This is a genomic window from Arthrobacter sp. KNU-44 (assembly GCF_051843155.1).
GTDB lineage: Bacteria > Actinomycetota > Actinomycetes > Actinomycetales > Micrococcaceae > Arthrobacter.
The window spans coordinates 2,439,397-2,553,023 of sequence record NZ_JBPXNG010000002.1; the positions used below are offsets into that span (position 1 = coordinate 2,439,397).

The following is a 113,627-nucleotide window of genomic DNA, read 5'->3' on the forward strand; positions in this document are numbered from 1 at the left end:
CAACCCGGAAGACCCAGTCGTCAGTGTCGTAGGCGCTGGCAAACCACGAAAAATTGATCCAGGCCCACATGACGGCGAACATCGCGAAAGTGAAGCCCATCAAACCGGAGCCGAAATGGGCCTCGGCCAGCTCATGCGCGAACTGGCTGCCGGCCACCCCGAAGGCGATGACAAATGTCAGGTCAAAGAAAAGTTCCAAGGGTGTGGCGGTGCGATTCAGCTCCTGGGGATCGCGCCCGCCCATGCGCGAAAGTGCATGGCGCAATGGATTGATGGACATGGTTCAGGGTACCGCCGGGAGGCCCCCCGAGTCCCGATCCTTGGAGAGAGCACCCGGGTTCCTCTTGGCCCACAACAGCAGCCCGATGTACGTCAGGTCGAAGACGCCGCACAGGACGCCAATGCCCAGAATGAACAGTGAACTCTCGAGGACCCCAAAGGTGATCGTTGGCGCGAGGGTTCCGATCCACTTTGCTACAGCGATCACCAGGGATTGGCCCCGCAGGCTGCGTCGGGCAGCGAACATGGCAATGAACAGGCCGGACATGAGGAGATTCTGCAGGAAAGCCGCGTACCGGGACGCGGGATCCCAATCGAATTCGGTGATGAAAAGCCATTGCACGGCGAACGATGCCAGGCCCAGCAGGACCGCCCATCCGATGAACAGCGGCCGTGTGACAAATCCGGGAAGTTCCCGCCTGCCGAACGCGAAGAACGTGTACACAATCGCGACGTCGGCCAACGCCCAGGCAATGTTGATGACGCCCTGCACGGAGAGCCTCGTGCTGAGCGAATGCACCGAGTAGATGACCTCCCACGCGAAGTTCAGACCAAGCGCCGCCGCCGGGATGGCATATGTCTTGTCGCGAAACCCGATCCGGATCGCGCAAATGTAGACCGTCGTCCAGGCGACACCGCTCAGGATGGTCAGAAACAGGTTCACGGTTCCTCCTTCTCCAACGCGGGGTCACTTAGCGCCCATCCGGGGCCCCAACATGGGCCGTAAGTGACCCCGCGTTGCTCTAAACCCGGGCGAGAGAGTCGATGTCTTCGAGGAAGTCCTGGTGGACTTCGTCGCTCACGGTGGTGCGGGTGTCGGCGATGGCGTCGAGATAGTCCTGGGTGACCGGTCCCTTGCGGGCGTTCGACGCCGGTGCGGGGCCCCCTGCGGAGGCGCCGTCGTCGTACACGGCTTTTTCCAAAGCGCGCTGGGAGGCGCTGCGTGCCGCGTACTCGATGTCGGCAGGGGAGAAGCCTTCTGTCCGCGACACCAACAAGGCCACATCCACCGAGTCCACCACGCTGGCCGGGATGAAGCGCTGCCACATGGCTTCGCGGGCGTGGACGTCGGGCAGGCCGATGGGGATGACGTAGTCGAAGCGGCCGTGGCGCAGGAAGGCGGTGTCAAGGGCGCGGATGAAGTTGGTGGCGCAAACCAGGAGGCGGCCGGGCTGTTCGCGGAAGGCCGGGATGATCTTGAGGAGTTCGTTAGTGACGCCCTGGAGGGGGGACGGCGGCTCGCCGGAGCGCTGCGACGCGATCTCCTCCACTTCGTCGATGAACACGACCGCGTGCTCCAGTTCGGCGATTTCCAGGAACGTCTCGCGCAGGGCGCCGGCAAGGCCCTTGGGATCGGAGGCCAGCCGCGAGGGGAAGACCTCCACGAAGGGCCACTCGAGCCGGGACGCGATCGCCTTGGCGAACGTCGTCTTGCCGGTCCCGGGAGGGCCGAAGAGAACGACGGCGCGCGGTGGCACCACGCCGAACTGATCGGCGAGGTCGGCCTCCGCCAGGGGAAGGACCAGGCGGCGTTCCAGCAGCTCCTTTTCGCGGCGCATGCCGGCGACGTTTTCCCACAGGTCCCGGGCAAGGATGCGGCCGCCAAGCTGGCTCAACGGCTCGAGCTCCTGACGCTGTACCGGGATGGTCCGTTCGAAGTAGTGCAGGTTTTGCTTGAGCAGGAAGCCGCGGCCCAGGAACGCTTCAACGCGGGTTTCGGACTCCGGCATGAGGGCCGAGAGCTTGTTGAGCCCGTGCGGGGTCATCCGGTTCTCGACGGCGGCCAGCAGCGAGGTGCCGATCCCCCGGCCACGGAACTCGGGCAGCGTGGCCAGGAAGACGATCCAGCCCTGGTCATGGGCCGCGCGTCCGACGGCGGCACCCACCACCTGCTCGCCCTGCACCGCCACCACGGCGTGGTCCTTCTCGCATGACGCGAGGACCTCGGAGAGTGCATAGACCGGGTCCACGTTGTCCGCTTTGAGCGACTCCCACAGGTGCAGGATGCCGTCCATGTCCGACGAGTGGAAGTCCCTGATGCGCCAATTGCTCATGCCCTGCTCCTTGGTGGATCGCCATCGATTGCCTGGTGTTGAGCATAGGCGAATCAGTGGCGGGGAGAGGTTGCGCGGGCGTTGCGTTACGTGCCTACCCCACCGGGCGCAACCGCAGCCCCTGCATGCCGCCGTCGATCGCCAGGGACGTACCCGACGTCGAGCCGGACAGCGGGCTCGCGAGGTAGGCGACGGCGCCCGCTACCTCGGCTGCTTCCACCAGGCGGCCGTGTGGCTGGCGGGCGTTGAGCGCGGCGCGCTCGGCGGCGGGATCGGCGGAGGATTCGAGGAGCCTGCCCACCCACGGGGTGTCCACCGTGCCCGGGTTGACGCAGTTGACGCGGATCCCTTCGCGGACGTGGTCGGCCGCCATGGCCAGCGTGAGGGACAAAACAGCGCCCTTCGACGCCGAATACAAGGCCCTTTGCGGCAGACCGGCGGTCGCGGCGATGGAGCATGTGTTGACGATCGCGGCCGCGGGCGATTCGCGCAGGTACGGCAGGGCCGCACGGCTGACGCGGGCGATGCCCACCACGTTGATGTCCAGCACGCGGTGCCATTCGTCGTCGTCGTTCGCTGAAACATCCCCTTGGGCGCCGATCCCTGCGTTGTTGACCACCACGTCGAGCCGGCCGAACTTCCTGACGACGGCGGCGACGGCGACGCGCACCGAAGCGTCGTCGGCCACGTTGCATTCGACGCCGAAATGCGGGGTCCCGGAGGGGTTGAGGTCGAGCACAGCGACCTGCGCCCCGCCGTCGGCGAGTCGGTCAGCGATAGCCGCACCGATACCCGACGCCCCTCCGGTGACCAGAGCTACGAGCCCCTCGAACTCGGTGCTCACCGCGTTGCCTTGTCGGTGCCTACTGCTGCAAGCGAACCGGAGCGGGCCCGATAGAACTCTTGCCGCTGGCGGCCGAGCCCTTCTACCTCGAGCTCCACCACGTCGCCGGGTTGGATGTAGGGGAAGCGGCCGGAGAGCGCCACCCCTTCCGGAGTGCCGGTGAGAATGACGTCGCCGGGCTCCAGGACCATGTACTGGCTGAGGTGGTGGACCACGGTAAGAGCATCGAAGATCATGTCTGAAGTGTCCGACGATTGGCGGATCTCGCCGTTGACCCACGTGCGCAACGCGAGGTGTCCGGCGTCGAGCTCATCGGCGGGAACCAACCAGGGGCCGAGGGGTGTGGACTGCGGAAGCGACTTGCCTTTGGTCCACTGGCCTGCGGCGCCAGGCAGCTGGTAGTCGCGCTCGGAGAGGTCGTTGGCGACGACGTAGCCCGCGATGCAGTCGGCAGCCTCGTCCGTGCTGGAAAGGTATGACGCTTCGCGGCCGATCACGATGCCGAGTTCCACCTCCCAGTCGTACTTTTCCGACGACGGCGGAATGGGCGCGGCGTCGAACGGACCACTGACCGTGTTGCTTGGCTTCAGGAACACCACCGGTGATTCCGGGGGCGTGGCACCGGATTCGGCCGCGTGCGCGGTGTAGTTGAGGCCGATGCAGACGACGTTCCCCGGCCGGGCGATGGGTGAACCGATCCGGAGGCCTTCGGCCGACATCTCGGGCAGATTCCCGGCCGCAAGGGCATCCCGGGTGCGTGCAATGCCGTCCGTGGCGAGGAACTCTCCATTGATGTCCTTCGTCAGCGGGTCAATGCTGAAGGATTTTTCGGTGCCGTTGGCGTCTTGGGCGATGACAACCGGCTTTTCATTTCCGGCAGTGCCCAGCCGGGCGAATTTCATGTTCATGTATTCCTCCGTGCTCTGGCTCTAACATCCGAGCTCTAGTCTGCTGTTGCTCTCCATAATACGGAAATGTGACCCATTGACAATGCAGACATCGGATGTTTACGCTCATCCCAGCAAACGACCTGCTGCCAAGCAAGGAGCACAATGAGCGTCATCACCGCGGTGGACACCTTCGATATCCGCTTTCCCACCTCCCAGGAACTGGACGGATCGGACGCCATGAATCCGGATCCGGACTATTCGGCGGCATATCTGGTGATCCGTACCGACTCCGATGACGGTCACGAAGGCCACGGTTTCGTCTTCACCATCGGGCGCGGGAACGAGGTGGAGGCGGTGGCGATCGGGGCACTCCGCCACCACATCCTGGGCCGCAACGTCGAAGAATTGCTCGGCGACATGGGCGGCACCTGGAAGCTTCTTGCCCACGATTCGCAACTACGTTGGCTCGGTCCCGAAAAGGGCGTGATGCACATGGCGATCGGCGCCGTCGTCAACGCGCTTTGGGACCTCAAGGCCAAGCGGGCCGGGCTCCCGCTGTGGGAGCTGCTTTCCGGAATGAGTCCCGAGGAGATCGTGGCACTCGTGGACTTCCGGTATCTCAGCGATGCGCTCACTCCTGAGGATGCGCTGGGAATATTGCGGACGGCGGAGCCGGGGCGCGCCGCCCGCAGGGCAGCGCTTCTCGCGGAAGGCTACTCCGCCTACACCACGACGCCGGGCTGGTTGGGTTACAGCGACGACAAGCTTGTGCGTCTGGCCAAGGAAGCCGTCGCGGACGGTTTCGGGCAGATCAAGCTCAAGGTGGGGGCCTCGCTGGAAGACGACATCCGTCGCGTCCGCACGGCACGCGATGCCGTGGGGCCGGATATCAAGATCGCGGTGGACGCGAACCAACGCTGGGACGTTCAGGAAGCCATTGACTGGATGGCGCACCTGGCCCCCTATGGCATTGCCTGGATCGAGGAACCCACCAGTCCCGATGACGTCCTCGGCCATGCCGCGATTGCCCGGGGCGTGGCGCCGATCCCCGTGGCCACGGGTGAGCATGTCCAGAACCGTGTGATGTTCAAGCAGATGCTGCAGGCGGGATCCCTGCAGGTCTTGCAGTTGGACGCGGCGAGGGTTGCGGGAGTGAACGAGAACATCGCGATCCTCCTTCTTGCCGCGAAGTTCGGCGTCCGCGTCTGCCCGCACGCAGGCGGAGTGGGTCTCTGCGAGGCCGTCCAGCACTTGTCGATGTTCGATTTCGTGGCGGTTTCCGGAGACAAGAATGGTCGGATGATTGAGTTCGTCGACCATCTGCATGAGCACTTCGTTACTCCGGTGGATGTCCACGACGGCTGCTACTGGCCGCCTTCGGCGCCCGGTGCCGGTGGTGAAATGGTTGCTGGCACGCTGGCCGACTACAGCTTTCCCGACGGCCCGATGTGGGCCGCGGACACGAGGAAGGAATCCCGTTGATAAAGCAAGCACCTTGGTTCACGGAGTCCCGGTTCGGCATGTTCGTCCACTGGGGCTTGTATGCCCTGCCGGCACGGCATGAGTGGGTCATGAACCGCGAACGCATTCCTGCCGAGGAATATGAGAAGTACTTCCAGCACTTCAACCCGGATCTCTACGACCCGCGGGAATGGGCCCGTGCCGCGAAGGGTGCTGGGATGAAGTACGTGGTGCTGACCACCAAGCACCACGAGGGGTTCTGCCTTTGGGACTCCGCGCTCACCGACTACAAATCCACCAAGACGCCATCCGGCCAAGACCTGGTGGCCCAATACGTCGAGGCGCTGCGGGAGTTCGGCCTGAAGGTAGGTTTCTACCACTCACTCATTGACTGGCACCACCCGGATTTCACAATCGACGGATTCCACCCCGAACGGGACAACCCCGACGCCGAAAAACTCAACGTGGGCCGCGACATGGCCCGCTACCGCGAATACCTCCATGGCCAGGTACGCGAGCTGCTCAGCAACTACGGCCAGATCGACTACCTCTTCTTCGACTTCTCCTACACCAGCGAGGACCACAAGCACATCTGGGGCGGCAAGGGCCGCGAGGCGTGGGGTTCGGTGGAACTCCTGAAGATGGTCCGGGAGCTTCAGCCCGGCATCATCGTCAACGACCGCCTGGACATTCCCGGCGACTTCGCCACGCCCGAGCAGTACCAGCCGTCCGGTCCCATGGTGGTGGACGGCGTCGAGGTGCCTTGGGAGGCATGCCAGACCCTGAACGGCAGCTGGGGCTATGACCGGGACAACCTGGACTACAAGTCCGTGGATCTGCTGGTGCGGATGCTTGTGGATGGGGTGTCCAAGGACGGCAACCTGCTCCTCAACGTCGGCCCCACGGGCCGGGGAAATTTCGATCGGAGGGCCGTGGAGTCGCTCCGAGGCATCGGTGACTGGATGAAGCTGCATTCCCGGGCCATCTACGGAGCCGGACCCGCGGCATGGACTCCGCCCGCGGACGCCCGGTATACGCGCCGCGGGGACCGACTTTACGTGCACTTGTTTGCGTGGCCGTTCGAATACGTCCACCTCCCCGAACTCGCCGGCAAGGTGGAATATGCCCAGCTGCTCAACGATGCCTCCGAAGTCGCGATGCTTGAGATCTCACCGGACCGGGCGGCAATCAACACCACCCCTGGAGGGCAACCGGCGGGTACCCTGACACTGAAGCTGCCTGTCCAGCGACCCGACGTGACGGTGCCCGTCGTCGAACTCTTCCTGAAGCCCGGGGTGTAGCGTGCCGGAAACCATCGCCCTGCACACCCGGCTCAAACCGGGTGCCGAACAGGACTACGCGGATGCCCATGCGGGGATCCCCGCCGAACTCGTCGCTGCCCTGAAGGGCGCCGGCGTGGGCAATTGGCGGATCTGGCGCAGCGGCCAGGACCTCTTCCACCTCGTTGAGGTGACGGACTACCAAGCCATGCGCCGGGCGCTCGCGGACCATCCGGCCAATGTCCCGTGGCAAGCCCGCATGGCGGAGCTTCTGGACGTCCAAGATGACTATTCGGGCAATGACTCGGGCATCCCGTTGGTATGGGAGCTGGCATGAGCGGCGCGCGATGGGATGGCCAGCTGGGCAAGCTCGGGTTCGGCGCCGCCGGCATCGGCAATTTGTACTGTGCCATGCCGGACGCCCAAGCAGCCTCCACTGTCAACGCGGCCTGGGATGCCGGGGTCCGCTACTTCGACACCGCCCCGCATTACGGCTTGGGACTGTCCGAGCGCAGGCTTGGTGCCGTGCTGAGGGAGAAGCCCCGGACTGAGTTCACCGTGTCCACCAAGGTGGGCCGGTTGCTGGAACCGAATGCGGCCGGAGCCAGCGCGAAGGACGACGAAGGTTTCGACGTCCCGGCAACGAGCAAGCGCCAGTGGGACTTTTCCGAAGCAGGCATCCGCCGAAGCATCGAGGAATCACTCGAACGCCTCGGCCTGGACCACGTGGATATCGCCTACCTGCATGATCCGGATGTCCATGACCTCACCAAGGGGATCGGCGAAGCCTTGCCCGCACTGGAAAAGCTGCGTGCGGACGGCCTGGTGAAGGCTATCGGCGTCGGGACGAACTCGGCGGAAGCCGCACTCGAATGCGTCGAAGCCGCGGATCTGGACCTGGTGATGCTCGCCGGACGGTACACCTTGCTTGAGCAGCCCGGTGTTCCGCTCCTGGACCGCTGCGTGGCGCGCGGCACCGGCGTCGTGAACGTGGGCGTGTTCAACTCCGGCCTGCTGGCGCGATCCGAGGTCCCCGAGGATGCGCATTACAACTATGCGCGTGCCCCGCGCGCGCTGGTGGAGCGTGCCCGGGCACTCGCCGACGTGTGCCGCGACTTCGGAGTGGAACTCCCGACGGCGGCACTCCAGTTCAGCCTGCGACACCCGGGCGTCGTGAACGTGACAGTTGGGGCGAGCAACCCGGAGCAAGTGTCCACCAACGCAGCGCGGATGAATGAGGATCTGCCCGAAGGTCTGTGGGCGGCTTTGGCAGGTGTGGCGGGGTGATTGATTCCCACCTGCATCTGTGGGAGCTTGCGCCGGAGGCTTATGAGTGGCTTGGCCCGCAGCACGGCGGACTCTTCCGCAGCTACGGCGAAGCCGAGGCCCGGGAAACCCTGCACGCGGCGAGCGTCGGGGGAGCAGTGCTCGTCCAGGCTGACGACACCGTCGCGGATACCGAGTCCATGCTCGCTGCCGCCGACCGCAACGCCTGGGTACTCGGCGTCGTGGGCTGGATTCCGCTCGACAGGCCCGCCGAAGCGGAGCAGGAGTTGGATCGGTTCCTGGGGAACCCCGCGTTCCGGGGCGTGCGGCACTTGGTCCATAACGACCCCAGGGACGACTTCCTCGAGTTGCCTGCAGTCCGCTATTCCTTGCGCATGCTCGCCAGCCACGGATTGGCGTTCGACGTACCGGACGCCTTTCCGAGGCACCTCGGACGTACTGTCCAGCTGGCCCGGGAGCTCCCGGAGCTGACCATCGTGCTGGACCATCTCGGGAAGCCGCCGTTGGCCGATGTTGCGGCGATGGACTTATGGCGTGCCGATTTCCGGGCCTTGGCCAAGCTGCCCAACACTGTGGCCAAGGTATCCGGCCTGCATTTGCCGGGGATTCCTTACACTGCCGAGGCGTTGCGTCCACTGTGGGACGAAGCGCTGGATGCCTTCGGTCCGGAACGGCTCATGATCGGTGGCGATTGGCCCGTCAGTACCTTGGGTGCTCCGTACGGACGAACCCTGGAAGTGCTGCTGGAACTTGCCGGGGAGCTCAATTCAACGGAGCGCCAGGAGTTCCGTGAGGGAACCGCGGTGCGGGCGTATGGGCTTCGGCGCTAAGCACCGGCGCGCTAGAGCGCCTGGCGCAGCCAGCTTTCGACGCCGCTGATGTGGACCGTGACGAGTGCCCTGACCAGCTCGGCGTCGCCGCGTTCCAAGGCGTCCGCGATGGCCTTGTGCTCGGCAAGGGTGTGAGCCACAGCCTTTTCCTGGGTCAAGCCGCGCCAAATACGGGCCCGGACGGTGCTGCTGGAGAGAGCCTCGAGCAGTCCGGCGAGGTAGTCGTTTCCGGCGGCTTGGGTGATGATGCCGTGGAATTCGAGGTCGTGGGCAACGAGTTCTTCGACGTCGGTATTCTCGTCGATCCCGTCCATCGTGGCGCGCAAGGCCGTGAGCGCCGTCGGGGTCATCTTGCCTGTTGCGATGAACGCGGTGGCGGGCTCCAGGATTCGTCGGACCTCAAAGAGTTCCAGGATGGAACGGTCCTGGTGAAGATCAACGACGAACGCTACTGCCTCGTTGAGCAACTTGGCGTCAAGGCTCGTGACGTAAGTGCCGTCCCCACGCCGCACGTCCAGGACACGAATGAGTTCGAGGGCCTTGACGGCTTCGCGCAGGGAACTTCGCGAGAGGCCGAGCCGCTCGCTCAGTTCCTTCTCCGGCGGGAGACGGTCCCCGGCCTTGAGTTCCCCGCGGATCAGCATGTCCTTGATCTTGCTGATCGCTTCATCTGTGACAGCCATGGCTACATCCTAACGGCGAATGATCCGATGTCTGGCACCCAACTAACTCGCAGTTGTTGTCGTTTTGAGGCCTCTAAACGACAACAACTGCGAGTCAGTTGGGGGACCTAACGCACGACGGCGGCACCCGGGTTCCGCGCGAACGGAACCTCAGGTGCCGCCGTCGGGCACTGAATACTGAAGGGCTAGATCTTGTCCTCTGCACCAGCAACCGGCAGGTTGGCGATCACGGGAGAGCTGCCCGTGAAGCCGTCGCGGGCCGCTGCGAGTTCGTGGATTTGCTTGCGGCACAGGTACCAGCCAACCACGATGAGCGCACAGGCGATGGCCGTGACAAGCATGGTGAGCGGGGAGTCGATGAACACCATCACCAGCACGCCCAAGAGGAACAGCAGAGAGAGGTAACCGGTGTAGGGGGCGCCGAACATCCGGAAGGACGGACGTATCAGCCAGCCCTTGTCCGCCCAGCGCTTGAGCTGCATCTGGCACAGGACGATGGTGGCCCAGGTGACGATGATCCCCACGGAGGCGACGTTCAGGACGATCTCGAAGGCGTCGGACGGTACGAGGTAGTTCAGTGGGACGCCGAGCAGGGAGACGCCGGCCGTGATGGCGATGCCGCCGTAGGGGACACCGGCCTTGTTCATGCGCTGGGCGAACTTCGGAGCGGAACCGGCCACGGACATGGAGCGCAGGATGCGGCCGGTGGAGTACAGGCCCGCGTTCAGCGAGGACAGGGCAGCGGTGAGGACCACGAGGTTCATGATCACGTCCACGCCCTGCACGCCGATGTGGCCGAAGAAGGTCACAAACGGGCTGACACCCTTGACGTAGGAGGTGTACGGGAGCAGCAGCGCCAGCAGGATGACGGAACCCACGTAGAAGACGGCGATGCGGAAAACCACGGAGTTGATGGCCTTGGGCATGATCTTCTCGGGGTTCTCCGTTTCACCCGCGGCGGTACCCACGAGCTCGATCGAGGCGTAGGCGAACAGCACGCCCTGCATGAGCATGATCATGGGCAGCATGCCGGTGGGGAAGATCCCGCCGTGGTCCGCGAGGAGGCTGAAGCCCACTTCCTGGCCCGGTACCGGCGTGCCGAAGATGACGAAGTACGTGCCGATCACTAGGAACGCCGCCAGGGCAGCCACCTTGATCAGGGCGAAGTAGAACTCCATTTCGCCGAAGACCTTGACCGAGACCAGGTTCAGGCAAAGCACCACCAGAAGCGCGATAAGTGCCCAGGCCCACTGCGGGACGACGCCGATCCAAGGGACATATTTGCCGAAGAAGTTCATGTAGAGGGCCGCCGCGGTGGTGTCGACGATGGTGGTGGTGGCCCAGTTGATCCAGTAGAACCAGCCGGAGACAAACGCAGCCTTCTCGCCGAAGAACTCGCGGGCGTAGGAGACAAAGGAGCCCGACGACGGGCGGTGCAGCACGAGTTCGCCGAGGGCGCGCAGGATCAGGAAGGCAAAGAAGCCGCAGACCGCATACGCGATGACGAGGGAGGGGCCCGCAGCGTTGAGACGGCCGCCGGCACCCAGGAACAGGCCGGTGCCGATGGCGCCGCCGATTGCGATCATCTGGATCTGACGCGGCTTCAGGCTCTTGTGATAGCCCTTGTCCTCGGCGTGGAGGAGCTTTTCAGTGGCGTGCGCCTGTGGCGGGACCGTGTGGTCCGTGATGGGTGCATTGGTCATGGGAATCCTTAGGGGGTGTCCTGTTGGGGGTCCGGATCTCGCCGTCCGGCCTGGTTTTTTTGCGCGTTCAGGCCCGACGACGGCCGGCGGGGGCCGCCGTCGTGGGTCGTTTTGCGCGGCTCAGCCTAGTTGCTGAGGTTAGCCAGGCGTTCGGGGCGGAGGAGCTCGTCGAGCTGCTCCGAGGTCAGCAAGCCGTGTTCGAGAACGAGCTCGGCGACGCCCTTGCCGCTTGCCAGCGCTTCTTGCGCGATGGCTGTGGCGGAGGCGTAGCCGATGTGCGGATTGAGTGCCGTGACGAGTCCGATCGACTGCTCTACCGTGAGGCGCAGGCGTTCGGTGTTCGCGGTAATGCCCTGGATACAGCGCGACGTGAGGGTGCGGCACGCGGCTTCCAGGTGGGAGATGCTCTTGTGGAGGCTGTGGACGATAATCGGCTCGAAGGCGTTCAGCTGGAGTTGTCCGGCTTCGGCCGCCATGGTGACAGTGACATCGTTGCCGATGACTTCATAGGCCACTTGGCTGACCACTTCCGGGATCACCGGATTGATCTTGCCTGGCATGATGGACGATCCCGACTGCACAGCCGGGAGGTTGATCTCGCCCAGTCCCGCACGCGGTCCGGAGGACAGCAAGCGGAGATCGTTGCAAATCTTGGAAAGCTTGACGGCGACGCGCTTGAGCACGCCCGAGAGGTGGACGAACGCGCCCACGTCCTGGGTGGCCTCGATGAGGTCGACCGACGTGACGAGCGGCAGGCCGGTGATCTCAGCCAAGTGCCCGCAGGCTGCTGCGGCGTATCCAACCGGGGCGTTCAGGCCGGTTCCGATGGCAGTGGCGCCAAGGTTGATCTCGTGGATGAGCAGCTGGGACTCGGCCAGTCGAGCCCGGTCCTCGCCCACAGTCACGGCATACCCGCCGAATTCCTGGCCGAGGGTCATGGGTACGGCGTCCTGCAACTGCGTGCGGCCCATCTTGACCACGGTGCGGAATTCCTCGCCCTTCTCTGCGAACGCGACCTGGAGTTCCTGAAGAGCCGAAAGAAGGCCCTGGACGGAGAAAATGGTGGCCAGGTTGACGGCTGTGGGGTACACGTCGTTGGTGGACTGGCTCAAGTTGACGTGGTCGTTCGGGTGCAGCCTGGCGTAGTCGCCCTTCGGGTGGCCAAGGATTTCAAGGGCCCGGTTGGCGATAACCTCGTTGGCGTTCATGTTGGAGCTGGTGCCGGCACCACCCTGGATGACGTCCACCATGAACTGCTCGTGGAGCTTGCCGTCCAGGATGTCCTGGCAGGCCTGCTCGATGGCGTCCGCCCGTTCGTCGTCCAGGAGGCCGAGGTCGCGGTTGGTGCGCGCGGCGGCGAGCTTGACTGCGGCGAGGCCCTTGACGAGGTTGGCGTTGCTGGCCAGCGGGTGGCCGGTGATGGGGAAGTTCTCGATGGCACGCAGTGTGTGCACGCCCCAGTAGGCATTAGCAGGGACGTCGCGGTCTCCGAGGAGATCATGTTCCGAGCGGAACTCTGGAATTGTCGTGGAGTGCACGGCAGATGTCATTGCTGTCCTTTGGTCTTTGTGCTTGTTTGGCTGCGTCAGTTCGACTCAGTCGAAGTCAGTTGGATGCGAGGAAGTTCGCGGCACGGAGCACGCCGACAGGACGCCCGCCGCCCAACACGGGAGCGCTGGCGAGCGTGGCGAGCTGGCCGCCGTCGAGCCCCAGTTCCTCAAGGACGCGGACGGTGACGGGCATGCGGGCGCGGTCGCCGCCGTCGGAAATCTTGATGGCGACGCCGGTGCCGTTCCGCAGGCCGATGAGCTGGAGGCCTTCGAAACCGTCCTTGGCGAGCAGTCCGGGAACCGCGCGCATGATCGCTGTGACGTCGCGCCCCTCGCCAGCCACCATCTCGGGGAAGGCACGCATCGCGTGGGCTACTTGGCCCTCCGCTTCAGTGTTGTCCGCTGCGGCCATTCGGGCATAGGCCCGGGCCATGCCGTGCAGGCTGTGGGCAAAGAGCGGGGTGCCGCAACCGTCGGTGCTAATGGCCGCGGCGTCTTCGCCCGTGAGTTCAGTGATGGTGTCCTTCACAAGCATTTGGAGGGGATGTTCGGGGTGCAGGTAACCCTGGACCGGCCAGCCGTTGATCACGCACGTGGCGGCCATGGATGCGTGCTTGCCGGAACAGTTCTGTGCGAGCTGGGTGGCTGTGCCGCCGTCGCGAAGCCATGCTTCGCGCTCGGCGGTGCCGTAAGGGAGGTCGGTGCTGTTTTCCAACGCACTTTTGTCCAGGCCGTGCATTTCGAGGATGCGTGCGGCGCCGTCGAGGTGCATCGCGGCGCCGGAGTGGCTTGCCGCGGTGAGGGCGAGGAGGTTCTCAGGAAGCTTGAGTCCCGCACGGACCATGGCGACCGCCTGCAGCGGTTTGAGGGAGGACCGTGGGTAGAACGCGGCGTCGGGCTGGCCGGCTTCTAGGAGTGTTTCGCCGTCCGGCCCGACGGCGATAAGGGAGCCGTAGTGGATGCTCTCGACCAAGCCGTCGCGGGTCTGTTCCGCGAGGGGGACATGGCGTGGTGTGGTTGGAATGGCTGCTGCCGGGGTGGTGGCGGGCATAGCGGTGCGCGTTGCATGCGGGGTGGGCATGACTTCCTTCAGTTGGTGGATCATTTGCTGAGGATGGTGTCCAACGCAACGCTGACGGCGCTGAGATGGTCGGCCATGGCGGCTTCGGCGGCGGGGGCGTCGCCTGCTTCGATGGCTTCGACGATGCGGAGGTGTTCATCGTCTGAAACATGCTGGCGGTCGGCCACCATGTTCAAGGTTTCGGATTGATGGGCCAGGGCTTCGCGGATGTCGGCGACAACGCTTTCGAAGACCTTATTGCGGCTTGCGCGGGCGATGGCAGAATGGAAGCTGGCGTCGAGGCTGACCCAGGTCTCAGGGTCGGTCTCGGCTGCCATTGAATCCACGATTTCCTTGAGGTGTTCAAGGTCTTCCGGGCTGCGGCGCTTCGCCGCAAGGCCGGCTGCCGGGACTTCGATATGCGGGCGTGCCTCGTTAAGGTCCCGTGCCGAGTACTGGCCGAGTGTGAGGTCATTGGCCACCCGGTCCGCTACGACGAACGTGCCTTTGCCGGTCTTGGTCACCGTCAGCCCGAGCGCAGTGCACGAGCGGAGCGCCTCACGTATGACCGAGCGGCTCACGCCGTACTGTGTGGCCAAGGTGGCTTCAGAGCTGAGTTTTGCCCCCACTTCCACGGTTCCGCCTTCGATGTCCTGGCGGATGGCGCTGAACACGGCTTCCGCTGCACTGAAGCGGGCGAGGGGCCGGGAGCTTGATGGCCGCGCCACTTGGGCCGGCCGGGGGACGGCGCCGCTTGTGGCGGTGCGCTGGCCAGCTGCAGCTTTCTGGCTGACGGCTGGCTGTCCAGTGGCGGCCTGTCCGGCTGTCCGGCTGTCTGACAGGTTCACTCTATGAATATGGCACGGGTCACAGGGCGGTGTCAAGATTCGCTGGCTTGTTGGGGGCCTTCGACTTAAAAGCTGAATGCCTCAAATTTAATTGCCTGACGCTCTCATGGCGGCGAGTGGGTTGATTTCTAGGGGCATGGCCGGGCATAGTCTTAATTGTTATGAATACCCTGGCGAAATGCTGATGCGATGAAGCCCATCGAGTTTCCCGACTTCCTGTTCAGTTCCCCGCTGGCCAAGGCCATCATTGAGCTTGAACGGATTCGTAGCGACATGGGCGACGGAACGACGCATCCAGCGGTCTTTTCGCAGTTGAAGGACCTCTTCCAGCTGATGTCGAACATCATGAGCGCGCGCATCGAGGGAAACCGCGCATCGATTGTCGACGTCGTGGCGGGCGTGGAACGGGCCGAGCGCTATGGCGATGTGCACCAGAATGATGGCGTTAAAGAGATCGTTCAGCTACAACAAGCAACGGCCTTCGTCGATGCAACGGTGAGCCCGGGAACCACGCTGACACACGGACTTGTTCGGGAAATCCATCGAATATCGGTTGCAGGGCTGGAGCGTGAGGGCGATCGTACGCCTGGCGCATACCGGCTGAGCGATGTCACCATCAGCGGATCTGCCCATCGCCCGCCCCCTCCGGGTGATGTCCACAGTGACATGACTTCACTCCTGGATTTCATCAATGCAGATGTCGAGCAAAACTTTGAACTGCTGAAGATCGCTCTAGCCCACCACCGCTTCGTATGGATTCATCCATTTGGGAACGGAAACGGGCGCGTTGGAAGACTCCTCACGTATGCGGCGATGAGGCGACACGGGTTCTCCGACGCCGCCGGCTACCGCGGGCTGAACCCTACTGCCGTGTTTGGCCAAAACAGAAGTCTCTACTACGAACGTCTCGAGGATGCGGATTCGCTAGAGCCAGCGGCGCTCGTCCGGTGGTCTACGTATGTCCTGGAGGGACTCCTGGGTGACATGAGGAAACTTTCGATGTTGGGGACCCAGGGCTTCGTCACGGAAGAACTTCTACTGCCCGCTTTGCGAAGAGGACTGCAGACAGCCCGGTTCACGGTGAATGAAGCAACCGCCCTGTTCATCGTCGCGAAGAAGGGTGAGGTGAAAGCCGCCGATCTTGAATCCGCTTTCCCGGGTTCGGCTGCAACGCGTAGCCAGAACATCCGGAAGCTCCTTGATCGAGGCGTCATCGAGCCGATTGGCGACGGTAGGAGGACATACCGCCTCCGCCTGGTGCCGAGTGAGTTGACACCATTGCTGACGTGGCGCCTCGACCAGATGGGGTTCCTGCCTCAGATATTGAGAGAGACACAATAGGCCGGTCGGTCGAACCGCATTCGTGGGGTGAACGAACTGCTCCCGGAGCATAATTACATCCATGGCCAGCCGTCTGCGCGGAGGATGGGGTTCAGCGACACAGTCAGCACCGCCCATCACGGTGGAGGTGCCGGTCCTCGTTGTCGGGGCTGGTCCTTCGGACTACGAGGAGTTGGCGCGCTACGTATTTGCCTTGCGCAGGCCGCGGGGATTGCACATGACACTCTTGCACCTGGGCGTCCTGGATGACTTTTGCCGGGACGTGGCCGATTGGACCAAAGGCAACACCAGTGCCGAGTCCGCGCTGCTCAAGACGGTCGCGTGGCTTGAGGCGCTGCCCGTGCTGGACGCCTTCTCCGGGAGTGCCGAGCGGCTGATCGTCCTAGGCAACGGCGGAGTGTGCGGGTTGGAAGTGGTTGTGCCCGCCTCGGTGCATGACTATCAGGTCTCCCTCGTGCACGCCCTCCATGAACTCCTGGACGAGCTGCTGGTCGACAACATCGACGACTTCATCCTCAGCTCACCTGCCCTTGGATTCCGCTCGCCCCGCTGGGTGCCCCATGTGGCGGTGGGCCGGCCAATGTACAGGGGGCGCGGGCCGTGGGAGATTGGCCCTGTCGGACTTGATTTCGGCGAATCGCGGATCAGGAACCGCCAGCTCCTCCGGGATAGCGGTCCCAGCTGAGGGCTTATCCGTGACTTCTCAGCCGGATCGTGCGGGCCTGGTGGATGGCGGCCAGGGCAACCGCGCTGGCCGTGAGCCTGAGGGCGTGGACCCTGTACCACCGCTTCAACAGGGGCCTGCGGCGAGTCTCTTCGAGCGGATCGGGGGTGAAGAAAAGTTTGGGGTTCACGGACCGAAGCAGGTACGCCGTAGCTGCCGCACCCGTGACGGAGCTGGCCGCACCCACCAGCAGCCAAGCCTTGTTGTCGGAATGCTTCCACCCGGTGACAAGGGCGGCGACCGCGGCAGGGGCACTGAGTGGCGCGATCGGCGCGTAGTAACGCCCGGGGCTTCCCGCTCCAAAGGGGGTTCGAGGGAGTTCCCTGCTCGCTGCCGAGGCCGCAACCCGGTCCGGGATTTTGACGATGGCCTCATAGAGGTTGCCGAAGAACCAGTGTGCGTGGGTGAACTCCGCGACACCCAAGATCCAATCAGCGAACACATCCCGGCGGTCTGAAGAAGTCTGTCCCATGCCCACAATCTACCGCCGATGATTAGCGCCGGACACTGGGTTCGCCTTCCACACCACCCGCCCGGCCTATATGGTCAGCACCATGGTCCGAGCACAGTGAGGCCAAACAAGGTGAACGATGGAGGGAGTGGCCCTTGGTCAAGATCCGCATGATTTTGCCCGCGAATGTCCGCCATCGTTCCGGGGGAAATATCTACAACGCGAGGCTGGCTGAAGCCCTCCAGGGCCTGGGTGCGGAGGTCTCGGTCTGCAAGCTCGACGGAGGCTGGCCTTCGGGGAGTGCAGCAGATCGGAGAAGCTTTGCAGCCGCACTTGCCGGAGAGGGGCAGGCTATCTACATTGTTGACGGCCTGATTGCCTCGGGCGCGCCCACTGAAATCGAGACCGCAACCGCTGCCGGGCGCCGAGTCTGGGTGCTGCTCCACATGCCCCCTTCCGGGGAGGACCTGCTTGAGACGAGAGCGCTATGCGCGGCGACAGGTCTTCTCTGTACTGGTTCCCGGACTGCCGAAGCGGCCAGAAGCCTTGGGTTGGGCAACGTGCACCTGGCGATCCCCGGTGTGGATCGCCCTACACGCACAGGTCCGCGAAGCGCTGCGGCGGCACCGCACTTCATCATGGTGGGCGCCCTGCTCCCCAATAAGGACCAGATCCTCTTCGTCGACGCTCTGGCCCGGATCAAGGAACTGGCGTGGACAGCGGCGCTTGTTGGCTCCACCAAAGCGGACCCCTCGTACGCCGCAGCCGTGCAGGAGCGCATCCTCCGGAATGGACTGGAAAAACGGGTGGAAACAACCGACGAGCTCTCCGGCCCGGCCCTGGAGGAGCAGTGGAATCGGGCTGACCTCAGTATGTTGATCTCACATTCGGAGTCCTTCGGTATGGTGGTCCAGGAGTCCCTTGCCTACGGAATACCGGTAGTGGTCCGAAAGGGAACCGGCGCCGTCGAAGCGCTCGGCGCCCACGGCGCCGGTGAAGCGATCGATCTCAGCGCAGGAATCGGATCGTTGGAGAAGTTCCTGCGGAGATGGCTTGGCGACCCTGCCCTACGGGTGCGATGGCAGTCAGCAGCCGAGGCAGCCAGCAGTGTGCTGCCACGATGGGAAGACACGGCACGGGAAGTCCTTCGCGCCGTCGTGGGGTCCTAACTCTCGCGGGCGGTCACCAGAGGAGTTCGAGATTATGCAAACTAGCTCCGGGCCTGCGGTTCAGCCAAGCTTCGAAGACTTCATCGAGGTCGGCCTTGCTGCCGGCTATTCCAAGCCGCCTCGCTCCTGACGTTGCGGGCGCGTGGCTGTGACCGTCCTGAGGAGAGCCGTGCGAGCAATTCGAGCACATTAGTCGGATCCCGGACCAGTCATCAAGTGCGAGCCCTCGCCGTCCGAGAAGATCGGACAGCGTCTGCAGGTCGTCGGAGGTCGCGCCGACGACTTGGGCTTGCCACGTAGGAAGGCCGGATTCTTCCAGGCGTTCGAGTTCGTCGAAGACCGATACTTCCCGTTCGTCAATCAGTCGGGTCCCTTTGGGTTCCCCGTCATGTAGGACGACGTCTCTGAACCTGTGCCCGGACTCGGGAAGCGGAACGCTCGCTATGACCGCGTGTGCCGGGCTACGGCGCCAGCACCAGACAACCTCAGTAGTACCGCTTGAATGCAGCAACTGGTGAGGAAGGCTTGGTAGGTCGGGATTGAGTCGGATCGGGGCCATCCCAGAGTCCCGGTCGATGGGCTCGGTTCCGTCCCCAAACCCGTCCAAACCGTACGCCGTCCACGCGCGTCTGGCCGTGCCCCAATCACCAATTGCTGTTGATGCGATGCCCAGGTTCCAAGCTGCGGGATTGGCTCCGCCGAACTCTTCGGAATCCTTCGCGGTGAAGAGTTCCAACGCGCGGCGGTTACGGTCGACGCTTTCCCGCCAATTGCCACGTGCCTTAGACAGGAGCCCGGCCTGAAACCAGCTGTAGTAGGACTTCGGAGTCAGCTCGACCAACTCTGCCGCGAGCCTGGCCGCCCCATCAGCGTCGCCCGCTTCGTCGGCGGCCATCCAGTCCGACCACACATCCTGGGGCCATCGCTTCTTTCTGAAACCAGTCCATGTGCTCCCCACCATCCGACCAGTATGCAACACACGACGCTCGCCAGTACGCTGGCCCGACTTGGACGGCGAAATCACAGCGGCCTAGCGGCTTCCCAGCTAAAGGTGCTGGATGCCTGCCCGCTGCATCGCGTCCCGGTAGGTTTCGATGTTCTTGGCGAGGAGTTCCTGCTGCTTCGCCTCGGACAGGGCAAACGCCCGTCCACCGAGCGCGCTGGCCTTGTAGACCTTGATCCCGTGCTGCCTGAGCGGCGAGTGGTAGGTCTTCTCGAAGAGTGCCAGGAAGGCGGCAGCCTCTGCGCCGTGAGCGACGACGGCGGAGACTCTCTTGTTGATCTTGAGGAACTGGCGGAACGGACGAAGACCGTCGGTCTTCTCCTGTGCGCTCAGTGCCGGCGGCAGTTCGGGGTCGCGGACCCAGGGGTAGCAGTTCCACGGCATGACGTAACGGACGTCCAAGTCGGCTGAGTCGTAGATCAGCTGCGCACGTCGGGCGGCGTCGTCGTCGTTGAGGTGCGATACGAAACCCGAGGTGGGGGCCCGCCCCGGGCTGGTCTGGAGGGTGACGATCCGGCACTCATCTTCGTCATGCACCGGATCGATGTAAGGCACGGTGGAACCGGGCCTTTTGGCCATCAGTTCGTCGCACAGCTGCGTTACGGCAGCAATGTTGGGCTCCTGTAGCAAGGCCCTTTTTTCGTCCCAGTCAATGGTCACGTTCTCTCCTTCGGCAGCGCGGCGTCCAGAATCGGCGTCCCTTGCCACTTTACGCCGTCGCTTTACGCGTCGCTCACGCTCCTGCTGAGCCGAGGGAGAAAACTGCCCGACGCCGGTCGGCGCGGCGAGCTTCCCGCCCCGCCATTAGTGCGGTTACTACTGTCCCTTGAGCTTTTGCATGTCGCGCCGGTCCTTCTTCGTGGGCCGTCCTGCGCCGCGGTCGCGCTGGGGCAGCCCGAGTGCCGGCGCGGCGGGGCGCTCCGGAGTGTGGTCGGTAAAGCAATGGGATGCTGCTTCGGCCCCTACCCTTTTGGCGATGAGCCCGCGGACCTCGAGGATCCGCTCGAAGCCGGGCTGTCGCACACGGATGGTGTCGCCCACAATTACGGACTGCGAGGCCTTGACCGGGTTCCCGTTGATTCGCACATGTCCCGCCCTGCACGCGTTTGTGGCGGCAGAACGGGTCTTGTAAGCGCGGATCGCCCAAAGCCAGGCGTCTATGCGCACATTGCCGGTTTTTGATGTTTGGGCGGAAGTCGGAAGGCTAGTCATGATTGCGAACGAGTATAGTCGGCGCACGGCCTGAGCCGTTGTCCGCGAAGCCGATTATCGGCGTCGAAGTTCCGCGTATTCGAGGTGGGGGACGACCGTACCTGCGTCGCGCTCCAGGAAGTTGGTGCCGGGTGCGACGATCTCGTCAATGGCATCGAGGACGGCTTCGGTGAGGACAACATCCGCGGCCTTGAGGTAATCGACCAGGTGGTCCTCCGTGCGCGGGCCGATAACTACGCTGCTGACGGCGGGATGATTCAGGGCGAAGCCGACTGCAAGCTGGATAAGGGTGAGCCCATGACGTTCGGCGACGCGGCCCAAGGCATCGGCTGCCAGGAGTTTGTTCCTGTTGAAAGGTGCCGAGACGTCGAATCGCCCGGGAACGGCGGACGCACGGGAGCTTGTGGGCTGGGGGACGCCTACGCGATAGTTTCCGGAGAGCCAGCCGCCGTCGAGCGGTCCATAGCTGAGCACGCCAAGGTTGTACTGCTGCGTGATCGCGAAGACGTCGCGCTCATTCGCGCGGACCAGCAAGGAATAGGGCACCTGATCCACCACTGGCGGTATGAGGTGGTTCGTGGTGGCGATCCACTGTGCCTCCACAAGCTGCGACGGCGTGAACACCGACGTTCCGTAGTAGAGGATCTTGCCCTGCCGGATGAGGTCGTTGAGGGCCGTGATGGTTTCCAGGACGTCGGTGTTGTAGTCCGGACGGTGCGCCTGGTAGAGGTCGATTCTGTCCGTCTGTAAGCGGTGCAGGCTGCCTTCCACCGCTTTCATGATCCAACGCCGGGAATTGCCTGCATGCGCGGGATTCGGCCCCATTTGTCCGTGGAACTTAGTGGAAAGGAAAACATCATCCCGCCTGCCATGGAGGGCCCGGCCCAGAATAGCTTCTGCCTCGCCCTGGGAATAGATGTCAGCGGTATCGACACTCGTGATACCGGCGTCCAGGGCCGCATGGATAATGCGGATGCTTTCTTCGGCGCCTGTGGGCGCCGAGCCCGTCCCGAGGTTGAGGGTTCCCAGGGTAAGGGGGCTGATCAGGGCGCCTGTGCGTCCCAGGGTTCGAAGCTCGTTGAGGCTCATCTCCGGCTTCCTCCGTGAAGAATCAAGGCTGTGCAATGGATTGACACGACGCTACACATGTCGTGGCCGGGGCACTCGAAAAACGTACGAATTCTTCGTTTTTCGTATTGCGGGGTAATGAAAACAAGGCATGACGAATTATGAATTGACTTCAATCGACACGCGAATACACAAATATTGCCGTTATCGGCATCCAATAATTAGTAGAAAGGCAGGCACAAAACTACAGAGAAAGGAACCCGCCATGACCCAGGTAACGGTGGATGGAGCCGCCTCGATCAAGCAGGCGTTCGCGCAATTTCCCTCAGGCGTGGCGGCCTTTAGTGCCATGGTCGGCTTCGCGCCGGAGGCCCTGGTGGCATCGAGCTTCACAGTGGGAGTCTCGCTCGAGCCACCGCTGGTTATGTTTGCGGTGCAGAATTCCTCGACGACGTGGCCCAAGCTCCGGCGCGCCCCTCGTCTGGGTGTTTCCATCCTTGCCCAGGGCCAGGAAGCCGTGTGCCTGCAGCTCTCCTCGGGGACCCAGGACCGATTCGCGGGCCTTGCGACTTCAACGAGCGACGCCGGTGCGGTGTTGATTGATGGTGCAGCGCTCGTCCTTGAATGCGAAGTAGTCTCCGAAACCCCCGCGGGCGATCACGCGATCGTCGTCCTCGAAGTGAAGTCCGTGGAGATCAACCACGACGCTGAGCCCCTCATCTACCACGGGGCCGGGTTCCGGCAACTGGCCGCCTGAGCTTCGGCGCGGCCCCCAACTGACTCGCAGTAGATGTCGTTATCGGGCGTCAAAACGACAACAAATGCGAGTCAGTTGGGTCAGCCGGGCACTGTGGACTGGGTAAGCCGGGGGACTACGGGCGCTAGGCCCGGGGACGGGCCCCGGCAGAGGCTGTCACGCGGCCGGAAGAGACAGGCTTGCCGCCGTGGGGGTCTCCCCGGTGTTCGCGGACCGCCGCGGCCGCCTCAGGCGACTCCGCGACGTTACCTTCAACGGGCTCCTTGCCAGAGGCCGACGCTTCCTGTGCCCGTTCAGCTTCGCGTGCTGCGGCCCGGGCGTCGGCCTCGGCGACAGCGGCAGCCCACTGGCTGTTTAGGACCGGAGGATCCTGCTTTACCGCAACCACAAAGGGATGTTCCTTCGCCTGGGTTGTGGCCACAGCGGTGGCCGTGGCGGCGATTCCGTCCTTGATCTGGACGGGCTTGGGCCACGTCCGTGGGTTTACCACCGACTTCCAGGGGACGTTCCTGACAGCAGACCACGACGCCGACCACAGCAACCTTGTGGTCCGAACGATTCCAAGACGCGGTTTCCGGGGAACGGATGGCTCGGCGCCCGGCAAGGCGTCTTCCACCGTCGACGATTCCTCGGAATCCGACGACGGTGCGGGGGCGCGCCGAGGCCGCGCGGGCAAGTGCACCACCGGCACGGCATCGCGTTTCGGGAAGATCCCCACCATCGCGAGCAGGATGATCCAAACCAGCTTCGCGACGCCGGCCAGCACCAAGGTGACAACCATCAGGAAGGCCAAACCAAGGAACATCAGCAAAGCCAACCCGAGCGTTCCAAAAAAAGTCAGATTGAGGCCAAGTGTTGTTGGATCCTCCACGTAGCCTCCTCGAGCCAGAGTTGTGGGGTGGACGCCGCAACCGTAGGTCTGCGGGCATGTCATCTAGCCTAAGGGCGAAATGTTAATGAATCATCCGCCAAACTCCGGCTCGCCGAGGTTGTTTCGAAGCTGTTATCTGCTGTGACAAAATTTGTTGCCTAGCTCTCACCTTCTCTTCCAGATAGGGCTCCAATGCCACTCGATCCGGCCCGCATCCGGCTAGGCGCTTGCCCTTGTTTGTCCGGAGAGCAGTACACCGACTGCTGTGGACGCTTCCACCGCGGAGACACCGAAGCGCCCATGGCAGAACAGCTCATGCGTTCGCGCTACTCCGCCTTTGTGGTCCTTGACAGCGATTACCTTCTGCGCACGTGGCACCCGGAAACAAGGCCTGCCACGCTGGACCTGGACCCGGACATTGAATGGCGCAGGCTGGACATCCTGGCGACGCACCGGGGCGGCCCCTTGGACACCGAAGGGACGGTCGAGTTCGCGGCGCACTACCGTTCCGACGGCGAACGCGGCGTCCAGCGCGAAAACAGCCGCTTCCTGCGGATCGACAGGCGCTGGTACTACCTCGACGGCGACGTCGGCTAGCGGTACTTCCGGTGCAGGCTCTCCTTCGACGACGCACCCGGGGTGGCGTCGGCGATCCATGGACCCGTTCCTTCGGATTGGTCCAGGATTCCGGCCTCAAGCCAGGCGTAGTCGCCCGCGAGCACGTTCGAGGACAACTCGTGATCGATGTCGTCGGTGTTCCGCCACAACTGATCGAAGTATCCGTCCACGCGAATCCGCGCCTGTTCGCAGTAGGCCTCGGCGAGCTCGTACGCCGCCGCGCCTTGCTCCGGTGCGGTCTGCAGCAGCATCTCGGCCCGTGAACAGCACGCTGCCATGGCAAACAACTCGGCCCCGATATCCACGATCCTGCCGAGGAACGCTTGTTTGTATTCGAGCCTCGCCTGCCAGCGGCCCATGCCGTAGAACGTCTGGCGGGCGAGCCGGCGCGAAGCCCGCTCCACGTACCTCAACTGCTTAGCGAGACGCCCGAACTCGCCGTAGGACCGGGGGTCCATGCCGGCTCCGGCCACAAGCTTACGGAGCCATTTGGCGTAGAAACCTGAGGCGCCGACGGCGGCACGCGCCTTCTCCTGCAGTGTTGCGTCCGCGGAGGCGAGCTCGCCCGCGGCCGAAAGGTGGGCATCGACGGCTTCGCGGGCGATGAGCAGGCGCATGATCTCGGACGAGCCTTCGAAGATCCGGTTGATGCGCATGTCCCTCAGCAGCTGCTCGGCGGCCACCGCACGCTCCCCGCGGGCTTCCAATGAATCCGCCGTCTCAAAGCCACGGCCACCCCGGATCTGCACCAACTCATCAGCCACGGTGTAGCTGAGTTCAGTGGACCAAAGCTTGGCCAGGGCCGCCTCGATCCGGACATCTTTCTGGCCGGCATCGGCCATCTCGGCAGACAGTTCAAAAACAGCTTCAAGGGCAAAGGTGGTGGCGGCGATGAAGGCGATCTTCTTGCCGACGGCCTCATGTTTTCCGACCGGCCGGCCCCATTGGGTGCGGGCGTTGGACCATTCGCGGGCGATCTTCAACGACCATTTGCCCGCAGCCACGCATAGGCCGGGGATGGAGAGCCTGCCGGTGTTGAGCGTGGTGAGCGCGATCTTGAGTCCCTGGCCTTCGCGGCCCAGCCGGTTGGCTGCCGGTACGCGGACTTGGTGGAACCGGGTCACGCCGTTCTCGATGCCGCGCAGGCCCATGAAGGCATTGCGGTTCTCAACGGTAATGCCGGGGGAGTCCATTTCCACGACGAAGGCTGTGATCCCGCCCTTGAGTGCCGTGCCGTCGGGGGCGGTGCGGGCTGGAACAACCGCCATGACCACTACCAGCTCGGCAATCACGCCGTTGGTGGTCCAAAGTTTGACGCCATCCAAAACGTAAGACTCGCCGTCGTCGCTTGGCACTGCGGTGCAGCCCATCCGTGCAGGGTCGCTGCCGACGTCGGGCTCTGTCAGCAAGAAGGCTGTGATGGCGCCGGCCGCACAACGCGGCAAGTACTCTTGCTTTTGTTCGGGGGTCCCAAAGACTTTGACCGGCTCCGGGACCCCGATCGACTGGTGGGCCGAAAGCAACGCGCCAAGGCTGGGATGGACTGATCCCAGCAGCGCCAACGCCCTGCCGTAGTAGACCAGAGACAGGCCCAAGCCGCCGTACTCGCGCGGAATCTTCATGCCGAAAACGCCTAGTTCGGTGAGTCCTGCGAGGTATTCGTCCGGGATTTTGGCATCGCGTTCGATGGCCCGGCCGGACATGGTGCCGCAGAACTCCGTCAGCTTCGCCATGAACTCTTCGCCGCGCTCGATGTCTTCGGCTCTTGCCTGGGGCCAGGGATGGATCAGCCCCAGATCGAAGTCTCCCAAATACAGTCCCTTGGCGAAACTCGGGCGGTTCCATTCGGTGTCGCGGGCGGCCTCGGCGACCGCGCGGGCTTCTGCGGCCGTGACGCCGTTGCTTTTGTTGTCAGTGGCGGAGGTCATGGGAGGACTCCTCTTGCCGGTTGTGCCGGTTTGAGCCCAGGATCCGCCTTGGGTGGGGGACCCTTCAGCTGTCCCTCAATGCTACCCGCGGGTAGGTACCTGTGCTAGGGGCGGTTTGGGCCGGGAATTCCACCGGCAGTTCCACTTTTCCGGCCTGGTGGACAAGCTGGTCCCACGCAAAATTGATGCCGTGGACCAGCCCGCCCAGCACGTTCTTCAAGGTGTACCAGGCGAGGCTCCCGGCTCCGACCAGCGCAAGGGCGGCCATGGCCGCTACCGCGATGAACGCTGCCAAAACCAGGCCAACGATTAGTGTTCCCGCGAAGACATAACTGCTGCTGTCTAAGGTGGTCAAGTCGAACTGCATTGGGTCCCCTCCGCAACGCTGCCAAAGCCGACGTCGGAGCGTCGACGTCGTTGGTGTCGACACTAGGGGCGGAATCAATGGTTCGGCCAGCAACAACACCGGCGCGGGGCCTGTTGATACGCGATCGAAACCATACCGGCAGGTAGATCACGGAAGGGTTGCGGTGCACCCTGCGTTAACCTTGTACGGGGCAGTTTTCGGGATTTCCGCTGCCAGAAGGTTCCGCGGCAGCTGAAGGAGAGTAAGTGTCCCGCTCAGCAATGTCCTCAGCCGATGCCATCAGTGCGCGGCTCAGGGACCTCGAACTCCTGACCAAAGGCCCCGCGTGGGCCCTCACACGCTCGGCTCCTTGGGTCATCGCGGTGCTCCAGGCATCCTTCACCCGGACAAGGCCGCAGCTTCCGCTCGAAGAGTTCCATGCCGACGTCGACGCTTTCCTGGAGCAGCTCCGCAGGCAGGATCCCGGGCTGGGCGGCCAGGGGAGCGGCAAAGCATTTGCCGACGAATGGACCCGCAAGCAGTTCCTGACCCGGCGCAGCCAGTCGGGCCAGATCGTCTACGAAATTACCGAGGCCGCCGCGCGCGTCCTGGCTTTCCTGGACAGCCTGTCCAGCGAACGCTCTACCCTCAACGGTTCCCGGCTCGGGACGTTGCTCGGCGACGTCGAAAAGCTCGCCAACGAGACGAACCCGGACCAAAGCGCCCGTTTGGAATCCCTTGAAGAGGAGATCCAGGAGCGTCAACAGTTGATTGAGGACATCAGCTCGGGCGACTTCGACGGTCTTTTGGACGATGAGGAAGCCGTCGAAGCGGCCGGGAACATCCTGGACCTTGCGGCGAGCCTGCCTGCCGACTACAAGAAGATGCGTGACCGCATCGAAGAATTGGTAGGCGAGCTCCGCAACCAGATCATCGAGGAATCGCTCAGCAAGGGTGCCACCATGGCGCAGGTCCTGGAGGCAGACAAACGCTTGCGCCAGAGTCCCGAAGGGCGCACGTTCCGCTCCTTCACGGCGTTCCTCGAGGACCCGCAGCAACAGTTGCGCTTCCGTTCGGCGATCGGTGACGTGCTGAGCCGCCAATTCGCAGACGACCTCAGCCATGAGGACAGGGAAACGCTCAAGAACCTCGTGGCGGAATTGCGTACCCAGCACAGCCAGATCCAACGTATCTACGGCCGGCTGTCCGAAAGCCTGAACAACTACATCCAGAGCGATGACATCCGCCAGTCTGTCCGGCTCCGGCAGGTCCTGCGCGAGGCCGAACAGGCTATCCGGTCCATGCCCTACGAACGCGACCGTCCCGGCCTGGTCCGCGGCCCGGTGTTGTTCAATGCGGGATTTGAATCGCTCGCCATGGTCAAACTCTTCGATCCGGATGAGTTCGCGGCGCCTCCAAAGCTCGCCGACCCCATCGCGTTCAGCGATTCGGACCGGGTCCGTTCGCTGCGCTCCGCGAAGGCGAGGCCCGACGTCGTCCGCTCTGCCATGGCGGGCGCCTCCACGCTGGCGGGGGCCTGGGCGAACCTCCCGGAGGATGAACGGCACATCAACACTGTCCGGGCCCTGCTGTCCGAAGCGCTGCACGGCGGTGCGGAGTTCGACCGGGCCGCCTGGGAAAACATCGACTTCGAACAAATCGATGGCAGCAAACGCACCGCGTACCTGCCGCTCGTGACCCTGACTAAGGATTCCGATGACTGACGCCCACCCCACCGAGCATGCCCCCTCTCCGGAGCAAGGAGTGGACATAACCCAGCATGTCCAGTCCGAGGCTTCGCAGGATGGACATGTCCATCCGGATCCGTTCCGGGTCACTCCCCGCGACACGTTCGTCGACGGCGCGGCGCTGTTCCCGGGCGACACCGGCGTCCTGCCTATGAAGGTCCGCCAGACCCTCGTACGGCTACTCAAGGGCCCCTATGTCGACGGCGGCCGCGACGAAAAGCTCTGGACCACCCTTCTCGACAACCAAGTGATCCTCCGCAGCCGGCTTTCCGAGCTCTTCCTGAACCTGCAACTGGACCACGAACGCAAGATCGCGGTGCTCCGACCCGTTGATCCCGAAGCCATCGGAGGCAGCACGCGTTCGAGCATCCTTCGCCAGCAGCGCGCGTTGAGCCGGGTGGAAACCATCGTGCTTCTGCGTCTGAGGCTCCTCCTCGACCGCCACGTCACGGCCCAGACCGACCCGGTGATCGCTCGCGAAGAAATCGCCGAACTTGTGGCGCACTACCAGCCATCCGGCCAACAAGACGCCCTCCGCGACACCGACGTCGTGAACCGCACGGTCACGAAGCTCCTTGCCCGCCAACTCCTCCTCGCCACGGGCATCGAAGACACCTTCGCGATCTCCAGAGCGCTCCCCCTGGCCCTCCCCTTCGAAAACATCGGCGACATCCCGGCCCAAATCGAGGCACTTATCGCAGTAGCAGCCGACGAATCAGGCACGGAACCCCTCATCGAACTAACAGAACCGGACACGGACACGGACGACGACGGCGACGCTTCCGAGCTGCCCGACGGCACCGAGGTGGATGACACCAATGGTGACGAACGAGCCGCAGAGGCAAAGGCGACCACAACTGACGTAACCACAAAGAACGCAACCGAAAGGGAGGCGGCCAAGTGACTATCGCAACCATGCTTCCGATCGGCGAACTTACGAACCCGGGCCAGATGCGCCTCGCCCTGGTCCAGGTGGTCAATTGGGGCACGTTCCATGGCGCCCACACGATGCACGTGGACCGCAACGGCACGCTGCTTACGGGCAATTCGGGCGTTGGCAAGTCGACGCTGTTCGATGCCATGCTGCGCGTCTTCGATGCCCGTCCGCGCTCCAACGAGGCTGCGGCGCAGCGGGCCGGCGGGGCCGTGGAGGACAAGAGGACCACGTTCACGTACATGCGTGGAAAAGTGGGCGACAAGGCCGTGGGCGAGGGCTCGGCGAGTGCCTTCCAGCGCCCGGGTGCCACCTGGTCCGCCGTCGCGCTCACGTTCGACAACGCGGCCGGCACCAAGATCACTATTTCGGCCCTCTTTGACCTGCCCAAGAACGGCACTGAGTCCAGCGTTGGCCGGTTCTACGTGATTGACAACAAGCCCCTGGATCTCGGGGAGATCGAGGGTATCGCGGAGAAGCGCTTCACCAAGGGCGCGCTGGAGACCATCTTCCCGGACGCCCAGATCTTCGATGTCCACAAGGCTTTTGCGGAGCGTTTCCGGCGGCTTCTCGGCATCAACTCGGACCAGGCGCTCCCGCTTTTGCGCGTGATCCAGGCCGGCAAGGGGCTCGGCGGCAGCGTCAACACGTTCTTCCGCGACCAGGTGCTCGACGCGCCCGCGACGCTCACTGCCGCGGACGACGTCGTTGAGGAATTCAGCAACCTCATGTCAATCAGGCAGAGGCTTGAGGACGTTCGCCAGCAGCGCGATCAGCTCGCACCCGTGCCCGGGATGAACAAGGAATATGCCCAGTCGTTGGTGGAGGCCAACCGGCTCCGGGAGCTCAGCGGCGAGGAATTCGACGCCTACAAGCAGCAGCTCTCGGTCACGGTCCACGCCAAGACTTTGGCTCGTTTCAAGGACCTTGCCCAGTCGAAGGCCAAGGAGCTCAGCGCCGAGCGGGGAGTCCGGGACGCGCTCGCCAAGGAGCTTCGCCAGCTCGAATCGGACTACAACAACCAGGGCGGGAACGCGATTTCGGCGATCGAGCAGTCCCTCGAAAATGCCCGGGTCGGCCTCAAGCTTCGCCAGCAGGTGGAGGAAGCGGCCCGGCAAGCATTGGCCGACGCCGGACTCAACCTTGAGTGGACGGCCGACGGTTGGGAGCAGGCCCACGAGCAGGCCGCGAGCCGCTCCGCCGAACTCAAAGACGATTCCGAAGCGCTGAGGGAACTCCGCTTCGAAGCGTTCGACGGCCACGCCACCAAGAAACGTGAACTCGCCGCAGCCCAGCAGGAGCTGGTCTCGCTGAAGACGCGCAAGTCCCTTCTGCCGCCGTCGAGCATTGAAAACCGCGCCGCGATCGCCGCAGCCACGGGCGTTCCGGAGGACCGCATGCCCTTTGGAGGCGAGCTGATCGACCTCGCCGAGGGGGAGGAACAGTGGCGGCCCGCGGCCGAGCGCGCCTTGCGCAACCTCGCAACGACGCTGCTGGTTCCCGGCGAGCACTTTGCCGCCGTCACGCGCTACCTGAACGACAACACCGTCCGCGGAGCGCTGCGGGCAGTGGATGTTTCCAAACCGCTCGCGGGCGGCGCTTTGGCTGTGGAGGACGTGTCCGACGGCGAGCTGTTGACGAAGCTGAACATCCTCACGTTGGGGGCGAATGCCGACGCCGGTGAGTGGATCCGCGAGCGGATCGCCCTCGATTTCGCCTACCCGTGCGTGGAAGACCCGGACGAGCTCGCCCAGCTGGACAAGGGCCTGAGCCTGGGCGGAGTGGTCAAGCGCAACAGGCACACAGTCGAGAAGGACGATCGCTTCACGAGCCGGCAGGACTACGTTCTTGGTTTCGACAATGCTTCCAAGCTGGAGCTCGTGGCGGCGAAGGTCGGCGAGCTCGAAAATGAGCTTCTGAAGGCCGCGGAACTCGCCCAAAGCCGCGAGGATTCCCACCAAGGCATGACACGCCAGCTCGAAGCCTTGCGCCGCATCGCCGACGACGAGCGGGGCTGGGAACAGGTCTCTGCAGCAGTGGCGGACGAGGAGCTCGCGAAGATCGAACAGCGGCTCAAGGATGCCTTGGCAGCGCAGGCCGACTTGGAACCCTTGCGCGCGAACATCGAGGCTGTGCGCGAAAAGCACCAGTCCTCCACAGGGTCGGCGGCGGTGTTGCAGAGCGAGTACAAGACGCTCGACCACCAGATGACCACGGCTGACGCCCTCCTGGATGCCGCACGCAGCCGCCTGGACCAGGCGCCGCCGTCGGGCGCTACCGTGACTGCACTCGAACCGTACTTCAGCGCATTCGCAGAGGTGAGCGAGCTCCACGAACTCGACACACTCGCTGCCGAAGTCCGGAGCAAGCTCCTGGCGGAACTGCACGCCGCCGAGTCCCGCGGGCAGGCGTTGGCGGAGCGGCTGACGCGGATGTTCGAAGGATTCGTGCGGGAATGGGGCACCGCGATTTCCGCGGACCATGGCACCTCGATCGGCGCCGCGGGGGAATTCGAGTCCCGCTACCACCAGATCGTCAGCGAAGGGTTGCCCGCGCAGGAAGCCGAATTCCGCCAGTTCTTCAACCAGCGAACGCACGAATCGTTCAGCACGCTGCTCCACCTGCTCGACGAGGAGCGCCGCGCCATCACGAGCCGTATCCTGCCCCTCAACGGCATCCTGTCCGAGGTCAATTTCCACGAGGGCAGCTTCCTGGAACTCGACATCAAGCAGACGCTGCCCGCCACCGCGAAGCAGTTCAAGGACGCCATCCACAACGCGTTGAAGACGCGACACACGCGTCCATCTCGCGCGGCGGGCGCCGCTTCGGGTGCCGGTGCTCCGAGCGAGGCGGACGACGACGTCGAACTCACCAACCGCTACAAGTCGCTCGAAACCCTCGTCAAGCGGCTCGGTTCGCAGACCCCCGAGGACCGGCGCTGGCGAGCCGAGGTGCTGGATGTCCGCGGGCATCTCTTCATTCAGTGCAAGGAACACCGCTCCGTCCAAGGCCCGCGGGGTGGCAAGAAGACCGAGGTGTACATGCATGCGGACACCGGCTCGATGTCCGGTGGCGAGCGGCAGCGATTCACGGCGTTCATCATGGCAGCGGCCCTGAGCTACCAGTTGGGCATCGCCGAGCAGGGTTTCACGACCTACGGAACCGTGATGATGGACGAGGCGTTCGTCCTGGCATCGGAGGAGTTCGCCGGTGCGGGCATCAAGGCCCTGCACGAGTTCGGCTTCCAGTTGTTGCTGGCCGCGCCGGAAAACGTGATCGACCTCTCCCGGCACCTTGGCTCCGTCACGGAAATCCTGCGCGACAAACGAACCAACCGCTCCGGCGTGCTTACGGCTCCCGTGATCGGCGGCCCGGGCAAGCCCGGAGAATGGCGTTCCGAAGCCAACCCCGTGGACATCGTGCTCCGCTAGCCCGGACGCTCGCTCACGTATGTCGGGTTTCCGGCGGACGCTCGCTCACGTAAAGCGAGCGAGCGTCCGCCGCCGAAGCGTCTACTTTCCTTGGACCCGCCCCAGGAACTGGGCGGTCCGGGACTGCAGTCCGGCGATTTGACGAACGACGACGGCGGCCGGGTCCGGATTGATCTCATTCGCCGGGGGCTCCTTGCGGACGTTGGTGCAACAGCCGAATTCTGCGCAGATCAACGTCCCCACGGTGTTGCCGTCGCGACCCGACTGGCCTGCGCGCTTGGCAACCCAAAGATAGACATCGTCTTTGGAAAACACGTCGCGGCACAGCTCGCAAAGGACCGAACGCTTCTTGCCGGAGCCTCCCTCGGGCGCACGCAGCATGATGCCAGTGAGGGCACCATCGTTCGGAAGGACGAGGTATCCCCGCATGGGCATCTTTTCGTCGCGCCAGCCAAGGAATTCGAGGTTGTCCCAGTCAAGGGAATCGAAGTCCTCCGGGAGGTTGAGTTTGGCCGCCTCCGAGCGGCTCGCATTGATGAAAGAGGAACGGATTTGTTGAGCGGTGATTTTCTGCACGGCGAAGTTCTTTTCAGATCGTTTGGGCTCCGAAGAGGAAGGACGCTGGCGTCCGGCGATCCGAGGGCACAGCAAAGCAACCCTTCGTGTGCTTCTAGTGCGGGGCGGTGGGGTTAGTTTCCCAGGCCGCCGAGCGGGATGACCGACGCAGAGGGAGATGCAAAGTAGGCCAACACGGCCACCTCGCCAACCATGGCAGCGCCAACGTGTGCAGTGCGCATGCTCATCCTCTCGATCTTCGCCGCTTTCGCGGCCCTGACGCGGTTCGTTGAATAAACCGGCTCTGTCATCTTTGCAAACGCCGCCCTCGGTGTCCAAAGATCCCGTGCGTTGAAGCGCCCGTTGGCCCCGATGCTCGCTTACCTGAGGTGAGCGAGCGTCCGCCGTTTGGCCCGGATATGTGAGCGAGCGTTGGCCGTTTTGTCGCGATATGTGAGCGAGCGTTGGGGGCCGGCTGGGCATGAATTAATTACGCGACGCAAACGTTTCGTAATTAGATGAAGGGTAGGCTAGCCTTACTTAGGTTTGCATCACTTACCTAAGGAGTCTCGTGGCTTCCCGCCCCTCACGCCGTGCCCTGTTGAAGACCGCAGGCGCAGCGACCGCAGCCTTTGCCGCCGTCGCACTATCCCTCACCGCTTGCTCGACCGGCTCAACCACCGCCAGTTCCGCGACGTCCCCGGCCTCAAGCGGCCAGTTCCCGGTTACTCTCAAGAACGTTTTCGGCGAGACCACCATCAAGTCGCAACCGCAGCGCGTGGTGACCGTCTCGTGGGTTAACGACGATGTCGCCTTGGCTCTCGGCGTCGTACCGGTCGGTGTGCCGAAGGTCGCCTGGGGCAACAACGACAAGGGGTCTACTCCCTGGAAGGACGCCGCGCTAGAGAAGTTGGGCGCCGGCTTCGGCACCGCGAAGGCCCCAGCCCAGTTCTCTGAGGCGGACGGCATTAACTTCACGGAGATCGCCAAGTTGGCCCCGGACGTCATCCTTGCCGCCTACTCGGGCTTGACCGAAGCCGACTACAAGAAGCTCTCGGAAATTGCCCCGGTGGTGGCGCAGCCCGAACTCGCGTACGGCACGCCATGGCAGGAAGCCACCTCGATCATCGGCAAGGCCTTGGGTAAGAACTCAGATGCGGCAAAGCTCGTCTCGGACACCGAGGCAATCATCAAAAACAAGGTTGGCGCCTTTCCGCAGCTCGCCGGCAAGTCTTTCATCTACGGCAACCTCGAGCCTGCGAAGGGCGATGGCGTCAACGTCTACACAGCCAACGACAATCGTCCGCGTTTCCTGTCCGAAATCGGCATGAAGCTTGCTCCCGTGGTGGAGAACGCGAGCAAGGGTTCCAAGGAATTCTTCGTTCCATGGTCCGCTGAAAAGGCCAATGAGCTTTCCTCCGACGTTTTCGTGACGTGGGTGCCGGATTCCAAGACCAGGGACCAGATCAAGCAGGACCCCCTGCTGGGCCAGATCCCCGCCATCAAGAAGGGCGCCCTGGTCGCCGACTCCGACAACACCCTCACCCTCGCGATCTCCGCATCCTCGCCCCTGAGCCTGCCGTGGGCACTGGACATGTTCCTGCCCCAGCTGGCCAAGGGCGCCGACGCGGCAGCCAAGTAAGCGATACGCCCCCCATGACACAGAGCACGACGACGGCCGGCCCACCTTCTCGAGGGGGAACCACGCGCGAACTGGCAGCTGATGACCCTCAAAGCACGTCCAAAGGGCAACAGCTGCCAGTTCGCGCGAAGGTCGCGTGGCTGTTGGCCGCCGTCGTCGTGCTTGTGCTTGTCGTTGCGGCCTCGCTCGCGATCGGCGCACGCGGCATGTCCATCGAAACCGTGTGGCAAGCACTCACTCAGTTCAACCCCGACGACGGCAACCATGCGGTCGTCCACACCCGGATTCCACGCACTGTGCTCGGCTTAGTGGCAGGCGCTGCCCTCGGCCTTGCCGGCGCCGCGATGCAGGGCGTCTCCCGCAACCCCTTGGCTGACCCGGGCATCATGGGCGTCAACGCGGGGGCGGCTCTGGCCGTGGTCACCGGGATCCATCTTTTCGGTATCTCCGGGGCGAGTGGCTACATCTGGTTCGCTTTTGTCGGTGCCGCCGCGGCCGCCGTCGTCGTCTATTTGATCGCGTCGATGGGGCGTGACGGCGCGACGCCGGTGAAGCTCGCTTTGGCGGGTGCGGCGCTGAGCGCTGGACTCTACTCGTTGATGAACGTGATCCTGGTTTCGAGCCAGGACACTCTGGACCGCTTCCGTTTCTGGCAAGTGGGTGGGATTGCCGGCAGCGACTGGTCCGTGGTGTTGACCGGGTTGCCGTTCCTGTTGATCGGGGCGTTGATCGTTCTGGGCAGCGGCCGGATACTCAACAGCCTTGCCCTCGGTGACGACGTTGCCCGCGGGCTCGGCCAGAATGTGGCGCTAGGGAGGGGTGTCACCGCGCTTGGAATCGTGTTGCTTTGTGGCTCGGCCACGGCGCTGGCCGGTCCCATCGGATTCGTCGGACTCGTGGTTCCACACGCGCTGCGCTTCTTTACCGGCCCGGACTACCGCTGGATCCTGCCGTTTTCGATGGTTCTCGCACCGGCCCTCCTTCTTGTTTCGGACGTGATCGGCCGGGTGGTGCTGCTGCCGGGCGAAGTCCCAGCGGGCATCATGACGGCCATCGTCGGTGCTCCCGTCTTCGTGTGGCTCGTCCGCCGGGGCAAGGGGGCCTCGCTATGAAGCCCCGCAGCATGACCGCACTCCTGGGCGCCGGCGTCGTCGTCCTCTTTGCGGTGACCGTGCTCCTGGGCAGCTACACGGTCACCGTCCCCGATTTCTTCAGGATCCTCACGGCTCACCTGACAGGCGGCGAGAAGATCCCGGGCGCAAGCTTCATCGTCATGGAGAACAAACTGCCCCGGGCCGTGGTGGGAATCCTGATCGGTGTGGCCTTCGGCCTCTCCGGCGGGCTCTTCCAGACCATGCTCCGCAACCCGCTCGCAAGCCCGGACGTCATCGGCATCAGTTACGGCGCGAGCGCAGCGGCAGTCCTGGCTATTGTCGTGTTCGGCGCGTCCGGTGCCGCTGTGTCCGCGGCTGCGCTCGCGGGTGCAATCGGCGTCGCGCTCCTCATTTACGCCATTTCGCGAGGCGGCGGGGGCTCCGGCGGCAGTTCAGGCGGTAGGCGCGGGAATGCGGCAGGCAACCGGCTCATACTCGCCGGCGTTGGTATCGCCGCAGCCTTGGGGGCGGTGGTGAATTTCCTCATGACCCGGGCGGACATCCGGACAGCCTCCGAGGCCCTCATTTGGCTCAACGGTTCCTTGAATACTGCCAATTGGGAACGTGTGGGCGTCCTCCTCGCCTCGCTCGCGGTGCTTGTTCCCGCGCTGGCCCTCCTCTCGGGACCGCTGCGCATGCTCGAGCTCGGGGATGACGCCGCGGCTGGACTGGGAATCCGCGTGAACGCCGTGCGCTTCGGCCTCGTGATTACCGCCGTCGCGCTCGCAGCGGTGGCGACGGCGGCTGCCGGACCGGTTGCCTTCGTCGCCTTCCTAGCCGGGCCGATCGCCCGGCGGACCGTCGGGCGGCCCAGCCTCCCGGCGTCGGCGTTCACTGGCGCCTTGATCGTCCTCGCGGCCGACTACTTCGCGTACAACGTGGCACCCCTGATTCTGAGCGGCACCGTTCTGCCGGTCGGTGTCATTACCGGCGCCCTCGGCGCTCCATTCTTGTTGTGGCTCCTCGTCACGTCCAATCGAAAGGAAGCCTGACATGGCACAACTGAGCGCACGCGGCTTGACGCTCCAATACGATCAGCGACGCGTGGTCGAAGGACTCTCGACGCAGATTCCCGAAGGCAAAGTGACCATGATCGTGGGTGCCAACGCTTGCGGAAAATCCACGCTCCTCCGAGGGCTGTCCCGGCTCCTGAAGCCGAGCGCCGGCGTCGTCACTTTGGATGGCAAGGACATCCACTCCCGCCCGGCCCGCGAACTTGCCCGCACGCTTGGCCTTCTTCCGCAGCTGGAGGACTGGTGACCGGTCGGTGCATGATCTCGCCGTTCAGCGCGCGCTCGAAACCACCGCAACGTTGGAATTGGCTGAACGAAGCGTCGATGAACTGTCCGGCGGGCAACGCCAGCGAGTGTGGATCGCCATGGCCCTTGCGCAGGAGACGGACGTCCTGCTCCTCGACGAACCCACCACCTACCTTGACCTGGCACACCAAGTGGAGGTGCTGGATCTGGTGACCGATCTCAACCGCAGCCGCGGAGCCACTGTGGCGATCGTGTTGCACGACCTCAATCTGGCAGCGCGATACGCGGACCACGTCATCGCGATGAAAGGCGGGGCAATCGTCGCCGAGGGTCCTGCGCCGGTAGTGGTCACCGAGGACTTGGTCCGCGACGTTTTTGGCCTGGAGTCCCGGGTGGTTCCGGATCCGATTTCGGGCACCCCGCTCATTCTCCCGATCGGCCGGCACCACACCGCCGCTCCCTCAACACCCATCGAATTGGAGTTCGCCTCATGAATGCAGACGCCGCCGTGCGAAACGCCATCACGGAGCCGATGACGCTCGCCTTCGACGTCACCGTCACCGCCGTCGAGGATCTTGGGCCCAATTTCCGCCGCATCACGTTTGGGGGATATTGCCTGCGCGGATTCGGTGTTTCAGGGAACACCCTGGACCTGCGTATCAAACTCATGATTCCCTCGCTCGATGCCGAAGGTCGCCCGCTGCCCTTGCCCGCCTTCAATACGGGCGACGCCGGTTGGTACCAGGAGTGGTTGGCGATGGATCCCGCGGTGCGCGGTTCGATGCGGACCTACACCGTGCGGAACGAGAGGCTCGACGCCGTCTATCCGGAGATCGATGTCGACTTCGTGATGCATTTCGGCGACGGCCGCGGCACCCGCGACGGCGGTGGCGCGGCGGGGTCCGACGTCGACGGCGGTGCGGCTCACCCGAGAGGCGGGCCCGCGGCCAACTGGGCACTCGGCGCGAAACCCGGGGATTCCATCACCATCATCGGCCCCAACAACCGGGCAGCCCACTGCATCACGGCCGAAACATACTCCGGCATTGAATGGCGTCCCGGCCTGGCACAGCGGGTCCTCCTTGCCGGCGACGAAACGGCTGTCCCTGCCATCAGTGCAATCCTGGAATCCTTGCCTGCGGGAATCACCGGCCATGCCTTCCTCGAAGTACCAGAGGCTGGCGATTTCAAGGACCTCGCTTCAGACGCCGACATTGAAATCACCTGGCTAGCGCGCGGAGCGGTCCTCGGCCGGTCCCGCCCCCACGGCGAATTGCTGAAGGAAGCCGTCCGCGGAGCCGTACCCGTGCCGGGCTGGGTCGGCATCATCCCGCTCGACGGCGCCGCCGGCCCCGAGCCCGAAGACGTCAATGTGGACCAAGATATTTTGTGGGAAACTCCGCTGCGCATGGACACTGCCGCGATCGAAGCGAGCCGCAACCCGGGCCTTCCCGCCGGGGCTTTGCCGTTCTACGCCTGGATCGCTGGCGAGGCCGGGGTCATCAAGGAGCTGCGACGGTACTTGGTCCGGGATGTGGGGATCGACCGGAAGCAGGTGGCGTTCATGGGCTACTGGCGCAAAGGGAAAGCCGAGCTCTAGCCCGCCCCCGTCTGACGCACGCTCACATATACCGTCCTTTTCGCCGACGCTCGCTCACTTTTGCGGCCAAACGGCGGAACGTCCGCTCACCTCGAGTGAGCCGGCGTTTGGCCGAAAGGCCTCATAGGTGAGCGGGCGTTTGGCCGAAAGGCCTCACAAGTGAGCCGGCGTCGAATTAACCTGGGCTTTGCCGGCGGGCAACCGGGCGGGGCTACGCTGGCGTGGTGGCTGGGAACGTGCTTCATGCTGACCAGAACGGACGACGGCGGTTTGTTGCCTTGGGCGATTCCTTCACCGAGGGTGTGGGGGACCGGAACGAGGCCCTACCGAACGGCGTCCGGGGCTGGGCCGACCGCGTTGCCGAGAAACTCGCCAAGGCTGAACCTGGCTGGGAGTATGCGAATCTTGCCGTGCGGAGCAAGCGGCTTCGCCATATCGTCGACGAGCAATTGGACCGGGCGCTGGGCATGGAACCCACGCTCATCACGCTTTACGCAGGTGGCAACGACATCCTGGATTTCGGCACGGACATGGACATCCTCATGGCCGAGTACGAAAGGCTCGTGGCCCGCCTCGCAGCCACGGGAGCCACCTTGGTCTTGTTCACCGGGTACGACGTCAAGGTCTCGGCCGTGCTGGAACCCTTCAAGAAGCGGAACGCCCTGTACAACGAACGCGTCCGCGAACTGGCCGCCAAGTACGGCGCCGTGCTGGTGGATTATTGGTGCCTTGACGCCTACCACGACCGCCGGATGTGGGCCTCGGACCGTCTCCACATGTCCAAAGCCGGACACAAATACATGGCATCGCAGGTCCTGGATCACCTCGGCGTACCGCACAAGTTCTCGCCCAAAGACTGGGAACCGCCGCAGCGGCTCAAGTTGCGCGACTGGGAACGTCGGCAGCGCCGCTGGGTGAACGACTGGGTTCTGCCATTGTTCGGCCGGAAGCTTCGCGGCGTCACGCTCGGGGACAACCTTGGCCCACGCTGGCCGGAGCTCGTGAAGGTGCCGCGGAAAGCCGGGCTACGTAAACTCGCGGAACGCCAAGCCGCCGGGGCGGGCGCCGCCGATGCTGGAAGCAAGCCACCAGGAAAAGCTCAAGACAACGGGGGGACATGACCGTGACTACGCACACGCCGCTGAGATTCGTCGCCGTCGGAGATTCTTTCACCGAAGGCGTCGGCGACACGGACCTTCGCCTTCCCAACGACTGCCGTGGCTGGGCCGACCGCGTGGCCGAGGAACTGGCCAGGCACCGGATGCAGACGCAGTACGCCAATCTGGCCCTCCGCGGCCGTCGGCTCAGGCAGATCGTGGTTGAACAACTTGAGCCCGCGCTCGCTATGGCTCCCACTCTGGTCAGTTTCCACGCCGGCGGCAACGATCTCCTCGGCGCACGACTGGACATGCGCCTACTGGTCCGTGGATTCGAGGACGCCGTTGTCCGGATCGCCGAAAGTGGTGCCCAAGTCCTGCTGTTCACCGAGTACAACGTGCCGCTCTCGCCGGTGTTGGAGCCGCTTAAGCTGCGCACGGCGGTTTTCAACAAGCACATCCGGCGCATTTCGGCAGCCTACGGAACGCTTCTGGTGGACCATTGGTGCTTCGAAAAGTACCAGGACCGCCGGATGTGGGCTCCCGATCGGCTGCACATGTCCGGCATCGGACATGAGTACATGGCGAAGAAAGTCTTGGAGGTGTTGGGCGCCGCGCACTCGCTCGGCTCACCCGTGCTTGGGGCGCTCCAACCGCGGAGCCGCGCCGAGATAATGGCCGACGACGCCGCGTGGCTCAGGCGCGACGTGGCACCCTGGCTTTCGCGTCGTTTCAGGGGAGTTTCGAGCGGTGATCACCTGAGCGCCCGCTGGCCGGCTCTTATGCCGGTGGTCTTGCCGGAGCGATTGGGGACGTCCCCTGAGCCAGCCCGGATTTGAAGCGGCAGCGTCACGCCCCGGACGCCCAACCTAACTAGTCCAGCAGGTTTTCGAAACCCGTGGACGCCGTGGTGACCGTGAATTCGATGATCTCGAAGTCGGCTACCCCATTGACGTAGAACGGATCCGTAGCCAGGGAAGCGTCCAGTGTCGCGCGATCGACGTTGGACAACAGCACGCCCCCGATGGCTGGAACGCGACGTCCGGACGCGACGAAAGTGCCGGCGTCGAACGCTTCTTTGACCCAATCCATGTGTGCGGGGCGGTGGAAATCGACAATCTCGTCGGGAACTTTGTAGGTCAGCGAAACCACGAACATGCCGCCCAGCCTACAACGCGGAGGGCGGCCAGGCGGGCCGCCCTCCAAAATGACTACGGCAGGAGCTTGACTGCGGAGTTCCAGTTGTAGTCGGGGTGGGCGTCGCTGACCTGCAGCGTCATGACGAGCAACTGGAAGGCTTCGAGCTCACGCGAGCGGCGCAGGGGCCCGACGTTCACCGGGCGCAGCCCGGCACCTTTGACGAAGTCGACGACGGCGGCCGTCGCCTCGGCATCGTCGCCCGCCACGAGTACATCGAGGGTCTGGCCGTCCACTTCGCCGTCCGCGAGCGTGGCAGCGAAGACAGTGTTGAACGCCTTGACGACCGACGCGCCCGGGACCACGGCCTGGAGTTCTTCGGCTGCCGAGGTTCCGGCGGGGACGGTGAGGGAATCGAAGGTCTCGAAGTTCACGGGGTTGGAGATGTCCACGATCGTCTTGCCGCTGAGCGCTGAGCCGTAGGAAGAAAGGACTGCCTTGGAGGCGTCGAACGGAGTGGCCAGGACCACGATGCTGCCTTCCACCGGGGATCCCGTGATGCCGGAGGTTCCGTTGACCGTCGCCGCAAGCGCAGCAGCGGAGCCCGCGTCGCGGCTGAGGACCTGGACGCTCTTGCCTGCCGCGGCCGCGCGTGCCGCAATGCCGGACGCCATGTTGCCGGTGCCGATGATGGTGATGTCAGCCATTGTTATTTCCTTTGCTTGAGTGCTCATGATCGGGTTATATTCATTTACTTGAAGCTTCAACTAAAACAATAATGGCCTTAAGTTGAAGTGTCAAGCATTAATTTCCTTCTAAGATGAATCCATGACCGAACCGCGCTGGCTCAACGCCGACGAACGCCGTGCCTGGCTGGCCCTCCTGAGCATCAACACCCTGCTGCCGGCAGCCCTGGACACCCAACTGCAGGCGGCCGGCAAATTGTCGCTGTTCGACTACAACGTGCTCGCCATGCTGTCCGAAGCGGAGGGGCGATTCCTGCCGATGAGTGAGCTTGCCGCCCGTACCAGCGCTTCCTTGTCCAGGCTGTCGCACGTTGTCACCAAACTCCAAGGACGCGGTTGGGTGGAGCGCGAGGCCCACCCGGGCGATGCCCGCGTCACGGTCGCGCACCTGACCGACGCCGGCATGGACACCATCGTGTCCCTCGCCCCGGGGCATGTGGATGCCGTCCGCGCTTTGATGCTGGACGCCATGACCGACGACGACGTTGCGGACCTCGCGCGGATCGGCGAGAAAATCGTAGCGCGGCTGGACGACGATCACTGGATCCTGCGCGAACACTGAGCCGCGGCCGCTGAGCCGGCAAATACGGCCGCCGTACGCTGCGCATCCCGCGCCGCGCGTGACGGCCGCCTCGCACTGATGAAAGACTGGCGCCATGGATTTTTCCGCCCGGTATGTGGCATTGGGTGACTCGTTCACCGAAGGACTTGGCGACGCCGACCTCTCGCGCCCCAACGGAGTGAGGGGATGGGCGGACTTGGTTGCCCATCAATTGGCCCAAAGCAACGACAATTTCGGCTACGCCAACCTGGCCATCCGGGGGAAGAAACTCCGGCAAGTCATGGCAGAGCAGGTAGATGCCGCCGTCGCGCTTCAACCGACGCTGGTGACCTTGTATGCGGGAGCGAACGACATCTTCCGCCCCAAGGTCGATATCGACAGGCTTATGGAGGACTACGAAGCCGGCATCGAGAAACTAAGTGCCACCGGCGCTACGTTGCTTCTCTTTACGGGTTTCGACGCACGCAGTTCCAAGGTTTTCGGCACCATGCGCGGACGCACCGCGATCTATAACGAGTTGCTGCGGGAAATCGCCGAAAACCACGGTGCGCTGGTGGTGGACTACTGGCGCTTCAGCGAATACCACGACTGGCACATGTGGGCGCAGGACCGGATGCACATGTCCACTGCCGGTCACATCAACATGGCCAACAGGGTCCTGGCGGTCCTGGAGCACGAAGGTTCCCTTGAGGTCCCGCCTCCCGTCCCGCAACCGCAGCTTGCGCGGGTGGAGGCGTTGCGGGCCAACGCGCGTTGGGCCCGTGAACACGCCGCCCCGTGGGTCGTCCGCCGCGTTACGGGCAAGTCATCCGGAGACGGCCTCAGCCCGAAGTATCCCCAGCTCACTCGGCCCTAACTGTTCTGAGGAGCGAGTTTCCGGAAGCCCGGCGTGGCGAGCAGTCCGCCGTCGTTCTTCACAGCGAGCACGTCCACGTCCCAGTGGGAGGTCGCCAGCGTGAGGGTCCGGGCGCCGCCGGCCATGATGGCGGTGGCCAGTACATCGGCCGTGATGATGTCGGTGGCTGCCACCGAAACCTGGCGGAACCGCTCGTCCCGTGCCGCCGGGACGCCGGCGGACCAAATGTGGTGGCCGCGTTCGCTGGTTCCTGAGGTCGCGAGCGCGCGCTTGCCCGCGTTACTGAGCGGAAACGCGGTCAGGAGCGTCGTCCGATCCTCCGGGTCAACGATCCCCGCGAGCCACGACTGCGCGCTGCCCGGCGTCGGCGATCCGTTCACCAGCACGTCCCCGCCCGCATTGAGGCACCAATCCTTCAGGCCCAGTGCGAGCAACGACGTTCCGGCTTCCCGGATGGCATGTGCCTTGACGATCCCCGACAAGTCCACGACGCCGTCGGGCCGTTCAGCCGTGAACGCACCTTCCGTGAGGGTGCGCCATTCTGATGCCTCGACATAGAGCCGGCGCATGTCCGTCGAGGCATCCATCAGGGCCAGCTCGCCAAGCGCCATCGCGCTCGCCTCCGAGTCGGGACGGTAAAGACTAAACGTCCGGTCCAGCCTGTTGAACAACTGCTCGACGACGGCGGTGGCCGCCTCGAGTTCTTCCACCGCAGCTTGGGGGGCCGTCCCTGGAGCGGCTGGGATCGCGAGGCTCACCACGGTGCCCATGCTGGTGAAGGTGCGGGAACGAAGGCGGGGTTCCGCACTGCCTTGTCCGTGCCCGTCGGGCTTAGAAATGGGCTGCATCGAGGGCTGCCTGGAGCGATGTCAGATAGGCCTCGCTGGTAAAGGTGGCCCCGCCGATGGTCTGTACGTTCGCCGACTGGGCGCTCAGCACCTCGGATCGCAGAAGGGGTGCTGCCCTGGCGCTGATCTGGACGGATCGTTGCTCTTGGTCGGTCAGATGCAGGGCTGTGACATCCGTGATGACGCCGGCCTTGATGGTTACCTGGACCTGGACTGTTCCGAAGTGCGTCTCCACTGCCGTTCCTGCGTAGGTGCCGCCCGCCTTGGCAGTGGCTCCCAAGGTGGAGCTGGAACTCGAGCCCGTGCCGGAACTGGAGCCTGTGCTGGAAATGGAGCCGGCTCCGGTTCCCGAGGACGATCCGGAAGTGCTGCTCCCGGTGGTTCCATTCGCCGTCGAGCCCGTACCTGAGGCGGTTCCGGCTGCGGAGGTCGTGACCGCCGATGCGTTCGATTCCGCCACGTGCGCGCCCGCCTGCCAACCAACCAGGAGGATGGCCGCCGACGCCAGCGCTGCTGAAATTCCTGCCCTGAGTCTCACCAGTCAAACCTTTCGTAGTGGAGTTGCTCCTCCCGCACGCCGGACCTTTTCGCCTCAGCCAGCACCTGGCGGGCCCAAGCAGAAGGGCCGCAGATGTAGACATCCGCATCAGTGATGTCCGGAACGAAGTCCCGCAACTGCGAGGTGCCGGCAGAGGCAGGCAGCCAGGCGCCTTGAGAATTCGCCGACCGCGGGCCGGTCAGGTGGAAGAGCGTGGCACCGCGCTTCCGGCACAATTCCAGGATCTCGTCGCCAAGGAATAGCTCTTCCGTGCTGCTGCCGCGCAACAAGACGGTCGCCTGGCCGGGCACGAACGGCGTCGATTCCAGGAGCGCACGGAGGGGCGTGATTCCGATTCCTGTGCCGATCATGACGACGTGTTCCCGGCTGCGGGCCGCCGTGCTGAAGACACCGTAGGGTCCTTCGATGGCTACCTTGGTTCCTGGTTTGAGCGAAGCCAAGCGGGCCGAGCCTGCACCCAGATTCCGGACGGTGATCCTCAAGGTGGGCTGCCGCGATGATTTCCCCATCTGTGGTTCCGCGGACAGGCTGAACGGATGCGCCTGCCACCACATGCCGGGAGCGAGGAAGCGCCACACGAAGAAGCGGCCGCCGTTTCCCGACAATTCGTTCAATCGCAGGCCGCTCATTTCGATGCTGAAGACGCCGGGCGCAAGGGGCACCACGCGCCGCACGGTCAGCTGGTGCCGGTAGGTGGCTATCGCCGGTTGGGCAATCCGGAACCAAGCCAGCGCCGAGCCTGTTCCAATGTAGAGCGCCAGCCAGTACCAGCGCTGCCAGGTGCCTTCGGCGAACAAGCCGCCCACACTGAACTGGTGCGGAAGGGCTACTGCTACCGCCAAATACGTGAGCAGGTGGACGAAGTACCAGAATTCATAGGGGAAGCGGCGCCGAACAGCCACTAGCGAGGTGACCACCACGGCAATGAACAATGCCATGGATACGAACGCCAGCCACATATCGGGTACCAGCGTCCAGAGCGCGACGGCCTCGCTCACGGGATTCAGGCCTTCGGCCATGCCGTAGCCGGTCGCCAGGAGAAGTCCGTGCGCCAGCAACAGGTAGAGCGCCGGTTTGCCTAGCTTCCGGTGGAACTCCAACGCCCTGTCATGCCCCACCGCGCCGTCCACGAACGGCAGGCGTGCCGCGAGGAGAAGCATCAGGAAGACCAGATCCATGCCGGCAAGCCCGGCCAGGATCCCGACGGCGGTGACCGCCTGGGTGACGTTCCCGACCGACGACATCCCGCCGTCGGCGAGCCACAAAGCAAGCGCCGCTGCAAGGGAAGCCCACAGCGCAACGGTGAGCATGTCCGTCCGGAACATGCGTTGGCGGTGCTGCGCAGCGAACCTTCCCTTGGTGGATTTGCGCCCAGCGGGCGCTTGAGGCTGACCCGGGGACACACCCACACGTTGGCCTGGGGAGGCGAGGAGTTGTGACTTCATGTCTCAAGATTGAACTCTCAACCTTTCGTTCTCCTGTGAAGGGCCTAGCCCCCGCTTATGAGTTGATCACTTGGTTCTTATACACCCGATTGGTCTTAATTTCCCCCAGCCCCTAGACTTATTAGGCGCTAGGTGGCGCGGAGCGTGTGCAATTGCTCCGGTTTGCGGTGACTGTTGGCAATAACAGGAGATCCGTGGGCCGGTAGTTAGGGGCTCAAGTTGCGTGCATTCCAGTATTCGCCCAGTATTCCGGCCTGTTATCCGGACCCACTACCTTCGCCGCAGCGGTGATCATTGGCTGGTTTCAGTCGAGCGATCCAGCCTGCGGGAACTACCGAAAACGGTGTGGACTGGTTGCGGACGTCGCCTAATGCACGGAAAGCAGGAACTCTGCTGGCCGTTTCATTTTATTTTTTAGGAGAGTCGTCATGGCAGCAAACTGCCAGGTGACCGGAGCCGAGCCGGGCTTTGGACACAGCATTTCGCACTCGCACCGCCGCAACAAGCGTCGGTTCGACCCCAACATCCAGAAGAAGCGCTACTGGGTTCCGTCCCTGCGCCGTAATGTCACGCTGACCCTGTCGGCCAAGGGCATCAAGACCATCGACGTTCGCGGCATCGACGCAGTCGTCGCCGAAGTTCTGGCTCGTGGGGTGAAGCTCTAGTGGCAAAAGACAAGGACGTACGTCCGATCATCAAGCTGAAGTCGACTGCGGGAACGGGTTACACCTACGTAACCCGCAAGAACCGTCGTAACGACCCGGACCGTCTGGTCCTGAAGAAGTACGACCCCAAGATCCGCCAGCACGTCGAATTCCGAGAGGAGCGCTAAACATGGCTAAGAAGTCCAAGATTGCTCGCAACGAGCAGCGCAAGGTCATCGTTGAGCGTTACGCTGCCAAGCGTCTCGAACTGAAGAAGACCCTGGTTGACGCCAACGCGACTGACGAAGCACGCGAAGAGGCTCGCCTCGGCCTGCAGAAGCTGCCCCGCAACGCCTCCCCGATCCGTCTGCGTAACCGCGACATCATCGACGGCCGCCCGCGCGGTACCTTCCAGAAGTTCGGTATCTCCCGTGTTCGCTTCCGCGACATGGCTCACCGTGGTGAGCTCCCGGGTATCACCAAGTCTTCCTGGTAATCCAGAAGCACTAGGAGGGCCGGCAACCGTTTGGTTGCCGGTCCTTCTTGCGTTTAAGGCGCCAAATTCTCGGCTTTGGTGCGGAGAATCTCCGGCTTTGCGATTAAGTGGCGCAGGACATAGTGCTGAATTACGACGCCGGCGGCTTCTTTTTGGGCGCAACCGGCCGTTCTGTCCCGGATTACCGCGGTTCTTGCTCGCCTGAGGCGTGATTTGCGTGGGGGCTTGGGGGTGTGTAAAGTAGTTCGAGTCGCCGCCGCTGATGCGGAAAGATAGCGACCGACCCCCTCTGATAAACGGCCTGGAAATGGCGCGCTGATTTGCGTGCTGTGGATGGGTGGGGACCCCTGTTGAGCAGTGAATCGCGGAAACGCCGATTTGCTTGATCCTGGCAGTTCGGGTAAGTTTGGGAAGTTGCTCCGGAGCGATCCTGGACCCTGTGGGGTGTGGGTGGTGCCGGGTGTGTCTGTTGTTTGAGAACTCAATAGTGTGCCAAGTTTGTTGATACCGATTTTTTATTAAATTGGTTGTTTTGGCTGGTTCCGTGTCGCTTTGGTGGCGTGGGGCTGGTTTTTTACAGCTGGTTTCAAATTTTGTGCAGCTCTTCTGCCGTTATTTCCGGTGGTTGTGGTTGTGTCTGTTTTTGTTTTACTTCAACGGAGAGTTTGATCCTGGCTCAGGATGAACGCTGGCGGCGTGCTTAACACATGCAAGTCGAACGATGATCTCCAGCTTGCTGGGGGGATTAGTGGCGAACGGGTGAGTAACACGTGAGTAACCTGCCCTTGACTCTGGGATAAGCCTGGGAAACTGGGTCTAATACCGGATACGACTGCTCCGCGCATGCGGTGGTGGTGGAAAGCTTTTGCGGTTTTGGATGGACTCGCGGCCTATCAGCTTGTTGGTGGGGTAATGGCCTACCAAGGCGACGACGGGTAGCCGGCCTGAGAGGGTGACCGGCCACACTGGGACTGAGACACGGCCCAGACTCCTACGGGAGGCAGCAGTGGGGAATATTGCACAATGGGCGAAAGCCTGATGCAGCGACGCCGCGTGAGGGATGACGGCCTTCGGGTTGTAAACCTCTTTCAGTAGGGAAGAAGCGAAAGTGACGGTACCTGCAGAAGAAGCGCCGGCTAACTACGTGCCAGCAGCCGCGGTAATACGTAGGGCGCAAGCGTTATCCGGAATTATTGGGCGTAAAGAGCTCGTAGGCGGTTTGTCGCGTCTGCTGTGAAAGACCGGGGCTCAACTCCGGTTCTGCAGTGGGTACGGGCAGACTAGAGTGATGTAGGGGAGACTGGAATTCCTGGTGTAGCGGTGAAATGCGCAGATATCAGGAGGAACACCGATGGCGAAGGCAGGTCTCTGGGCATTAACTGACGCTGAGGAGCGAAAGCATGGGGAGCGAACAGGATTAGATACCCTGGTAGTCCATGCCGTAAACGTTGGGCACTAGGTGTGGGGGACATTCCACGTTTTCCGCGCCGTAGCTAACGCATTAAGTGCCCCGCCTGGGGAGTACGGCCGCAAGGCTAAAACTCAAAGGAATTGACGGGGGCCCGCACAAGCGGCGGAGCATGCGGATTAATTCGATGCAACGCGAAGAACCTTACCAAGGCTTGACATGAACCGGTAACGCCTGGAAACAGGTGCCCCGCTTGCGGTCGGTTTACAGGTGGTGCATGGTTGTCGTCAGCTCGTGTCGTGAGATGTTGGGTTAAGTCCCGCAACGAGCGCAACCCTCGTTCTATGTTGCCAGCGCGTGATGGCGGGGACTCATAGGAGACTGCCGGGGTCAACTCGGAGGAAGGTGGGGACGACGTCAAATCATCATGCCCCTTATGTCTTGGGCTTCACGCATGCTACAATGGCCGGTACAAAGGGTTGCGATACTGTGAGGTGGAGCTAATCCCAAAAAGCCGGTCTCAGTTCGGATTGGGGTCTGCAACTCGACCCCATGAAGTCGGAGTCGCTAGTAATCGCAGATCAGCAACGCTGCGGTGAATACGTTCCCGGGCCTTGTACACACCGCCCGTCAAGTCACGAAAGTTGGTAACACCCGAAGCCGGTGGCCTAACCCTTGTGGGGGGAGCCGTCGAAGGTGGGACCGGCGATTGGGACTAAGTCGTAACAAGGTAGCCGTACCGGAAGGTGCGGCTGGATCACCTCCTTTCTAAGGAGCACCATTATCGCTCCCTGTCCGGCCGCATGGTTGGTTGGGGGGTGTGTGGAAGCAAAGCCCATTGCGCAGGCGTCTGTTCTGCGGTGGGTGCTCATGGGTGGAATATCAGCAGATAGCGGCCGGTTGGTTCTTGTCCGCCCCTAGTACGGATGCTCTTTGAGTGTCTTGGAACGGTGCGGGTGGGGGGTGGCCGGTTTTCGTGTTTGGCACACTGTTGGGTCCTGAGGCAACAGGGCCGTGGCGTGGGGTGCGTGGCCTGTGAGGGTTGCGTGGTTTCCGTGGTGCGGGTTTGTGTGTTTCTGGTTTCCTGGCTGCATGGTCTTCGTGCGTTCGTGGTTGTTCTTCGTCTTTGGTGGCGGGGGTGGCCGGGTGCGGGGGGGTGTGGTACGGGGTTGTTGTTTGAGAACTACATAGTGGACGCGAGCATCTGATACGGGCCGGCCTTCGGGTTTGGTTCGTGTCATACAGCAATTTCTTTTTATGAACCTGGATCCGGCCATGCTTTGGTGTGGCGGTTTCTGTGGTTCTCTCGAGAAGTTTTTTGATCTTGTGTGGTCAAGTTTTTAAGGGCACACGGTGGATGCCTTGGCATTAGGAGCCGAAGAAGGACGTAGGAATCTGCGATAAGCCTGGGGGAGTTGATAACCGAACGGTGATCCCAGGATGTCCGAATGGGGAAACCCCGCCAGACGCGCTTGCGTGATCTGGTGACCCGCATCTGAACACATAGGGTGCGTGGGGGGAACGCGGGGAAGTGAAACATCTCAGTACCCGCAGGAAGAGAAAACAAGAGTGATTCCGTTAGTAGTGGCGAGCGAACGCGGATGAGGCTAAACCGTTCCATGTGTGATAGCCGGCGGGCGTTGCATGGGCGGGGTTGTGGGACTTTCCGTACTGGTTCTGCCGGACCGGTGGGGTGAGAGCATGGACATAGGTGAACGGTCTTGAAAGGCCGGCCGGAGAGGGTGTTAGCCCCGTAACCGTAATGTTGTGTGCCGCCTGGAGAGGATCCCAAGTAGCACGGGGCCCGAGAAATCCCGTGTGAATCTGTCAGGACCACCTGATAAGCCTAAATACTTCCTAATGACCGATAGCGGACCAGTACCGTGAGGGAAAGGTGAAAAGTACCCCGGGAGGGGAGTGAAACAGTACCTGAAACCGTGTGCTTACAATCCGTCGGAGCAACCTTGTAGTTGTGACGGCGTGCCTTTTGAAGAATGAGCCTGCGAGTTAGTGTTACGTCGCGAGGTTAACCCGTGTGGGGTAGCCGTAGCGAAAGCGAGTCTGAATAGGGCGAGTGTAGTGGCGTGATCTAGACCCGAAGCGGAGTGATCTACCCATGGCCAGGTTGAAGCGACGGTAAGACGTCGTGGAGGACCGAACCCACTTCAGTTGAAAATGGAGGGGATGAGCTGTGGGTAGGGGTGAAAGGCCAATCAAACTCCGTGATAGCTGGTTCTCCCCGAAATGCATTTAGGTGCAGCGTTGCGTGTTTCTTGCCGGAGGTAGAGCTACTGGATGGCCGATGGGCCCTACAAGGTTACTGACGTCAGCCAAACTCCGAATGCCGGTAAGTGAGAGCGCAGCAGTGAGACTGTGGGGGATAAGCTTCATAGTCGAGAGGGAAACAGCCCAGACCACCAACTAAGGCCCCTAAGCGTGTGCTAAGTGGGAAAGGATGTGGAGTTGCGAAGACAACCAGGAGGTTGGCTTAGAAGCAGCCATCCTTGAAAGAGTGCGTAATAGCTCACTGGTCAAGTGATTCCGCGCCGACAATGTAGCGGGGCTCAAGTACACCGCCGAAGTTGTGGATTTCAGATAGTAGACAAGCCTTCGTGGTTCAGTCGTCTGGAGTGGTAGGGGAGCGTCGTGTGGGCGGTGAAGTCGCGGTGTAAACCAGCGGTGGAGCCTACACGAGTGAGAATGCAGGCATGAGTAGCGAAAGACGGGTGAGAAACCCGTCCGCCGAATGATCAAGGGTTCCAGGGTCAAGCTAATCTGCCCTGGGTAAGTCGGGACCTAAGGCGAGGCCGACAGGCGTAGTCGATGGACAACGGGTTGATATTCCCGTACCGGCGAAGGACCGCCCATGCCAAGCGGGGGATACTAACCGCCCGGAGCCTGCCCAATCACCCTTGTGGTGTGCGGGTTTTGGCCGAGCGCGGGACCTGATCCCGGGAGGTAAGCGTATTAACAGGTGTGACGCAGGAAGGTAGCCGGGCCGGGCGATGGTTGCCCCGGTCTAAGGATGTAGGGTCAGCGATAGGCAAATCCGTCGCTGTGTCTTTGATGACGTTCCTGAGATCTGATGGGACCCCCGTCATGGGGGGATCCGGTGATCCTATGCTGCCTAGAAAAGCATCGGCGCGAGGTTCCAGCCGCCCGTACCCCAAACCGACACAGGTGATCAGGTAGAGAATACCAAGGCGATCGAGAGAATTATGGTTAAGGAACTCGGCAAAATGCCCCCGTAACTTCGGGAGAAGGGGGGCCCCAACCTTGAACACCACTTGCTGGTGGGAGGGGATCGGGGCCGCAGAGACCAGGGGGAAGCGACTGTTTACTAAAAACACAGGTCCGTGCGAAGTCGCAAGACGATGTATACGGACTGACTCCTGCCCGGTGCTGGAAGGTTAAGAGGACCGGTTAGCCGCAAGGCGAAGCTGAGAATTTAAGCCCCAGTAAACGGCGGTGGTAACTATAACCATCCTAAGGTAGCGAAATTCCTTGTCGGGTAAGTTCCGACCTGCACGAATGGAGTAACGACTTCCCCGCTGTCTCAACCATAAACTCGGCGAAATTGCAGTACGAGTAAAGATGCTCGTTACGCGCAGCAGGACGGAAAGACCCCGAGACCTTTACTATAGTTTGGTATTGGTGTTCGGAGTGGCTTGTGTAGGATAGGTGGGAGACGTTGAAGCCCGGACGCCAGTTCGGGTGGAGTCATCGTTGAAATACCACTCTGGTCACTTTGGACATCTAACTTCGGCCCGTGATCCGGGTCAGGGACAGTGCCTGATGGGTAGTTTAACTGGGGCGGTTGCCTCCTAAAAAGTAACGGAGGCGCCCAAAGGTTCCCTCAGCCTGGTTGGCAATCAGGTGTCGAGTGTAAGTGCACAAGGGAGCTTGACTGTGAGAGAGACATCTCAAGCAGGGACGAAAGTCGGGACTAGTGATCCGGCGGTACATTGTGGAATGGCCGTCGCTCAACGGATAAAAGGTACCTCGGGGATAACAGGCTGATCTTGCCCAAGAGTCCATATCGACGGCATGGTTTGGCACCTCGATGTCGGCTCGTCGCATCCTGGGGCTGGAGTAGGTCCCAAGGGTTGGGCTGTTCGCCCATTAAAGCGGTACGCGAGCTGGGTTTAGAACGTCGTGAGACAGTTCGGTCCCTATCCGCTGCGCGCGCAGGAAATTTGAGAAGGGCTGTCCTTAGTACGAGAGGACCGGGACGGACGAACCTCTGGTGTGTCAGTTGTACTGCCAAGTGCACCGCTGATTAGCTACGTTCGGATGGGATAACCGCTGAAAGCATCTAAGCGGGAAGCTCGCTTCAAGATGAGATTTCCATGCACCTCGTGTGTGAGAGGCCCCCAGCCAGACCACTGGGTTGATAGGCCGGATGTGGAAGACAGGACTAAAGACTGTTGAAGCTGACCGGTACTAATAGGCCGACAACTTACACCACACAAACACGATCACTGCTTGCGTCCACTATGTGGTTCCCGAACAACAAACCCGTTGCTCCAGGAACCAAACAACTGAACAACAACACCACAATGTTGTAACCACGTATCTTCCCACCCCGCACCTGCGGGGACGGGTAACAGGGTTACGGCGGTCATAGCGTGGGGGAAACGCCCGGTCCCATTCCGAACCCGGAAGCTAAGACCCACAGCGCCGATGGTACTGCACCCGGGAGGGTGTGGGAGAGTAGGACACCGCCGGACAACCATTAACGGCCAGGCCCCGACACCACGTGTCGGGGCCTGACCCATTTAACCACCCCCGGACCCCCAAACCCCGGCCCGGCTGACGTGAGCGGGGGTTTCCGAACGGGGACACATAGGAGAGCGGGGGTTTGGGATATCAAACCCCCGCTCACCTATCACCCGGTTCCCACCAACCCCGGCTCACCTATGGGCGGGAAATCCCCAAACCCCCGCTCACCTATGGGCCGGTTCCCACTAACCCCGGCTCACCTATGGGGGCTCTTCGTGGTTGGTGGGGAATTGAGTTCGTGTCGTTGAAGACAAAGGGGCCCGTGGCCCTGCTGGGATGAGTGTGTCTAAGCATTCAACCTGGAACAGGACCACGAGCCTTGAACGAGCCTACCGGGGCAGCAGCCGACGCTGCCACCAGCATCTTCAACCTGCCCGACTACCGTGTCATCTCCACCGGCCTGAGTCCCGACGGCGGCCGCCGGGTCATTGTCGAAACCGACCAGCCACCGGGCTGCCCCACCTGCGGGGTGGTAGCGTCACGGCGGAAGGAACGCCGCTTCCAGCGGATCCGGGACATTCCTGTCGCCGGCCCCGTGGAGGTCCTCTGGTCCAAGTACCGCTGGTACTGCGAAGAACCGGCGTGCGAGAGGCTCTCGTTCTTTGAGTCCACCGCCCAGGTCCCGCGGCGTGCCCGCTCGACCGGCCGGCTCCGTGACCAGCTCGTGGATGCTGTCATCCGTTCGGGCCGGGCCGTCTCCGAGACTGCTGCCGCGTTCGCGGTGTCCTGGTGGATGGTCCGGGCCGCGCTCAACGAAGCGTGCTTCCTCACCCTTCCGGATGTGGACCGGCTGAGCCCGAGAATGCTGGGCATCGATGAGCACCGGTTCCGGTCCGTGCGCTACTTCCAGGACCCCGAATCAAAGGTCTGGACGCGGTTCGAGCCGTGGATGACCACCATTGTCGATCTGGACACCGGTCAGGTGCTGGGCGTCGTGGATGGACGGGACCACAAGGGCGTCGGGGAGTGGCTCTTCGCCCGGCCCCTGGCATGGCGTCTGGCCGTGCAGGTCGTGGCGATCGACCCTTCGGCGGCGTTCCGAAAGGCGTTGCGGATGTGGCTTCCCCGGACCGCTGTCGCCGTCGATCACTTCCACCTGATCTCCCTGGCCAACCAGGCCGTGACCGAGACACGGCAGAACCTCTCCCAACAGGTCAAGGGCCGCCGCGGAAGGACCGTCGACAAGGCCTGGGCGCACCGGATGCTTCTCCTGCGCGCTGGCGATACCCTCACGGAGAAGGCAGCCCACCGGCTAGCAGAAGTGTTCGCCGCCGACGATCCGACCGGCACGCTCCAGGCTGTCTGGAAGGTCAAGGAACAGCTCAGGGTATTGCTGCGCACCGGCTCCCTTCAGGACGCCGCGACGGCGAAGAACGCACTCGAGGAACTGGTCAAGGCAGCCGCACGACCGGAAACGAACAGGCTCTACCGCACCGTCTGCCGGTGGTGGAAAGAGATCGAGGTGCTGATCATTACCGGGGCCACGACAGGCAAGGTCGAAGCCAACAACACCGCCATAAAGAACATCAAACGCACCGCCCGCGGTTACCGCAACCCGGCCAACTACAAATCGGTTATTCTCTTGAGAAGTGCCGTCCGGACGGCGGCATGACACTCATCCCGGGAATCCCTTTCCCCACCAACCACCAAGAGCCCCTATGGGCCGGTTTCCACGAACCCCGGCTCACCTATGGGCCGGTTTCCACGAACGCCTGCTCACCTATGGGCCGGTTCCCACCAACGCCGGCTCACCTATGACCCGGTTTCCACGAACGCCGGCTCACCTATAACAGGGTCGGGGCCACACCCCCGCTCACCCTTGAGCCGGACCGCGGCCCCCTGCCCCCACCCGTCGTCAGCAGAAATGAGCGGGCGTCCGGCCGGGACCCGGCATATGTGAGCGGGCGTCCGGCCGGGACCCGGCATATGTGAGCTAGCGTCCGGCCGGGACCGGTTATATGTGAGCCGGCGTCCGGCCGGGACCCGGTATATGTGAGCCGGCGTCCGGGGTCGGGGAGTTCGCCCGCGGCGGAATTGACCCCCAAAAGCGCCCGAAATAGGGTGAATTTGGTCAAAAAAGCGCGGAAACACGCGGAATTTGCTGGCCGCGTCGTCCCAAGCTGGTAAGTTTTCGAACAGTGGCTCGCACGCATGCCGTGTGTGAGCTCCAAAATCGTAAAGTCCAGGAGGACACAAATGGCTAAGAACCGTAGCGAACTGGTTTCCGAGGTAGCTGGCAAGGCTGGCACCAGCCAGGCTGCAGTCAACTCCGTGCTCGATGCCCTGTTCGAAGTTTTCGAGACTTCCGTCGCCGCTGGCGAGAAGATCACCATTCCGGGCTGGCTCGCCATCGAGCGCACGGACCGCGCAGCCCGCACGGGCCGCAACCCGCAGACCGGCGAGACCATCCAGATCGCCGCTGGCCACAGCGTCAAGCTGACCGCCGGCTCCAAGCTGAAGGCAGCTGTCGCCAAGAAGTAAGACACTTCGGCGAACGCCCTGAAAGGCGGCAACCTGCGGGTTGCCGCCTTTCTGCTTTAATCCGCTCGATTCGCCGCGCCGCCGACCTTAGCGGACAATGGATAAGTGCCATCAGCCAAAACTCCCGCCACTGCCCCCTTGCCCGCTTCCAAGCCGGGAAGCAAGGCAGGGGCTGCCTTGGAAGGGATCTCCTTGCCGTGGCAGCTGGCGGGCTTCGCTGCGCTCTTCCTGGCTCTCGCGGGCGCCCTGATCTTCTCCGGAGCCTCGGCCGCGCGGCAGGTCTCTGACCCAGGCGCCTTGGTCCGCTGGGGGCTGCCCGTCGCCAAAGCCCTTCACAACGTGTCCTTGGCGACTGTGATCGGCGGGCTGATCTTCGCCGTCGTGATCCTTCCCAAGCACGCGTCGCGATCCAAGGGCGACGATGCCCCGGAGCACCCGGCGTTCACACGGGCTTTGGCCGTAGCGGCCGCAGCAGGCGCAGCCTGGACGCTCTCCGCCGTCGCGGTCCTCGTGCTGACGTACGCTGACGTGGCCGGGCAGAGCCTCTCCGGGGACGCGCAGTTCACAGCTTCCCTCGTCTACTTCATGACGGACATCCAGACGGGCCAAGCGTGGCTCGCCGTGACGATCATCGCCGCGATTGTCACGACGGCGCTCTTCGGCGTCCGTTCGTTGGCGGGACTCGCGCTGACCCTCGTCCTGTCCCTTGGCGGTCTGATCCCGAGTGCACTGATCGGCCACTCCGCGAGTTCCAACGACCACGAGGGCGCCATCAATTCGCTCGGCCTTCACCTCGTGGGCGTGTCCACTTGGGTCGGCGGCATCATCATGCTTGCCGTCCTCTCGAGCCTCCTGCGGGGTTCCAAGGCAACAGGCGCCAAGGACATCACTGAGCAGACCCTCCGCCGGTTCTCCGCGTTGGCCGGCTTTGCCTTCGTACTGGTCTTCGCCTCGGGCATCGTCAACGCGAGCATTCGTGTCACGACCTTTTCGGCCTTGGTCGGCACACCCTATGGGCAGATCATCCTGGCGAAGGCGCTCGCCACGATCGTCCTCGGCGGTATCGGGTTCATGCACCGCCAGTGGGTGATCCCGCAGCTGGGCCGCAAGTCCATGACCACGCGTCGCGTGCTGTGGCAGCTTGTGTTGGTCGAACTTCTGGTGATGGGCGCGACGTCGGGACTCGCCGTCGCGCTGGCCAGTTCGGCACCTCCCCTGCCCACCACCTACGCGCCCGACGCATCGCCGGCCTTTATCCTGTCCGGTTACGAGCTGCCGCCTGAACTGACGCCCGCGCGTTGGTTGACCGAGTGGCGCCTCGACTGGCTTTGGGTGGCTGTGGCCCTCTTCGGCGCGGCGAGCTACATCATTGGCGTCGTCAAGGTCCGCCGCCGCGGTGACTCCTGGTCCTGGTTCCGTGCCGTGAACTGGATGATCGGCTTGGTGGTCCTGACCTACATCACGTCCGGACCGCCGTCGGTCTACGGCCGCATTCTATTCTCCGCGCACATGGTGGACCACATGGCATTGACGATGGTTGCGCCGCTGTTCCTGGTTCTGGGTTCGCCGGTGACCTTGGCATTGCGCGCCCTCCCGTCGCGCGGCGAGGGATCGCGCGGGGACGGCTCCCGTGGACTTCGTGAGTGGCTCCTCGTGTTTGTGCACTCGAAGTTCTCCCAGGTGGTGACCCACCCGCTGTTTGCCGCGGCGAACTTTGCCGGTTCGATCGTCCTGTTCTACTTCTCGGATGCGTTCGGCTGGGCAATGCGTGAGCACGTCGGACATGAACTGATGAACCTGCACTTCCTGCTGACCGGCTACATTTTTGTCCTCACCATGATCGGCACCGACCCGCTGCCCCGACGGGCGCCCTACCCCATGCGGTTGCTCCTGTTGCTCGCCACGATGGGCTTCCACGCCTTCTTCGGCGTGTCCATCATGGGAGGCACCGGCCTGCTCGCTGCCGATTACTTCGGCAACCTCGGCCGGACCTGGGGGCAATCGGCTTTGCTGGACCAGCAGACAGGCGGCGCCGTGGCCTGGGGAATCGGCGAAGTCCCCACCTTACTGGTGGCGATCGGCGTCGCGGTCATGTGGTCGCGTTCGGACGCGCGCGAGACCAAACGCACCGACCGGGCGGCGGATAGGAATAACGACGCCGACCTGAATGCTTACAACGATATGTTTGCGCGGCTTGCAGACCGCGATGCGAAACTGATTGATCGGGACGTCAAGCAGCCCGAAAGCAAGACCAACCTGGAAGGACGCTGATGAGCGAATCCGTACGCACCCAACTGCGTGTCCGCGCCTCTGAACTGGTGGGCCGTGGCTGGCTCAACACCGGCGGGAAGACCCTGGACCTGGAAGCGCTGCGCGGCAAGATCGTGCTGCTCGACTTCTGGACGTTCTGCTGCATCAACTGCCTGCATGTCCTGGACGAGCTGCGCCCGCTTGAGGAAAAGTACTCCGACGTCCTGGTGACCGTGGGCGTGCACTCTCCCAAGTTCGAGCACGAGGCCGATCCCGTGGCCCTCGCATCCGCCGTGGAGCGCTACGAAATCCACCACCCCGTCCTGGACGACCCCGAGCTCGCCACGTGGAAGGCCTACACGGCCCGCGCCTGGCCGACATTGGTGGTGGTGGATCCCGAGGGCTACATCGTGGCGCACCTTTCCGGTGAGGGCCACGCAGACGGCCTTGCAGTACTCCTCGAGGAGCTCGTTGCAGAGCACGAAGCCAAGGGGACCCTCCACCGCGGTGACGGGCCCTACGTGGCTCCCGTCCCGACGTCGGGCACCCTGCGCTTCCCCGGCAAGGCGACCCAGCTGGACAACGGCAACTACCTTGTGGTCGATTCCGGCCACCACCGCTTGGTGGAACTTCGTCCCGACCTTGAGACCGTCGAGCGCGTCATCGGCTCCGGAACCAAGGGTTACCTGGATGGTGCGGCGGAAATCGCCCAGTTCAACGAGCCGCAGGGCGTGGCGGTGCTCCCGTCGTCGTTGGCGTGGCAGCTCGGGTACGAAGCAGTAGTCGCGGACACCGTGAACCACCGCCTCCGCGGCGTCACGCTCAGCTCGGGTTATGTACAGACGGTTGCCGGCAACGGCGTACAGCGCCTGCTCGACGCCGGCCCGGCCCGGGTGACGGAAAGCGGCGCCGGCGTGTGCGCTGAACACCACGACGGCGGTCCGGCTGACTTCGCGGCCGACGCACTCGACGTCGGGGTACTGGGTGTCGGGACCGGGGTCTCCCTGTCCTCGCCGTGGGACGTGGTGTGGAGCGAGAAGCTACAGCGCGTTGTCATCGCGATGGCCGGCACGCACCAGATCTTCGCCTTCGAGCCTCTCAGCGGCGAGGTGTCCATCCTGGCCGGCTCGGGCCTTGAAGGTTTGCTTGACGGACCCGCCGAGGAAGCCTGGTTCGCCCAGCCTTCCGGCCTGGCCGTGGATGCGGACGACAACATCTGGGTGGCCGACTCCGAGACCTCGGCACTGCGCCGCCTGGTCCTTGGCGAAACCGGTGTGACCGTTGAGTCGGCAGTGGGCAAGGGCCTGTTCGATTTCGGCTTCCGGGACGGCGGCGCCACTGAAGCCCGCTTGCAGCACCCCCTTGGCGTCACAGTGCTCCCCGATGGCTCCGTCGCGGTCGCAGATACCTACAACGGTGCCGTGCGGCGCTACGATCCCGCCGCTAAGGCAGTGTCCACTCTGGCGCGGGGACTCGCCGAGCCGAGCGACGTCGTCGTGGTCTACCCGGAAGGCGGCGAACCGCTGCTGGTGGTGGTCGAATCCAACACGCACCAGTTGGTCCTGGTTCCCATCCCCAAGGAAGCCCAGCAGGTGGACGAGGGAGCATCCCAGACGCAGCGGCCTAAGAGTCCCGTGGCGCCGGGGAACCTGGAGCTCACCGTGCGTTTCACGGCCCCGACCGGCCAGAAGCTCGACGATCGCTGGGGCGACCCGACGCAGCTGAAGATTTCGTCGACCCCGCCCGAGCTGCTGCTTTCCGGTGGTGGCACGTCCGTGGGGCTGCTGCGGACCCTCGAGCTGTCTGCCGACGTGCCTGAGGGTATCCTGCACATCACGGCCCGCGCGGCTGCGTGCGATGGCCCGGAGACCGAGGACGGCGAAATTCCCGATCACGCAGCCTGCCACCTCTACCAGCAAGACTGGGGCATCCCCGTTGTCCTGCAGGCCGACGGCGACTCCGAACTGGTGCTTGACCTGCGCGGGATGGACTAGGCAGGGGCTGCCGGGCTTTAGCGCCGTCGAAGCTAGAAGCTCACCAGCGGGGTGACCGTGATGGTGTCCGCCCCTATGTCCAGACGTGTGGTGAAGCTGAAGTCGTGAACGGCGCTGAGGTCGCCAACTTGCCCGCTGAAGAGGTCGATTTCGCGTGCCGTTACCTTGGCTTTGCCGTTGAGGGGCGCCACGACCCACTGGCCGTTAAAGGGGTCGATGCTGACCTTGGGATATTCCGTGATCTGCCATTTGATGGTGCCGTCCACCACCCGGCTATTGGTCACGTGGTAGAACGGGCAGTCGGGCTGGAGTTTTTGCTGCTTGGTGGCGTCAGCGGCGCAGGTGTCCAGGAATTCCTTGACCTTGTCGCTGACCACCTTGATCATGGCGTCGGTGGGCTTTGTCAGTAGGTTGAGGGGTGCCTGAGGCAGGGCGCCAGTGGTCACCGAGGTGCTGGTAGTCGGTGCGGAGAAGTATTTGCCGGCGAGGCTGGCTTCGTATTGGCCGGGGTAGAACACGGCAAAGCTGTTGCGGCCGTTGGGCAAGTTCACCGGGATGCCGTTCAGGTTTGCCTCGTTGGCGTTCACCACGGTGACCTCAATGGTCGGCAAGGATGACGGCACGAAGGACCACTTCCCGAAGAACAGCCACTCGGTGCCCGTCCGTTCAAGCAGGAAGTCCGAGTGCAGCGACTTGCCGTCGATCTGGTAGTCCATAGGAACCGTCACCCGGTTGCCGCCTCGGGATTCGGCGTTGCCGAGCTTGATATCAGTGATCTTCGACGCAGCTGTCTGCAGGGCGGTACCGTCCAGCATGGCGGCGTTGGCGTTGGGCACGGACGCGTGCAGGAGCCCGAGGGCTTCCCCGCCATGCCCCTTCTGGAGGGCAGAGAGATAATCTCGAACTTGCTGCTGCGGGCTGGCTATGGAGTTGCTCACCAGGTTGATCGAAACGATCGCGGCGGCCACAGCAAGCATCAGACCGAGCAGCCACCCGGCCGCGGTCTTGACCAACGCTTGACTCAACTGCACGCCCTTTACGTTACCCGCCGGTTCAGCAATACCCCGGCATCCTCTCCTCACGTGACGACTGAGCAGGCTTTTGGGGAAGGGCCCGACGGCGGGCAGCAGCTCCGTTTTAGCGGCGCCGGCGCGATGAGGTTCCGAACACTCCGCGGAGTAGTTCCCGGCCGAGCTGCGTACCGAGGGACCGTGCCATGCTCTTCATTCCGCCGCCGAGCGCACCACCCAGGACGCCTGCGAGATCGCCCATCATTCCGCCGCCCTCTTGCTGTGGACCCGGTGCCGGGGCATGGGCCGGTGCGGGGGGCCACTCTTCGGGGGTGGAGCCTGGCAGGGGGCGGCTGCTGGGACGGCCAAGGATCTCTTCCTCGATCCTGCGGGCTTCAGCATCCACGGCATGGTGGTCAGGGGAGGCAGGTACCGGAGGCTCACCCGGCGCGGCCTCTCCCGTGGCGGGTGCGGTGGCTTTGCCGCTGAGTTTCTCGTAGGCCGAAATGTTGTCCACCGCCGTGCCGTATTTCGGCAGCAGCAGGGAAGCCGCGATGGTACTGCCGATCAGCTCGTCCGTGCTGGGTCCCATCACGGATTCCGGGGCACGCAGCTTCGTCAGCGCCACGGGCGTGGGCGCGCCCCTTTCGTTCATGACGGTGATGACCGCTTCGCCGATGCCGGCGGAGGTCAGGGTTTCCGCAAGGTCGTAATCGCTTACCGGGAACGTGGACACGGTGGCCTTGAGGGCTTTGGCATCCTCCGGAGTAAACGCGCGCAGGGCGTGCTGGACCCGGTTGGCAAGCTGGCCGAGGACGGCGGCAGGAACATCCTTGGGCGTCTGGGTGACGAAGAATATCCCGACCCCCTTGGACCGGATGAGCCGCACCGTCGTGGTGATGGCTTCGAGGAAAGCCTTGGATGCGCCGGTGAAGAGCAAGTGGGCTTCGTCCAGGAAGAAGACGAGTTTGGGCTTGTCGAGGTCTCCCGCTTCGGGCAAGTCTTCGAAGAGGTCGGCAAGCAGCCACATAAGGAAAGTCGAGAACAGCATGGGTTTGGTCTGAAGTGTCGGAAGTTCGAGGCAACTGATCACGCCGCGGCCATCCGGGGCTGTGCGGAGAAGTTCCGCGGTGTCGAATTCCGGCTCGCCAAAGAACTTCTCCATGCCTTGGGCCTCAAGATTGACGAGTTCGCGCAGGATGACGCCGGCCGTGGCCTTCGATAGTCCGCCGAGGTCTTCGAGCTCGGCTTTGCCTTCATCCGAGACCAGGAACTGGATGACTGCCCTCAGGTCTTTGAGGTCGATCAGCTCCAGTTTTTTCTGGTCGGCGAAGTGGAAGACCAGCTGCAGGCTGGATTCCTGGGTGTCGTTGAGCTCCATGATGCGCGAAAGCAGGATGGGGCCGAACGAGGTGATGGTCGCGCGGACGGGAACGCCGTTGCCATCCCCGCCCAATGAGAGAAACTCGACCGGAAAAGCCTTGCCGGACCAATCTTGGCCGAGGCTCGCGGTGCGGGCCGTGAGTTTTTCGCTGGCTGTGGCCGCGGTGGCGAGTCCTGAAAGGTCTCCCTTGATGTCCGCCAAGAAGACGGGGACTCCGGCAGTGGACAGCTGTTCTGCCATCATGTGCAGGGTGACGGTCTTGCCGGTGCCCGTGGCGCCTGCCACCAGGCCGTGCCGGTTCATCATGGACAGTGGCAACCGGACTTGTGCTTCTCTGCGGACTTCGCCGTCGACGACGGCGGCACCCAGCTCGATCGTGGCGCCATCGAGGCTGTATCCCTGCTGGATCGTAGCGATCTTTTCAGCTGTGGTTTTCTTGGCCATGCGCATAGCTTAGTGGTGCAGGGCCGCCATTTGGCCGAAAAATTTGCCCTACTGATGAGGCTCGCTTGGCGTACCGGAGGTAGACGACGCCGTTGCCAAAGCGACGTTCGTCCAACAGCTCAAGGGTCAGGCCCACGCCGTCGGGGAGGAATTGTTTGCCGCCTCCGACGACCACCGGCGTGAGGAGGAGACAGAACTCGCGACGGCAACGGTATAGTGCCCGGATGGATGACAAAGCGATTCTGCTCAAATACCTGCGTGCCCGTCGCGGCGAACTCCTCGCCAAGCTCGACGGACTCGACGAGTACGACGTCCGCCGGCCCATGACCCCCACCGGCACCAACCTCCTGGGCCTCGTCAAGCATGTGGCCAGCGTGGAGCTGGGGTACTTCGGCGAGGTCTTCGGCCGGCCCAGCGGCCGGGACTTGCCGTGGCTCGCGGACGATGCCGAAGCCGACGCGGACCTGTGGGTTCCCGCGGAAGAGAGCAGGGACGAGATCATCGAACTGCACAGGTTCTCGGCCGGGCACAGCGATGCAACCATCGAGTCGCTGCCACTCGACGCTCCCGGGGAAGTGCCGTGGTGGTCGGAGGAACGCCGACACGTGACGCTCCATCAGATCCTGGTGCACATGTGCGTCGAGACAGCCCAGCACTTGGGGCATGCCGACATACTTCGTGAGCTCATCGACGGCTCAGCCGGGAAAGGCCCGGGGGACCCGAATTTGTCACAGCGAGGCACCGAAGAATGGGCCGATCACCGCGCCAGGATCGAAGCCGCGGCGCGCCAGGCCGTGGGGTAGCAATCGAGGGGTGAGATCCCGACCCTTTGCGAGCGCGAAAGGCCGGAGACCTCACGCCTCGATGGGCGCCAGGTCCTTCGTGAATGCCAAGTGCTTGATCTCTTCCGGATCCGCGTCGACGTCGAACAACGGGGTGTAGCCTGTGGCCAAGTACAGGTTCTTGGCTTCGGGCTGCCGCGGACCGGTGGTGAGGTAGATCCGTCGGTAGCCGCGCCGGGACGCCTCGGCCTCGAGTTCCGCGAGGACAACACGGGCCAGCCCACGACGGCGGTGGGCCGAATTCGTCCAGATCCGCTTGAGCTCCGCCGTCCGGGAGTCGTAGCGGCGGAATGCCCCGCCAGCCACGGTTTCGCCATTCTCCTGCAGGATGAGGAGGGCGCCGTGGGGTGCGGCAAACTCGCCGGCCGGGTACCTGTTGAGCTCTTCGGCCGCGCCACCGCTGCCAAAGAGATCGCCATAGCGCGTGGTGTATTCGACGGCGAGTTCGTCCAGGAGGGGCTTGACGCGTGGATCGCGCATGGGCAGGCTCAGGACGGAAAGGCCCGGCGGCGGCAGGGTTGGCGTTGTTGTCATGGCTTACCTTTCGTGAATTTCCCCAACTGACTCGCAGTTGTTGTCGTTATGAGGCGTCAAAACGACAACAACTGCGAGTCAGTTGGGTGGCTGGTGCTTGGGTGACGGGCGGAGAGTTCGGCGAGGAGGCGGCGGGCCAGGGCGTCGTTCTCCCGGAACGGTGCTGCGTTGGTTCCGGGCCGCGCGAACGCACCGGCGCCCCAACCCGAGGTCCAGGGTCCGACGGCGAAAAGCCCCGCCTGCCGCCCGCCATCGGGAGCCAGGACTTCGTGCGAACTCGAGACCAACAGCTTACCGGTGGAGTGCGGGCCGTCCGCGGTGAGAAGCGACTGTTCGGTGCCCCAACCGGCGTCGTGCAGGTCCGCCAAAGCGGGGTTCGCCGATCGCGCCACCGACGGCGACGGCAACCGTGCCTCGATGTACGCCGCCGCATCCACCACCACGGGCGATTGGAAGGAACCGGCCACGAACCGGCCGCTGGCCTCGTCCGGGCGCACCCACATGCCCGGGCCCAGGAATTGCAGTAATCCGGCCCGGTGCAGGGCGAGGATTTCGCGCAGCCGGTGCGGTGGCGGGCCGGAATCCACGAAGCTGAAGAAGCCGTGCCACCATCCGTGCACCGCTTGTTGGGAACGCGAATTGAGCCGTTCCTGGGGGACCAGCCGGCCGAGTTCCATGTAGACGCGGAGCAGGGCCGTGAACAAGGCGAGGGTTTCCGAATGGTCCGGACTCGTGCGGAGCTTGAGGTCGCGTTCGATGTAGTTCGCCACCGATCTCTGCACCGCGGCATGGTCCGCGAAAGCGCAGCCGCTGAACGGCTGGTCCAGGGCCTCGAGGTCGAGCCGGAGGGCCGGGTCCGGGATGGCCCAGGCTACGAGGTCCTCGCGGTCATGGCTGTACCAATCCAGGGCATCGAAATGCGCGGAAAACTCGTCCCAGCTTCCCCGGACGCGCTCGGGATAGCCTGTGAACAGCTCGCGGTAGTAGGCGTGGCCGGCGTCCTTGGCGATGAGCGGCCAGAGCTGGGTGCGGAAATCGAGCTCCTCGTGGGCGGCGAGCAGCGATTCCACGGCGCCCGCGGTGAAGTACCGGGGCACGCCGACGGGCTCGCCGCGCAGGGTCGAGGAGATCTTGGAGTGGTAGGGGACTCCGCGCCGGGAGCCTGCCCAGAGCCGCGGTTCGGCGCCGGACGGCACATAGTCCAGGCCGCCGTCGGGCCTGTCTTCGAAGCGACCGCCGCGGCCCTCGAACAAGAGCACCAGAAGGTCCACGAATGCCAGACCCATGCCCGAGACCAGGACGTCCTGTCCAGGGGCAATCGCGGAATAGTCGACGTCGGTGGTGTACGACGGCGCCGCGTGGAACCCGCCATGGCGCGCGGCGAACCCGGCCAGCCGCGCTGATTCCGGCCCGGCTTGGGAATCCGTGTGCCCCAGCGAATACACCACGAGGTCCGCCTCCAGGACCCAACCGGAGGCGAGCCGCACACGGTACTTCGCACCGTCGCGCTCTGAAGCAAGATGCTCGACGGCGGTGGCCATGTCCCGGTGGGCCGTCACTGGGACGTCCGGACCGAGTGCCGCTACGGCCCTGCGGAAGAACCACTCGAGGTACTTGCTCTGGAGCTGCCGGCTGGGAAACGATGCCGGTGTCAGCGCCCGGAGCTGCTCGAGGAGGTGGGGCTCTAACTGCGGGACGTCGCGGATGGAACTGTCCAACACGCCGGCTGCCCACGCGGCGAGGCCCGGACCGTCGACTGCGGGGCCGTCGCAGGCCACGGAACTGTCGGTGAACATCGTGACGTCCGCTGCCGTGGAGTTGAGCAGGAGTCCCGGGCTCTGGTCATAGCGCCAGATCCTCCCGGAACCGGGTTCGTACGGCTCGACGACGTGGATGGAGAGTGGGCCGTCGAAGAGTCCGGGCTTGTTGGTCCCGAGCCGTTCGAGGATGCCGGCTGAGCGCGGACCACCGCCAATGAACACGATCGTGGGGGCGAAGGACGGCATGGCAACTCCTGTTGGCGGTGGCTGGTGGTACCCGAGCCTAGGGACCTGGCGGGGCTTCGGTCGAGGCGCCGGTAACGGCCGTTCATTGCGCGTCACGGTGCGTCAACAAGCGCAAAGAACGGACCCATATGGCTCCATATGAAGCCGCGCGAAGCGCCATGAATCCCCATGAAGAAGTGCAAAAATCCGTCTTGCAGCCGCTTCGACGACGCCCCTAGATTGGCAGCCATCCGATCAATCAAGCGATACGAAGCGAGGTGGCGCGTGAGTTCAGCAGCAACCACAGTGGCGCAGTCCGCACAGCAATCTGCACCGGAACCGGCGCCTGCCAGCGCCGTCGCGGAAAGCCCGACGGCGGCCGCGGCACGGAGCGCAGCCGACTACTCCGGCTACAAGCTGGTGCCGGCCCGGCATCCATGGCGCTGGGTAGGCACCGTGCTGGTGGCGCTTGGCGTCGTCACTGTTGCCTGGTCCCTCGCGACCAACCCGCGCTGGGAATGGGGTGTCGTGGCACAATGGTTCACCGCGCAATCCGTCGTGAACGGCCTCGTCGAGACACTCAAGCTGACGGCAATCTCCGGTGCGCTCGGCTTTGTCCTCGGTTTCATCCTGGCGCTCATGAGGCTCTCGGCCTCGCCGCTGCTGCTTTCAGTGTCCTGGACGTTCTCCTGGATTTTCCGCTCAACGCCATTGTTGGTCCAGATGCTGCTTTGGTACAACCTGGGCTACCTCTACGAGAAGATCAGCTTGGGCATCCCCTTCACGGATATCCGCTTCTTCGAAGTCCAGACCACTACGCTCATCAGCCAATTCGCGGCGGCCGTGCTGGGTCTGACCCTCAACCAGGCGGCATACTCGGCGGAGATCATCCGCGGCGGCATCCTCTCGGTGGATCAGGGACAGCTCGAGGCAGCCGCGGCCCTGGGCATCCCGGCGTGGCGACGCTCCACCAGGATCGTATTGCCGCAGGCCATGCGGGCCATTTTGCCTACCGCTTTCAATGAGATCATCGGCCTGGTCAAGGGAACGTCGATCGTCTATGTCCTGGCCTACTCCGAGCTCTTCTACACCGTGCAGGTCATCTATAACCGCACCCAGCAGGTTCTTCCGCTGCTCCTCGTGGCGACCCTCTGGTACGTGGCCATTACCTCGGTCCTGAGCGTCTTCCAGTACTACATTGAGCGGCACTACTCGAAGGGCGCCGTCCGCAACCTGCCGCTCACTCCGCTGCAGAAGGCAAGGAAGTTCTTTGGCACCCACGCACCTGTGAACAGTGACCGATCAAAGGACGCCCGATGAGTGCCGCCGCTTTTCCCTCTGAGGGCCCGACGACGGCGGTGCCAGCCGCCGCTGCAACCCGCGGCCACGTGGAAATCACCAACGTCCGCAAGTTTTTTGGGGGCACTGAAGTCCTCAAGGGTGTTTCCCTGACGGTTCCGCCAGGCGGCGTTGCGGTGATCGTGGGGCCCTCCGGTTCCGGGAAATCCACCCTCCTGCGGACGATCAACCACTTGGAAAAGGTGGACGGCGGGTACATCACCATCGACGGCCAATTGGTGGGCTACCAGGTCCGTGGAAACAAGCTACACGAACTGCGCGAAAAGGACATCCTCAAACAGCGCACGGACATCGGCATGGTGTTCCAGAACTTCAACCTGTTCCCGCACCTCACCGCGCTGGAAAACGTGACTGAAGCACCCGTCGTCGCGCTCCACCGGAACAAGGCCGAAGCGCGCAAGCGTGCGCTCGAACTCCTGGACCGCGTGGGACTCAAGGACCGGGCCGATGCCTATCCGCGGCAATTGTCGGGCGGCCAGCAACAGCGCGTTGCCATCGCCCGGGCGCTGGCCCTTGACCCAAAGATCCTGCTCTTCGACGAACCCACTTCGGCGCTGGATCCGGAGCTGGTCAATGAGGTCCTGGACGTCATCCGCGAACTCGCTACATCGGGCACCACGTTGATCATCGTCACGCACGAAATGGGCTTCGCCCGCGATGTGGCAGACACCGTCGTCTTCATGGACGAAGGCCAGATCGTGGAGCACGGCAGTCCCCGCGAGATCTTCGCGAATCCCCGTGAACCACGGACGCGGAGCTTCTTCTCCAAAGTCATCGAACCAGCTTTCAACATCTGAGGAATCCTTGAAAATGCAACGCATCAAAACCAGGCTTCTCGCGCTCGCGGTGCTGCCCGCCGTCGTACTGCCGGCGCTCGCCGGCTGCTCCGATCCCGGCGCATCGGCTGCTGGAGCCAGCCCGTCAGCGAGTGCGGCGCGCAACGGCGTCGTCTACAACACCTCGCCCGAGCAGAACCGTATCCGGGCACAGAAGGACCCCGCCGCGGCAGCCGCAGTTCCCGCTGCGATCGGCAAGGACGGCAAACTGACCGTTGCCACCACCGCCGGGTCCATCCCGCTGTCTTTCCACGCCACGGATGACAAGACCCCGATCGGCGTTGAGGTGGACATCGCACAGCTCGTTGCCGACAAACTGGGGCTCGGCCTGGACGTGCAGGTCACCTCCTGGGAGAACTGGCCGCTCAAGACCCAGTCGGGAGATTTTGAAGCGGTGTTCTCGAACGTGGGCATCAACAAGGACCGGGTGAAACTGTTCGACTTCTCCACCTACCGCGCCGCGTACATGGGCTTCGAAGCCAAGAAATCGTCCACGTACAAAATCAAGGGCGCGGACGACATCTCGGGGTTGAAGGTCTCGGTGGGTTCGGGCACCAATCAGGAGAAGATCCTCCTGGCCTGGAACAAGGACCTGGAATCCCGCGGCAAGGCGCCGGCAACCCTGCAGTACTACTCCTCCGACGCCGACACCATCCTGGCGCTCTCCTCGGGCCGGACAGACTTGAACCTCGCGCCCTACCCGTCAGTGTCCTATCGGGAAAACACCCGGAACGACCTCAAAGTCGTGGGCAAAGTCAATGCCGGCTGGCCCTCCGAGACCCTCGTCGCGGCTACCACCCTCAAAGGCAACGGCCTGGCTCCCGCCATCACGGATGCCCTGAATTCGGCTATCAAGGACGGTACCTACGGCAAGGTCCTGGATCGCTGGGGTCTGAGCGAGGAAGCACTGCCGGAATCCAAGACCGTTACCGAGGCAAACTTCGGGGTCGCCCCGGCAGGGAAATCACAGTGAAGTTCCAGGTGCTCGATATCATTCCGCACCTGAAGAACCCGGTGACCGGCGAAATCGTCTCGACGGCCGCGCGGCTCAACCAGGTGGTGGAGACTGCCCGGAAGGCCGAGGAGCTGGGTTTTGACAGTTTCGCGGTGGGGGAGCGGCACGCCGGTGAGTTCATCTCTTCGTCCCCGACGACAGTCCTCGCCGCGATCGCTGCCGTCACCAGCCGCATCAGGCTCCAAACCGGCGTCGCCGTATTGTCGGTGCTCGATCCGGTGCGGGTGGCCGAGGACTACGCGACGATCGATCAATTGAGCCGGGGCCGCCTGGAACTAGTGATCGGCAAGGGCAACGAGGTGCTTCAGTATCCCTTGTTCGGGCTCTCCCTGGGTGACCAGTGGGAGCTGCTCGCCGAGAAGTATGGACTGTTGCGGCGGCTGTGGCGGGAGGAAAACGTCATGTGGTCCGGCCGTTTCCGGCCTGCGTTGACCGAAGCAACGACGACGACGCCGCGACCGTTTGCGGGTTCGCCGCGGATTTGGCACGGCTCGGCTACAACCCTGACTTCGGCTGCGCTCGCCGCCCAATGGGGCGATCCCCTGTTCACCGCCAACGCCATCCAACCTCGTGAGAACTACAAGATCCTGATCGAGCACTACCGCGAGGAATACGAACGCCACGGTCACGATCCGCGCCACCAGTACCTCGGTTCGGGTTCCGGCGCCGGCGGAGTGTTTGTCGCGGACACCACGCAGGAAGCCAAGCGCCAGTTCGGGCATGTCTATGAAGCGTTGGCGATCGGGCGCAACGTCCCGGGCAACAATTCGCCGTTCCGGGATATCGACCACGCTGTGGCTGAAGGTCCTGCGCTGGTGGGCAGCCCGGAACAGGTCATCGACAAAATCCTGAGCTACCACTCGCTCTTCGGCCACGATCTGCAGTCCATCTCCTTGCCCACCACGCTTCCTTTCGAGCAACAGCTGGAGATTCTGGAGCGGTTCGCACTCGAAATCATCCCGGCCGTCCGCGCAGCCGCAGCCACCACCTTGTGGGAGACCGCGGATCCCTACGGCGGTCGTCCCGAATTCGCCGGAGCCACGTCACCGGACGCTGCCGGAACCGTCGCCACAGACCACGTCAACCACAGGAGGAGTTTTGTCCACACTCACTGAATCTCGTCCGGGCCAGCCCGGATTCTTGGCCCTGGAGCTCGACGGCGACGGCGCCCACCCAGCCGCCTGGCGCAAAGCCCGGCATGCCCCGGATGGGTTGCTGAACGGTGCGCGGATCCGGAGCACGGTGCTGGCGGCGGAGTCGGCGGGGTTTCATGTGGCGACGTTCGGCGACGGTCCGGTGGGCAGTGCAGTCGCTGGCGGGCGGGATGTTGCCGGCCGCCTGAATGCCTTGCAGCGCGCCGCCTTCGCGGGGCCGGTGACGAGTTCCATTGTGCTGGTTCCGGAAGTCGACACCGTCTACACCGAGCCTTTCCACATCGCGACGCAGCTAGCGAGCCTCGACTACGTCTCAGGCGGACGGGCCGGTTGGCTCGTCGCGGCGAGCGGTTACGCGGAGGAGGCTGCCGCCGTCGGGCGCTTTTTCGTTGAAGGTGCCGCGCGGGCGCAAGAGGCCGCGGCGTCGGTGGAAGTGAGCAGGCGGCTCTGGGATTCCTGGGAGGACGACGCCGTGATCCGCGACGTCCCCAGCGGGCAGTACCTCGACGTCGACAAACTGCACTACGTCGACTTCGAGACGCCAGCGGATTTCGCAGGGGCCGGGTATTCGGTGAAGGGCCCCTCGATCATTCCGCGTCCGCTGCAAGGGCAGTTGCCAGTAGTTGCGCGGACTGGCTTGCTTCCTTCGGACGTCGATGTGGTGCTGGTGTCCGCTCCGACGGCTTCACTTCTTGCCGCGGAGGTTGCAGAGGTGCGTGCCCGGACCGCTGTTGGGGGCGGCCCGACTCTTGCGGGCGGCCCGGCGGTAGTCGCAGAGCTCGACGTCGTCCTCGACTCGCGCGGGCAAAGCGCCTCCGCGCGGCTCGCCGAACTGGACGCGTTTACTCCGTGGTCCAGTTCCCGGGCGCGTTTCGTCGGCACGGCAGCGGAATTGGTGGACTTCCTTGCCGAGTTGCTTGCGGTGGCCGACGGCGTAAGGCTGCATCCGGCTGTGCTGGATGTGGAACTCGAGGAGTTGGGGCAGCTGGTGCTCCCCGAGCTTCGTCGCCGCAGGGCGCTCCAGCCTGTTGCCCAGGGCGGCACGTTCCGGGAATTGCTGGGTCTTGAACGGCCGCTGAGCCGGTACGCGAGCCTTGGCTCGGAAATCTGAGGAGAGAACATGACACAGCACAACCGTGCTAAATTCCAGCCGAGCGGGAAGATCCAGTTCGGAATCTTCTTCCAGGGCGTCAATTCCGGCACCATCTGGAAGGCGCCCGAATCCGGTTCGCAGACCGACTTCGAATCGTTCCGGAGGATCGCGCAGACCGCCGAGCGCGGGCTGTTCGCGGCGTTCTTCCTGGGTGAGGGCCTGCGCTTGCGGGAACACCTCGGCCGGCCGCACGCCCTTGACGTCGCGGGCAGGCCCGACGCGCAGACCATGCTCGCGGCGTTGGCTTCGGTGACGTCGAATATCGGACTCGTGGCCACTCAAAACACCACCTACAACGATCCCGCCGACCTTGCGCACCGGCTTGCTTCGCTCGACTTGCTCTCCGGTGGGCGCGCGGCCTGGAACGTCGTGACCACAGACAATGCGTGGACCGGGGCAAACTTCCGGCGGGGCGGCTACCTGGACCACGCCGATCGCTACGTTCACGCCGAGGCCTTCGTGGAGACCGCCAAGAGGATCTGGGATTCGTGGGAGAACGGAGCGGTCGCCTCGTCAGTTTCCGCGGAGTCCTGGGCGGTGCCGTCGCATGCACGGCCCGTGCACCATTCCGGGCGGCACTATACGGTGGACGTCACGCCGCGGTTGCCGCGCAGCGCCCAGTACAGGCCCGTGCTGTTCCAAGCCGGCGATTCCCCGGAAGGCCGCGACTTCGCCGCCCGCCAAGCGGATGTCATCTTCTCGGCGCACCCGAAGTTCGACGACGCCGTGGAGTTCCGCGCTGATATCGTCTCGCGTTCCTTGGCAGCCGGACGGGGCGCCAACGACGTCCAGATCATGCCGGCGAGCGAGTTCATCCTCGCCGCGACTGACGAGGAAGCCCGCGAGAAGAAGGAGTGGGTCCGCAGCCTGCAGATCGGGCCGCAGCAGGCAGTTGCGTATCTCGAACAGTTCTGGGGCCGCGAGCTGTCCGCCTACGATCCCGATGGTCCGCTGCCGGACATCGATCCGGTGGTGGAAGAGACCTCCGAGACGCGTGGCAGTGGTTTCCACGGGGCCAAGGCCCGGCAGCTCGCCGAGCAGTGGCGCGCCGAAGCCAAGGGGAAGAACCTGTCCATCCGGCAGTTCGTGAGCTCCAGGACTTCCAGGGTGGACGCGACGTTCACGGGATCCTACACAGCCGTGGCCGATACCTTGGCCGAATACGCCCGCGTGGGTGCCGTGGACGGTTTCAACATCTCGCCCTGGCTCATCCCCACGGGCCTGGACGACATCGTGAACCATCTCGTGCCCGAGCTGCAGGAACGCGGCGTGTACCCCACGGCATACGTCGGCTCGACCCTCCGCGAGAACCTGGGGCTGGCGACGCCGGTGCGATCGGAGTCGTTGGAGTCGGTACCTGCCCGGGGCGGGCGGTGAGGGAGCGCGCGGACGCGACGGCCGCCGTCGTCGGTTTGCAGACCGACGACGGCGGTTCCCGCGACCCAGACGCGGAGCTGGTGCGGCTCCAACTGACAGTGTGGGAACAGTGGCTTTAGGCGAGTGGCTCCGTGCGCTCGCGCAGGCCCCCTTCGCCGTCGAGCTCGGCCACTGTGTCGATATTCAGGCGCCTGAGAAAACCGAGGTCGTGGCTCACGATAAGCAGTGAGCCACGGTAGGCGTCCAGGGCTTCGGCGAGCTGTTTGACGCTTGCAAAGTCGAGGTTGTTTGTCGGCTCGTCGAGGATCAGCAGCTGGGCGGGCGGCTCCGCTAGTAGCAGCTTCGCGAGGCTGACCCGGAACCGTTCTCCTCCCGACAGGCTGGAGACCGGGCGATCAACCGTGGATCCCCGGAGTAGGAGGCGTGCGAGTTGATTGCGGATGTCCCCGGGCGCCGACGCCGGTGCTGCCTCCCGCACGTTGTCCAGTGCCGAAAGGGAATCGTCCAGGCCGTCGAGCCGTTGCGGGAGGTATCCCACCCGGTTCTGTCAGCAGCCTTCCGCTGATCCGGCCCGAAGATTCTGCGGGGCGCCCCTCGACGAGGTGCTTGAGGAGTGTCGACTTACCGGAGCCGTTGGGTCCCACCAAGGCCACGCGCTCGGGGCCCTGGATGACAATCGTCCGGGAGCCGTCGCCTAGCTCGGCGATCCGGCGGCTCCGCGGCACATCGGGATCGGGGAGAGTGAGGTGGATGTGCTCGACCTCCCTGACCCTCGCGTCGGCGGCGTCGACGGCGGCCTGGGCTGACAGCACTTTGTCGTCGAGGATCGAGCGCATCGAGCCAGCCGATGCCTGCGCCTTGCTCGCACGGTTGCCGGCCAGGATCTTCGGGATACCGCCACTGGCCTGGGTCTTCTTCGCTGTGCGCTCGCGGCGGGCAAGCTTCGTTTCGGCTTCGACGCGTTGCTTCTTCTCCACCTTCAGCGCCTGCTGGGCGCTGCGGGCCGCCTGGACCGCGGAGGCTTGCTCCTGCTCGCGATGTCCGGTGAAAAGACTGTACGGGCCACCAAACACGTCAAGCTTGCCGGAGTGAAGCTCAGCTGTGGAGTCCATGTGCTCAAGCAACTCGAGGTCGTGGCTGACCACTACGAGGGTGCCCGGCCAACTGTCGACAAAGTCGGCAAGTTTGGCCCGGGTGCGCCGATCGAGGTTGTTGCTCGGCTCGTCGAGAAGCGTAACCGGGGTTCGGCGGATGCGCAGTCCGGTCAGTGCGATGAGCATCGCCTCGCCGCCCGAGACCTCGCCGACCCGTCGGTTGAGATCGTCCGCGGAGAAGCCGATTTCGTGTAGGGCCTCGTCTGTCCGGGACTCAATATCCCAATCGTCGCCGACTGCGTCGAAATGGCGCTCGTCAACGTCGCCGGCCTCAATGGCATGGAGCGCCTTGAGTGTGCCGTCGATGCCGAGCAGCACGGCGACCGTCGTGTGGTGCCCGAGGGTCAACGTCTGCGGGAGGTAGCCGACGTCACCGACGGTTTCGACGCGCCCCAGGGTCGGCTTCAGCTTGCCGGCAATCAAACGGAGCAGGGTCGATTTTCCTGCACCATTGCGACCGACTAGTCCGGTCCGGCCGGTAGTCATGGTTCCATTGAGCCGGTGAAGAGCGGGGCTGCCGTCAGGCCACTCGAATGACAGGTCGTGCAATGTGATGGCTGATTGTGCTGACATGAGACACAGTCCTTTGGTTCTTGCCCATCAGGGGGCGCAGTCATGGGTCAACGTGCTCTCTCCGGGGCGCAAAAACGCGCGCTACTTCGGAGGGCACTGCACCTGACATACGGACCTATCAGATCGGACGCAGGGAATAGCGCCTGCGGACAACTGAAAGCGAGATTTCTCACCGGGTGCGCATGAGCGCAAACAACCGGGCGGCCACCGAACGTCAGGTGGCTAGGCTCTGTCGACCTCAATCTCCATAGCCAAAACCATAACCGCAAACTTCTTGAGCGGCCAATTGGGGATGAACGCCGGCATTCATCACTTTGGTTCACAGGGAGGCCCTAAACGGTGAGCATCGCGGGCGGTGTTCACTGGGACACCTTCGGGGCCGAGAAGCCTTAGTTCGTCCTCGAATGTTCAGCGCTGCATGTTGCCCTGAAATGTAGCGTTTGGGGCGCCCTTCACCGGGCACTTACGGGCGGATCGAACTAGCGAATCTCGGTCCTCTATCCTTGGTCATGGACCCTCGTATGGCTGACTAGACGGGGAAGGTCCGGCGGATGCCTCGCGCTACCGGGTTCGGTCGATCAGGAGGGAGCAAGATGAAGCTTGTACGAAGCCGAACCATCATTCGTCCTAACAGGAGCTCACGGCCACCTGCAAAACTACGTGTGCCTAACGATGACCCTCGCCGAACTCGGCACTGCAACTGCCGAGTGGGAAGCAGAGATACGGGCATATCCGGTGCGCTAGCCGCAACTCTTTGTGGCCATTCGCCGGCATGACCCCAGGATGCACCCGACACAGGCAGTCCTCGCGGCCACGTGATTACGCTGTGAACGAAAGACTGATCCTGGATCTTCAATTTGTCGCGGAGCACCTCGAACGCGGTGCCGGCCTCGCCGAAACCCGCCTCAACAACAGAGAGGCTGGCACCAAACTAGCTGGCCTAAAACCACTCATAACCCACTTGGCTGTCGCCGATCAATGCCGGGAGCTCGACGACGTCACGATCGACCTGACCGAGCAAGTCGATAACACTGTCATGGACGTTGACGTCAATGAGCTTCTCGGCTCCGCAGTGGAGCACGGGCTGGATCGACTGGCGGGCCCCAACCACTGACGCCCCTGTTCCGCCCGAGGGCCTTAGCTCTGATTCGAAATCACCGTGCAGTCCCGGTGTCAGTGGGAGAAGTTTGCTGAGATTTCGGCGAGGGTGCGCCCCTTCGTCTCAGGCGCGAGCCATTGCGAGAGGACTGCGCCGAGTAATGCGACGGCGGCGGCTACGATCATGCTTGGGCCCAGGCCGATGTTGCTGATCGCCCATGGCAGGGCGAAGGTGCCGAGTGCGGCTCCGATGCGGCTGAAGGCCGCGGCGAAGCCCATGCCGATGCCGCGCAGGTGGCCGGGGAATACCTCGGCCGGATAGACCTGGGTCATCGTGGTGTAGCCGGCATTGAAGAAGGAGAAGGCGAGAAACAGTACGAGCACGAGGATCGCTGGTGCGTTCGCCCAGACTCCGATGATCAGCAGGATGCCTGCGCAGAGCCACTGCCCGGGCACGGTGAGGATCCGGCGGCCGAGCTTGTCAATCAGAAGTACGGTGGTGACAACACCCGCGGCCGCAAGTGCGGACAGGCCGACTCCACCGGTCCAGCCGCCGAAGCCGAATTGGTTGAGCACGTCGTCGGCGAAGGTCGCGATCGCGAAGTACGGAGTGACCGCGCAGAACCAAAAACCTGAGGTGAAGAGGGTGGTGCGCCAGTACTGCCTCGAGAACAGCATTCCGAAGGAGGAGCCCTTGATTTTGGTCCTATTCTGCGCGGCTTGGGCCTCCTGGATCATCCTCAGATCGATCTCTTCGGTGATGCTGTTGTGCATCTGGGGCGATTCGACGTATCTGCGTGCGATCGCGAGTGCTTCCTCACGCCGTCCCTTCGTAATGAGCCAGCTCGGCGATTCGGGGAGGCCCAAGCGGGCGAGGAACAGGACGAATGCGAGTATCGTGCTCGTGCCGATTACGAGGCGCCATGGGGTGCCGGCGTCGTGCAGGAGCGTGCCGATGATGAATGCCATCATGAAACCGACGTACCAGGCGATCAGAGTCAGCCCGAGCAATCGCCCGCGGAGCTTTGGAGGGGAGAACTCTGATAGCAATGGCCCACCGATTGAGTACTCGCCGCCGATCGCGACACCCATGAAGAACCGGATGATGGCCAGCTGGATCACAGCCCCTTCTCCGGAGGTTACGAAGAACTGAGCCGCTGAGGCGACCAGGAACAGGCCCATGTCCACGAGGAACATGGGCTTGCGTCCGAACTTGTCAGTAGCCCAGCCGGCCAGCGGGGAGCCGACGAAGATTCCAACCAGCGGGCCTGCAGCAATCATGCCCAGAGATAGTGCGTCGAGCTGGAGATCTGACCGCATGAGTCCGCTGACGGGGCCGATGATTCCGAGGATGTAACCATCCAGGAACATCCCGCCGATGAAGACACCGACAAGCCGCACCATGAAGCGGCGTTTGAACTTGGAGCTGGTCTCTCTTGATATGGAGGTGTCGACGGAGGCCGTCGTCCCGGTCGGATAGATCATTGAGATTTGTTCCCTTCTGACTTCAGCGCAAACCGCTGACGCCGTTTCCTAGACGCACGGACAGCCGCAGCCCTTAGCGACCAGTGGACGATGCCGACTGGTTTGACGCCAGCCGATATGGCCGCGCAGGACTCGCGAGATGATTTCGGCGTCGTCATGTATCACTGCTGCATAATGTGACATATAACTCATATATCAGAGATATCTAAGGGTGCGATCCTCACCCGGTCAAGAGTTTGATGTGTTAATTGCTTGTATCCGTCGACTCACGGGGGTCCATCTGAACCGGCGCAGGTTCCATGCCGCAGTCATACGAGTTGCGGAGGCGCGTAGTGGACCGCCTCGAATTCGGTCGGCGTGGCCATTTGCGATGGCTGCCGTGGAACCTGCGGATCTTTAGGCCCCAGAACCATGACATCAAACGTCCCTGACCACGACTCGTAGTGCCCGGTGCAGGATCGACTAACGGGCACCAAAGTGACATCTATCCGACGAATCACACCACTCGCCGTGGCATTGAGTTGTTCGTACCCTCGTGCGGCAAAATGGCAGGATGCCTCTTGCCAATCTGCTCGCCAGCCTTAGGACACTTCCTGAATCGGGATCGCGAGACGCGTATCTGCGGTTCCTGGAGGTAGCGGGGGACGCCGCGTTGCGTCGAAATGGTGGACCCGAGCATGTCACGGGGTCCTGCTTCGTGTTTTCGCCCGAATTCGATCGTGTTCTCCTGTGTTTCCATCGCAAGGGGCAGTTCTGGGTGCAGTTCGGCGGTCACGTCGAGTCCAAGGACGCATCGGTGGCGGAAGCTGCACAGAGGGAAGCCCGCGAGGAGTCCGGAATTGACGACCTTGTCCTGCTTTCTCCCGCGATCGTGGATCTTGACCGACACGATCTGCATGGGGGATTCTCATGTACTACCCATTGGGATGTGGGGTTCGCCGCGGCCGCAGACCCGGATGCGGAGATCGCCGTGAGTGATGAAAGCGAGGACGTCCGCTGGTTCCCGATCAATGAATTGCCAGTTCAAGTGCCGGCAGGCTTCTGCGCGCGCTTGGAACGCGCCCGGCGCACCGCGATGGCACTGAGTGGGACGCCGATCGGTTAACAGTGCACAACAGGCTCTCCGTGGAAGCGGCCATCCATGATGTGTCCATTGCGCACATCGCAGAAGAGGGACTCCTGACCTGGTTCCATTCGGAATGGCTCATGAATCCGCGCCCGTTAGCAGCCGATGTGTGGGTGTTCTCGCCGGACTTCCAACGGATACTCGTTGTTGAGCATCGCTGGCGCGGCCTCGTACCTCCTGGCGGACGAGTGGAACCGGGCGAGACGCCGCGCGAGGGCGCAGCTCGCGAGCTTGCGGAAGAGACCGGCGTCGAACTCCCTATTGCCGACCGCCCGGCTTTCGCTGCTGCTCGTTCCTACCGGTCGGACTGGTCAGCGACACTGAACTTGTCCTACTGGACGATCGCCGATCCCGCGACGGCGCTCCTGCCGGAGGATGGCCAGCCCGCGCGGTGGGTCGATGTTCGCTCGGACTGGCGAACGTTCCACAAACCGGATGCGGCTGTGATTGCCCGGTTTGCAGAACAACAGAGCAGGTAGTGGCGGCTGCGGCTTGCCGCCGTGTGGAAGGAGGCATTGGCATTGCTTCGCAGTCCACTCGGCGGACAATCCACAGATGTGGACTCAGGCGTGCGGATGGCACCTGCGCCCGATCCTGACAGTTCGCAAACCACACCATTCGTTACCAATCAGCCCGCGACCATGAAAACGTCCACCGGATCCGCGGTCTCCAGGACAAAGCCGTGGCGTTCGTAGAGGCGCCGGGCCGGACTGCCCTGGAGCACGTTGAGCCGGAACGGCCGGTGGTCCTTGGACTCGCCCATGACCCGCTGGAGCACGCCGGCCCCGAGTCCTTGTCCCTGGAACTCCGGAGCGAGGTAGAAGTGTTCGATCCACAGCGCATCGGGTTCCGGGCGGACAGCGATGGCACCGGCAGCGTGCCCTTCCACGCCAATGACTAAGGTGTGTTCCGGCTGGAATGCATTCAAGAAGCGCTCCCGCACCCGGACAGGATCCCAACGGCCAAGCCGTTCCAAATCCGGACGCATGACGACGGCGCGCAGTTCAGCGATCCAATCGGCATCGGTGGGCACGGCGGGACGGAGTGAGAATTCGGCAGGCACTGGACTATTCAACCCCAACCTCAACCCCAATCGGCGCCGCCGAATCAACCAGTAAGAACCCGCACCGGGTTCCCCCGCACCCACGCGCGGACGTCCTCGAAGGCCTCGCCGTAAAAGCGGGCGTAGCTTTGCGACGTGACGTAACCCAAATGCGGTGTCAGCACGGTTCGCGGCGCAGTGAGGAGCGGGTGGTCCACCGGGAGGGGCTCGACGTCGTACACGTCCAGGGCCGCGCCGCCGAGCCAGCCCTCGTTGAGCCCGCGGAGGAGCGCGGCCTCGTCCACGATCGGCCCGCGGGCCGTGTTCACCAGGACGCCTTTGGGGCCGAGGAGCCGCAGTTCGTCCTGCCCGACGAGAGCCCGGGACCGTTCCGATAACCGCACGTGGACGCTAACGACGTCGGCCTCCCGGAACAGGGCTTCCTTGCCCACCTTCCTGGCGCCGGCCGCGGCGGCAGTCTCTTCCGTGAGATTGGGGCTCCAAGCAATGACGTCCATGCCGAACGCCTTGCCGTAGCCGGCGATTTTGCTCCCGATCTTTCCGAGTCCCAGCACCCCTAAGGTCTTCCCTGACAGTTCGAAACCCACCGTGCTCTGCCAACTTCCAGAGCGGAGCTGACGGTCCTCGAGTGGCACCTTTCGTGCGAACGCCAGAAGCAGGGCCCACGTGAGCTCGGGCGCCGCGGTGGGTGAACCGCCTGTCCCGCAGACAGTGATGCCCTGTTCCCCGGCCGCGCGCACGTCGATGGCTGCGTTGGCCATCCCCGTGGTGACCAAGAGCTTCAGCTTCGGCAGTTGCCGGAGGATCCCGGCGTCGAAACTGGTCCGTTCCCGCATGGCCATGATGATGTCGAAGTCGCGGAGGGCATCCACGGCGTCCGCCAAAGGCTCCGTGAAGACGGTGACATCAACGCCGTTGTCGGTGAGCTCAGCCCACGGCGCGTAATCGTAGGCGACGGCTTGGTAGTCGTCGAGGATGGCAAGGCGCCGGCCCATGGAATTCCCTTTCGCGTGTCCGGATCGCGGTTCCGTTTACGTGGAAAGTTACACCCCGAAGCCGTCGCTAGCTCTTCGGCAAGCCCGGCGGGTTCAGTTCCGACTTCTGGATGCCTTCCGCAGTGAGACCCCAGCGGTCCAGGATCTTTCCGTACGTGCCGTCCTTGATGAGCGAGTTCAGTCCTGCCTGGGCTGCCGCCGCGAAGCCGTTGCCCTTCTTGGTAGTCACCGCGATGCTCGCCTTGAGTGGCCACCCGCCGTCAACCAGGCCCACGTTCTTTGTCTTGCCGTCGGTCTGCGATTTGTAGGACGCGGTCGCGTTCGGCCCGAACGTCAGGTCCGCACGGCCCGACTGAAGCGCTAGCGTGGAGGCCGAGTCGTCGTCGTAATACTGGAACTCAACCGGCTTCAAACCGTTCTTCTTGTTCTCGGCGTCCCAGCGCAACAGGATTGCTTCCTGGTTGGTGCCCGAGCCCACAATGATCCGCTTGCCCGCAACGTCCGGAGCCGAGTCCACCTTCGTGATGGGGCTATCGCGCTTGGCGTAGAAGCCCAGTTTGTCCTCGCGGTAGCTGGCGAAGTCGAATTTGAGCTTGCGCTCTTCCGTCACGGTGACGTTCGAGATGACGGCCTCGTACTTGCCCGATTCCACGCCCAGCGGCCAGTCGGCCCACGCCGTCGGGACGATGTCCGCCTTGAGTCCCAGGGACTCCGCCAGCGCGACGGCGATGTCCACTTCGTTGCCCACCGGCGTCTTGCTGTCCGTGGCATAGACAGCCAGCGGCGCGGCGAAGGGGCTCACCGCGACGGTCAGCTTCCCGTCTGCCTTGACGGATTCGGGCACCAGCGCGGCAGCTTCGGGTGAAACCTGCACCGGAAAGCGGTTCTGCTCGGGAGCCAGGTTGAAGGTTTTGCCAGCGGAAGCGGACGACGACGGCGCTGACGCGGCTGAGGCGCCCGGGTCCGAGCACGCGGCAAGGCCGAGAGCCGTGGTCACGGCGAGTGCCAGTGCGGTGCCTGTTTTGAGGCGTGAAATAGCCATGGAGTCCCCTTCGAAAACGATGGATGGTGTGCGTTGCAGCAACTATCCGGCAGGGCCCAGCACCGGTCAAAGCGCTGTGAAACGGTGGGATACAGGGGTTAACGGAGGTTCATTCGAGGTCCCGAAGGGTCACAAAACAACCACAGTGTAGGCTTCCCACACAACCGCCGACACATGAGGAGATTTTTCGTGAGCAACGAGCAAACCCCGGTCAATCAGGCGCTGGAGGCTTACGCAGCTGCTGTCCACGCGAAGGACGTTGACGCATTCGCGGCGCTCTACGACGACAACGTCCACATCTACGATTCCTGGGGGCAATGGCAATACACGGGAATCGAGGCTTGGCGGTCGATGGCGGGCGAATGGTTCTCTTCGCTCGGCGATGAGCGGATACGGGTCGAATTCAACGATGTGCAGTCCGTCGCCGGAGAGGACGTGGCTTTCGGGCATGCGGCCGTCAACTTCGCCGGGATCTCGGCTGATGGGGAACGGCTCCGCGCGCTGACCAACCGCTTCACCATTTGCCTTGAGAAGAAGGACGACGCCTGGAAGATCTCCCACGAGCACTCGTCCTTGCCCATCGATATGGAGACCGGCAAAGGCATCTTTATGAGCTGAGACGGAACCCACGCAAGCGGGAGAAATAACCCGGGCGCCGCCGTCGTTGTCGCAAGAAGGGCCGGGAAACCGGCCCCTTGAACGAAACCACCTTCGAAAGGCCGGCATCACGTGACTGTTCCCCTCTCCATCCTCGACCTGGCAATCATCGGCAAAGGCCAGACGGCGGCGGAGAGCTTCGCCGGGAGCGTCGCCATGGCGCAACTGGCTGAACGGCTCGGCTACCGCCGGATCTGGTACGCCGAGCACCACAACATGGGTTCGATCGCTTCCTCGGCCACGAGCGTGCTGATCGCCCACATCGCGGCCAACACGAGCACCATCCGGCTTGGTGCCGGCGGCGTCATGCTGCCCAACCACTCGCCCCTCACCATCGCAGAGCAGTTCGGCACCCTTGAGACGCTGAACCCGGGCCGCATCGACCTCGGCCTCGGACGGGCGCCCGGCAGTGACCAGAACACGATGCGTGCACTCCGCCGCGATCCGATGGCCGCGGACACCTTCCCGCAGGACGTCCTGGAATTGCAGGGCTACCTCACAGGACCAACGCGCATCCAGGGCGTCGAAGCCACGCCGGGCAAGGGCACCAACGTGCCGCTCTACATCCTCGGTTCCTCTTTGTTCGGGGCGCATCTCGCCGCGCAGCTCGGCCTGCCTTACGCCTTCGCCTCGCACTTCGCGCCCAACGCTCTTCAGGACGCCGTCGCCGTCTACCGCCGCGAGTTCAAGCCGTCCGAGCAACTGCCGGAGCCCTACGTGATCGTGGGCGTCAACGTGGTGGCCGCAGATTCGGCGGCAGAAGCCCAACGCCTCTTCCTCGAGGTCAAGCGGGACCGGGTCTCCCGTTTCCTTGGCGGCGGACGCGAATTCACCGACGCCGAGGCGGACCTCATCCTCGACTCGCCCCAGGGCCAGCACATCGCGCAGATGGTGAAGTACTCGGCCGTGGGCACACCAGAAGTGGTGCGCGACTATCTCGACGAGTTTGCCCGCCACGCCGATGCCGACGAACTGATCGTTGCCCACCAGAGCACGGGCACGGAGCAGCGCCTGCGATCCGTGGAGCTGGTCGCGGAAGCCGTGGGGTTGGCGCGGGTGTAGCTGCGCCGTCCAAACGTAACCAAGCAAATTCGTTACACCCCGGCAATACGCGGGTCATGGAGGCGAAACTAGCCGGGCGGAAACTGGACGAATCCACCTCGGAAGGATCGTCCCCATGGCAACTCCGCTCAATTTGTCCGTGGCCGATACGGCGCTGCTGACAAAGTCGCTTCCATTGGGCCTCCTGCGGACGACAGTCCAATCCGAGGCCGCCCACGATGGAATCACTCCGGAGTTGCTAGCAGAATTGAGGATGCTGGCCCGCACTCCGGGGCTTCTGGTTGCCTGCAACTACGGTGGAACCCTCTGCGCTGCGGAAGGCGTATCTACTGAGACGCTGCCCTTGGGTAGTGCCGCCGTCGCGCTTCGGGCCCTGGCTGCGCTGCCGAACACGCACACGGCCGTCATCTCCGGGAGGTCGCTGCGGGACCTTGCCGCGGTGTCAAGGCTGCCGGCGGAAGTCCACTTGGTAGGTTCGCACGGCGCCGAGTTCGACATGACCTACGCGTACAGCGTCTCGATGGCCACAGAAGCCGTCCTTCAACAGGCAGCCACCGCCCTCAACGAATCGATCGGTTTTGAAAAGGGGATCAGCATCGAGCGCAAGCCCGTGGCCGTAGCCATCCACACTAGGCCGGCCACTCCTGCCGTCGTGGCACGGGTGACCCGCGAGGCGCACCAGATCGCCCGTGAATTGGGCCTGTTTTTCATTGTGGACGGATCCGTTCTGGACCTGTCCATCGTGGAGCCCTCCAAAGACGCCGCGCTGGAGCATCTGCGTACACAGTTGGGGGCCAGCGCGGCCCTGTTTGCCGGCGACGCGGACAGCGATGAACTCGCGATCGCCACCCTGCGGGGCCCGGATCTTGGCCTGCACGTTGGTGATGGGGAAACCAAGGCACGCCACCGCTTGCCGGACCCGGAGTCGTTCGCCAAAGTGCTCGCCATCCTCTTCGAACTGCGCCGCGCGTGGCTGTTCGGCGAGGACGCGGTGGGGCTGGAGCGGCATTCGATGATCGGCAACGGGACCTCGACGGCGCTCCTCACCCCCGAGGCCAAGATCTGCTGGATGAGCCATCCCCTCCCGGATTCCGGCTCGTTGTTTGCCCACATCCTCGGTGGCGACCCGGCCGGCCATTTCACCGTGGAACCGGTCAAGACGTCGAAGGTGCTCGGCCAGCGCTACGTGGACAACACCATGATCGTGGAGACGCGCTGGGCGGACGTCACGGTCACCGACTATCTTGAGCCGGCACCGGACGGCATCACCAGCCTGGTACGTGTCCTGTCCGGAACCGGCAGCGCGCGGATTGTTTTCGCACCGCGGCCGGACTACGCCAACGCCCCCTTCAACATGGAAATCCGCGGCGAAGAGTTGCACGTCGTCGGCACCTCGGATCCCATCATTCTCTTCGCCCCCGGAGTGTCCTTCACAGTCACGAGCGACGGAAAGCACGGCACCGCCACCGCGGAAGTCAGCCTCGCGTACGGTCCCGTCGTCATGAACCTGAGGTGCGGAGACACGGAGCCGACGTCGCCGGACCCCGCCGGGGAGCTCGCCCGGCGGGCCGCCGTCGCGCACCAATCCCGGAAGTGGGTCCGTGGGCTGGAACTGCCCGACATGAAACCGTCGTTGGTGCGGCGCTCGGCCCTGGTCCTGAAAGCCCTGGTACACGAGCCGACCGGGGCTGTCCTCGCGGCGCCAACCACGTCGCTGCCGGAAGGGATCGGCGGCACCCGCAACTGGGACTACCGCTACTGCTGGCTCCGCGACGGCTCAATGACGGTTAATGCGCTGGTGGACCTGGGTTCCACCGAGGAGGCAGACGGGTTCCTCCGTTGGCTCGGCCGCATTCTCGAGAACGCGCCCGGTCCGGAATGGCTGCACCCCCTGTACTCCGTGACCGGCTCCCCACTGTCTACGGAGGCCATTATCGAGAGCTTGCCCGGTTATGCCGGCTCGCGGCCCGTGCGGATCGGGAACGCAGCCGACCACCAGGTCCAGCTGGACGTTTTCGGGCCGATCGCCGAACTCATCCAGACCCTCAGTAGACGCCGCGGCACCTTGCCGGACGAGCACTGGAAACTCATGGAGCAGATGGCATCCGCCGTCCTGGCCCGCTGGCACGAACCGGACCATGGCATCTGGGAAGCCCGGCGCGCGCCTCGGCACCACATTTACACCAAGGTGATGTGCTGGGTGACCCTGGACCGGGCCATGCAGACAGCGGTCCGGTTCCGGCGCCCCATCGGGACCGAGTGGGAGGAAACGGCCAACCACATCCGCGCGGAAGTCCTCCGCGAGGGCTGGGATGATTCCGCGAGCTCCTACACCGTGGCCTACGACAGCCCGGACCTGGACGCGGCGGTGCTGCACATCGGACTCTCGGGCCTGCTGGACGTCCGCGACCAGCGCTTCCTGGACACCGTCACCGCCGTCGAGCGGGAACTGCGGGTGGGTCCCACCGTGTTCCGGTACAGGTACGACGACGGCCTGCCGGGCTTGGAGGGCGGGTTCCACATCTGCACAACCTGGCTGATCGAGTCGTACCTGGCCGTCGGTCGACTGGACGATGCGCTTGAGCTGTTCAACCAGCTCGTGGCCCTCTTCGGCCCGACCGGTCTGCTTCCCGAGGAATTCGACCCGGGCACCGAGACCCACTTGGGGAACCACCCGCAGGCGTATTCGCATTTGGGCTTCATCCGCTGTGCGCAGCTCCTGGACAGGTACCTCGACTCGGTGGACGAAGAGTAGGTGCCCACCCAACTAGCTCGCACTTAATGTCGTTTTCGGCGCCCAAAACGACAACAAATGCGGGCCAGTTGGGCTAGGTAAGCAGCAGGGCCACGGCGATCATCGCCGGGACGGCCACCACCGTGGTGATGAGGACCGTATCCTTGGCCACGGTGATTCCCGTGTTGTAGCGGCTCGCAGCCACAAATACGTTCTGCGCAGTGGGCAGGGCCGCCGTGACAACCACTGCGAACAATGCATGCGCCTCCAGGCCCAGTGCGAAGCGGGCGAACAGGTACGCCATCGTGGGGTGGACTAAAAGCTTGAATCCGCTGGCCAGGAGCGCGTCCGTCCGGCGTTCCGTGTCCTTTTGGAGGGGCCGGGAGCCGTTCAGGCTCATCCCGAACGCCATCAGCATCGCGGGAATGGCGGCTCCGCCGATCAAATGGATCGGGTCCATGATGAGCGAGGGCACTTGCCAGCCCGTTCCAGCCACCACCAAACCGAGGGCCGATCCCACGATCATCGGGTTCCGCACGATCATCAAGACGAAGCGCAGGGGAGTGGTGCGGTGGGCGCTGGTGCTCGCGTCGAGCGCCATCAGGTACATGGGCGTGAAAAACGCGAGCTGGAAGATCAACAGCGGTGCCACATAGCTGGCGTCGCCCAGGACGAACACCGCGATAGGGATGCCGAGGTTCGCTGAGTTGGCCAAGGAAGCGCTCATGGATGACATGAGCGATTCGGGCAGGGAGCGCTTGAGCCAGAACTTCACGATGACGAAGAACAAACTGCCTGTGGCGACGGCGCCCACCGCCGTGACAAGGAGCGGGGCGGCAAAGATGTCGTGGAGACGGGCCTTGCCCAGGGTTTCAAAGAGGAGCGCAGGGCTCGCGACGAAGAAGGTCAGGCCGCTGAGGACCGAACGCGCATTGTCCCCCAGGATCCCGCGCTTGCCGACGAACATGCCCACCAGAATGATGGCCCACACCACGAAGAACCCGGAAAGGACGCCCAGCACTACGGCATCCGGAGGGGGACGGGCGCGGAGCGGCGTGGGTTCACAGTCCCAGCCTAAATCAGCTTTATTCGCCTGGAAGGTTCGACGGCGACATGTTCCGCCATGTGGACCGCGAAGAAGGGGTGTCCGCCGGGGACCGGGAGTCTAGTTCAGCTGTGCGTTGTTGAGGGCATGGGGCGGGCGCATGATGCCCGGAGTAATGCCTTCGGCGGGATCGCTGCCGAGCTGGACGATTTTGTTGGCCCTGTCCACATGGACAACCTTGGGCTGGTAGGCCTTGGCCTCTTCGGTGGTCATCTCGGCATAGGTGATGAGGATGACGACGTCACCCACGTGCACGAGGTGCGCTGCGGCACCGTTGATGCCAATGACGCCCGAGCCGCGTTCGCCGGCAATGGTGTACGTTTCCAGGCGCGCGCCATTGGTCACGTCAACAATGGAGACGAGCTCGCCGGGGAGAATATCCGCGGCATCCAGCAGATCCAGGTCGACCGTCACTGAACCTACATAGTGCAGATCGGCATGGGTCACCGTTGCACGGTGGATCTTGGACTTAAACATTGTGCGGTTCATAACGTGACAAGCTTAGCGCGTGGCCGCTCGATCGCCTGGTGATACCTGACACAGGCTAGGCCTTGGCCGTGGCCTTTCTTGCCTGCCGCCTCTTCAGGGCGCCGTAGCCAGCGAGAAGCTTCGGGACAACCACGTAGACGGCGGTAGGAACCACAACGAGGGTCAGGACGAGGGCGCGCAGCGCGGGGTGCCAGGACTCGGTGAGCGGAGCGAGGATCGTCATGCCGATCGCGACGAGGGGGAAGATGGCCAGCCACGTGATGGCGGCACGCATGTGTACTGAAGGCGTGTGTACTGAAGGCAGATGCGCAGAGTGCGGAGCGGGCGCGGGAGCCGGCGCAACCGCGGCGCTATCCGCGGGTGCGGAAACGGGGATTTGGGTGCTCATGACATTCTCCAACTAATTGGTTGCTTTCGGCGTGAGTTCAGACTAGACCTCGCCCTCAAAAACTGCAACTACTTGGTTGGAATCTGTTAAGGTGGACACATGGCATGGGATACCGAGCGGACCAAGCGACTCCTCCTTGAGGCAGCCACTGCCGAGTTTTGCCAATTCGGACTCGCCGGCGCCAGGGTGGACCGCATCGCGGCTGCGGCCGGAGTCAACAAGGAACGCATCTATCAGTACTTCGGCAATAAAGATCTTCTCTTCGATGCCGTGATCGCGTCCCAGCTCAGCAAGGTGGTGGACGAAGTCCGCGTCGAAGGCGCTGGTCCCGAAGCCTTGGCCGATTACGCCGGACGCCTGTTCGACCATCACCACCAAGATGCCACCCTTCCGAGGCTGCTGTTTTGGGAGGGTTTGGAGCGGGGCGAATATGTGGTCAACCGTCCGGGCCGGGCCGCGAACTGCAGAAACAAAGTTGACGGTGTCATCCGAGCCATCCCCGGGACGTCCAGAGAAGATGCGGCCGATCTGATGCTCACCATCATTGCGTTGTGTGACGCCTGGCCGGTACTGCCCGAGCTGGATGGCCTCATGGCCGGCAGCAAGGGGTCAAGCAGGGCGGAGCGGCGCCGGAAGGCGATCGTCCGGACCGTCCTCCTCGCCGCACAGTCGCTGGCTACGCCTGCTTGTTGAGCGTTCTGCCGATGATCGCCTGTGTCAGCGCATCCACTACCTCGGCGTTCGCCAAAGGGTTGCGGATCAAGGTGAAGTCGACGTCACCCACGGGCGGGAGGTCGAAGCGTTTGGTGATCACCGTGAGGTCCTCGGGAACCAGCGAGGACGGCATGACTGCGACGCCGATGCCTGCGCGCACCGCTGCCAAGACGCCCGCGATCTGCTTGGTCGAGCAGGTGACCCGCCACGTCCGGCCCATGGCCTCCAGCGCGTCGATGGCAAGTTTCCGGCTGACGCTCGGGGCCGGATAGCAGATCAGCGGCACAGGGCTGGCGGGGTCCAGCACCGTCTGTTCGACGCCCACCCAGGCAAACTTGTCGTGCCGGACGACCGTGCCGTCCTTCGCCTCGCCCACCCACTTCACGAATACGAGATCCAACTGCCCCGCATTGACGCGTTTGTAGAGCTGGTCACTCTGGCTGACCGTGAGTTCCAGGTTGATCTGGGGGTACAACTGCCGGAACTCGCGCAGGATCCGAGGCAAACCTGTGATGGCGAGATCGTCGGCGGTTCCGAACCGGAGGCGACCTCGCATCGCGGAGCCGGAAAAGTACCTCGCCGCGGAATCGTGCGCGGAGAGGATATTGCGGGCAAAGCCTGCCATGGCGTCGCCATTGTCCGTGAGCCGGACATCCCGGGTATCGCGGGCTACAAGTGCCCGTTTGGCCGCCGTCTCCAGCTTTCTCACGTGCTGGCTGACCGTGGGCTGCGCCAAGCCGAGGCGCTCGGCGGCCTTCGTGAAACTCAAAGTCTCGGCCACGGCCAGGAAGGACCGCAGCTGCACGGGTTCGAACACGGGACTCCTTGAATAGCTACGTTCACCGCCGCTCCCGCCGGTGTATTGCACTTCGCAATGCTAGTTATACGGCCAATTCACTTCCATAATCACCGCGGCCAACCCTAGCGTTAAAGGCATCCCAGCGAAACGTCTATCCAAGGACTACTTTTGGCACCCCCACCGCCCTCAGCGGCAAACGTCAGCCAACCCATCATCGATTCACTCGCCGCAAGCAGCCGAATTTCACACGCTGCCGAACCGGACACGGTCACCCAGCCAATCGCCGTCGTCAGCGAACGGTTACCCTGGCGGCACACCTTCATTTCCCTCAAAGTACCCAACTTCCGGATTTTCGCCGTGGGCCACTTCGTGGCTGTCATCGCACTCTGGATGCAGAGAATTGCCCAGGACTGGTTGGTACTCCAGCTCTCCGGATCCGTCACCGCCGTCGGAATAACCGTGGCATTGCAGTTCATGCCGTCGCTGTTCCTGGGCCCCTGGGGCGGCATGATGGCGGACCGCTTCCCCAAGCGACGCATCCTCATCGTGTGCCAAAGCGTCGCGGCCTCCCTGGCCGCCATCCTTGCCGTGTTGGCGTTGAGCCACCGCATCGAGGTCTGGCACGTCTACGTGATCGCGTTTGTCCTGGGCCTTGTGACGGTCCTCGACCAGCCGGCCCGGCAGGTCTTCGTCAATGAACTCGTGGGACCGAAGTACCTGCGCAACGCCATCAGCGTCAACTCCACCACGTTCCAGCTGGGCGGCCTGATTGGTCCCGCCCTGGCTGGTGTGTTGCTGACCGCGGTCGGCGCGGGCTGGGCTTTCGCGGCGAACGCGGTGGCCTGCTGCTCCACCGTGACCATGCTCCTGATGCTGCGCAAGAACGAACTCTATGTCAGCACGCCCGTGCCAAAACGCAAGGGAATGCTGCAGGAAGGCCTGCGATACGCCCTCAGCAAGCCCACCATCTATTGGCCGTGGCTCATGGCCGGCTTTGTAGCGGTCTTCGCGATGAGCCTGCCTGTGCTCCTCGCCGCCTTCGCGGACCACATCTACCATGCGGGTGCCGGCGGCTACGGCTTGCTCAACGCCATGGTTGCCCTTGGCGCGCTGGCCGGAGCAATCACTTCGGCCCGCCGCCGCCAATTGCGCCTACGCTCGGTGGTGCTGTGCGCCGGGATGTACGGCTTGATGCTGTGCCTGGCGGCGTTGGCTCCGTCCATGGTGTGGCTCTCCGCTGCCATGGTTCTCTCCGGATTCTGGTGCCTCATGTTCCTGACCGCCGCCAACCAGCTGGTCCAGGTGAGCGCCAACATGAGCATCCGCGGCCGCGTCATGAGCCTCTACATCATGGTGCTCATCGGCGGCCAAGCCATCGGTGGACCCATGCTGGGCTGGCTTGCCGAGCACCTGAACCCGCACGCGGCTCTCTTGGTGTCAGGCGGGGTGCCGGCGCTCGCGGCAGCGACAGTCGCCGTCGTGCTCGCCCGGAAGTCTGAATTGCGGCTCAAAGTGAACGTGCGGGATCGACGCCGGATGGTGCGGATCGTCCCGCAGTCGACGTAGCGGAGTAACGCCTGAACGTGGTTGAGCCGGGCACCCACAAGGCGCCCGGCTCAGCCGCATTATTAGGCTGCGAGGCGGTTACGCCGCAAGGTGCGGATAGTCCGCTGTGCGCCCTTGGAACTGCAGCACGTCCGGGTTGCGGATGACACCGTCCCGGATCTCGATGGCCCGGGAGATCGTTTCGCTGGCGTCCCAGGCCTCGGGGCCCGAAATGACCGTCCCAAGGAACGGCAGGAGCGCTTCGCTGATCTCCCAGCTGGACGAATTCCACAAGTAGGACGGGCTGTGGTCCACGGCGTAGTAGTTGATGTGGTCGCCCACCGTGAACATGGGTTCGGCGAACGTCGTGGTCCGCGCCCAACTGAAGCCCATGCCTTCGTCGCAGGAGACGTCAACAATCAAACTGCCTGGCTGGAACGCATCCAGGTCCTCGGTCCGCAGGTATGTCAGCGGCGAGCTCGGGTCCTGAAGCGTGCAGTTGACCACGATGTCGCTCGCGGCAAGGAACGGCGCGAGTGGCAGGCGGCCACGATCGGTAATGACCTCGCTCAGGAAAGGGGCGTTCTGGTCGTGGTCGAACTGCACTATGCGCACCGAGTGGATGGGGGAACCGACCGCCGCAACGCCGCGGTTTGTCAGCACTTGGACATCGTGGACGCCGTGCGCGTTGAGGGCGGTGACGGCGCCACGCGCTGTGGCTCCGAAGCCAATCACGACGGCGCTCAGCCGCCGCCCGTAGTCACCCGTCGAGCCCGTCAGGGCAAGGGCGTGGATGACGGAACAGTAGCCTGCAAGTTCGTTGTTCTTGTGGAAAACGTGGAGCCCGAAGCCGCCGTCGCTGGCCCAGTGGTTCATCGCCTCGAACGCGATCAGGGTCAGCTTCTTGTCGATGGCCAGCTGGGTGATTGCCCTGTCCTGGACGCAGTGCGGCCAGCCCCAGAGAACCTGGCCGTCGCGGAGGTCAGCAAGGTCTTCCGGCTGCGGTTTGGGCAGGAGAATGACATCCGAATCCGCGATCAGTTCTTCACGGCTTGCCATGCCAGCGACCAGCGGCTCAAGTTGGCTGTCCGAAAAGCCGAAGCGCTCGCCGTAGCCGCGCTCGAGCCGGATGTGCTCCCGGAGTTCCGGAGCAATACGCTCCAGGTGCAGGGGATGGACAGGCAGCCGGCGCTCGTCCGGCTTCCGCGAGGACGACAGGATGCCGAGGGTCATGGCGCCTATATGGCCGCTCACTTTTTGTTGCCGGTTGCCGGCTTGGCCACCGTGGTTGCGGGGGACTCTGACGCCCGCTTATCCGCGCGCTTTTCTTTGATGGATTTGCCGGATTTTTTCGATGCAGCTTGGCGAGGTGATTTGTCAGCCATGATCGCTCCCTTAGAGCAGAGCCGAAATGGCTCCTAGCTTCTGACGATACACCCAGGCGATGGGACGCCTTGTATCCGGGCAAAACTGGAGCGGGCGACGGGAATCGAACCCGCGTATCGAGCTTGGGAAGCTAGCGCTCTACCATTGAGCTACGCCCGCAATACTCCGCAAACCAGCCGGAGCAGATCCCAGCTTAGCGCAGATGGCGCGCTGATCCAGACACAGACTCACCGGTATCACGGTCTCATCAATTTCCCTACGGGGCTCGTAAAGATTCGGTTAAGGCTCGACGTGGGTGTGTTGCGCTGCGCCGTGCCTGACTATTCTGTAGCAGTTAGCTGCTGTGTCATGGGGAACCCGGCTATGTCTATGAGCCGTACGCCGAAAGAGGATTCCGTGGCATTTGCAGAGCATGAAGTACTCATTGGTCGCGATGCCATGACTGTCTATCAATTCCTGGTGGACGGACTCAACAATCCGCTGTGGCGCAGCGGTATCCGCAGTATTTCGCTCCGTTCGGGACACGCCGGCGAAAAAGGCGCCGTTTACCAGCAGACTTTGGCGGGCCCGGGCGGGCGCCCGATCGCGGCTGACTTCCAAATCACTGAAGCCAGGCCAGGCGCCGAAGTGCGTTTCGCCGTCGTCGCCGGTCCTGCGCGGCCCACAGGCGGCTACTACCTCAGCACCGAGGGGCCCAATACCCGCCTGCGCTTCGCCCTGGAGTACCACCCCAAGGGCCTGCAGAAACTCATGAACAGCATGATCCAGAAGACCATGGAAGATGAAGTAGTCCAGGTGGAGCAGCTCAAGTCGGTCATCGAAGAGCAAACCCCGGAGGCCTAGTCTCCACCGCCTCCCTCGCCTCCCTCGCCTCGCTCCGCTCGCCCAGGGAACCCTGCCGGCGTGGGCCCAGTTACTGCGCCAGCTTGAGTCCGCCCAAACCGGTTATCGGAGTGCTCGGCGTCGTGAGGCGTCCGCCAGTCAGGTCCCAATACTCGATCGTTCCATTGCTCAGCAGGCCCGCGATTCCGGTGGTGTTGAGGCCAGTGGCACCCTTGAGCGTGCGCAATCCGGAGTAGTCGGTCCAGGCGGTTCCGACCACTAGATGTGCCTCTGCCATCGGCGCGGTGAGCCCGGAGCCGCGGTAGAGTCGCAGGTTCCCGTTTGCTTCCACCGCCAGCAGGTCCTGAAAGCCGTCGGCGTCGTAGTCCACCATGCTCAGCCGGATCGCGCTGACGCCCGATCCCACTTGGGTCCGTCCGACCAGGGCGGTGAGCCCCAGGTTCCGGTACAGGTAGAGCGCGCCGCTGGAATCAGTGGCGAGGATTTGCGGGAGCCGGTTGTTGCCGCACCATGTGCCCACGGCCATGGTCATCGACTGCCAGCCCGATCCGCCTAACGTCACCGGCGCTTTGAATCCTCCGCTCACCGCTCCGGGGTAGAGCAGTAGCCTGCCGTCCAGCATTTGGACCAAGACGTCGATCACACCGTCGCGGTCCCAATCGGTGGTCATCACTTCTTTCGCCCCGGAGAAACCGGATCCGACCGTCCGGGCGGGACCGAACGTGCCGTTGCCGAGTGCCGGGTAGTCCCTCAAGTTGCCAGAGGGGTCGACGGCGACCAGGTCACCGGAGCTGCGGATGGCCGCGGCGCTGAGGTCCAGCGTGGGCGGCTGGTGCTTCGCGATGGGGTCGCAGACGGTCGGAGGCGGAAGCTGGGGAGGGGCCGTGCCGGCGCCCGGGCTGTTGACTGTGCCGGCGGGGAGCGTCGTATAGCCGAAGAGATTGACCACGCCCCACATCGTGTAGCTATTGGGGGTGGTCAGGTAGTTGCCGTCGGTGAACGTGATACCAACGCCGATCACGTTGAAACGGGGGTCACGCAACAGCGCATCATGGGCGGGTGAGCTTTTCCACCATTCGACAAGCTGGGCGGCATTCCGATCCCAGCGGACCGCGATGATCTCGCCTGCCCCGTTGTTGGGGTTCAAGGCCCTGGGGTCGGTCCAGAAGTTGCTGCGGTGTTCAATCACTTGGCGGCTGGCGATGTTGTTGGACCAGTCCTGCGAAAGAGTGGACACCGTGGGGTTGTACTTCACCGGATTCAAGCCAAGCGACGTCCTGTAGGCATTGATGGCGTTGAATACGGCCAGCACCTGGGCGGAATTATCGTCATTGACCAATGCTTGCGTCGAGACCAGGGGCACAGCTGCGGGGGAGGACTTCGTCGGGGCTGGGGCCGGCTGTGTGGCGTCCCCAGCTGCGGTTCCGGGGAGCGGGTCCGGGCCGGATGCGGGCGGGATGGAGGGCAGCGGGGGCGGGCCGGCCGCTGCCTGGGGTGAGGTGCCGTTGCCGGGCTCGATGACTGGGCTCCCCTGCGCAGGGGAGGTCGCCGCTGGGACGGTTGAGGCGGTGCCCGCGCCAGCCCCGGCTGCTGCAGGGGCGGCTGCTGGTGCTGCGGGGGTGGCTGTTGGTGACCCCGGCGCGGGTGCGGCCTGCGGAAGGCTGGATCCCGACGGCGGTGCGGACGCCGCCGTCGTACTTTCAGCGCCAGCGGTGGTGTTTGAGGTGGAAGGCGCGGCAGCGGCGGCAGTTCCCGCGAGCGAAACCGGAACGGCGAGCGGGCCAGAAGCAGGGGCCATCACCGTGAGAAGGCAGACCACCAGCACGGCAACGGGCACCGCAATTCGTCTCAATGTTTCCCCAGATTCGCGTCGTGCCACCGTTCCCAAACACAACAGCGGTAACGGTAGTCTATGTGGTGCACTATAGTCCCATGCGCCACTCCGGCACCACGGGGTGCGCGATGCATACGGTACTTTTGATCCTGTGCTGATCTCTGACCGCGACATACGTGCCGAAATCGACTCCCGACGTATCGTCCTGGAGCCCTACGACCCCGCAATGGTTCAGCCGTCCTCGGTGGATGTGAGGATTGACCGTTTCTTCCGGCTGTTCGACAACCACAAATACGCACACATCGACCCCTCCGAGGAGCAGCCTGAGCTGACTCGGCTGGTTGAGGTCGAGGGCGACGAGCCTTTCATCCTGCACCCGGGCGAGTTCGTGCTCGGTTCAACATACGAAACAGTGAGCCTCCCGGACGACGTCGCCGCACGACTCGAAGGAAAGTCCTCGCTGGGGCGCCTCGGCTTGTTGACGCACTCCACGGCCGGCTTCATTGATCCCGGGTTCTCGGGCCATGTGACGCTGGAACTCTCCAACGTTGCGACGCTGCCCATCAAGTTGTGGCCCGGCATGAAGATCGGCCAGTTGTGCTTCTTCCGACTCTCGTCGGCCGCTGAACATCCCTATGGTTCCGGCGGTTACGGCAACCGTTACCAAGGCCAGCGCGGCCCCACCGCCAGCCGCAGCCACCTGAATTTCCACCGGACGGCTGTTTAGCACCCGACTGCTTGCCTCGAGAAGTGAGATCTCGCCTCTTTGAAGGCTCGAAAAGGCCGAGATCTCACGCCTCGTGGACCCACCCGGCGCGGGCCAGGGCGCCTCGCACACGGGGTACGACGCCGTCGAACCCGCACGCCTTCACGTGCCGTGCCGTAATGGTCACCGAGGTCCAGCCGATCGCTGCGATGGATTCGTCACGGCGAATGTCCGATTCCTTTTGCTCGGCTGTCAGGTGGTGGCCGCCGTCGTAGTTGACGGCTACTTTGTACCGGGGGAAGGCCAAGTCCGGCCACGCCAACTCCCAGCCGCTTGAATCCTGGACCACAAAGCGCAATTCAGGTTCCGGCAGTCCCTGCCGGCCGACGGCAAGCCGGAGCTTGGTTTCCGGTACGGAGTCTGCGCCAACCCTCGCGAGTTCCAGCGCCAGCCGGGCGTTCCGGCGTCGACGGATCCCTGGGTTTCTCTCCACTTGAGAACGCAAATCCTCCAGGGAACAAAGGGCGGCGCGGTTGTGGCCGAAACTGCGGGACTGACTGCAGATGAAGTGGTCGGCCGCGGCCACGAGATCGTCCAAGGGCAGCAAGGCCGCCAAATCAAGCCACGTTCGGGCAGGACTCGTCACGGGGACTCCGTCAATGGCCTGACGGTCGGCGGCCCCCAACGCTACCCTGCGACCGGCGACCCCCTTGCGAACTGGCCGGTTCCCGCCGTCCCACCGCAGCAAATGCACCAACGGCTCGCGTTCGAGGTCAAAAGGGAGGGGACAACGCCACAGGATTGCCGCCGTCGGGCCGCAACAAACTGTTCCCGGCGAGATGCTGGTCAGTAGGCGTGCGGTGTGGGAAAGTTCCTGGGCGGCGCCCCATGGAACGCGGACTCCGCGGCTGGCGACGCGAAGATCCTTGTTCCAAGCCCGGTTATCCGAAACCCCGGCATCGCGTTGCTCGGAAAGCGTGAACGAGCGGCCCCTGAGGGTTTCAGGAAGAGGTCCAGGACGGCGCATGCACCAATTCTTGGCACAGCGCGGGGGTCCCCAACTGGTTATCCACAGTGGGGAGGACTAGTGATGGCCCGCCTACAGCTCGAGACGTGAGATCTCGACTCTTTGAACGCGCGAAAGAGACGAGATCTCACGCCTCGAACGAGGCAATAGGCTCGGATGCCTTCGGTTTGCGCGGCGACTTGCGGAAGGCCTTGACCGCCGGCTCCACGAAGCGGGCTGCGAGCGGTCCGATGATGGCCATGAGCAACACATACGCGGTGGCGAGGGCAGCAAGTTCGCGCGGGACGACTCCCGAGGCCACGGCCAGGCCCGCAATGACAATGGAGAATTCGCCGCGGGCAATCAGGGCGGCCCCGGCGCGGAAACGACCGGGAATGGCGATCCCGGCCCGCTTTGCCGCCCAGAATCCGGTCAGCACCTTGGTCACGGCTGTCGCGAGAGCAAGGAGCAGCGCCCAGCCCAGGACTGGCGGGATGCTGGACGGGTCCGTGTTGAGGCCGAAGGCTACGAAGAAGATCGCCGCGAAGAGGTCCCGCAGGGGTTCAAGGATCCGCGTCGCGTTGTGGGCCGTTGCCCCCGAAATGGCAATGCCCAGCATGAACGCCCCGACGGCCGCGGAGACCTGGAGGGCGGACGCGATGCCCGCCACGAGAAGTGCGGCCCCAAGGAGATTGAGCAGGAAGACTTCGGAGTTTTCGCTGTGCACGGCCTGGGAAACCCGGTGACCGTGTTTCAGGGCCACCACCAGCACGAGGGTGACGACGGCTAAGGCAATGCCCACCGTCTGGAGTCCGCCCAGGAAGCCCACGCCAGCGAGGATCGCCGTCAGGATCGGAAGGTAGATGGCCATTGTGAGGTCTTCGAACACCAGGATGGCCAGCACCACCGGCGTTTCACGGTTACCGATCCGGCCGAGGTCCGTGATCACCTTCGCGGCGATGCCGGAGGAAGAAATATAGGTGACACCGCCCATCACGATCGCGCCCACGAGTCCCCAGCCGAGCCACACCGCGATGCCCGCACCTGGCAGGAAGTTCAACACGAGGTCCAAAACGCCGGCTTGCCAGGAGCGCCGCAGCCCGGTGACGAGTTCCGCGGCTGTGTATTCCAAGCCGAGCATCAACAGGAGCAGGATGACGCCGATTTCGCCGGAAAGGTGGGCGAACTCGTGCATGCCATCGAGCTTGATCAGTCCACCCGCCCCGAACGCCAGTCCCCCCACCAAATAGAGCGGAATGGGTGACATGCCGATCCTGCCGGCCAAGCGCGCCAAGAGGCCGAGACAGAAAACGACTGCGCCCAGCTCAATGAGGGTCAGGGCCAGGGGGTCCATGGACGTCAGCCGTTGCGCAGAATGGCAGCCGCAGAGTCAAGACCTTCCTGCGTACCGACAGCCACCAGCAAATCACCCGTGTGAAGGACGACGTCGGGAGCCGGTGAGGGAACCACTTCGCCTTCGCGCATGATCGCCACGATCGAGACACCACTGCGGGTGCGGATCTGGGCTTTGCCCATGGGCTGGTTGTTGAAAGGGGAGTCCGCGGTGATGGAGAACTGCCGCGTGACAATGCCGGGGATTTCCTTGTGGGCTTCGGCCAAACGCATCGCGATGTGCTGCCCGCCCAGCAGGTTGCCCAGTGCGGCGGCCTCGTCTGCGGTCAACGGGATGGATGCCTGGCAGGTATCGGGATCGTCCCATGTGGAGACGAAAAGCTCGGTCTCACCCTCCCGCATCTCGACAACACCGATCCGGCGTCCCGAGGCCGTGATGAAATCCTTGCGGACCCCGAGGCCTGGAAGTTCTGTCTCATCCACGTTCATAAGTCCACCCTAGCCCTCTTGAAGGGGCGGCGGAATGATGCCACTCGCAGCCGCCGCGCAAAGCGGTCCGCGACTTTCTAGGGGGTCAAAGCCAGGCCCCGCGCGGCGTCGTCGTAGTATTCGCGGTTCGCCAATCCGGCGGCGGCTGCCTCGTCCAGAACCACCACAGCGTCGGCATGCCATTGCAGGATCGAACCAGGGCACGACGCCGTCAGCGGCCCCTCGATCGCGGCAGCGACCGCGGCGGCCTTCGCGGCGCCGGTGGCGATGAGCACCAGCCGGCGCGCATCCAGCACGGTCCCCAATCCCTGGGTGATGCAGTGGGTAGGGACATCGCCGTCGTGGTCGAAGAACCGGGCGTTGTCCCGCCTCGTGCGGGCCGTCAGCCTCTTCAGCCGCGTCCGGGAGGACAAAGAGGATCCGGGCTCATTGAATCCCACATGGCCGTTGGCGCCAATGCCCAGGATCTGCACATCGACGCCGCCGGCGGCACCGATTGCGGCGTCGTAGGCAACAGCTCCCGCTTCGAGCTCGGCCTGCGTGGTGCCGGTTCCGTCAGGGATATTCAGCCCGGCCAAGGGAAGCCCGATGACATCGCAGACCTCGCGGATCAAGACCTCGCGGTAGGACTGGACATGTCCAGTCGGAAGGCCCACGTATTCGTCCAAGGCGAATCCCGTGGCGGCCGAGAAATCGACGCGTCCCGCAGCCGCCGCAGCTGCGAGCTCCGCGTACAGCCCCAGCGGAGACGAGCCGGTGGCCAGGCCCAGCACGGGTCCCCTGCCCGAAGGGAGTCCTGAGAGGACGGCTTGGGCGGCGGCCGAAGCGGCCGATTCAGGAGTGGTCGTGACAATGACTTCCATGGCAACTTTCTGTCGATGGGTGGTGTCCGGGCGTTAAATTGGCGGCGGTCAGGCCTTGGCGCTGCCGTTCAGCAGCGCAGTCAGGGCCTGGGACACAGTGAGGGACGCACCGTAGGTGACGATGTCCGCCCCGCCTCTGGGCCAGCCGCACTCGACAGCGATCACCGCGTGCCCCTCCGCCCTCAAGCGGGCGAAGACGGTCCACAGCGGGTGCTCGGCATCCAGGCCGCGCCCGACGACGGCGACCCGCGCGCCGTCAGGCACCTCGCCTTCGTGGACCACGGCGGAAGTTGTGGCAGCGGGGCCCCACGGCACGCGGCCGACCGCGAAATTGGATCCGGTTTCAACCTGCACGATCGCCACGGGTTCCTCCCGCGCCAGCCACCTCCGGGCGGCTTCGGACACCTCGAAGGCCTCGGCGATGCGCTCGCCGTCGAGCTCCGCCGCATCGCCAAGCACGCCGGCAGGCTGCGGCTTGCCGGGCAGGCCGAGCCGGCCCCTGATCGCGGCCTCCTGTATTTCCGCAGCACCCGCAGCGGGGAAACGCGAGGACAGTGCTGCCGTGCGTCCTACAGCGTCCGCCAGCCGTTCCATGGGCAAGCGTCCCTCTTCAACAGCGTCTGTAATGGCGGTGATCGTCTGTTCGAAGAGGGCCGGTCCTGTTTCGGAACCAAGGCACAGCAGGTCCGCCCCGGCTATGAGCGCCCGGACGGCTGCTTCCGGAACTCCGGTTTGGGCGGATGCGCCGGCCATGTCCAGCGCATCCGTGATGATGACGCCCTCGAATCCCATGTCGCCGCGAAGCAGATCTTGCAGGATGCGCGAAGAGAAGGTGGCAGGGTGGTCCGGGTCGAGGGCTTCGACCAGGATGTGGCTGGTCATGACCGTGGCGCCGTGAGCCGCGACGAGCGCGCGGAACGGGACAAGTTCGCGGGCATCCAGCGTTGCGGCGTTGGCCGTGACCCGCGGGAGGGCCAGGTGGGAATCGGTGGTGGTGTCGCCGTGGCCCGGGAAGTGCTTGGCGCAGGACGCCACGCCGGCGTCTTCGAGCCCGCGGATCCAAGCGGCAGTGTGCCGGGCCACCAAATCCGGTTCGGCCCCGAAGCTGCGCACGCCGATCACGGGATTGTCCGGAGCGGAATTGACGTCGGCATCCGGAGCCAGGTTCAAGTTGATGCCCAGCCCTGCGAGTTCGTGGCCGATGGCACTGGCACTGGCGGCCGTCAGTTCGATGTCGTCCAAACGCCCGAGCACCGCGTTTCCGGGCTGCGGGGAACCAGTGAGGTAGTGCAGCCTCGTGACGTCGCCGCCCTCTTCATCGACGGCGATAAGCGTGTTCGGGGAATGCGCGCGGAGCCCGGCGCAGAGCTCGCGCAGTTGCACGGGGGACGCCACGTTTGTGCCGTAGAGGCACACAGCAGCCAGCCCGGCGTCGTACGCGTCCAGGATCCAGACGGGGACGGCGATGCCGGTGAATCCGGGCATGAGGGTGCCTGCCGCCAATCGGCGGAGGTGCGCGCGGGCAGGCCCGGCGGCAAAGGACTGGGTAGCGGGGGACTGAATCGTGTCCATGTCCGGCTCCTTTGGAGGGATGCTTGTTGGGTAGTCAGGGCTGGAAACGGCAGGCGCGGCGCTCAGGCCACACCGAGCTGGTTCCACAGGACCATCACCGCGGCTCCGCGCAGGACAATGTCCTGTGCCTCTTCCGCGAGACGGACGGACACCGGTGAAGGGTCCTGGTGCAATAGCCGCTCAAGCAGGGTCTGCTGGACGGCGTTGAGAAGGGGGCCTTCCAACAGCTCCCTGGGTCCGCTGAGGACCACTTCAGCCAAGTCGAGCGCGCCCACAACGGGCGCGAGGGCGATGGCGAGCCGCTCGCCTGCTTCCCGGAGTACGACGTCGGCCGCGGCTTCCGGTTCGGAGCTCGCTGCCGCTTCGGTGAGGGCCCGTTCGAGGCTGGGAACGGACATCCAGGTTTCGAGGCAGCCTGTTTTACCGCATTTGCACATGGTCCCGCCATCGGTGCCGACCGTGACGTGGCCGATTTCGCCCGCCGCGGAGTGGGCGCCCCGGGCACGCCGGCCGCCCACAATGAGCCCTGAACCGACACCGCGCCCGATTTTCACAAGGACCATGTCATCGCTGCCGCCGCCGAAGGTGTGGTCCGCGTGGACTGCCGCGTCGGCGTCGTTGGAAACGAGGGTCGGCAGGCCAGTGCGCTCCTGGAGGAGATCGCGAAGGGGGATATCCTTCCATTCGAAGTTGGGGGCAGTGGTGACAACGCCGTCCGCGTTGACGATGCCGGGGGTTCCGACGCCGATTCCGAGCAGTGTGGCGGTGGCTCGGCCGACGGCCTCGGAAGCGAGCTCGAGGACCTGGTTGACGACGTCCAGTCCGGTCTCCTCGGAGAGCGAGCGCTCGACCCGATCGAGGATGTTGCCGTCAAGGTCAAGGACGGCCGCGCGCAGCACGGAATTTTCGGCCAAGTCCATGCCGATCACTTGAAGGCCCTGGCGATTGATGTCCACCAGGATGGCCGGCTTGCCCGGGCGGACCTCATCCGATTGGCCCAGCTCCACCACGTGGCCTCGTTCCAGGAGGTCCGAGACGAGGTCTGATACCGTGACGCGGGTCAGGCCCAGGGTCCGGGAGAGTTCCGCACGGCTCATCGCCCCTGCCGAGTGGAGCGTCTGGCGCACCAAGGAGAGGTTGTGGGCCCGCCCGTCGGAAGGCAGGGTTGCAGCGCCGGTTCGATCGGTGCGCTGACGGTCGGTGCGCTGGCGGTCACGAAGGGCTTCCATGCAAGTTAGTAAACTCTACTAACAATCAAAGATCAAGGGTTTCCGCAGATTGTGTGGAATCAAGGCGCTCGCGCGAGCCCCACCCTCAGCTCAGCGGAACGGTGGCGATTTCCGTCTTGTTGGGTGACTTGACGGGCAGGATCACCAGCAGGCCGGCCAGGAGCACCACCATGATGCCCAGGATTCCCCAGCGTTGGGCCGCGCCCGGGGCCACAAGAGGGGCCGCCAGGGTGATGCACAAGGTGAAGAGCGCCGGTGCCAGGAAGCTCACGGCCCGGCCGGTGGTGGCGTAGAGCCCGAACAGCTCGCCGGATTCGCCGTCAGGCGCCAGCCTCGCGAGGTAGGCGCGGGAGGAAGCCTGCGCTGGTCCCACGAAGAGGCAGAGGAATAGCCCGAACACCCAGAACGTAGTGCTGCCTGCCCAATGGGCTCCGAAGAACACGTAGTCGCCGTTGCCGAGAACCAGGATCGCGGTGCCGGCTACCAGGAGTCCTAGAAGGGAGATGACGATGACGGCCTTGGGCCCGATCCTGTCGTCCAGGAATCCGCCGATCATGGCGCCGACGGCGGCCACCACGTTGCCGAAAATCGCGAAGAAGATGACTTGTTTGAGCTCGAAGCCAAAGGTCCCGGCAGCAATGACCCCGCCGAAGGTGAAGACCGCCGCCAGGCCGTCGCGGAAGATGGCGCTCGCGAGCAGGAAATAGATGGTGTGCGGGCTGGTTCGATAAATGGCCTTGATCCTGCGGACCAGCAAACCGTAGGAGGCAAGGAACCCGAGACGGGATTCCGGTTTCTTGACGGAGAGTTCCGGAACCGCGAAAAGGACCGGTAGCGCGAAGATGAAGAACCAGAGTGCGGAGAAGACAGCCACGAGCCTGATATTCAGGCTGTCCTGGGTGGAGGCCCCGAACCACTCGAAGGATGGTTGGACGAATAGCTGCAGCACCACGAGCAGCGCGATAATCCCGCCCAGGTATCCCATCCCCCAGCCGAAGCCGCTCACTTTGCCGATATTGGCGGGGGTGGAGATCTGGGCCAGCATGGCGTTGTAATTGACGCCCGCGAACTCGAAAAACACATTGCCGAGCGCGATCAATGAGACGCCCAGGAGCAGGAACTCCGGCTTGGGGAAAACAAAGAAGCACGAGCCAGTCAGGACGGCCACGAGCACGGTGTTGACTCCGAGCCACAGTTTCCGGCGGCCCCCCGAGTCGGAACGCTGACCGGTGACAGGCGCGAGGATCGCAATCGCGACGCCGGCAATCGCCAGCGCGGCACCCAACGTCGCCGACGCGGAGTCTTCGCCGCCAAACGCCTTGGACGTCAGGTAGACGGTGAACACGAAGGTGGTCATGACGGCATTGAATGCCGCGGAACCCCAGTCCCAGGACGCCCACGCAAGGATCTGGCCTTTGTTCGACAGGGCAGGCCCTGAAGCAAGCTCGGATGCCGGGTGCGGGGCCTCAGGCGCAGTTGCCATGTTCATGCTTGATAAACTACCTGCACCGAACCCAACGTTTGACCGCCTGCTCCAACTTTTGACAACTCATTCCTGACTTTGCGGAGATTCCAGTGATCACAGTCCTTGCCGTGACCTTTGCAGCGGCAACTGTGGCGCCCTGGATCTTCCGGAAACTTCAGCGGAATGCCTTCTACGTCCTTGCAGCGGTTCCCGCGCTCGCATTTATCTGGCTGCTCCTGCAGTATGACCGGATCTATCCCGGAAAAGGCGGGGACCCCACCGGCGGCTTCATCGAAGAAACCCTCCCGTGGATTCCGAACCTCAAGCTTGAATTCGCCTTCCGCATGGACGTCCTGGCGTGGGTGATGTCCCTTCTGGTCCTGGGGGTCGGCGCGCTGGTTCTGGTCTATTGCGCCCGGTACTTCAAGAACAAGGATGCCGACCTCGGCGGGTTCGGGGCGCAACTTCTTGCCTTCGCCGGGGCGATGTTCGGCCTGGTGACGGCCGACGACCTGCTGATGATGTTCATCTTCTGGGAACTCACTACAGTCCTGTCCTATCTGCTGATCGGCTATGCGCGCACCCGCCTTTCCGCACGGCGCTCGGCTTTGCAGGCCCTCATGGTCACCACCGCTGGCGGCCTGGCCATGCTCGTCGGCCTCATCATTTTGGGCCAAGTGGCCGGAACATACCGGATTTCGGCGATCATGACTCAAGCGGCCACCCTCGTCACGGGACCCGCACAAGGTGCGGTTGCTGCCGCCGTCGTACTCATCTTGGTAGGTGCGATTACCAAATCGGCGCTGGTCCCTTTCCACTTCTGGCTCCCGGGTGCCATGGCCGCCCCCACCCCGGTGAGCGCCTACCTGCATGCGGCGGCCATGGTGAAGGCCGGGATCTACATCGTCGCCCGAATGGCGCCGGGGTTCAGCGAAAGCCCGTACTGGTTGCCGCTGGTGCTCGGGCTCGGCCTGGCAACGATGCTGGTGGGCGGCTACCGGGCGCTCCGGCAGACTGACATCAAGCTCATCCTCGCCTATGGAACCGTCAGCCAGCTCGGGTTCCTCACCATGGTGGTGGGCCTCGGCCGGCCCGACGCCGCGCTGGCCGGACTCGCGCTGTTGCTGGCACACGGTCTGTTCAAGGCCGCGTTGTTCCTGGTGGTGGGCATCATCGACCACCAATCCGGCACGCGCGATATCCGCAAGCTCTCGGGGGTGTACAAGTCCTCGAGGGCACTCGCCATTGTGGCGGGCATTGCCGCCGCATCCATGGCCGGAATACCTCCGCTGGCAGGTTTCGTGGCCAAGGAATCCGTGTTCGAAGCGTTCGTCCACTACGGCACTGGCGCTGCTTCCCAGCCATGGGGGCTGGTCCTCCTGGTCGGCCTGGTCCTGGGGTCCATTCTCACGTTCGCTTATAGCGCCCGCTTCATGTGGGGTGCTTTCGCCACCAAGCCGGGCGTGGACCGGACGCCCTTCAAAGCCATCCAGCCATCGTTCCTGGCGGCGCCCGCCATCCTGAGCTTTCTCACCATCGTGTACGGCCTGTGGCCGGATCCCGTTGACGGCTGGATCCAGCCGTATGCGGCATCATTTGTAGCGCCCGACGCCGGATCAAACGCAGCCAGCGCCAGCCATCTTGCGCTGTGGCATGGCCTGACTCCCGCCTTGGGACTGACAGCCCTGACCTTCGCGGCCGGCGTCGTGATGTTCTATGCCCGAAATCTCGTGTCCCGGGCGCAGAACCGCGTCCCGGACTGGGTGGACGGTGACCGCGCCTACCAGCGCACCATCGGGGCCTTGGACGACGTCGCCGTGTGGGTCACCGGGCGTACGCAGCGCGGTTCCCTCTACTTCTACCTGGCGGTTATTCTCACCGTGGCGTTCGCCGTCCCGCTCACGGCACTCATCGTGGCCAACAAGCCGCTCCCGGGCGGTCTCTTTCTGATCGACCCGAATTCTCCGCTTCAGCTCATCGCAGCGGCAGGAATTGTTGTTGGCGCGCTCGCGGCGGTCCGTGCCAACAAGCGCTTCCTCGCCGTGCTCATGGTGTCTGTCACGGGCTACGGCATTGCGCTCATGTTCGCGTTGCAGGGAGCCCCGGACCTCGCCTTGACGCAAATGCTCGTGGAGACCATCATCCTCGTGGCCTTCGTTCTGGCGATGCGCAGCCTGCCTCCGGAGCTCCGGGACCGCACCGGCGGCAAATACCGGGTGGTTCGGGTCATTATCGGTGTGGCGTTCGCGGTCACCATGATCTTCGTTGCGATCTACGCGATGGGCGCACGCATCGCCGAGCCCGTGTCGCTCTCGTTCCCCCGTCTGGCCTACGAAGGCGGCGGCGGACTCAACGTGGTCAACGTGACGCTGGTGGACATCCGGGCGTGGGACACCTTCGGTGAGATCTCGGTGCTGGCAGTCGCCGCTACCGGCGTCGCGAGCTTGATCTTTGTCCGCAGCAGGGGTGAGCGCCTCAACAAAGCCGCCACGATTCCCGAGGGCACGGTGGGAAGGCGCGCCGCCGCCGGGGGCAGTTCGCGCGACGACGCCTCGCTGGCACTCGTCCGCAAGTTCGCGGGCTCCCTGACGGACCCTTGGCTCGTGGCCGGCCGAACCCTGGCACCGGAACGGCGTTCCATCATCTTCGAAGTGGTCACGCGGCTGATTTTCCACTCGATGATCGTGTTCTCGGTGTACCTCCTGCTGGCGGGACACAATCTTCCTGGAGGCGGCTTCGCCGGCGGACTCACGGCCGGACTCGCCCTGACCATCCGCTACTTGGCAGGCGGACGGTTCGAGTTGCGGGAAGCCGCACCGATCAGCGCCGGCATGCTGCTGGGAACCGGTCTTGCGACGGCGGCCGCGGCGGGCTTCGTCCCGCTGCTGCTGGGCGGCCAAGTGTTCCAAAGTGCCATCATCGGGTTCTGGCTACCGCTGTTCGGTGACATCAAGTTCGTGACCTCGACGGTCTTCGACATCGGCGTGTACCTCGTGGTCGTAGGGCTGGCCTTGGACGTGCTGCGCAGCTTGGGAGCCGAGATCGACGAACACTTCGAAGAGACCGCCGGCGGAGACGCTCGGGATTCCCGGTCCGAAGCCGCCACCGCAACCGCAACTGCGGCAACCACAGCAACTATTACGCCAGGGAAGGGGACCCCATGAGCGTCAACTTGACCTTGTTGATCGTCATGGGAGTGCTCTATGCCTGCGGAATTTATTTGATCCTGGAACGCAGCCTGACGCGCGTCCTCCTGGGGCTTATGCTCCTGGCCAACGCAACCAACCTGTTGATCCTCGCCACGGGCGGATATGCCGGGCTGGCCCCGCTGTTCAACAAATCGACGGATCCTCGCGACTACAACGATCCTTTGCCGCAAGCCTTGATCCTGACGTCGATCGTGATTTCCTTCGCGGTGACGGCATTCATGCTCGGCATCATCTACCGGACATGGGCGTTGGCACGTCAAGACGACATCCAGGACGACGCCGAAGACCGGCGTGTGGCGAAGACACCCAGCTTTGACGCCGAAGACGACTCCGTGGTTCCTGAGGAAACGTCCGAATTCCCGGTTACGGCAGTCACCGAAGCAGCCAAGGAAGGGGGCCTCCAGTGAACATCGCCAGCTTGGCGCCGCTCGCCGTCGTACTTCCCATCCTCGGCGCCGCCCTGACGTTCGCCCTGAACAGGAATCCGCGGGCCCAACGCGCGGTCAGCATCGGTTTATTGTCCCTGACCTTGCTCCTGGAATGCTGGCTCCTTGCCTCGGTATGGACCACGGGCACAGCATCCGTCACCCTGGGTGGCTGGCAGCCGCCGTTTGGCGTGGTGATGGTGGTGGACCAGTTCTCCTCGCTCATGCTGGTGGTTTCCTCGGTCATCAGCCTGGCGGTGCTCATCTACGCCACCGGCCAGGGCATGGCCGACGGCGACCGAGAGGCGCCGGTGTCGATCTTCCACCCGACTTACTTGATCCTGGTAGCCGGAGTCTCGAACGCCTTCCTCACAGGTGACCTCTTCAACCTGTACGTGGGCTTCGAGATCCTGCTGACCGCGAGCTACGTGCTCATGACGCTGGGCGGCACCGGTCCGCGCATCCGCGCCGGGGTCACGTACGTGGTGGTTTCGGTTGTATCTTCGGTATTGTTCCTGATCGCCATCGCGATGATCTACGGAGCCACCGGGACCATCACCATGGCGGATCTCGCCATCAAGCTGGCCGAATTGGATCCGGGCACCAGGAACCTGCTCCACGTCATGCTGCTCGTGGCCTTCGGCATCAAGGCTGCCGTGTTCCCGCTGTCCTTCTGGCTGCCTGACTCGTACCCGACCGCGCCGGCACCGGTCACTGCCGTGTTCGCCGGCCTGCTCACGAAGGTGGGCGTCTACGCGATGGTCCGCACGGAGACCCTCCTTTTCCCGGGCGACACTTTGAATACCCCGTTGATGGTGGTAGCGCTCCTCACCATGCTGGTGGGCATTCTCGGCGCCATTGCCCAGAGCGACATCAAACGATTACTCTCCTTCACCCTGGTCAGCCATATCGGCTACATGGTGTTCGGACTGGCCATGGCTTCCGTTGCGGGGCTTGCTGCCGCGGTCTTCTATGTGGCCCACCACATCACGGTCCAAACGAGCCTGTTCCTGGTGACCGGCTTGATCGAGCGCCGAGGGGGCAGCTCGTCCATGGACAGGCTCGGTGGGCTCGCCAAGCTGTCTCCGCTCCTCGCGCTCTTGTTCTTCATTCCAGCGATGAACCTCGCGGGAATCCCGCCCTTCTCCGGGTTCCTGGGCAAGCTCGGGCTCCTCCAGGCAGGCATCGCCCTCGGGACACCCCTGGCCATTACCTTGGTGGTGGGCGGCGTGGTCACGAGCCTCTTGACCTTGCTGGCAATTGCCCGGGTCTGGAACCGCGCATTCTGGCGGAAGCCCGAGGACGCGGAATACCCGGCCGCCGCCCTCAAGGACACGGCAGCAGTCGGCCTGCTTCCGCGGACCATGGTGGGGCCAACTGCCGCGCTGGTGGTCTTTGGCGTGGCGCTGACCGTCTTCGCCGGTCCACTGTTCCAATTGGCCGGAAACTCCGCGGAACAGATGCTGGACCGTACTGCGTACATCCATTCCGTGCTCGGCGGGAATGCGAAGGTTCCGGAGATCGCTGCGCCGGTGCCGGGAGGTGGCAAGTGAGCCGCAAGCGGATTTCGTTCCGCACCGAGTTGCCCCTACTGGTCTGGCTAGTGGTCGTCTGGGGTGCGCTTTGGCGGGACTTCAGCCCGGGCAACTTGGTGTTCGGTGCGCTGATCGCAGTGGTGGTAGCCAGGGTCTTCTACTTGCCTCCTGTGGAGCTCAGCGGGCGATTCAATGTGCTGCGCGCCATTCCTTTCGCCGGGGTGTTCCTTGCCAAAGTGGTGGCCGCGAGCTTCCAAGTCATGTACCTCGCGGTATTCCGGGGGCCTTCGGTAACCAATGCCGTGGTCGCGGTTCCCCTGCGTAGCCATTCCGACCTCATAATGACCGCCACAGGCCACGTGATTTCGCTGATTCCGGGTTCCTTGGTGGTGGAGGTGGATCGCTCAACGTCCACGCTCTATATCCACGGGCTCAATGTCCGCAACGATGTGGACACCGCCAAGCTGCGCAAGGAAGTCCAGGACACGGAGGCCTCGCTGATCCGGATCATGGGTACCCGAGCGGAAATGGACGCACTCCAGGCCGAAGGCTGGCCTGCGACGAGGGGAGTTGGCTCATGAAAGACATCGTGCTGATCGTCACGGCGGTGATTCTCAGCCTCGCGGCGGCAGGCGCGATCTACCGGATCGCCGTCGGGCCGTCCCTGCTGGACCGGGTGCTTGCCTCGGACGTCCTGCTCGCCATACTGGGCGCCGCGCTGGCCATCGACATGGCCGTCAACAGGCACCTCAACAACCTCGTGCTGCTCGTCGCGCTGACGCTGATCGGGTTCGTTGGCTCGGTGACGGTGGCCCGCTTCGTGGCCGACCGAAGGGGACAGGTCAATGACTCCTAATGCCACCGGAGTTGACGCAGTGATCGATGCGGTCACCGCAGTGCTGCTGATTGTTGGTGCGCTGATGTCATTGGGCGCGGCAATCGGCCTGTTGCGGTTCCCGGACCTCATGAGCCGCATGCACGCGGCCACCAAGCCGCAAGTGTTGGGGCTGTTCCTCGTCTTGGCGGCCATCGGGCTGCAGATGCGCGAATGGTGGGTGTGGCCGATCCTGGCGGTGGCCTGGATCTTCCAGCTGCTGACCGTGCCCGTATCCGCACACATGGTGGGCCGCGCAGGCTACCGGACCAAGCACCTCCACCGCGAGTTGCTGAGCATAGACGAACTTGAGGCCGTGGTGCTGCGGGCTGCCGGTCAACGGGCAGCGGAGAAAGCTCAGGAAACGGGACCGGCAATGCCCCACACCGGGAACGGCGGGAGCCCAGCGGCGAACGGCCGGGACGGCGGGCCGTCAGCCTAGACGATGTCCTGCGTCTTCGAGAAACGCGAGATGGCGCGCTGTGTACTGCGGCTTGCGAAAACCTGGATGACTGCGCTGACGGTCGCCGAAATCAGCGCAAAGGTCAGCGCCGAGCGCAGGCTTGCCTCCATGTCGTCGTGACCCTTGGGAGGCTTCTTGCCGGTGGACTTTTCCCACAACGCATTGACGATCTTGGTGCCGACAAAGCCTGCGCCGATGCTGACGCCAGTGCCGAGCAGCTTGATGAGGAGGTTCATTCCGGGACTCCTTGCGGGAGGAAACAGGACCGTCCCCAGCCTAACCCCACTTCAGGGCAGTTCCGGAGCAACGGTTGGGGATTGGCGCCTCAGCCGGAAGAACTCCTCCAAAGCTCCAGGCTTTGGACGGACGGGCACGATGTCACGGTCCTCGGCCAGTATCGCTTCCACCGTGCCGAGAGCGAGGAGCTCATCCAGCAGCGCCAACGTGGGCGGCATGAGCTTAAGGGTTCCGGCGGCTTCGGCATCCAGGATCCCGCGGACCGGCATCCACAAGGACGATGACGCTTCCGTGGTTTGGTGCCTTGGTTCGGCACCGGAAAGCGGGCAGGCAAGGTAGAAGTATGTGTCGAAGCGCTTGGGCTGGTCTGCGGGGGTGACCCAGTTGGCCCACGGGCGGAGGGTGGCGGCGTCGAGCTTCAGCCCGGCCTCTTCGAACACCTCGCGCTGTGCGGCCGCCAGCACCCGGCCGGCGTTGAACCGGGCCGAAGCGGGCTCGACGGCGATGCTGCTCCGGTGCCATGCGGCGGTGTGCCGCTCGACGACGTCGTCCTCGAAGTCCCAGCCGGAGCTGTCCGCCTGGTCCACTCGTCCCCCGGGGAAGACGACCATGCCCGCGGCGAAATCCATCGTGGTCACGCGGTGCTGCACGAACACCTCCAGGCCGCGCCCGGCATCCGCCGGAACCTCCGGGTCTGACTGAACCGTGTGAACGGGGGCCTCGCGGACCAGGATCACGCTCGCGGCGAGCCTAGGTTCGGCCACCGTGGTGCTGTTCGCTTCGTCAATGCCTGCCAAGACCGCTCCTTTGCCCGCGTTGCGTCACATTCTGCTGGATCATTCTCCCAGCTTCTGCGCCCGCCCGCGCCATTCCGGGCCCTGCCCGCGTCCGGCCGGCGAGTGATCCAGCAGAATCCGTCGTGTGACCGTTCCGCGTAGGCCAGCACAGCGCCCGCAACCCCGCCAAGGTGTAAACTGAACCACGCCCAAAAGGGTGGATTGATAACGACAGGGGAGCGCCGCCGTCGGGCTCGCAGCAATGCGGTACGGATGACGGGCGCTGAGAGTGCGGACAGCCGCAGACCCTCGAACCTGATCCGGCTAGTACCGGCGCAAGGGAGTCGAGTTCTCATAGTGTCCGGACCGGCGCGGCGGAAGCCGCTCGCAGGCAACCGGAAACACTTTCCCCTCCTGTTCCTCAGGAGGACAAAATGACTGGTATTTCTGCAAGGCCGGGCCTCACCAAGCCTGGTTACAACTGGCGCGTCGTGGACATCGTCGTGGCGGCACTGATCTCGATCGCCGGTGGCGTGATCTTCTGGGCATGGGACCAGATGGCTCTGGTTGCTACGCCTATGTCTGCCGGCTACCCGCCGCTGAGCGGCCTGATCGCCGGTGGCTGGATGATTCCGGCAGTGCTGGGCATGCTCATCGTCCGCAAGCCCGGTGCGGCAATTTTCTGCGAGACGGTGGCCGCCACCAGTGAGCTCATCATGGGTTCGCAGTACGGCACCACGGTCCTGATCTCGGGCCTGCTCCAGGGTCTCGGCGCGGAACTCATCTTCCTGGCCTTCATGTACAAGAAGTTCAACCTGCCGGTGTCCCTGCTGGCCGGTGCCGGCGCGGGCCTGTTCTGTGGTTTGAACGACTCCTTCCTGCCGTGGGGCTGGAACATCGCCTACGAACCCGTCGACAAGCTCGCGTACATCGTGTTCTGCACGATCTCCGGTGCCGTCATTGCCGGAGCCCTGTCCTGGATCGCGACCCGCGGCCTGGCCAAGACCGGTGTCCTGAGCGCGTTCGCGTCCCGCAAGGCCGCCTCGGAGCCCGTCTTTTCCTGATGCCCAGTCCTGATTCCGGCACCCCTGCTACTGTGCGACCCGCCGCCATTTCCGCGCAAGGCTGGGGCTGGCGGCACGCTGGCCGCACCACGCAGGCCATCCACGCCCTCGACCTGGACATCCGCCCAGGCGAGCGTGTGCTCCTGCTCGGCCCCTCGGGCGCGGGCAAGTCGACGCTCCTGCACGCCTTGGCGGGCGTATTGGGCGAGGAAGGTGACGACGCCGACGAGACCGGCTCGTTGCTGGTGGACGGCGTTTCGCCGAAGGCCCAGCGGGGCCGTGCCGGACTCATGCAACAGGACCCCGAAACCCAGGTGGTGCTTTCCCGGTTGGGCGACGACGTCGCGTTCGGCGCCGAGAACCTTTGCGTGCCGCGGGAAGAGATCTGGACGCGGGTCCATGAAGCGCTCGACGACGTCGGGCTGCGGAATAGTGCGAGCGGCAACTTTGCGCTCGACCACCCGACCTCGGCCCTCTCGGGCGGGCAGAAGCAGCGCCTTGCGCTCGCCGGCATCCTGGCGATGCGGCCCGGCTTGATCCTCCTGGACGAGCCGACCGCCAACCTGGACCCCGCTGGCGTACTGGAGGTCCGCGATGCCGTCGCCCGCTGCCTGGACAAGACCGGCGCCACGTTGGTGGTGGTGGAGCACCGGGTCTCGGTTTGGAAAGACCTCGTGGACCGGATCGTGGTGCTCCAGCCGGGCAGCTCCTCGTCCGCGGGAGGGTCGACGCCTGCGGTGCTTCTGGACGGCGATCCGGACACGGTTCTGGCTCAAGCAAGGGACATGCTCATTGCTGCGGGCGTGTGGGTGCCCGGGTACGTGCCGGCCACCCGGCCACGTTCAGGAACAGGCTATGGCTCGGGGGCCGGCCCCCGGAACGCTGGGGAGCTGCTGCTCGCCACGCAGGAGCTCGCGGTGTCCCGCGAACGGCCACGGCGCCGCGGGTTCAAAACCATCCCGCCCCTTCCTGTGCAGTCCGGACTCGACGCCGAAGTGCTCGCCGGGCAGGCACTGACCATCACCGGTCCCAACGGCGCCGGAAAATCGACCTTCGCGTTGACCCTCGCGGGCTTGTTGGCGCCGGTGTCCGGCACGGTGACTGCCGCCGTCGGGCTCAGCGACGGCGCTGGTAACGACCCCTTCAAGTGGAAGGCCCAGCAGCTGATCTCCCGCATAGGGACCGTGTTCCAGGAGCCTGAGCACCAGTTCGTGACCGGCCGCGTGCTCGACGAGCTCATGTTCGGCCCCAAACACCTTGGCCATGGAGAGGAACGGGTGGACGAATTGCT

At 63.9% G+C, this 113,627-nt stretch carries 103 protein-coding genes, 1 tRNA gene, 3 rRNA genes, 2 pseudogenes and 1 riboswitch (2 of these 110 only partly in view); of the genes and pseudogenes, 58 read left to right on the forward strand and 51 right to left on the reverse strand.

The features are described from left to right. The 5 genes and pseudogenes from ACSVHC_RS12390 to ACSVHC_RS12410 form a co-directional block, all read right to left on the reverse strand. A pseudogene (locus ACSVHC_RS12390) lies at positions 1-280 on the reverse strand (low temperature requirement protein A); it reaches 968 nt to the left of the window's first position. A gap of 3 nt (positions 281-283) precedes the next feature. Next, a complete protein-coding gene (locus ACSVHC_RS12395; protein WP_437771729.1) occupies positions 284-943 on the reverse strand; it encodes a transmembrane-type terpene cyclase in 660 nt (219 codons plus the stop codon). A gap of 79 nt (positions 944-1,022) precedes the next feature. After that, positions 1,023-2,333: an ATP-binding protein gene (locus ACSVHC_RS12400; protein WP_437771728.1), complete on the reverse strand. Its 1,311-nt coding sequence runs from the start codon at positions 2,331-2,333 to the stop codon at positions 1,023-1,025. A 94-nt stretch (positions 2,334-2,427) separates the two neighbouring features. Next, positions 2,428-3,177: an SDR family NAD(P)-dependent oxidoreductase gene (locus ACSVHC_RS12405; protein WP_437771727.1), complete on the reverse strand. Its 750-nt coding sequence runs from the start codon at positions 3,175-3,177 to the stop codon at positions 2,428-2,430. Continuing rightward, positions 3,174-4,085, reverse strand: a complete 912-nt coding sequence (locus ACSVHC_RS12410; protein ID WP_437771726.1) for a fumarylacetoacetate hydrolase family protein — start codon at positions 4,083-4,085, stop codon at positions 3,174-3,176. Before ACSVHC_RS12410 ends, ACSVHC_RS12405 begins: the two co-directional genes overlap by 4 nt. A gap of 144 nt (positions 4,086-4,229) precedes the next feature. On the opposite strand from ACSVHC_RS12410, the gene ACSVHC_RS12415 reads away from it, so the two are divergent. From ACSVHC_RS12415 to ACSVHC_RS12435, 5 genes are read left to right on the forward strand one after another with little or no spacing between them, the layout of a single operon-like run. Beyond that, complete coding sequence (locus tag ACSVHC_RS12415; protein ID WP_437771725.1) at positions 4,230-5,549, forward strand: L-fuconate dehydratase; 1,320 nt, start codon at positions 4,230-4,232, stop codon at positions 5,547-5,549. Beyond that, a complete protein-coding gene (locus tag ACSVHC_RS12420; RefSeq protein WP_437771724.1) occupies positions 5,546-6,829 on the forward strand; it encodes an alpha-L-fucosidase in 1,284 nt (427 codons plus the stop codon). The genes ACSVHC_RS12415 and ACSVHC_RS12420 overlap by 4 nt, the downstream gene beginning before the upstream one ends. A 1-nt stretch (position 6,830) precedes the next feature. After that, complete coding sequence (locus ACSVHC_RS12425) at positions 6,831-7,145, forward strand: L-rhamnose mutarotase (RefSeq protein WP_437771723.1); 315 nt, start codon at positions 6,831-6,833, stop codon at positions 7,143-7,145. Continuing rightward, the gene (locus ACSVHC_RS12430) at positions 7,142-8,095 is read left to right on the forward strand and encodes an aldo/keto reductase (protein WP_437771722.1); all 954 of its coding nucleotides are present in this window, start codon (positions 7,142-7,144) and stop codon (positions 8,093-8,095) included. The genes ACSVHC_RS12425 and ACSVHC_RS12430 overlap by 4 nt, the downstream gene beginning before the upstream one ends. Next, positions 8,092-8,925: an amidohydrolase family protein gene (locus ACSVHC_RS12435; protein WP_437771721.1), complete on the forward strand. Its 834-nt coding sequence runs from the start codon at positions 8,092-8,094 to the stop codon at positions 8,923-8,925. The genes ACSVHC_RS12430 and ACSVHC_RS12435 overlap by 4 nt, the downstream gene beginning before the upstream one ends. 11 nt (positions 8,926-8,936) lie before the next feature. Here the strand turns inward: ACSVHC_RS12435 and ACSVHC_RS12440 are convergent, their stop codons facing one another. The 5 genes from ACSVHC_RS12440 to ACSVHC_RS12460 form a co-directional block, all read right to left on the reverse strand. Beyond that, positions 8,937-9,608: a FadR/GntR family transcriptional regulator gene (locus ACSVHC_RS12440; RefSeq protein WP_236813453.1), complete on the reverse strand. Its 672-nt coding sequence runs from the start codon at positions 9,606-9,608 to the stop codon at positions 8,937-8,939. Positions 9,609-9,793: 185 nt separating this feature from the next. Next, positions 9,794-11,311 carry an amino acid permease gene (locus tag ACSVHC_RS12445; RefSeq protein WP_437771720.1) on the reverse strand — a complete coding sequence of 506 codons (1,518 nt, stop codon included), beginning with the start codon at positions 11,309-11,311 and terminating at the stop codon, positions 9,794-9,796. A 125-nt stretch (positions 11,312-11,436) separates the two neighbouring features. Beyond that, complete coding sequence (locus ACSVHC_RS12450) at positions 11,437-12,861, reverse strand: aspartate ammonia-lyase (RefSeq protein WP_437771719.1); 1,425 nt, start codon at positions 12,859-12,861, stop codon at positions 11,437-11,439. 55 nt (positions 12,862-12,916) lie between these two features. Further along, positions 12,917-13,942 carry an asparaginase gene (locus ACSVHC_RS12455; RefSeq protein WP_437774098.1) on the reverse strand — a complete coding sequence of 342 codons (1,026 nt, stop codon included), beginning with the start codon at positions 13,940-13,942 and terminating at the stop codon, positions 12,917-12,919. A gap of 20 nt (positions 13,943-13,962) precedes the next feature. Continuing rightward, complete coding sequence (locus ACSVHC_RS12460) at positions 13,963-14,769, reverse strand: FadR/GntR family transcriptional regulator (RefSeq protein WP_437771718.1); 807 nt, start codon at positions 14,767-14,769, stop codon at positions 13,963-13,965. 189 nt (positions 14,770-14,958) lie between these two features. Here ACSVHC_RS12460 and ACSVHC_RS12465 point away from each other — a divergent pair, with 189 nt between their 5' ends. After that, positions 14,959-16,110, forward strand: coding sequence for a Fic family protein (locus ACSVHC_RS12465; protein ID WP_439180974.1), 1,152 nt, complete (start codon positions 14,959-14,961; stop codon positions 16,108-16,110). Positions 16,111-16,171: 61 nt separating this feature from the next. Then, entirely contained in the window at positions 16,172-16,795 is a 624-nt protein-coding gene (locus ACSVHC_RS12470; protein WP_437771716.1) for a hypothetical protein, read from the forward strand. Between the two features lie 4 nt (positions 16,796-16,799). Here the strand turns inward: ACSVHC_RS12470 and ACSVHC_RS12475 are convergent, their stop codons facing one another. Beyond that, positions 16,800-17,306, reverse strand: coding sequence for a hypothetical protein (locus ACSVHC_RS12475; RefSeq protein WP_439180975.1), 507 nt, complete (start codon positions 17,304-17,306; stop codon positions 16,800-16,802). A 134-nt stretch (positions 17,307-17,440) separates the two neighbouring features. Here ACSVHC_RS12475 and ACSVHC_RS12480 point away from each other — a divergent pair, with 134 nt between their 5' ends. Next, entirely contained in the window at positions 17,441-18,454 is a 1,014-nt protein-coding gene (locus tag ACSVHC_RS12480) for a glycosyltransferase family 4 protein (protein ID WP_437771714.1), read from the forward strand. 13 nt (positions 18,455-18,467) lie between these two features. Here ACSVHC_RS12480 and ACSVHC_RS12485 read toward each other — a convergent pair whose 3' ends face one another. From ACSVHC_RS12485 to ACSVHC_RS12500, 4 genes are all read right to left on the reverse strand, one after another. Further along, the gene (locus tag ACSVHC_RS12485; protein WP_439180976.1) at positions 18,468-19,349 is read right to left on the reverse strand and encodes a tetratricopeptide repeat protein; all 882 of its coding nucleotides are present in this window, start codon (positions 19,347-19,349) and stop codon (positions 18,468-18,470) included. A 150-nt stretch (positions 19,350-19,499) separates the two neighbouring features. Continuing rightward, complete coding sequence (locus tag ACSVHC_RS12490; protein ID WP_059388685.1) at positions 19,500-20,117, reverse strand: uracil-DNA glycosylase family protein; 618 nt, start codon at positions 20,115-20,117, stop codon at positions 19,500-19,502. Positions 20,118-20,273: 156 nt separating this feature from the next. Further along, positions 20,274-20,669, reverse strand: a complete 396-nt coding sequence (locus ACSVHC_RS12495; protein WP_437771712.1) for an RNA-binding S4 domain-containing protein — start codon at positions 20,667-20,669, stop codon at positions 20,274-20,276. A 54-nt stretch (positions 20,670-20,723) separates the two neighbouring features. Further along, entirely contained in the window at positions 20,724-21,758 is a 1,035-nt protein-coding gene (locus tag ACSVHC_RS12500) for an aldo/keto reductase (RefSeq protein ID WP_437771711.1), read from the reverse strand. A gap of 244 nt (positions 21,759-22,002) precedes the next feature. Here ACSVHC_RS12500 and ACSVHC_RS12505 point away from each other — a divergent pair, with 244 nt between their 5' ends. Continuing rightward, complete coding sequence (locus tag ACSVHC_RS12505) at positions 22,003-22,494, forward strand: flavin reductase family protein (protein ID WP_437771710.1); 492 nt, start codon at positions 22,003-22,005, stop codon at positions 22,492-22,494. Between the two features lie 124 nt (positions 22,495-22,618). Here ACSVHC_RS12505 and ACSVHC_RS12510 read toward each other — a convergent pair whose 3' ends face one another. Then, complete coding sequence (locus ACSVHC_RS12510; RefSeq protein WP_437771709.1) at positions 22,619-23,365, reverse strand: hypothetical protein; 747 nt, start codon at positions 23,363-23,365, stop codon at positions 22,619-22,621. A 192-nt stretch (positions 23,366-23,557) separates the two neighbouring features. Here ACSVHC_RS12510 and ACSVHC_RS12515 point away from each other — a divergent pair, with 192 nt between their 5' ends. Then, positions 23,558-23,962: a YchJ family protein gene (locus ACSVHC_RS12515; protein ID WP_439180977.1), complete on the forward strand. Its 405-nt coding sequence runs from the start codon at positions 23,558-23,560 to the stop codon at positions 23,960-23,962. On the opposite strand, the gene ACSVHC_RS12520 is transcribed toward ACSVHC_RS12515, so the two are convergent. After that, positions 23,959-25,911: an acyl-CoA dehydrogenase family protein gene (locus ACSVHC_RS12520; protein WP_439180978.1), complete on the reverse strand. Its 1,953-nt coding sequence runs from the start codon at positions 25,909-25,911 to the stop codon at positions 23,959-23,961. The genes ACSVHC_RS12515 and ACSVHC_RS12520 overlap by 4 nt on opposite strands. 64 nt (positions 25,912-25,975) lie before the next feature. Further along, positions 25,976-26,278, reverse strand: a complete 303-nt coding sequence (locus ACSVHC_RS12525; RefSeq protein WP_439180979.1) for a hypothetical protein — start codon at positions 26,276-26,278, stop codon at positions 25,976-25,978. Between the two features lie 245 nt (positions 26,279-26,523). Between ACSVHC_RS12525 and ACSVHC_RS12530 the strand changes: the two genes are divergently transcribed. From ACSVHC_RS12530 to ACSVHC_RS12540, 3 genes are read left to right on the forward strand one after another with little or no spacing between them, the layout of a single operon-like run. Beyond that, positions 26,524-27,981, forward strand: coding sequence for a DUF3375 family protein (locus tag ACSVHC_RS12530; RefSeq protein WP_437771705.1), 1,458 nt, complete (start codon positions 26,524-26,526; stop codon positions 27,979-27,981). Continuing rightward, positions 27,974-28,909 carry a DUF4194 domain-containing protein gene (locus tag ACSVHC_RS12535; RefSeq protein ID WP_439180980.1) on the forward strand — a complete coding sequence of 312 codons (936 nt, stop codon included), beginning with the start codon at positions 27,974-27,976 and terminating at the stop codon, positions 28,907-28,909. The genes ACSVHC_RS12530 and ACSVHC_RS12535 overlap by 8 nt, the downstream gene beginning before the upstream one ends. Then, positions 28,906-32,370 (forward strand): ATP-binding protein, encoded by a 3,465-nt coding sequence (locus ACSVHC_RS12540; RefSeq protein ID WP_437771703.1) that lies wholly within the window; start codon positions 28,906-28,908, stop codon positions 32,368-32,370. The genes ACSVHC_RS12535 and ACSVHC_RS12540 overlap by 4 nt, the downstream gene beginning before the upstream one ends. Positions 32,371-32,451: 81 nt before the next feature. On the opposite strand, the gene ACSVHC_RS12545 is transcribed toward ACSVHC_RS12540, so the two are convergent. Then, positions 32,452-32,946 carry an FBP domain-containing protein gene (locus tag ACSVHC_RS12545; RefSeq protein WP_437771702.1) on the reverse strand — a complete coding sequence of 165 codons (495 nt, stop codon included), beginning with the start codon at positions 32,944-32,946 and terminating at the stop codon, positions 32,452-32,454. Positions 32,947-33,496: 550 nt separating this feature from the next. Between ACSVHC_RS12545 and ACSVHC_RS12550 the strand changes: the two genes are divergently transcribed. From ACSVHC_RS12550 to ACSVHC_RS12580, 7 genes and pseudogenes are all read left to right on the forward strand, one after another. Next, positions 33,497-34,567: an ABC transporter substrate-binding protein gene (locus ACSVHC_RS12550; protein ID WP_437771701.1), complete on the forward strand. Its 1,071-nt coding sequence runs from the start codon at positions 33,497-33,499 to the stop codon at positions 34,565-34,567. Between the two features lie 14 nt (positions 34,568-34,581). Next, positions 34,582-35,679 (forward strand): FecCD family ABC transporter permease, encoded by a 1,098-nt coding sequence (locus ACSVHC_RS12555; protein WP_437771700.1) that lies wholly within the window; start codon positions 34,582-34,584, stop codon positions 35,677-35,679. Further along, the gene (locus tag ACSVHC_RS12560; RefSeq protein WP_437771699.1) at positions 35,676-36,713 is read left to right on the forward strand and encodes a FecCD family ABC transporter permease; all 1,038 of its coding nucleotides are present in this window, start codon (positions 35,676-35,678) and stop codon (positions 36,711-36,713) included. Before ACSVHC_RS12555 ends, ACSVHC_RS12560 begins: the two co-directional genes overlap by 4 nt. 1 nt (position 36,714) lies before the next feature. Next, positions 36,715-37,474, forward strand: a pseudogene (locus tag ACSVHC_RS12565) (ABC transporter ATP-binding protein). Then, a complete protein-coding gene (locus tag ACSVHC_RS12570; protein ID WP_437771698.1) occupies positions 37,471-38,580 on the forward strand; it encodes a siderophore-interacting protein in 1,110 nt (369 codons plus the stop codon). Before ACSVHC_RS12565 ends, ACSVHC_RS12570 begins: the two are co-directional and overlap by 4 nt. 224 nt (positions 38,581-38,804) lie before the next feature. Beyond that, a complete protein-coding gene (locus ACSVHC_RS12575; protein WP_437771697.1) occupies positions 38,805-39,701 on the forward strand; it encodes an SGNH/GDSL hydrolase family protein in 897 nt (298 codons plus the stop codon). Between the two features lie 2 nt (positions 39,702-39,703). Next, positions 39,704-40,516, forward strand: a complete 813-nt coding sequence (locus tag ACSVHC_RS12580) for an SGNH/GDSL hydrolase family protein (RefSeq protein ID WP_437771696.1) — start codon at positions 39,704-39,706, stop codon at positions 40,514-40,516. Between the two features lie 34 nt (positions 40,517-40,550). On the opposite strand, the gene ACSVHC_RS12585 is transcribed toward ACSVHC_RS12580, so the two are convergent. Both ACSVHC_RS12585 and ACSVHC_RS12590 read right to left on the reverse strand, forming a co-directional pair. Next, positions 40,551-40,835 (reverse strand): YciI family protein, encoded by a 285-nt coding sequence (locus tag ACSVHC_RS12585; RefSeq protein WP_234754497.1) that lies wholly within the window; start codon positions 40,833-40,835, stop codon positions 40,551-40,553. A gap of 53 nt (positions 40,836-40,888) precedes the next feature. Beyond that, entirely contained in the window at positions 40,889-41,521 is a 633-nt protein-coding gene (locus ACSVHC_RS12590; RefSeq protein ID WP_437771695.1) for an NADPH-dependent F420 reductase, read from the reverse strand. Positions 41,522-41,642: 121 nt separating this feature from the next. On the opposite strand from ACSVHC_RS12590, the gene ACSVHC_RS12595 reads away from it, so the two are divergent. Both ACSVHC_RS12595 and ACSVHC_RS12600 read left to right on the forward strand, forming a co-directional pair. Beyond that, complete coding sequence (locus ACSVHC_RS12595) at positions 41,643-42,122, forward strand: MarR family winged helix-turn-helix transcriptional regulator (protein WP_437771694.1); 480 nt, start codon at positions 41,643-41,645, stop codon at positions 42,120-42,122. Between the two features lie 94 nt (positions 42,123-42,216). Continuing rightward, positions 42,217-42,978: an SGNH/GDSL hydrolase family protein gene (locus tag ACSVHC_RS12600; protein WP_437771693.1), complete on the forward strand. Its 762-nt coding sequence runs from the start codon at positions 42,217-42,219 to the stop codon at positions 42,976-42,978. Here ACSVHC_RS12600 and ACSVHC_RS12605 read toward each other — a convergent pair. The 3 genes from ACSVHC_RS12605 to ACSVHC_RS12615 are packed head-to-tail and all read right to left on the reverse strand — an operon-like array spanning position 42,975 to position 45,830. Then, entirely contained in the window at positions 42,975-43,826 is an 852-nt protein-coding gene (locus ACSVHC_RS12605) for an FAD:protein FMN transferase (RefSeq protein ID WP_437771692.1), read from the reverse strand. The two genes, ACSVHC_RS12600 and ACSVHC_RS12605, sit on opposite strands and share 4 nt — an antisense overlap. Continuing rightward, entirely contained in the window at positions 43,810-44,364 is a 555-nt protein-coding gene (locus tag ACSVHC_RS12610; protein ID WP_437771691.1) for an FMN-binding protein, read from the reverse strand. The genes ACSVHC_RS12605 and ACSVHC_RS12610 overlap by 17 nt, the downstream gene beginning before the upstream one ends. Further along, complete coding sequence (locus ACSVHC_RS12615; RefSeq protein WP_439180981.1) at positions 44,361-45,830, reverse strand: ferredoxin reductase family protein; 1,470 nt, start codon at positions 45,828-45,830, stop codon at positions 44,361-44,363. The genes ACSVHC_RS12610 and ACSVHC_RS12615 overlap by 4 nt, the downstream gene beginning before the upstream one ends. 428 nt (positions 45,831-46,258) lie before the next feature. Between ACSVHC_RS12615 and rpmB the strand changes: the two genes are divergently transcribed. The 10 genes from rpmB to ACSVHC_RS12665 all read left to right on the forward strand — a co-directional run bounded on the left by rpmB (position 46,259) and on the right by ACSVHC_RS12665 (position 59,885). Beyond that, the gene (rpmB, locus tag ACSVHC_RS12620; protein ID WP_078107326.1) at positions 46,259-46,495 is read left to right on the forward strand and encodes a 50S ribosomal protein L28; all 237 of its coding nucleotides are present in this window, start codon (positions 46,259-46,261) and stop codon (positions 46,493-46,495) included. Then, entirely contained in the window at positions 46,495-46,662 is a 168-nt protein-coding gene (rpmG, locus tag ACSVHC_RS12625; RefSeq protein ID WP_003798558.1) for a 50S ribosomal protein L33, read from the forward strand. The genes rpmB and rpmG overlap by 1 nt, the downstream gene beginning before the upstream one ends. A gap of 2 nt (positions 46,663-46,664) precedes the next feature. Continuing rightward, a complete protein-coding gene (rpsN, locus tag ACSVHC_RS12630) occupies positions 46,665-46,970 on the forward strand; it encodes a 30S ribosomal protein S14 (protein WP_028267656.1) in 306 nt (101 codons plus the stop codon). Between the two features lie 653 nt (positions 46,971-47,623). Beyond that, positions 47,624-49,146: ribosomal RNA gene (locus tag ACSVHC_RS12635) — 16S ribosomal RNA — on the forward strand. Between the two features lie 562 nt (positions 49,147-49,708). Continuing rightward, a 23S ribosomal RNA gene (locus ACSVHC_RS12640) occupies positions 49,709-52,846 on the forward strand. A gap of 145 nt (positions 52,847-52,991) precedes the next feature. Beyond that, positions 52,992-53,108 (forward strand): 5S ribosomal RNA (gene rrf, locus ACSVHC_RS12645). Together the 16S, 23S and 5S rRNA genes form the textbook arrangement of a ribosomal RNA operon. Positions 53,109-53,479: 371 nt before the next feature. Further along, positions 53,480-54,772: an ISL3 family transposase gene (locus tag ACSVHC_RS12650; RefSeq protein ID WP_439180982.1), complete on the forward strand. Its 1,293-nt coding sequence runs from the start codon at positions 53,480-53,482 to the stop codon at positions 54,770-54,772. A gap of 584 nt (positions 54,773-55,356) precedes the next feature. Continuing rightward, the gene (locus tag ACSVHC_RS12655; protein WP_184739845.1) at positions 55,357-55,641 is read left to right on the forward strand and encodes an HU family DNA-binding protein; all 285 of its coding nucleotides are present in this window, start codon (positions 55,357-55,359) and stop codon (positions 55,639-55,641) included. Between the two features lie 105 nt (positions 55,642-55,746). Beyond that, positions 55,747-57,912: a cytochrome c oxidase assembly protein gene (locus tag ACSVHC_RS12660; RefSeq protein ID WP_439180983.1), complete on the forward strand. Its 2,166-nt coding sequence runs from the start codon at positions 55,747-55,749 to the stop codon at positions 57,910-57,912. Continuing rightward, positions 57,912-59,885 (forward strand): NHL domain-containing thioredoxin family protein, encoded by a 1,974-nt coding sequence (locus ACSVHC_RS12665; RefSeq protein ID WP_439180984.1) that lies wholly within the window; start codon positions 57,912-57,914, stop codon positions 59,883-59,885. The genes ACSVHC_RS12660 and ACSVHC_RS12665 overlap by 1 nt, the downstream gene beginning before the upstream one ends. Positions 59,886-59,917: 32 nt before the next feature. On the opposite strand, the gene ACSVHC_RS12670 is transcribed toward ACSVHC_RS12665, so the two are convergent. Beyond that, positions 59,918-60,910, reverse strand: a complete 993-nt coding sequence (locus tag ACSVHC_RS12670) for a zinc ribbon domain-containing protein (protein WP_437774096.1) — start codon at positions 60,908-60,910, stop codon at positions 59,918-59,920. Positions 60,911-61,022: 112 nt separating this feature from the next. Continuing rightward, positions 61,023-62,723, reverse strand: a complete 1,701-nt coding sequence (locus ACSVHC_RS12675) for a helicase HerA-like domain-containing protein (RefSeq protein ID WP_437771688.1) — start codon at positions 62,721-62,723, stop codon at positions 61,023-61,025. Between the two features lie 224 nt (positions 62,724-62,947). On the opposite strand from ACSVHC_RS12675, the gene ACSVHC_RS12680 reads away from it, so the two are divergent. Then, on the forward strand, positions 62,948-63,526 hold the full coding sequence (locus ACSVHC_RS12680; protein ID WP_437771687.1) for a DinB family protein: 579 nt from the start codon (positions 62,948-62,950) through the stop codon (positions 63,524-63,526). Positions 63,527-63,577: 51 nt separating this feature from the next. Here the strand turns inward: ACSVHC_RS12680 and ACSVHC_RS12685 are convergent, their stop codons facing one another. Continuing rightward, positions 63,578-64,099 carry a GNAT family N-acetyltransferase gene (locus ACSVHC_RS12685; RefSeq protein ID WP_437771686.1) on the reverse strand — a complete coding sequence of 174 codons (522 nt, stop codon included), beginning with the start codon at positions 64,097-64,099 and terminating at the stop codon, positions 63,578-63,580. A 56-nt stretch (positions 64,100-64,155) separates the two neighbouring features. Further along, the gene (locus ACSVHC_RS12690) at positions 64,156-66,105 is read right to left on the reverse strand and encodes an FAD/NAD(P)-binding protein (RefSeq protein WP_437771685.1); all 1,950 of its coding nucleotides are present in this window, start codon (positions 66,103-66,105) and stop codon (positions 64,156-64,158) included. Positions 66,106-66,390: 285 nt separating this feature from the next. Between ACSVHC_RS12690 and ACSVHC_RS12695 the strand changes: the two genes are divergently transcribed. From ACSVHC_RS12695 to ACSVHC_RS12725, 7 genes are read left to right on the forward strand one after another with little or no spacing between them, the layout of a single operon-like run. Next, the gene (locus ACSVHC_RS12695; RefSeq protein WP_437774095.1) at positions 66,391-67,404 is read left to right on the forward strand and encodes an amino acid ABC transporter permease; all 1,014 of its coding nucleotides are present in this window, start codon (positions 66,391-66,393) and stop codon (positions 67,402-67,404) included. Then, positions 67,401-68,240 (forward strand): amino acid ABC transporter ATP-binding protein, encoded by an 840-nt coding sequence (locus ACSVHC_RS12700; RefSeq protein ID WP_437771684.1) that lies wholly within the window; start codon positions 67,401-67,403, stop codon positions 68,238-68,240. Before ACSVHC_RS12695 ends, ACSVHC_RS12700 begins: the two co-directional genes overlap by 4 nt. Before the next feature lie 13 nt (positions 68,241-68,253). Further along, positions 68,254-69,252: an ABC transporter substrate-binding protein gene (locus ACSVHC_RS12705; protein ID WP_437771683.1), complete on the forward strand. Its 999-nt coding sequence runs from the start codon at positions 68,254-68,256 to the stop codon at positions 69,250-69,252. Further along, the gene (locus ACSVHC_RS12710) at positions 69,249-70,409 is read left to right on the forward strand and encodes an LLM class flavin-dependent oxidoreductase (RefSeq protein WP_437771682.1); all 1,161 of its coding nucleotides are present in this window, start codon (positions 69,249-69,251) and stop codon (positions 70,407-70,409) included. The genes ACSVHC_RS12705 and ACSVHC_RS12710 overlap by 4 nt, the downstream gene beginning before the upstream one ends. After that, positions 70,393-71,559, forward strand: coding sequence for an LLM class flavin-dependent oxidoreductase (locus tag ACSVHC_RS12715; RefSeq protein ID WP_437771681.1), 1,167 nt, complete (start codon positions 70,393-70,395; stop codon positions 71,557-71,559). The genes ACSVHC_RS12710 and ACSVHC_RS12715 overlap by 17 nt, the downstream gene beginning before the upstream one ends. Positions 71,560-71,568: 9 nt before the next feature. Next, the gene (locus tag ACSVHC_RS12720) at positions 71,569-72,978 is read left to right on the forward strand and encodes an NtaA/DmoA family FMN-dependent monooxygenase (protein WP_437771680.1); all 1,410 of its coding nucleotides are present in this window, start codon (positions 71,569-71,571) and stop codon (positions 72,976-72,978) included. Beyond that, positions 72,975-73,097: a hypothetical protein gene (locus ACSVHC_RS12725; protein ID WP_437771679.1), complete on the forward strand. Its 123-nt coding sequence runs from the start codon at positions 72,975-72,977 to the stop codon at positions 73,095-73,097. The genes ACSVHC_RS12720 and ACSVHC_RS12725 overlap by 4 nt, the downstream gene beginning before the upstream one ends. On the opposite strand, the gene ACSVHC_RS12730 is transcribed toward ACSVHC_RS12725, so the two are convergent. Both ACSVHC_RS12730 and ACSVHC_RS12735 read right to left on the reverse strand, forming a co-directional pair. Next, positions 73,094-73,486 (reverse strand): ATP-binding cassette domain-containing protein, encoded by a 393-nt coding sequence (locus tag ACSVHC_RS12730; protein WP_439181387.1) that lies wholly within the window; start codon positions 73,484-73,486, stop codon positions 73,094-73,096. The genes ACSVHC_RS12725 and ACSVHC_RS12730 overlap by 4 nt on opposite strands. Then, on the reverse strand, positions 73,374-74,705 hold the full coding sequence (locus ACSVHC_RS12735) for an ATP-binding cassette domain-containing protein (RefSeq protein WP_439180985.1): 1,332 nt from the start codon (positions 74,703-74,705) through the stop codon (positions 73,374-73,376). The genes ACSVHC_RS12730 and ACSVHC_RS12735 overlap by 113 nt, the downstream gene beginning before the upstream one ends. Before the next feature lie 826 nt (positions 74,706-75,531). Between ACSVHC_RS12735 and ACSVHC_RS12740 the strand changes: the two genes are divergently transcribed. Continuing rightward, a complete protein-coding gene (locus tag ACSVHC_RS12740) occupies positions 75,532-75,819 on the forward strand; it encodes a hypothetical protein (protein ID WP_437771677.1) in 288 nt (95 codons plus the stop codon). A gap of 59 nt (positions 75,820-75,878) precedes the next feature. Here the strand turns inward: ACSVHC_RS12740 and ACSVHC_RS12745 are convergent, their stop codons facing one another. Beyond that, complete coding sequence (locus ACSVHC_RS12745) at positions 75,879-77,288, reverse strand: MFS transporter (protein WP_437771676.1); 1,410 nt, start codon at positions 77,286-77,288, stop codon at positions 75,879-75,881. 553 nt (positions 77,289-77,841) lie between these two features. Between ACSVHC_RS12745 and ACSVHC_RS12750 the strand changes: the two genes are divergently transcribed. Continuing rightward, the gene (locus tag ACSVHC_RS12750) at positions 77,842-78,393 is read left to right on the forward strand and encodes an NUDIX hydrolase (protein ID WP_437771675.1); all 552 of its coding nucleotides are present in this window, start codon (positions 77,842-77,844) and stop codon (positions 78,391-78,393) included. 20 nt (positions 78,394-78,413) lie between these two features. Continuing rightward, complete coding sequence (locus tag ACSVHC_RS12755) at positions 78,414-78,893, forward strand: NUDIX domain-containing protein (protein ID WP_437771674.1); 480 nt, start codon at positions 78,414-78,416, stop codon at positions 78,891-78,893. 149 nt (positions 78,894-79,042) lie between these two features. On the opposite strand, the gene ACSVHC_RS12760 is transcribed toward ACSVHC_RS12755, so the two are convergent. From ACSVHC_RS12760 to ACSVHC_RS12770, 3 genes are all read right to left on the reverse strand, one after another. Next, on the reverse strand, positions 79,043-79,477 hold the full coding sequence (locus ACSVHC_RS12760; RefSeq protein ID WP_437771673.1) for a GNAT family N-acetyltransferase: 435 nt from the start codon (positions 79,475-79,477) through the stop codon (positions 79,043-79,045). A gap of 44 nt (positions 79,478-79,521) precedes the next feature. After that, complete coding sequence (locus ACSVHC_RS12765) at positions 79,522-80,472, reverse strand: D-2-hydroxyacid dehydrogenase family protein (RefSeq protein WP_437771672.1); 951 nt, start codon at positions 80,470-80,472, stop codon at positions 79,522-79,524. Between the two features lie 67 nt (positions 80,473-80,539). Beyond that, entirely contained in the window at positions 80,540-81,514 is a 975-nt protein-coding gene (locus ACSVHC_RS12770; RefSeq protein ID WP_439180986.1) for an ABC transporter substrate-binding protein, read from the reverse strand. A 189-nt stretch (positions 81,515-81,703) separates the two neighbouring features. Here ACSVHC_RS12770 and ACSVHC_RS12775 point away from each other — a divergent pair, with 189 nt between their 5' ends. From ACSVHC_RS12775 to ACSVHC_RS12785, 3 genes are all read left to right on the forward strand, one after another. Beyond that, positions 81,704-82,132, forward strand: a complete 429-nt coding sequence (locus tag ACSVHC_RS12775) for a YybH family protein (RefSeq protein WP_439180987.1) — start codon at positions 81,704-81,706, stop codon at positions 82,130-82,132. 111 nt (positions 82,133-82,243) lie between these two features. Continuing rightward, positions 82,244-83,233, forward strand: a complete 990-nt coding sequence (locus tag ACSVHC_RS12780; RefSeq protein WP_437771670.1) for an LLM class flavin-dependent oxidoreductase — start codon at positions 82,244-82,246, stop codon at positions 83,231-83,233. Between the two features lie 115 nt (positions 83,234-83,348). Next, the gene (locus tag ACSVHC_RS12785; protein WP_437771669.1) at positions 83,349-85,988 is read left to right on the forward strand and encodes a trehalase-like domain-containing protein; all 2,640 of its coding nucleotides are present in this window, start codon (positions 83,349-83,351) and stop codon (positions 85,986-85,988) included. 73 nt (positions 85,989-86,061) lie between these two features. On the opposite strand, the gene ACSVHC_RS12790 is transcribed toward ACSVHC_RS12785, so the two are convergent. From ACSVHC_RS12790 to ACSVHC_RS12800, 3 genes are all read right to left on the reverse strand, one after another. Beyond that, the gene (locus ACSVHC_RS12790) at positions 86,062-86,988 is read right to left on the reverse strand and encodes an AEC family transporter (RefSeq protein ID WP_437771668.1); all 927 of its coding nucleotides are present in this window, start codon (positions 86,986-86,988) and stop codon (positions 86,062-86,064) included. Between the two features lie 144 nt (positions 86,989-87,132). Then, positions 87,133-87,561: an aspartate 1-decarboxylase gene (gene panD / locus ACSVHC_RS12795; protein ID WP_172465683.1), complete on the reverse strand. Its 429-nt coding sequence runs from the start codon at positions 87,559-87,561 to the stop codon at positions 87,133-87,135. 55 nt (positions 87,562-87,616) lie between these two features. Beyond that, positions 87,617-87,949, reverse strand: a complete 333-nt coding sequence (locus ACSVHC_RS12800) for a hypothetical protein (RefSeq protein WP_437771666.1) — start codon at positions 87,947-87,949, stop codon at positions 87,617-87,619. Between the two features lie 99 nt (positions 87,950-88,048). On the opposite strand from ACSVHC_RS12800, the gene ACSVHC_RS12805 reads away from it, so the two are divergent. Next, positions 88,049-88,642 (forward strand): TetR/AcrR family transcriptional regulator, encoded by a 594-nt coding sequence (locus ACSVHC_RS12805; RefSeq protein ID WP_437771665.1) that lies wholly within the window; start codon positions 88,049-88,051, stop codon positions 88,640-88,642. Here the strand turns inward: ACSVHC_RS12805 and ACSVHC_RS12810 are convergent. Next, on the reverse strand, positions 88,626-89,480 hold the full coding sequence (locus ACSVHC_RS12810; RefSeq protein WP_236813341.1) for a LysR substrate-binding domain-containing protein: 855 nt from the start codon (positions 89,478-89,480) through the stop codon (positions 88,626-88,628). The genes ACSVHC_RS12805 and ACSVHC_RS12810 overlap by 17 nt on opposite strands. Before the next feature lie 150 nt (positions 89,481-89,630). On the opposite strand from ACSVHC_RS12810, the gene ACSVHC_RS12815 reads away from it, so the two are divergent. After that, a complete protein-coding gene (locus ACSVHC_RS12815; RefSeq protein ID WP_437771664.1) occupies positions 89,631-91,028 on the forward strand; it encodes an MFS transporter in 1,398 nt (465 codons plus the stop codon). 78 nt (positions 91,029-91,106) lie between these two features. Here ACSVHC_RS12815 and ACSVHC_RS12820 read toward each other — a convergent pair whose 3' ends face one another. The 3 genes from ACSVHC_RS12820 to ACSVHC_RS12830 all read right to left on the reverse strand — a co-directional run bounded on the left by ACSVHC_RS12820 (position 91,107) and on the right by ACSVHC_RS12830 (position 92,552). Beyond that, complete coding sequence (locus ACSVHC_RS12820) at positions 91,107-92,240, reverse strand: N(5)-(carboxyethyl)ornithine synthase (RefSeq protein ID WP_439180988.1); 1,134 nt, start codon at positions 92,238-92,240, stop codon at positions 91,107-91,109. Positions 92,241-92,257: 17 nt separating this feature from the next. Continuing rightward, a complete protein-coding gene (locus ACSVHC_RS12825) occupies positions 92,258-92,392 on the reverse strand; it encodes a hypothetical protein (RefSeq protein ID WP_269317335.1) in 135 nt (44 codons plus the stop codon). Between the two features lie 86 nt (positions 92,393-92,478). Continuing rightward, a tRNA-Gly gene (locus ACSVHC_RS12830) sits at positions 92,479-92,552 on the reverse strand. A gap of 237 nt (positions 92,553-92,789) precedes the next feature. Here ACSVHC_RS12830 and ACSVHC_RS12835 point away from each other — a divergent pair. Further along, on the forward strand, positions 92,790-93,236 hold the full coding sequence (locus ACSVHC_RS12835) for an SRPBCC family protein (RefSeq protein WP_345448491.1): 447 nt from the start codon (positions 92,790-92,792) through the stop codon (positions 93,234-93,236). A gap of 70 nt (positions 93,237-93,306) precedes the next feature. Here the strand turns inward: ACSVHC_RS12835 and ACSVHC_RS12840 are convergent, their stop codons facing one another. Further along, complete coding sequence (locus tag ACSVHC_RS12840; protein ID WP_437771662.1) at positions 93,307-95,088, reverse strand: CAP domain-containing protein; 1,782 nt, start codon at positions 95,086-95,088, stop codon at positions 93,307-93,309. A gap of 133 nt (positions 95,089-95,221) precedes the next feature. Between ACSVHC_RS12840 and dcd the strand changes: the two genes are divergently transcribed. Then, entirely contained in the window at positions 95,222-95,797 is a 576-nt protein-coding gene (gene dcd, locus ACSVHC_RS12845; protein WP_236813334.1) for a dCTP deaminase, read from the forward strand. A 64-nt stretch (positions 95,798-95,861) separates the two neighbouring features. On the opposite strand, the gene ACSVHC_RS12850 is transcribed toward dcd, so the two are convergent. The 7 genes from ACSVHC_RS12850 to ACSVHC_RS12880 form a co-directional block, all read right to left on the reverse strand. Continuing rightward, positions 95,862-96,803 (reverse strand): hypothetical protein, encoded by a 942-nt coding sequence (locus tag ACSVHC_RS12850; protein WP_437771661.1) that lies wholly within the window; start codon positions 96,801-96,803, stop codon positions 95,862-95,864. Positions 96,804-96,930: 127 nt separating this feature from the next. Beyond that, the gene (locus tag ACSVHC_RS12855) at positions 96,931-98,136 is read right to left on the reverse strand and encodes a cation:proton antiporter (RefSeq protein WP_439180989.1); all 1,206 of its coding nucleotides are present in this window, start codon (positions 98,134-98,136) and stop codon (positions 96,931-96,933) included. Positions 98,137-98,141: 5 nt separating this feature from the next. Further along, positions 98,142-98,624: a cation:proton antiporter regulatory subunit gene (locus ACSVHC_RS12860; protein ID WP_059389838.1), complete on the reverse strand. Its 483-nt coding sequence runs from the start codon at positions 98,622-98,624 to the stop codon at positions 98,142-98,144. Between the two features lie 77 nt (positions 98,625-98,701). Then, positions 98,702-99,487: a glucosamine-6-phosphate deaminase gene (locus ACSVHC_RS12865; RefSeq protein ID WP_437771659.1), complete on the reverse strand. Its 786-nt coding sequence runs from the start codon at positions 99,485-99,487 to the stop codon at positions 98,702-98,704. A 48-nt stretch (positions 99,488-99,535) separates the two neighbouring features. Beyond that, a complete protein-coding gene (locus ACSVHC_RS12870) occupies positions 99,536-101,059 on the reverse strand; it encodes a glycoside hydrolase family 3 protein (protein ID WP_437771658.1) in 1,524 nt (507 codons plus the stop codon). A 62-nt stretch (positions 101,060-101,121) separates the two neighbouring features. Continuing rightward, positions 101,122-102,288 (reverse strand): ROK family transcriptional regulator, encoded by a 1,167-nt coding sequence (locus tag ACSVHC_RS12875; RefSeq protein ID WP_439180990.1) that lies wholly within the window; start codon positions 102,286-102,288, stop codon positions 101,122-101,124. A gap of 85 nt (positions 102,289-102,373) precedes the next feature. Then, positions 102,374-103,777, reverse strand: coding sequence for an MFS transporter (locus ACSVHC_RS12880; RefSeq protein WP_437771656.1), 1,404 nt, complete (start codon positions 103,775-103,777; stop codon positions 102,374-102,376). An 86-nt stretch (positions 103,778-103,863) separates the two neighbouring features. Between ACSVHC_RS12880 and ACSVHC_RS12885 the strand changes: the two genes are divergently transcribed. The 6 genes from ACSVHC_RS12885 to mnhG are packed head-to-tail and all read left to right on the forward strand — an operon-like array spanning position 103,864 to position 110,238. Then, complete coding sequence (locus ACSVHC_RS12885) at positions 103,864-106,917, forward strand: Na+/H+ antiporter subunit A (protein WP_437771655.1); 3,054 nt, start codon at positions 103,864-103,866, stop codon at positions 106,915-106,917. After that, a complete protein-coding gene (locus ACSVHC_RS12890) occupies positions 106,914-107,369 on the forward strand; it encodes a Na(+)/H(+) antiporter subunit C (protein WP_437771654.1) in 456 nt (151 codons plus the stop codon). Before ACSVHC_RS12885 ends, ACSVHC_RS12890 begins: the two co-directional genes overlap by 4 nt. Next, positions 107,366-108,940 (forward strand): Na+/H+ antiporter subunit D, encoded by a 1,575-nt coding sequence (locus tag ACSVHC_RS12895; RefSeq protein ID WP_437771653.1) that lies wholly within the window; start codon positions 107,366-107,368, stop codon positions 108,938-108,940. Before ACSVHC_RS12890 ends, ACSVHC_RS12895 begins: the two co-directional genes overlap by 4 nt. After that, positions 108,937-109,503, forward strand: coding sequence for a Na+/H+ antiporter subunit E (locus ACSVHC_RS12900; protein ID WP_437771652.1), 567 nt, complete (start codon positions 108,937-108,939; stop codon positions 109,501-109,503). The genes ACSVHC_RS12895 and ACSVHC_RS12900 overlap by 4 nt, the downstream gene beginning before the upstream one ends. Continuing rightward, positions 109,500-109,778 carry a monovalent cation/H+ antiporter complex subunit F gene (locus tag ACSVHC_RS12905; protein WP_078107371.1) on the forward strand — a complete coding sequence of 93 codons (279 nt, stop codon included), beginning with the start codon at positions 109,500-109,502 and terminating at the stop codon, positions 109,776-109,778. The genes ACSVHC_RS12900 and ACSVHC_RS12905 overlap by 4 nt, the downstream gene beginning before the upstream one ends. Next, positions 109,768-110,238 (forward strand): monovalent cation/H(+) antiporter subunit G, encoded by a 471-nt coding sequence (gene mnhG, locus ACSVHC_RS12910; RefSeq protein WP_437771651.1) that lies wholly within the window; start codon positions 109,768-109,770, stop codon positions 110,236-110,238. The genes ACSVHC_RS12905 and mnhG overlap by 11 nt, the downstream gene beginning before the upstream one ends. Here mnhG and ACSVHC_RS12915 read toward each other — a convergent pair. After that, complete coding sequence (locus tag ACSVHC_RS12915) at positions 110,235-110,495, reverse strand: DUF4235 domain-containing protein (protein ID WP_306963155.1); 261 nt, start codon at positions 110,493-110,495, stop codon at positions 110,235-110,237. The two genes, mnhG and ACSVHC_RS12915, sit on opposite strands and share 4 nt — an antisense overlap. Before the next feature lie 51 nt (positions 110,496-110,546). After that, positions 110,547-111,293 carry an NUDIX hydrolase gene (locus ACSVHC_RS12920; RefSeq protein WP_437771650.1) on the reverse strand — a complete coding sequence of 249 codons (747 nt, stop codon included), beginning with the start codon at positions 111,291-111,293 and terminating at the stop codon, positions 110,547-110,549. A gap of 202 nt (positions 111,294-111,495) precedes the next feature. After that, a riboswitch (TPP riboswitch) is annotated at positions 111,496-111,632 on the forward strand. A gap of 74 nt (positions 111,633-111,706) precedes the next feature. Here ACSVHC_RS12920 and ACSVHC_RS12925 point away from each other — a divergent pair. Beyond that, entirely contained in the window at positions 111,707-112,336 is a 630-nt protein-coding gene (locus tag ACSVHC_RS12925) for an ECF transporter S component (RefSeq protein WP_345448478.1), read from the forward strand. Then, on the forward strand, positions 112,336-113,627 hold the 5' portion of the coding sequence (locus tag ACSVHC_RS12930; protein WP_437771649.1) for an ABC transporter ATP-binding protein. 313 nt of this gene lie beyond the right edge of the window; the window shows 1,292 of its 1,605 coding nt (coding positions 1-1,292); the start codon lies at positions 112,336-112,338; its stop codon lies off the right edge, out of view. Before ACSVHC_RS12925 ends, ACSVHC_RS12930 begins: the two co-directional genes overlap by 1 nt.

Bases quoted from the DNA above. Each gene is read 5' to 3' on its own strand.
- ACSVHC_RS12400 (WP_437771728.1), bottom strand. From the start codon at position 2,333: ATGAGCAATTGGCGCATCAGGGACTTCCACTCGTCGGACATGGACGGC.
- ACSVHC_RS12410 (WP_437771726.1), bottom strand. From the start codon at position 4,085: ATGAACATGAAATTCGCCCGGCTGGGCACTGCCGGAAATGAAAAGCCG.
- ACSVHC_RS12415 (WP_437771725.1), top strand. From the start codon at position 4,230: ATGAGCGTCATCACCGCGGTGGACACCTTCGATATCCGCTTTCCCACC.
- ACSVHC_RS12430 (WP_437771722.1), top strand. From the start codon at position 7,142: ATGAGCGGCGCGCGATGGGATGGCCAGCTGGGCAAGCTCGGGTTCGGC.
- ACSVHC_RS12440 (WP_236813453.1), bottom strand. From the start codon at position 9,608: ATGGCTGTCACAGATGAAGCGATCAGCAAGATCAAGGACATGCTGATC.
- ACSVHC_RS12445 (WP_437771720.1), bottom strand. From the start codon at position 11,311: ATGACCAATGCACCCATCACGGACCACACGGTCCCGCCACAGGCGCAC.
- ACSVHC_RS12450 (WP_437771719.1), bottom strand. From the start codon at position 12,861: ATGACATCTGCCGTGCACTCCACGACAATTCCAGAGTTCCGCTCGGAA.
- ACSVHC_RS12455 (WP_437774098.1), bottom strand. From the start codon at position 13,942: ATGCCCACCCCGCATGCAACGCGCACCGCTATGCCCGCCACCACCCCG.
- ACSVHC_RS12465 (WP_439180974.1), top strand. From the start codon at position 14,959: ATGAAGCCCATCGAGTTTCCCGACTTCCTGTTCAGTTCCCCGCTGGCC.
- ACSVHC_RS12470 (WP_437771716.1), top strand. From the start codon at position 16,172: ATGGCCAGCCGTCTGCGCGGAGGATGGGGTTCAGCGACACAGTCAGCA.
- ACSVHC_RS12475 (WP_439180975.1), bottom strand. From the start codon at position 17,306: ATGGGACAGACTTCTTCAGACCGCCGGGATGTGTTCGCTGATTGGATC.
- ACSVHC_RS12485 (WP_439180976.1), bottom strand. From the start codon at position 19,349: ATGGCCGCCGACGAAGCGGGCGACGCTGATGGGGCGGCCAGGCTCGCG.
- ACSVHC_RS12495 (WP_437771712.1), bottom strand. From the start codon at position 20,669: ATGACTAGCCTTCCGACTTCCGCCCAAACATCAAAAACCGGCAATGTG.
- ACSVHC_RS12500 (WP_437771711.1), bottom strand. From the start codon at position 21,758: ATGAGCCTCAACGAGCTTCGAACCCTGGGACGCACAGGCGCCCTGATC.
- ACSVHC_RS12505 (WP_437771710.1), top strand. From the start codon at position 22,003: ATGACCCAGGTAACGGTGGATGGAGCCGCCTCGATCAAGCAGGCGTTC.
- ACSVHC_RS12515 (WP_439180977.1), top strand. From the start codon at position 23,558: ATGCCACTCGATCCGGCCCGCATCCGGCTAGGCGCTTGCCCTTGTTTG.
- ACSVHC_RS12520 (WP_439180978.1), bottom strand. From the start codon at position 25,911: ATGACCTCCGCCACTGACAACAAAAGCAACGGCGTCACGGCCGCAGAA.
- ACSVHC_RS12525 (WP_439180979.1), bottom strand. From the start codon at position 26,278: ATGCAGTTCGACTTGACCACCTTAGACAGCAGCAGTTATGTCTTCGCG.
- ACSVHC_RS12535 (WP_439180980.1), top strand. From the start codon at position 27,974: ATGACTGACGCCCACCCCACCGAGCATGCCCCCTCTCCGGAGCAAGGA.
- ACSVHC_RS12555 (WP_437771700.1), top strand. From the start codon at position 34,582: ATGACACAGAGCACGACGACGGCCGGCCCACCTTCTCGAGGGGGAACC.
- ACSVHC_RS12560 (WP_437771699.1), top strand. From the start codon at position 35,676: ATGAAGCCCCGCAGCATGACCGCACTCCTGGGCGCCGGCGTCGTCGTC.
- ACSVHC_RS12570 (WP_437771698.1), top strand. From the start codon at position 37,471: ATGAATGCAGACGCCGCCGTGCGAAACGCCATCACGGAGCCGATGACG.
- ACSVHC_RS12585 (WP_234754497.1), bottom strand. From the start codon at position 40,835: ATGTTCGTGGTTTCGCTGACCTACAAAGTTCCCGACGAGATTGTCGAT.
- ACSVHC_RS12590 (WP_437771695.1), bottom strand. From the start codon at position 41,521: ATGGCTGACATCACCATCATCGGCACCGGCAACATGGCGTCCGGCATT.
- ACSVHC_RS12595 (WP_437771694.1), top strand. From the start codon at position 41,643: ATGACCGAACCGCGCTGGCTCAACGCCGACGAACGCCGTGCCTGGCTG.
- ACSVHC_RS12600 (WP_437771693.1), top strand. From the start codon at position 42,217: ATGGATTTTTCCGCCCGGTATGTGGCATTGGGTGACTCGTTCACCGAA.
- ACSVHC_RS12605 (WP_437771692.1), bottom strand. From the start codon at position 43,826: ATGCAGCCCATTTCTAAGCCCGACGGGCACGGACAAGGCAGTGCGGAA.
- ACSVHC_RS12615 (WP_439180981.1), bottom strand. From the start codon at position 45,830: ATGAAGTCACAACTCCTCGCCTCCCCAGGCCAACGTGTGGGTGTGTCC.
- rpmB (WP_078107326.1), top strand. From the start codon at position 46,259: ATGGCAGCAAACTGCCAGGTGACCGGAGCCGAGCCGGGCTTTGGACAC.
- rpsN (WP_028267656.1), top strand. From the start codon at position 46,665: ATGGCTAAGAAGTCCAAGATTGCTCGCAACGAGCAGCGCAAGGTCATC.
- ACSVHC_RS12655 (WP_184739845.1), top strand. From the start codon at position 55,357: ATGGCTAAGAACCGTAGCGAACTGGTTTCCGAGGTAGCTGGCAAGGCT.
- ACSVHC_RS12665 (WP_439180984.1), top strand. From the start codon at position 57,912: ATGAGCGAATCCGTACGCACCCAACTGCGTGTCCGCGCCTCTGAACTG.
- ACSVHC_RS12675 (WP_437771688.1), bottom strand. From the start codon at position 62,723: ATGGCCAAGAAAACCACAGCTGAAAAGATCGCTACGATCCAGCAGGGA.
- ACSVHC_RS12680 (WP_437771687.1), top strand. From the start codon at position 62,948: ATGGATGACAAAGCGATTCTGCTCAAATACCTGCGTGCCCGTCGCGGC.
- ACSVHC_RS12685 (WP_437771686.1), bottom strand. From the start codon at position 64,099: ATGACAACAACGCCAACCCTGCCGCCGCCGGGCCTTTCCGTCCTGAGC.
- ACSVHC_RS12690 (WP_437771685.1), bottom strand. From the start codon at position 66,105: ATGCCGTCCTTCGCCCCCACGATCGTGTTCATTGGCGGTGGTCCGCGC.
- ACSVHC_RS12700 (WP_437771684.1), top strand. From the start codon at position 67,401: ATGAGTGCCGCCGCTTTTCCCTCTGAGGGCCCGACGACGGCGGTGCCA.
- ACSVHC_RS12705 (WP_437771683.1), top strand. From the start codon at position 68,254: ATGCAACGCATCAAAACCAGGCTTCTCGCGCTCGCGGTGCTGCCCGCC.
- ACSVHC_RS12720 (WP_437771680.1), top strand. From the start codon at position 71,569: ATGACACAGCACAACCGTGCTAAATTCCAGCCGAGCGGGAAGATCCAG.
- ACSVHC_RS12735 (WP_439180985.1), bottom strand. From the start codon at position 74,705: ATGTCAGCACAATCAGCCATCACATTGCACGACCTGTCATTCGAGTGG.
- ACSVHC_RS12745 (WP_437771676.1), bottom strand. From the start codon at position 77,288: ATGATCTATCCGACCGGGACGACGGCCTCCGTCGACACCTCCATATCA.
- ACSVHC_RS12750 (WP_437771675.1), top strand. From the start codon at position 77,842: ATGCCTCTTGCCAATCTGCTCGCCAGCCTTAGGACACTTCCTGAATCG.
- ACSVHC_RS12765 (WP_437771672.1), bottom strand. From the start codon at position 80,472: ATGGGCCGGCGCCTTGCCATCCTCGACGACTACCAAGCCGTCGCCTAC.
- ACSVHC_RS12770 (WP_439180986.1), bottom strand. From the start codon at position 81,514: ATGGCTATTTCACGCCTCAAAACAGGCACCGCACTGGCACTCGCCGTG.
- ACSVHC_RS12785 (WP_437771669.1), top strand. From the start codon at position 83,349: ATGGCAACTCCGCTCAATTTGTCCGTGGCCGATACGGCGCTGCTGACA.
- panD (WP_172465683.1), bottom strand. From the start codon at position 87,561: ATGAACCGCACAATGTTTAAGTCCAAGATCCACCGTGCAACGGTGACC.
- ACSVHC_RS12800 (WP_437771666.1), bottom strand. From the start codon at position 87,949: ATGAGCACCCAAATCCCCGTTTCCGCACCCGCGGATAGCGCCGCGGTT.
- ACSVHC_RS12805 (WP_437771665.1), top strand. From the start codon at position 88,049: ATGGCATGGGATACCGAGCGGACCAAGCGACTCCTCCTTGAGGCAGCC.
- ACSVHC_RS12820 (WP_439180988.1), bottom strand. From the start codon at position 92,240: ATGACCCTCGGCATCCTGTCGTCCTCGCGGAAGCCGGACGAGCGCCGG.
- ACSVHC_RS12825 (WP_269317335.1), bottom strand. From the start codon at position 92,392: ATGGCTGACAAATCACCTCGCCAAGCTGCATCGAAAAAATCCGGCAAA.
- ACSVHC_RS12850 (WP_437771661.1), bottom strand. From the start codon at position 96,803: ATGCGCCGTCCTGGACCTCTTCCTGAAACCCTCAGGGGCCGCTCGTTC.
- ACSVHC_RS12855 (WP_439180989.1), bottom strand. From the start codon at position 98,136: ATGGACCCCCTGGCCCTGACCCTCATTGAGCTGGGCGCAGTCGTTTTC.
- ACSVHC_RS12860 (WP_059389838.1), bottom strand. From the start codon at position 98,624: ATGAACGTGGATGAGACAGAACTTCCAGGCCTCGGGGTCCGCAAGGAT.
- ACSVHC_RS12865 (WP_437771659.1), bottom strand. From the start codon at position 99,487: ATGGAAGTCATTGTCACGACCACTCCTGAATCGGCCGCTTCGGCCGCC.
- ACSVHC_RS12870 (WP_437771658.1), bottom strand. From the start codon at position 101,059: ATGGACACGATTCAGTCCCCCGCTACCCAGTCCTTTGCCGCCGGGCCT.
- ACSVHC_RS12875 (WP_439180990.1), bottom strand. From the start codon at position 102,288: ATGGAAGCCCTTCGTGACCGCCAGCGCACCGACCGTCAGCGCACCGAT.
- ACSVHC_RS12880 (WP_437771656.1), bottom strand. From the start codon at position 103,777: ATGAACATGGCAACTGCGCCTGAGGCCCCGCACCCGGCATCCGAGCTT.
- ACSVHC_RS12890 (WP_437771654.1), top strand. From the start codon at position 106,914: ATGAGCGTCAACTTGACCTTGTTGATCGTCATGGGAGTGCTCTATGCC.
- ACSVHC_RS12905 (WP_078107371.1), top strand. From the start codon at position 109,500: ATGAAAGACATCGTGCTGATCGTCACGGCGGTGATTCTCAGCCTCGCG.
- mnhG (WP_437771651.1), top strand. From the start codon at position 109,768: ATGACTCCTAATGCCACCGGAGTTGACGCAGTGATCGATGCGGTCACC.
- ACSVHC_RS12915 (WP_306963155.1), bottom strand. From the start codon at position 110,495: ATGAACCTCCTCATCAAGCTGCTCGGCACTGGCGTCAGCATCGGCGCA.
- ACSVHC_RS12925 (WP_345448478.1), top strand. From the start codon at position 111,707: ATGACTGGTATTTCTGCAAGGCCGGGCCTCACCAAGCCTGGTTACAAC.